The 115,343-nt window shown below is 49.5% G+C and carries 101 protein-coding genes, 2 tRNA genes and 1 other annotated feature; of the genes, 53 read left to right on the top strand and 50 right to left on the bottom strand.

The window, feature by feature from the left end:
- Positions 1-153 precede the first annotated feature (153 nt).
- The 4 genes from BLW68_RS14160 to BLW68_RS14145 all read left to right on the top strand — a co-directional run bounded on the left by BLW68_RS14160 (position 154) and on the right by BLW68_RS14145 (position 7,385).
- Positions 154-1,767, top strand: coding sequence for an NADP-dependent glyceraldehyde-3-phosphate dehydrogenase (locus BLW68_RS14160; RefSeq protein ID WP_092794687.1), 1,614 nt, complete (start codon positions 154-156; stop codon positions 1,765-1,767).
- A complete protein-coding gene (gene pelA / locus BLW68_RS14155; protein ID WP_092794682.1) occupies positions 1,767-4,103 on the top strand; it encodes a pectate lyase in 2,337 nt (778 codons plus the stop codon). The genes BLW68_RS14160 and pelA overlap by 1 nt, the downstream gene beginning before the upstream one ends.
- A gap of 3 nt (positions 4,104-4,106) precedes the next feature.
- On the top strand, positions 4,107-4,487 hold the full coding sequence (locus tag BLW68_RS14150) for a VOC family protein (RefSeq protein ID WP_092794680.1): 381 nt from the start codon (positions 4,107-4,109) through the stop codon (positions 4,485-4,487).
- 147 nt (positions 4,488-4,634) lie between these two features.
- Positions 4,635-7,385 (top strand): FAD-binding and (Fe-S)-binding domain-containing protein, encoded by a 2,751-nt coding sequence (locus BLW68_RS14145; protein WP_092794675.1) that lies wholly within the window; start codon positions 4,635-4,637, stop codon positions 7,383-7,385.
- A gap of 207 nt (positions 7,386-7,592) precedes the next feature.
- Here BLW68_RS14145 and luxS read toward each other — a convergent pair whose 3' ends face one another.
- Positions 7,593-8,102 carry an S-ribosylhomocysteine lyase gene (gene luxS, locus BLW68_RS14140; RefSeq protein WP_092794672.1) on the bottom strand — a complete coding sequence of 170 codons (510 nt, stop codon included), beginning with the start codon at positions 8,100-8,102 and terminating at the stop codon, positions 7,593-7,595.
- Positions 8,103-8,329: 227 nt separating this feature from the next.
- Between luxS and dnaK the strand changes: the two genes are divergently transcribed.
- The 7 genes from dnaK to BLW68_RS14110 all read left to right on the top strand — a co-directional run bounded on the left by dnaK (position 8,330) and on the right by BLW68_RS14110 (position 15,175).
- Positions 8,330-10,240, top strand: a complete 1,911-nt coding sequence (gene dnaK / locus BLW68_RS14135; RefSeq protein ID WP_092794669.1) for a molecular chaperone DnaK — start codon at positions 8,330-8,332, stop codon at positions 10,238-10,240.
- 63 nt (positions 10,241-10,303) lie between these two features.
- Positions 10,304-11,434 carry a molecular chaperone DnaJ gene (dnaJ, locus tag BLW68_RS14130; protein WP_092794667.1) on the top strand — a complete coding sequence of 377 codons (1,131 nt, stop codon included), beginning with the start codon at positions 10,304-10,306 and terminating at the stop codon, positions 11,432-11,434.
- A 106-nt stretch (positions 11,435-11,540) separates the two neighbouring features.
- Entirely contained in the window at positions 11,541-12,341 is an 801-nt protein-coding gene (locus tag BLW68_RS14125; RefSeq protein ID WP_092794664.1) for a M48 family metallopeptidase, read from the top strand.
- A 148-nt stretch (positions 12,342-12,489) separates the two neighbouring features.
- On the top strand, positions 12,490-13,092 hold the full coding sequence (locus BLW68_RS14120) for a hypothetical protein (RefSeq protein ID WP_143039970.1): 603 nt from the start codon (positions 12,490-12,492) through the stop codon (positions 13,090-13,092).
- A gap of 4 nt (positions 13,093-13,096) precedes the next feature.
- Entirely contained in the window at positions 13,097-13,264 is a 168-nt protein-coding gene (locus BLW68_RS21150; RefSeq protein ID WP_177172251.1) for a hypothetical protein, read from the top strand.
- Complete coding sequence (locus BLW68_RS14115; protein ID WP_092794656.1) at positions 13,257-14,108, top strand: HprK-related kinase A; 852 nt, start codon at positions 13,257-13,259, stop codon at positions 14,106-14,108. The genes BLW68_RS21150 and BLW68_RS14115 overlap by 8 nt, the downstream gene beginning before the upstream one ends.
- Positions 14,102-15,175 (top strand): nucleotidyltransferase domain-containing protein, encoded by a 1,074-nt coding sequence (locus BLW68_RS14110; protein WP_092794653.1) that lies wholly within the window; start codon positions 14,102-14,104, stop codon positions 15,173-15,175. The genes BLW68_RS14115 and BLW68_RS14110 overlap by 7 nt, the downstream gene beginning before the upstream one ends.
- On the opposite strand, the gene BLW68_RS14105 is transcribed toward BLW68_RS14110, so the two are convergent.
- Positions 15,172-16,512, bottom strand: a complete 1,341-nt coding sequence (locus tag BLW68_RS14105; protein WP_092794651.1) for a Na+/H+ antiporter NhaC family protein — start codon at positions 16,510-16,512, stop codon at positions 15,172-15,174. The two genes, BLW68_RS14110 and BLW68_RS14105, sit on opposite strands and share 4 nt — an antisense overlap.
- 170 nt (positions 16,513-16,682) lie before the next feature.
- On the opposite strand from BLW68_RS14105, the gene BLW68_RS14100 reads away from it, so the two are divergent.
- The 7 genes from BLW68_RS14100 to greA all read left to right on the top strand — a co-directional run bounded on the left by BLW68_RS14100 (position 16,683) and on the right by greA (position 27,259).
- Entirely contained in the window at positions 16,683-18,569 is a 1,887-nt protein-coding gene (locus tag BLW68_RS14100; RefSeq protein ID WP_092794648.1) for an MFS transporter, read from the top strand.
- 296 nt (positions 18,570-18,865) lie between these two features.
- Positions 18,866-19,879: an SGNH/GDSL hydrolase family protein gene (locus BLW68_RS14095; RefSeq protein WP_092794645.1), complete on the top strand. Its 1,014-nt coding sequence runs from the start codon at positions 18,866-18,868 to the stop codon at positions 19,877-19,879.
- 124 nt (positions 19,880-20,003) lie between these two features.
- The gene (locus BLW68_RS14090; protein WP_092794642.1) at positions 20,004-21,158 is read left to right on the top strand and encodes an iron-containing alcohol dehydrogenase; all 1,155 of its coding nucleotides are present in this window, start codon (positions 20,004-20,006) and stop codon (positions 21,156-21,158) included.
- 238 nt (positions 21,159-21,396) lie between these two features.
- Positions 21,397-22,206, top strand: a complete 810-nt coding sequence (gene dapB, locus BLW68_RS14085) for a 4-hydroxy-tetrahydrodipicolinate reductase (RefSeq protein WP_092794637.1) — start codon at positions 21,397-21,399, stop codon at positions 22,204-22,206.
- Positions 22,207-22,403: 197 nt separating this feature from the next.
- A complete protein-coding gene (carA, locus tag BLW68_RS14080) occupies positions 22,404-23,534 on the top strand; it encodes a glutamine-hydrolyzing carbamoyl-phosphate synthase small subunit (protein WP_092794634.1) in 1,131 nt (376 codons plus the stop codon).
- A gap of 30 nt (positions 23,535-23,564) precedes the next feature.
- Complete coding sequence (carB, locus tag BLW68_RS14075) at positions 23,565-26,786, top strand: carbamoyl-phosphate synthase large subunit (protein ID WP_092794628.1); 3,222 nt, start codon at positions 23,565-23,567, stop codon at positions 26,784-26,786.
- The gene (gene greA / locus BLW68_RS14070) at positions 26,783-27,259 is read left to right on the top strand and encodes a transcription elongation factor GreA (RefSeq protein ID WP_092794623.1); all 477 of its coding nucleotides are present in this window, start codon (positions 26,783-26,785) and stop codon (positions 27,257-27,259) included. The genes carB and greA overlap by 4 nt, the downstream gene beginning before the upstream one ends.
- 55 nt (positions 27,260-27,314) lie before the next feature.
- On the opposite strand, the gene yhbY is transcribed toward greA, so the two are convergent.
- Positions 27,315-27,611, bottom strand: coding sequence for a ribosome assembly RNA-binding protein YhbY (gene yhbY, locus BLW68_RS14065; RefSeq protein WP_092794618.1), 297 nt, complete (start codon positions 27,609-27,611; stop codon positions 27,315-27,317).
- A gap of 83 nt (positions 27,612-27,694) precedes the next feature.
- Here yhbY and rlmE point away from each other — a divergent pair, with 83 nt between their 5' ends.
- From rlmE to BLW68_RS13980, 17 genes are all read left to right on the top strand, one after another.
- Complete coding sequence (gene rlmE, locus BLW68_RS14060; RefSeq protein ID WP_092794615.1) at positions 27,695-28,324, top strand: 23S rRNA (uridine(2552)-2'-O)-methyltransferase RlmE; 630 nt, start codon at positions 27,695-27,697, stop codon at positions 28,322-28,324.
- Positions 28,325-28,373: 49 nt separating this feature from the next.
- Positions 28,374-30,305 (top strand): ATP-dependent zinc metalloprotease FtsH, encoded by a 1,932-nt coding sequence (gene ftsH, locus BLW68_RS14055; protein WP_092794612.1) that lies wholly within the window; start codon positions 28,374-28,376, stop codon positions 30,303-30,305.
- Between the two features lie 88 nt (positions 30,306-30,393).
- On the top strand, positions 30,394-31,227 hold the full coding sequence (folP, locus tag BLW68_RS14050; protein WP_092794795.1) for a dihydropteroate synthase: 834 nt from the start codon (positions 30,394-30,396) through the stop codon (positions 31,225-31,227).
- Positions 31,228-31,230: 3 nt separating this feature from the next.
- A complete protein-coding gene (glmM, locus tag BLW68_RS14045; protein ID WP_092794608.1) occupies positions 31,231-32,565 on the top strand; it encodes a phosphoglucosamine mutase in 1,335 nt (444 codons plus the stop codon).
- Positions 32,566-32,648: 83 nt separating this feature from the next.
- Positions 32,649-33,401, top strand: a complete 753-nt coding sequence (tpiA, locus tag BLW68_RS14040) for a triose-phosphate isomerase (RefSeq protein ID WP_092794605.1) — start codon at positions 32,649-32,651, stop codon at positions 33,399-33,401.
- A gap of 2 nt (positions 33,402-33,403) precedes the next feature.
- On the top strand, positions 33,404-33,730 hold the full coding sequence (gene secG / locus BLW68_RS14035; RefSeq protein ID WP_092794603.1) for a preprotein translocase subunit SecG: 327 nt from the start codon (positions 33,404-33,406) through the stop codon (positions 33,728-33,730).
- Between the two features lie 13 nt (positions 33,731-33,743).
- Positions 33,744-33,828: transfer RNA gene (locus tag BLW68_RS14030), tRNA-Leu, on the top strand.
- A gap of 74 nt (positions 33,829-33,902) precedes the next feature.
- Positions 33,903-33,979, top strand: a tRNA-Met gene (locus BLW68_RS14025).
- A gap of 289 nt (positions 33,980-34,268) precedes the next feature.
- Complete coding sequence (gene rimP, locus BLW68_RS14020) at positions 34,269-34,724, top strand: ribosome maturation factor RimP (RefSeq protein ID WP_092794600.1); 456 nt, start codon at positions 34,269-34,271, stop codon at positions 34,722-34,724.
- 29 nt (positions 34,725-34,753) lie between these two features.
- Positions 34,754-36,253 (top strand): transcription termination factor NusA, encoded by a 1,500-nt coding sequence (gene nusA / locus BLW68_RS14015; protein WP_092794597.1) that lies wholly within the window; start codon positions 34,754-34,756, stop codon positions 36,251-36,253.
- Between the two features lie 21 nt (positions 36,254-36,274).
- Entirely contained in the window at positions 36,275-38,959 is a 2,685-nt protein-coding gene (gene infB / locus BLW68_RS14010; RefSeq protein WP_092794594.1) for a translation initiation factor IF-2, read from the top strand.
- A 71-nt stretch (positions 38,960-39,030) separates the two neighbouring features.
- On the top strand, positions 39,031-39,474 hold the full coding sequence (rbfA, locus tag BLW68_RS14005) for a 30S ribosome-binding factor RbfA (protein ID WP_092794591.1): 444 nt from the start codon (positions 39,031-39,033) through the stop codon (positions 39,472-39,474).
- The gene (truB, locus tag BLW68_RS14000; RefSeq protein WP_092794588.1) at positions 39,474-40,400 is read left to right on the top strand and encodes a tRNA pseudouridine(55) synthase TruB; all 927 of its coding nucleotides are present in this window, start codon (positions 39,474-39,476) and stop codon (positions 40,398-40,400) included. The genes rbfA and truB overlap by 1 nt, the downstream gene beginning before the upstream one ends.
- Before the next feature lie 127 nt (positions 40,401-40,527).
- Positions 40,528-40,797: a 30S ribosomal protein S15 gene (gene rpsO, locus BLW68_RS13995; RefSeq protein ID WP_092794585.1), complete on the top strand. Its 270-nt coding sequence runs from the start codon at positions 40,528-40,530 to the stop codon at positions 40,795-40,797.
- 189 nt (positions 40,798-40,986) lie between these two features.
- Positions 40,987-43,116 (top strand): polyribonucleotide nucleotidyltransferase, encoded by a 2,130-nt coding sequence (gene pnp, locus BLW68_RS13990; RefSeq protein WP_092794581.1) that lies wholly within the window; start codon positions 40,987-40,989, stop codon positions 43,114-43,116.
- Positions 43,097-44,008 (top strand): lipoprotein NlpI, encoded by a 912-nt coding sequence (gene nlpI / locus BLW68_RS13985; protein WP_218141378.1) that lies wholly within the window; start codon positions 43,097-43,099, stop codon positions 44,006-44,008. The genes pnp and nlpI overlap by 20 nt, the downstream gene beginning before the upstream one ends.
- Positions 43,998-45,182, top strand: a complete 1,185-nt coding sequence (locus BLW68_RS13980) for a hypothetical protein (protein WP_218141377.1) — start codon at positions 43,998-44,000, stop codon at positions 45,180-45,182. The genes nlpI and BLW68_RS13980 overlap by 11 nt, the downstream gene beginning before the upstream one ends.
- Here the strand turns inward: BLW68_RS13980 and BLW68_RS13975 are convergent, their stop codons facing one another.
- A complete protein-coding gene (locus BLW68_RS13975; RefSeq protein WP_092794571.1) occupies positions 45,183-45,539 on the bottom strand; it encodes a PilZ domain-containing protein in 357 nt (118 codons plus the stop codon). It abuts the gene before it with no gap.
- 267 nt (positions 45,540-45,806) lie between these two features.
- Here BLW68_RS13975 and BLW68_RS13970 point away from each other — a divergent pair, with 267 nt between their 5' ends.
- Positions 45,807-47,741, top strand: a complete 1,935-nt coding sequence (locus BLW68_RS13970) for a winged helix-turn-helix domain-containing protein (RefSeq protein WP_092794566.1) — start codon at positions 45,807-45,809, stop codon at positions 47,739-47,741.
- On the opposite strand, the gene BLW68_RS13965 is transcribed toward BLW68_RS13970, so the two are convergent.
- The 14 genes from BLW68_RS13965 to leuS all read right to left on the bottom strand — a co-directional run bounded on the left by BLW68_RS13965 (position 47,718) and on the right by leuS (position 61,796).
- Positions 47,718-48,860, bottom strand: coding sequence for an alpha/beta hydrolase-fold protein (locus tag BLW68_RS13965; protein WP_092794561.1), 1,143 nt, complete (start codon positions 48,858-48,860; stop codon positions 47,718-47,720). The two genes, BLW68_RS13970 and BLW68_RS13965, sit on opposite strands and share 24 nt — an antisense overlap.
- A 161-nt stretch (positions 48,861-49,021) precedes the next feature.
- Positions 49,022-49,987 (bottom strand): lipoyl synthase, encoded by a 966-nt coding sequence (lipA, locus tag BLW68_RS13960; protein ID WP_092794558.1) that lies wholly within the window; start codon positions 49,985-49,987, stop codon positions 49,022-49,024.
- A complete protein-coding gene (lipB, locus tag BLW68_RS13955; protein WP_092794555.1) occupies positions 49,980-50,687 on the bottom strand; it encodes a lipoyl(octanoyl) transferase LipB in 708 nt (235 codons plus the stop codon). The genes lipA and lipB overlap by 8 nt, the downstream gene beginning before the upstream one ends.
- A gap of 49 nt (positions 50,688-50,736) precedes the next feature.
- A complete protein-coding gene (ybeD, locus tag BLW68_RS13950) occupies positions 50,737-51,018 on the bottom strand; it encodes a DUF493 family protein YbeD (protein WP_092794552.1) in 282 nt (93 codons plus the stop codon).
- A gap of 105 nt (positions 51,019-51,123) precedes the next feature.
- Positions 51,124-52,287: a serine hydrolase gene (locus tag BLW68_RS13945; protein ID WP_092794549.1), complete on the bottom strand. Its 1,164-nt coding sequence runs from the start codon at positions 52,285-52,287 to the stop codon at positions 51,124-51,126.
- 39 nt (positions 52,288-52,326) lie between these two features.
- Positions 52,327-53,163 (bottom strand): septal ring lytic transglycosylase RlpA family protein, encoded by an 837-nt coding sequence (locus tag BLW68_RS13940; RefSeq protein ID WP_092794543.1) that lies wholly within the window; start codon positions 53,161-53,163, stop codon positions 52,327-52,329.
- The gene (gene rodA / locus BLW68_RS13935) at positions 53,163-54,281 is read right to left on the bottom strand and encodes a rod shape-determining protein RodA (protein WP_092794541.1); all 1,119 of its coding nucleotides are present in this window, start codon (positions 54,279-54,281) and stop codon (positions 53,163-53,165) included. The genes BLW68_RS13940 and rodA overlap by 1 nt, the downstream gene beginning before the upstream one ends.
- Positions 54,274-56,142: a penicillin-binding protein 2 gene (gene mrdA, locus BLW68_RS13930; RefSeq protein WP_177172249.1), complete on the bottom strand. Its 1,869-nt coding sequence runs from the start codon at positions 56,140-56,142 to the stop codon at positions 54,274-54,276. The genes rodA and mrdA overlap by 8 nt, the downstream gene beginning before the upstream one ends.
- Positions 56,143-56,144: 2 nt before the next feature.
- Positions 56,145-56,615, bottom strand: a complete 471-nt coding sequence (rlmH, locus tag BLW68_RS13925; RefSeq protein WP_092794538.1) for a 23S rRNA (pseudouridine(1915)-N(3))-methyltransferase RlmH — start codon at positions 56,613-56,615, stop codon at positions 56,145-56,147.
- A gap of 6 nt (positions 56,616-56,621) precedes the next feature.
- Positions 56,622-56,942, bottom strand: a complete 321-nt coding sequence (gene rsfS / locus BLW68_RS13920) for a ribosome silencing factor (RefSeq protein WP_092794535.1) — start codon at positions 56,940-56,942, stop codon at positions 56,622-56,624.
- A gap of 62 nt (positions 56,943-57,004) precedes the next feature.
- A complete protein-coding gene (nadD, locus tag BLW68_RS13915; protein ID WP_092794532.1) occupies positions 57,005-57,640 on the bottom strand; it encodes a nicotinate-nucleotide adenylyltransferase in 636 nt (211 codons plus the stop codon).
- Between the two features lie 20 nt (positions 57,641-57,660).
- Positions 57,661-58,704, bottom strand: a complete 1,044-nt coding sequence (holA, locus tag BLW68_RS13910; RefSeq protein ID WP_092794527.1) for a DNA polymerase III subunit delta — start codon at positions 58,702-58,704, stop codon at positions 57,661-57,663.
- 19 nt (positions 58,705-58,723) lie between these two features.
- Complete coding sequence (locus BLW68_RS13905; RefSeq protein ID WP_092794524.1) at positions 58,724-59,203, bottom strand: LPS-assembly lipoprotein LptE; 480 nt, start codon at positions 59,201-59,203, stop codon at positions 58,724-58,726.
- Position 59,204: 1 nt separating this feature from the next.
- Positions 59,205-61,796: a leucine--tRNA ligase gene (leuS, locus tag BLW68_RS13900; protein ID WP_092794521.1), complete on the bottom strand. Its 2,592-nt coding sequence runs from the start codon at positions 61,794-61,796 to the stop codon at positions 59,205-59,207.
- A gap of 135 nt (positions 61,797-61,931) precedes the next feature.
- On the opposite strand from leuS, the gene BLW68_RS13895 reads away from it, so the two are divergent.
- From BLW68_RS13895 to BLW68_RS13870, 6 genes are all read left to right on the top strand, one after another.
- Positions 61,932-62,414: a zinc ribbon-containing protein gene (locus BLW68_RS13895; protein ID WP_092794518.1), complete on the top strand. Its 483-nt coding sequence runs from the start codon at positions 61,932-61,934 to the stop codon at positions 62,412-62,414.
- Positions 62,415-62,614: 200 nt separating this feature from the next.
- Positions 62,615-64,096 (top strand): SulP family inorganic anion transporter, encoded by a 1,482-nt coding sequence (locus tag BLW68_RS13890; RefSeq protein ID WP_092794515.1) that lies wholly within the window; start codon positions 62,615-62,617, stop codon positions 64,094-64,096.
- Between the two features lie 20 nt (positions 64,097-64,116).
- The gene (locus tag BLW68_RS13885; RefSeq protein ID WP_092794512.1) at positions 64,117-64,971 is read left to right on the top strand and encodes a universal stress protein; all 855 of its coding nucleotides are present in this window, start codon (positions 64,117-64,119) and stop codon (positions 64,969-64,971) included.
- Positions 64,972-65,056: 85 nt separating this feature from the next.
- Positions 65,057-66,529: a sodium:proton antiporter NhaD gene (gene nhaD, locus BLW68_RS13880; protein ID WP_092794783.1), complete on the top strand. Its 1,473-nt coding sequence runs from the start codon at positions 65,057-65,059 to the stop codon at positions 66,527-66,529.
- A gap of 19 nt (positions 66,530-66,548) precedes the next feature.
- Positions 66,549-66,899 carry a putative quinol monooxygenase gene (locus BLW68_RS13875; RefSeq protein ID WP_092794509.1) on the top strand — a complete coding sequence of 117 codons (351 nt, stop codon included), beginning with the start codon at positions 66,549-66,551 and terminating at the stop codon, positions 66,897-66,899.
- 285 nt (positions 66,900-67,184) lie between these two features.
- Positions 67,185-68,366 carry an SEC-C metal-binding domain-containing protein gene (locus BLW68_RS13870; RefSeq protein ID WP_177172248.1) on the top strand — a complete coding sequence of 394 codons (1,182 nt, stop codon included), beginning with the start codon at positions 67,185-67,187 and terminating at the stop codon, positions 68,364-68,366.
- 122 nt (positions 68,367-68,488) lie between these two features.
- On the opposite strand, the gene BLW68_RS13865 is transcribed toward BLW68_RS13870, so the two are convergent.
- Positions 68,489-68,857 (bottom strand): hypothetical protein, encoded by a 369-nt coding sequence (locus BLW68_RS13865; protein WP_092794503.1) that lies wholly within the window; start codon positions 68,855-68,857, stop codon positions 68,489-68,491.
- Positions 68,858-69,115: 258 nt separating this feature from the next.
- A complete protein-coding gene (locus tag BLW68_RS13855; RefSeq protein ID WP_092794495.1) occupies positions 69,116-69,763 on the bottom strand; it encodes a hypothetical protein in 648 nt (215 codons plus the stop codon).
- A 140-nt stretch (positions 69,764-69,903) separates the two neighbouring features.
- Here BLW68_RS13855 and BLW68_RS13850 point away from each other — a divergent pair, with 140 nt between their 5' ends.
- From BLW68_RS13850 to BLW68_RS13835, 4 genes are all read left to right on the top strand, one after another.
- A complete protein-coding gene (locus BLW68_RS13850) occupies positions 69,904-70,623 on the top strand; it encodes an aspartate/glutamate racemase family protein (protein WP_092794492.1) in 720 nt (239 codons plus the stop codon).
- Positions 70,623-71,030: a DCC1-like thiol-disulfide oxidoreductase family protein gene (locus BLW68_RS13845; RefSeq protein ID WP_092794489.1), complete on the top strand. Its 408-nt coding sequence runs from the start codon at positions 70,623-70,625 to the stop codon at positions 71,028-71,030. Before BLW68_RS13850 ends, BLW68_RS13845 begins: the two co-directional genes overlap by 1 nt.
- Before the next feature lie 15 nt (positions 71,031-71,045).
- A complete protein-coding gene (gene pnuC / locus BLW68_RS13840) occupies positions 71,046-71,609 on the top strand; it encodes a nicotinamide riboside transporter PnuC (RefSeq protein WP_092794485.1) in 564 nt (187 codons plus the stop codon).
- 150 nt (positions 71,610-71,759) lie between these two features.
- Positions 71,760-72,548: a PEP-CTERM sorting domain-containing protein gene (locus tag BLW68_RS13835; RefSeq protein ID WP_092794482.1), complete on the top strand. Its 789-nt coding sequence runs from the start codon at positions 71,760-71,762 to the stop codon at positions 72,546-72,548.
- Positions 72,549-72,621: 73 nt separating this feature from the next.
- On the opposite strand, the gene BLW68_RS13830 is transcribed toward BLW68_RS13835, so the two are convergent.
- The 6 genes from BLW68_RS13830 to BLW68_RS13805 form a co-directional block, all read right to left on the bottom strand.
- Positions 72,622-73,077, bottom strand: a complete 456-nt coding sequence (locus BLW68_RS13830) for a carboxymuconolactone decarboxylase family protein (RefSeq protein WP_092794477.1) — start codon at positions 73,075-73,077, stop codon at positions 72,622-72,624.
- 46 nt (positions 73,078-73,123) lie between these two features.
- Entirely contained in the window at positions 73,124-73,966 is an 843-nt protein-coding gene (locus BLW68_RS13825) for a helix-turn-helix domain-containing protein (protein WP_092794473.1), read from the bottom strand.
- Between the two features lie 13 nt (positions 73,967-73,979).
- Positions 73,980-74,684, bottom strand: a complete 705-nt coding sequence (locus BLW68_RS13820; RefSeq protein WP_177172247.1) for a DUF3379 family protein — start codon at positions 74,682-74,684, stop codon at positions 73,980-73,982.
- The gene (locus BLW68_RS13815; RefSeq protein WP_092794463.1) at positions 74,677-75,345 is read right to left on the bottom strand and encodes a sigma-70 family RNA polymerase sigma factor; all 669 of its coding nucleotides are present in this window, start codon (positions 75,343-75,345) and stop codon (positions 74,677-74,679) included. Before BLW68_RS13815 ends, BLW68_RS13820 begins: the two co-directional genes overlap by 8 nt.
- Positions 75,338-75,958 carry an HvfX family Cu-binding RiPP maturation protein gene (locus BLW68_RS13810; RefSeq protein WP_092794460.1) on the bottom strand — a complete coding sequence of 207 codons (621 nt, stop codon included), beginning with the start codon at positions 75,956-75,958 and terminating at the stop codon, positions 75,338-75,340. The genes BLW68_RS13815 and BLW68_RS13810 overlap by 8 nt, the downstream gene beginning before the upstream one ends.
- Positions 75,959-76,051: 93 nt before the next feature.
- Positions 76,052-76,327 (bottom strand): hypothetical protein, encoded by a 276-nt coding sequence (locus BLW68_RS13805; protein ID WP_092794456.1) that lies wholly within the window; start codon positions 76,325-76,327, stop codon positions 76,052-76,054.
- Positions 76,328-76,474: 147 nt separating this feature from the next.
- Between BLW68_RS13805 and BLW68_RS13800 the strand changes: the two genes are divergently transcribed.
- Entirely contained in the window at positions 76,475-78,868 is a 2,394-nt protein-coding gene (locus BLW68_RS13800; RefSeq protein ID WP_092794453.1) for a Lon protease family protein, read from the top strand.
- A 43-nt stretch (positions 78,869-78,911) separates the two neighbouring features.
- On the opposite strand, the gene BLW68_RS13795 is transcribed toward BLW68_RS13800, so the two are convergent.
- The 11 genes from BLW68_RS13795 to BLW68_RS13745 form a co-directional block, all read right to left on the bottom strand.
- The gene (locus tag BLW68_RS13795) at positions 78,912-79,490 is read right to left on the bottom strand and encodes a GNAT family N-acetyltransferase (RefSeq protein WP_092794451.1); all 579 of its coding nucleotides are present in this window, start codon (positions 79,488-79,490) and stop codon (positions 78,912-78,914) included.
- Between the two features lie 74 nt (positions 79,491-79,564).
- A complete protein-coding gene (gene lnt / locus BLW68_RS13790; RefSeq protein WP_245728344.1) occupies positions 79,565-81,118 on the bottom strand; it encodes an apolipoprotein N-acyltransferase in 1,554 nt (517 codons plus the stop codon).
- Between the two features lie 5 nt (positions 81,119-81,123).
- Positions 81,124-81,996, bottom strand: coding sequence for a CorC family transporter (locus tag BLW68_RS13785; protein ID WP_092794444.1), 873 nt, complete (start codon positions 81,994-81,996; stop codon positions 81,124-81,126).
- A 33-nt stretch (positions 81,997-82,029) separates the two neighbouring features.
- Positions 82,030-82,491: an rRNA maturation RNase YbeY gene (ybeY, locus tag BLW68_RS13780; protein WP_092794442.1), complete on the bottom strand. Its 462-nt coding sequence runs from the start codon at positions 82,489-82,491 to the stop codon at positions 82,030-82,032.
- Entirely contained in the window at positions 82,491-83,495 is a 1,005-nt protein-coding gene (locus tag BLW68_RS13775) for a PhoH family protein (RefSeq protein ID WP_092794439.1), read from the bottom strand. Before BLW68_RS13775 ends, ybeY begins: the two co-directional genes overlap by 1 nt.
- Before the next feature lie 45 nt (positions 83,496-83,540).
- Positions 83,541-84,974 (bottom strand): tRNA (N6-isopentenyl adenosine(37)-C2)-methylthiotransferase MiaB, encoded by a 1,434-nt coding sequence (gene miaB / locus BLW68_RS13770; protein ID WP_092794435.1) that lies wholly within the window; start codon positions 84,972-84,974, stop codon positions 83,541-83,543.
- A gap of 304 nt (positions 84,975-85,278) precedes the next feature.
- Positions 85,279-86,124: a DMT family transporter gene (locus BLW68_RS13765; protein ID WP_092794432.1), complete on the bottom strand. Its 846-nt coding sequence runs from the start codon at positions 86,122-86,124 to the stop codon at positions 85,279-85,281.
- A gap of 110 nt (positions 86,125-86,234) precedes the next feature.
- Entirely contained in the window at positions 86,235-90,737 is a 4,503-nt protein-coding gene (locus BLW68_RS13760) for an EAL domain-containing protein (protein ID WP_092794427.1), read from the bottom strand.
- Positions 90,738-90,860: 123 nt separating this feature from the next.
- Positions 90,861-91,784, bottom strand: coding sequence for a cobalamin biosynthesis protein CobD/CbiB (locus BLW68_RS13755; protein WP_143039969.1), 924 nt, complete (start codon positions 91,782-91,784; stop codon positions 90,861-90,863).
- Positions 91,785-91,818: 34 nt separating this feature from the next.
- On the bottom strand, positions 91,819-92,529 hold the full coding sequence (mtnN, locus tag BLW68_RS13750; protein WP_092794421.1) for a 5'-methylthioadenosine/S-adenosylhomocysteine nucleosidase: 711 nt from the start codon (positions 92,527-92,529) through the stop codon (positions 91,819-91,821).
- 91 nt (positions 92,530-92,620) lie between these two features.
- Entirely contained in the window at positions 92,621-93,508 is an 888-nt protein-coding gene (locus BLW68_RS13745; protein WP_092794418.1) for a pirin family protein, read from the bottom strand.
- Positions 93,509-93,726: 218 nt separating this feature from the next.
- Between BLW68_RS13745 and BLW68_RS13740 the strand changes: the two genes are divergently transcribed.
- Positions 93,727-94,263 (top strand): outer membrane beta-barrel protein, encoded by a 537-nt coding sequence (locus BLW68_RS13740; protein WP_092794416.1) that lies wholly within the window; start codon positions 93,727-93,729, stop codon positions 94,261-94,263.
- Between the two features lie 29 nt (positions 94,264-94,292).
- Here the strand turns inward: BLW68_RS13740 and BLW68_RS13735 are convergent, their stop codons facing one another.
- Positions 94,293-94,760 (bottom strand): methylated-DNA--[protein]-cysteine S-methyltransferase, encoded by a 468-nt coding sequence (locus BLW68_RS13735; protein ID WP_092794413.1) that lies wholly within the window; start codon positions 94,758-94,760, stop codon positions 94,293-94,295.
- Position 94,761: 1 nt separating this feature from the next.
- The gene (locus BLW68_RS13730; RefSeq protein ID WP_092794410.1) at positions 94,762-96,135 is read right to left on the bottom strand and encodes a DNA-3-methyladenine glycosylase 2 family protein; all 1,374 of its coding nucleotides are present in this window, start codon (positions 96,133-96,135) and stop codon (positions 94,762-94,764) included.
- A gap of 185 nt (positions 96,136-96,320) precedes the next feature.
- On the opposite strand from BLW68_RS13730, the gene BLW68_RS13725 reads away from it, so the two are divergent.
- Positions 96,321-96,668, top strand: a complete 348-nt coding sequence (locus BLW68_RS13725) for a HopJ type III effector protein (RefSeq protein ID WP_092794407.1) — start codon at positions 96,321-96,323, stop codon at positions 96,666-96,668.
- A gap of 41 nt (positions 96,669-96,709) precedes the next feature.
- Here the strand turns inward: BLW68_RS13725 and BLW68_RS13720 are convergent, their stop codons facing one another.
- Positions 96,710-98,755: an alpha/beta hydrolase family protein gene (locus tag BLW68_RS13720; protein ID WP_092794403.1), complete on the bottom strand. Its 2,046-nt coding sequence runs from the start codon at positions 98,753-98,755 to the stop codon at positions 96,710-96,712.
- A gap of 206 nt (positions 98,756-98,961) precedes the next feature.
- Between BLW68_RS13720 and BLW68_RS13715 the strand changes: the two genes are divergently transcribed.
- Complete coding sequence (locus tag BLW68_RS13715) at positions 98,962-100,200, top strand: DUF819 family protein (protein ID WP_092794778.1); 1,239 nt, start codon at positions 98,962-98,964, stop codon at positions 100,198-100,200.
- Between the two features lie 58 nt (positions 100,201-100,258).
- On the top strand, positions 100,259-101,344 hold the full coding sequence (locus tag BLW68_RS13710; RefSeq protein WP_092794399.1) for an AI-2E family transporter: 1,086 nt from the start codon (positions 100,259-100,261) through the stop codon (positions 101,342-101,344).
- Between the two features lie 40 nt (positions 101,345-101,384).
- Here the strand turns inward: BLW68_RS13710 and BLW68_RS13705 are convergent, their stop codons facing one another.
- From BLW68_RS13705 to BLW68_RS13690, 4 genes are all read right to left on the bottom strand, one after another.
- Positions 101,385-101,843, bottom strand: a complete 459-nt coding sequence (locus tag BLW68_RS13705; RefSeq protein WP_092794396.1) for a hypothetical protein — start codon at positions 101,841-101,843, stop codon at positions 101,385-101,387.
- A gap of 100 nt (positions 101,844-101,943) precedes the next feature.
- Entirely contained in the window at positions 101,944-102,855 is a 912-nt protein-coding gene (locus BLW68_RS13700; protein ID WP_092794393.1) for a metallophosphoesterase family protein, read from the bottom strand.
- A 27-nt stretch (positions 102,856-102,882) separates the two neighbouring features.
- Positions 102,883-103,911, bottom strand: a complete 1,029-nt coding sequence (locus tag BLW68_RS13695) for a helix-turn-helix domain-containing protein (protein ID WP_092794390.1) — start codon at positions 103,909-103,911, stop codon at positions 102,883-102,885.
- The gene (locus tag BLW68_RS13690) at positions 103,911-104,807 is read right to left on the bottom strand and encodes a GGDEF domain-containing protein (RefSeq protein WP_092794385.1); all 897 of its coding nucleotides are present in this window, start codon (positions 104,805-104,807) and stop codon (positions 103,911-103,913) included. The genes BLW68_RS13695 and BLW68_RS13690 overlap by 1 nt, the downstream gene beginning before the upstream one ends.
- Before the next feature lie 202 nt (positions 104,808-105,009).
- Here BLW68_RS13690 and BLW68_RS13685 point away from each other — a divergent pair, with 202 nt between their 5' ends.
- Together BLW68_RS13685 and BLW68_RS13680 are read left to right on the top strand one after the other, a co-directional pair.
- Entirely contained in the window at positions 105,010-107,775 is a 2,766-nt protein-coding gene (locus BLW68_RS13685) for a TonB-dependent receptor (RefSeq protein ID WP_092794382.1), read from the top strand.
- A gap of 32 nt (positions 107,776-107,807) precedes the next feature.
- Entirely contained in the window at positions 107,808-109,724 is a 1,917-nt protein-coding gene (locus tag BLW68_RS13680; protein ID WP_092794377.1) for a phytase, read from the top strand.
- A 68-nt stretch (positions 109,725-109,792) separates the two neighbouring features.
- Here BLW68_RS13680 and BLW68_RS13675 read toward each other — a convergent pair whose 3' ends face one another.
- The 6 genes from BLW68_RS13675 to BLW68_RS13650 all read right to left on the bottom strand — a co-directional run bounded on the left by BLW68_RS13675 (position 109,793) and on the right by BLW68_RS13650 (position 115,293).
- Entirely contained in the window at positions 109,793-110,068 is a 276-nt protein-coding gene (locus BLW68_RS13675) for a DUF5666 domain-containing protein (protein WP_092794372.1), read from the bottom strand.
- Between the two features lie 81 nt (positions 110,069-110,149).
- The gene (locus BLW68_RS13670) at positions 110,150-110,533 is read right to left on the bottom strand and encodes a response regulator (protein ID WP_092794367.1); all 384 of its coding nucleotides are present in this window, start codon (positions 110,531-110,533) and stop codon (positions 110,150-110,152) included.
- Positions 110,534-110,616: 83 nt separating this feature from the next.
- Entirely contained in the window at positions 110,617-111,789 is a 1,173-nt protein-coding gene (locus tag BLW68_RS13665; RefSeq protein ID WP_092794364.1) for a sensor histidine kinase, read from the bottom strand.
- Positions 111,790-111,793: 4 nt separating this feature from the next.
- Complete coding sequence (locus BLW68_RS13660; protein WP_092794360.1) at positions 111,794-112,486, bottom strand: response regulator transcription factor; 693 nt, start codon at positions 112,484-112,486, stop codon at positions 111,794-111,796.
- A gap of 22 nt (positions 112,487-112,508) precedes the next feature.
- Entirely contained in the window at positions 112,509-113,852 is a 1,344-nt protein-coding gene (locus BLW68_RS13655) for a DUF4397 domain-containing protein (protein WP_092794357.1), read from the bottom strand.
- A 224-nt stretch (positions 113,853-114,076) separates the two neighbouring features.
- Positions 114,077-115,293, bottom strand: a protein-coding gene (locus BLW68_RS13650) for an IS3 family transposase (protein WP_092794354.1) whose coding sequence is annotated in 2 segments (ribosomal slippage) — positions 114,077-115,011 and positions 115,011-115,293 — 1,218 coding nt in all. Because the reading frame shifts where the segments join, the coding sequence is not laid out codon by codon here.
- Positions 114,899-115,015: a sequence feature (AL1L pseudoknot), on the bottom strand. Its footprint overlaps the gene before it by 117 nt.
- Positions 115,294-115,343: the final 50 nt, after the last annotated feature.

The raw sequence follows: 115,343 nt of genomic DNA, 5'->3' as shown, positions 1-115,343 counted from the left end.
TACAAGGACGTATTTACGACGTCTTTGCGTTCCCTTAACTGTGAAGCCAGCAACGATTTAAACAAGCAGAGCATAAGATCCGGTCCAAGCCGGGCAAGCGTCGCATCTGACCCTGACTAACAACCAAGTCAATTTTGTTAGAAGGAGCAAGGCATGAGTTTAGCAACAGTTTTTCCGCAAGCGGCTGATATACCGGGAGAGTTTGCCCATAAGAGCGAGATAACCCAGCGCGACTATTTATTAAATGGTGAGCTGGTGCAGTGGCAGGGTGAACTTAGCCCGGTGGTAAGTCCAATTTATATACGAAATAGCGACAGCTTACAGCAAGTAGTGCTGGGCCATACGCCTTTACTGGACGCCGACACTGCATTAAAAGCACTCGACAGTGCGGTAAAAGCTTACGACTTAGGCCGTGGCGCCTGGCCGACCATGGCAGTGCTGGAGCGTATTCAGCATGTGGAGAAATTCCTTGGACTGATGCAGCTGCAGCGCGCTGAAGTGATCCGCCTGCTAATGTGGGAAATCGGCAAAACCTACCCCGATGCGGCGAAAGAATTCGACCGTACCAGCGATTATATCCGCGACACCATCGAAGCGTTAAAACAGCAGGACAGAGACGCCAGCCACTTTATTATTGAGCAGGGTAGCTTAGGTAAAATCCGCCGCGTGCCGGTAGGGGTTGCGCTATGTATGGGGCCGTTTAACTACCCGTTAAATGAAACCTTTACCACGTTGATCCCGGCGCTGATCATGGGTAACACCGTAATTTTTAAGCCGGCCAAATACGGCGTGCTGCTTATTCAGCCGTTGCTGCAGGCATTTCTGCAAAGCTTCCCGGCCGGCGTGATTAACATTATTTACGGCCGCGGCCGCGAAACCGTTGGCGTGCTGATGGAGAGCGGTAAAATTGACCTGTTTGCCTTTATCGGCACCAATAAAGGCGCCAGTGATTTAAAACGCATGCACCCCAAACCACACCGGCTGCGCGCTGTGCTGGGGCTGGATGCCAAGAACCCGGCGATTATTCTGCCCGACGCCGATATGAACCGCACGGTAAAAGAGTGCGTGGCCGGCAGCTTGTCGTTTAACGGCCAGCGCTGTACTGCGTTAAAAATTTTATTTGTGCATCAAAGCCGCGCTGCTGAGCTGGTCGATAAACTGGCAGCGGCTATCAGTGAGCTAAAAGCCGGTATGCCGTGGCAGCAAGGCGTAGCGATAACACCGTTGCCGGAGCCTGGCAAAACGCAGTTTTTAACCGAGCTGTTAGAAGATGCGCTTGGCAAAGGCGCTAAGCTGCAAAACCCCGGCGGTGGTGAAACGGTAGCCTCTTTGTTTACCCCGGCGCTGTTATACCCGGTAAACAGCAGTATGCGGTTATATAACGAGGAACAATTCGGCCCATTGGTTCCGGTAGTACCTTATAACGATATTAACGAAGTTATTGATTATGTTGTTAACTCTAACTTTGGCCAGCAGCTGAGTATTTTTGGCCAGAACCCGCAGCAAGTCGGTGAACTGGTCGATATTTTTGCTAACCAGGTCGGCCGGATTAATATCAACAGCCAGTGCCAGCGTGGGCCGGACAGCTTTCCGTTTAACGGGCGTAAAGATTCCGCTGAAGGCACCTTGTCGGTGGTGGACGCGCTACGCCAATTCTCTACACCAACCTTAGTGGCCGCTAAGTATCAGGATAGTGATGTCGACTTTGTGAAACAGATGGTGAAAGAACGCCATTCGCGCTTTTTATCCACGGACTTTTTGTTCTGATGTCTTACCGGCTGCGTCATCTGTTGCTATTGGTTGGTTTGTTGTTGCCCTGTGTCGCCAGCGCAAGTTACTGGCAGGCGCAGCAACTTACTGCACAATGGCGGCAGTATTTAGCCGAATCAGCGCAAGTGCTGCAGCAAGATGCGACAGCACTGGCCGCTGAGCAACAGGGTGGAGCGCTAACTGCGGCAACCAGGCATAATCAGTTTGGTTTAACCGGCATTAATAATGCGGCTGAAGCGCAAGCAGTGCTGAGCTTTCAAACACCTTCAGGCGGCTGGAGCAAGCGTACCGATATGCGTATTGCCAGGCTAAGCGGCCAGCAGTTTGGCTCTGAAGCCAATTATGTGCCGACTTTTGACAATGACGCTACCAGCACGCAGTTGCAGTGGTTGGCTGATTTTTACCCGCAAGCAACACCGCAACTGCAACAACATATCGTGCAGACGATAGAACGTGGCGTGGCGCTGGTGTTGCAAGCGCAGTACCCCAACGGCGGTTTTCCGCAATCTTATCCGCTGCGTGGTGGTTATCATGATGCGATAACGCTGAACGATAATGCTCTGTATCAACTGATGCAGTTATTGTGGCAGGTAGCCAATGAGCCGCATTTTGCCATGTTGGCCGACAGTACTAAAACAGAGGCCGCAGCAGCCTTTTATCGTGCAGTCGATTGGTTGTTGGCTAATCAGGTCGTCGTCGATGGCAAGCGCACGGTGTGGGGCGCACAGCATCATCCGTTAACGGGTGAGCCGGTAACGGCGCGTAAGTATGAAAAAGCTTCACTGGTTAGTAGTGAAAGTGCAAAAATTCTGCAGTTGTTGCTGCGTTATGCGCCAGATTACCCCGGCGTAGCGCCAAGCCTGGCCGAAGCCGCCAACTGGTTGAGGGATAAGCAGATAAGTGACAAAGACCGTCACCGCGACAGCGAGGGCCGTTTGTCATTAATCGACAGCCCCGGCAGTGTGATTTGGTCACGGTTTTATGATCTGAAAACCGGCCAGCCGGTATTTTTCGACCGCGATGGCCTAACCTACAGCGATGTCAGCCAGATATCGCTTGAACGCCAACGCGGTTATGGCTGGTATCAAAGCGTTGCGGCAGAGTTTTTGGCAGAATATGACCAGGCTGCAGCAGATAAGCACTGTACTAACTTTGGTCTGGATACACCGGGCGGAGCAGGCGGTGCGATGTTAAAGGTAACTAATCTGAACCGAAGCGGGCCCGGCTCTCTGGCTGCTGCACTGGCACACAGCGGGCCGCGAGTCGTGGTGTTTGAAGTGGCCGGGGTGATAGATCTTGAGCGCACTAATCTGGAAATAAACCAGCCGTACCTGACCATCGCCGGTGAAACCGCACCAGCACCCGGCATTACGCTGATTAAAGGCGGCCTGCGTATTATCAGCCATGATGTGATAGTGCGGCATTTACATATCAGGCCGGGTGATGCCGGTTTGCCAAAGCGCACCGGTTGGGACACCGATGGTATAGCGGTAACTGGTAAAGACGCCTGCAATGTGTTGGTCGAGCATAATTCTATCAGCTGGGCCACCGACGAGCTGGTATCGGCGTCAGGTCCGCGTGATAAAGGGCCGCAGGCGACGTCGAAGCACATCACCTTTCGCTACAATATTCTGGCCGAAGCGCTGGACTACGCCACTCATATTAAAGGCAAGCACAGCAAAGGCGCGTTGGTGCATGATTTTAGCCGCCACATTGCCTTTATCGGTAACCTGTTTGCCCACAATGCAAGGCGTAACCCGTATTTTAAAGCCCATACTACAGGTGTGGTGCTCAATAACATCATTTATAACGCCGATGCCAATGCCGTAAAGCTGGGTTTTATTGATACTGAATGGGCGCATACAACCTTTAGCCCGCAGAACCCACAGGTGGCGGTGATAGGTAATGTGCTGCGCTATGGCCGCGATTCTTACTCTGATTTAGCCCTGGTATCCTACCACGGCGATGCTTACCTGCAGGATAACCTGACCTTTAACCTTGATGACAAAGCTATGTACGACACTGCCGGGGTGATAAAGCGCTTAACCGCAGCACCGGTGTGGCCACAAGGCATTCGCGTTATGGCGGCAAAAGAGGTTGAACACCAGCTGTTACCTGTTGTTGGAGCACGTTATTGGCAGCGTGACGTAACCGACCAGCGTATCGTGCAAAGTTACGTTAACCGTGACGGCCGTATTATTGACAGCCAGCAGCAAGTGGGCGGTTATCCGCAAATTAAGCCGGTGCACCGGCCGCTGCAGGTGCCAACAGACAATATCAATATCTGGTTGGAAAGCTTTATACCAACTGGCACTAAACCCCAGGAACCTTAAGTTATGCGTATCGAACATGTCGCTTTTAATGTCGCCCAACCGCAGCAAATGGCCAGCTGGTACAGGCAGCATTTGGGCTTTAGTTTAAAACGCGCATTAAATGATGCGGCGCAAACGCATTTTCTCGCCGATGACAGCGGCATAATGATGATAGAAATTTACTGCAACCCGGCCGATCAGGTACCTGATTACGCCAGTATGGACCCGCTGATTTTGCATCTGGCGCTGATATCAGACGATCCGGTCGCCGACAGCGCCCGCTTAATCGCCGCCGGTGCCAGCCATGTTACCGACGTACACCTGAACGACGGCTCACATCTGGCAATGCTGCGCGATCCCTGGGGCTTAGCACTGCAACTGTGCCGGCGCGGTGCTGCCAGGTAAAACAGCGTGTTATAGCGGTTGAAACTCCATTAGTTGTGAATAAATTATTCATGTATAAATTTATATAGCAAAAAATTTATGCAAGCTGCGCGTGAATACCGTATTATCGGTTAATCTAGGTTTAGTTTCTCAGCGCCAGAGGTTTGCATGCAACCGCAGTTTGTTCAGGCCGTTAAACAGCTTATTCCGGCTGAGCGTTATTTTGACGACCCTATCGCTACGCTTGCCTTTGGCACTGACGCCAGCTTTTACCGTATGCTGCCTAAATTAGTGCTGCGCATTGAAAGCGAAGCTGAAGTGGTGGCGCTGTTAAAATTGGCAAACGACTTTAAGGTTGCGCTGACATTCCGTGCTGCCGGTACCAGTTTATCCGGCCAGGCGGTAACCGATTCTGTGCTGCTGGTGCTGGGCGAAAACTGGCAGCAGCGTGAAGTGCGCGGCCTGGGCGAGCAAATACGGCTGCAGCCCGGTGTTATCGGCGCTGCGGCTAACAGTGTACTGACAAAGTTTCAGCGCAAAATCGGCCCTGATCCGGCGTCAATTAACAGCTGCAAAATTGGCGGTATCGTAGCCAATAATGCCAGCGGTATGTGCTGCGGTACCGCGCATAACAGTTTTAATACCCTGGCAGCGATGCGATTGGTGTTGTTTGACGGCACTGTACTGGATACTGAAGATGCGCAAAGCGTAGCGGCGTTTCGCCAGACACATGCCAAACTTTTAGCCGAGCTGGCTTTGCTGGGCAAACAAACCCGTGACAACCCTGAACTTAGCGCTAAAATCCGCCATAAATACCGCTTAAAAAATACCACCGGTTTTTCGCTAAATGCGTTAACCGAATTTACCGATCCTATCGATATCCTGACCCATTTAATGGTTGGCTCTGAAGGCTGTCTGGGTTTTATCAGTGCTGTAACGTACAACACCGTGCCGGATTATCCGCACCGGGCCAGCGCGTTGCTGGTGTTTCCGTCAGTGGAAAGCTGTTGTCGCGCGGTAACGGTATTAAAGCAGCAGCCGGTATCGGCTGTAGAGCTACTGGATCGGCGCAGCCTGCGCTCGGTAGAACATAAGCCGGGCATGCCAGCATGGGTAAAGGGGTTGTCTGATAATGCCTGTGCTTTGCTGATAGAAAGTACGGCGATAAACGGCACCCTATTGCAGCAGCAACTGACACAGGTACGCAGTGCTTTAGCTGCTTTTGCGCTGGAGCAGCAGGTCGATTTTAGTACTGACGCAGCCGTATACAACCAGCTATGGGCCATACGCAAAGGCACTTTCCCGGCGGTTGGCGCCGTGCGCAAAACCGGCACTACGGTGATTATTGAAGATGTTACTTTTCCGGTTGAGCAACTGGCTGAAGGGGTATCACGGCTACAGCAGTTGTTTGATAAGTACTACTACCATGAAGCGATTATTTTTGGCCACGCCTTAGAAGGCAACCTGCATTTTGTTTTTACTCAGGGCTTTGATGATGCCACCCAGGTTGCACGTTACGATGCGTTTATGCAGGAAGTGGCGCAACTGGTAGCGGTAGAGTTTGGTGGCTCACTTAAAGCTGAACATGGCACCGGCCGTAATATGGCACCTTTTGTTGAGTTGGAGTGGGGCACAGAGGCTTATACACTGATGTGGCGTATTAAAAAGTTGCTGGATCCGCAGCATATTTTAAACCCGGACGTAGTGCTAAGTTACAACAGCCAGTTGCATTTGCAAAACCTTAAACCCTTACCTGCCACTAACCCGCTGGTAGATAAATGTATTGAATGCGGCTTTTGTGAGCCGGTGTGCCCGTCACGCAAATTAACGTTAACGCCACGCCAGCGTATCGTTACGCAGCGCGAAATTTCGCGTTTACAACGCAGTGGTGATGAGCCAGAGCGGTTAGCTGAACTTAGCAAAGCTTATCAGTATGCCGGTAACGACACCTGTGCCGCTTGTGGTATGTGCAGTACCGCCTGCCCGGTGGGTATTAATACCGGTGACCTTACCCGGCAATTACGGGCGGAACATAATCGGCCCTGGCAGGGGCTGGCGGCTTTTATGGCCCGGCATTTTACGGCGGTATCGGCTATGGCCCGTGCTGGCCTGGGAATAGGCAGTACGCTGGCTAAATTGCTGCCGCTACGTGCGTTGTGGCATAGCGCGATGCCAACTGCGAACTATAACAATGTGCTGCCAATGGCCCATGCAGATACCCAGCTGAAACCCGTTATTTATTTAGCCAGCTGCTCTGGCCGGGTTATGGCGCCCCAGGCTAATAGCAAAGATAAACGTAGTTTGCAGCAGGTAAGCGCCCACTTACTGGCTAAAGCCGGTTATCAGCTGATAATGCCTGAGGGGCTTGGCAGCCAGTGCTGCGGCATGCCGTTTCAATCGAAGGGCCAGTTTGCTGTTGCCACGCAAAAACAGCGTGAGCTGGAGCAGTGGCTACTCGACGTAAGTAATAATGGTGAAATCCCTATTTTATCCGATACCAGCCCGTGCAGCTTAACCCTGCAAGGTAAGCTGGATGACAGGCTCAGTATTTTCGACAGTGTCGATTTTTTGCATGATAAGGTGCTGCCTAAGCTGAATATTACGCCGCTTAATGAGCCGGTGGCACTGCATATTACCTGCAGCGCCAGCCAGCTGGGCCAGGCAGATAAACTAAAACAGCTGCTTAAGGCTTGCAGTAATACTGTCGTGATCCCCGAAGGCATCAGTTGCTGTGGCTTTGCCGGCGATAAAGGCTTTGTCTTGCCACAGTTAAATGCTTCGGCGTTGTCTGGCTTAAAACAGCAGGTCAGTGAGTGCTCGCAAGGGGTGTCAAGCAGCCGGACTTGTGAGATAGGCTTATCACGGCATAGTGGTATTGAGTATCAGCATCTGGTGTATTTGCTGGATAAATGCTCTTAGCGGGTTTTAACTGAAGTGAGTCATCGGGATCGAGCTTCGGGTCGACAACTGACAACACGAAAAGACGCCGTAGATACCTCCCTGTAGGCTCCTCTGTGGCATCCCTGCCACAGACGCTTTTCTTAGTTGTCAGTTGTCTCGCCGCGTCTTTTCGTGTTGTTGGCAATTGAAGCCAACACCCATATCCTGAACTGACGCCGCTAAGTATTACAGCTTATTTAAAATCTCTGCCGGTAATGCCAGCTCGTCATTACGGTTAACACCGACACCACGGGCAAGAATATTTTTGGCAATTTGCTTGGCTTCATCCAGCGAGTGCATTTGCGCGGTACCGCACTGGTAAATATTCAACTCCGGGATATCGCTCTGGCTGGCAACCTCCAACACATCGTCCATTGCCGCTTGCCAGGCTTTGGCTACACGCTGCTCGTCCGGCGTGCCAATTAAGCTCATATAAAAGCCGGTGCGGCAACCCATCGGCGAAATGTCGATAATTTCCACATCATTGCCATTTAAATGATCACGCATAAAACCGGCAAATAAATGCTCCAGCGTATGAATACCTTTTTCTGACAAAATTTCTTCATTTGGTACGCAAAAACGCAAATCAAATACCGTAATGGCATCACCCTTTGGTGTATTCATTTTTTTTGCCACGCGCACGGCGGGGGCTTTCATAATGGTATGGTCTACGGTGAAACTGTCGAGTAGTGGCATAACAAAACCCTTTAAATAAAAGCTACTGATGGTGGCTATTATAGGCAGGTAAAGCCGGATAAGTTAACCGTTATCGGCAGATAACAGCGTTAAACCGGCGCTAAAAGCGGATTAACTGCGCAGATGGCAAAATTTTTAATCTAATAACCTTGAATGGATCAGGGCTAATCCCCATTAATCGCTCAACGCAATTTGTGCTTGTTCAGAATATTAAGTGGAGTGTAGTTATGGGCAGAATTATCGGTATTGACTTAGGTACAACCAACTCATGTGTTGCGGTTTTAGATGGCGACAAACCACGCGTATTAGAAAACGCTGAAGGTACCCGTACCACGCCCTCTATTATTGCTTACGCTGAAGATGGCGAAGTATTAGTTGGCCAGCCGGCGAAACGCCAGGCAGTTACCAACCCGAAAAACACCTTATTTGCGATTAAGCGTTTAATTGGCCGTCGTTTTGAAGACGAAGAAGTACAACGCGACATCAAAATTATGCCTTACGCTATCGTCAAGGCAGATAATGGCGATGCCTGGGTTGAAGTTAAAGGCAAAAAATTAGCCGCACCGCAGATTTCAGCTGAAGTGCTGAAAAAAATGAAGAAAACCGCTGAGGATTTCTTAGGTGAAGCGGTAACGGCTGCCGTAATTACGGTACCGGCGTACTTTAACGATGCCCAGCGTCAGGCAACCAAAGATGCCGGCCGCATCGCAGGCTTAGATGTAAAACGTATTATCAACGAGCCAACCGCAGCAGCGCTGGCTTATGGTATGGATAAAAAGAAAGGCGACACCAAGGTTGCGGTATATGACTTAGGTGGTGGTACTTTCGATATTTCTATCATTGAAATTGACGATGTAGACGGCGAGCAAACCTTTGAAGTACTGGCCACTAATGGTGATACCCACTTAGGTGGTGAAGACTTCGATAACCGTTTAATCAACTACTTAGTTGAAGAGTTCAAAAAAGAGCAGGGCATTGACCTGCGTAACGACCCATTGGCGATGCAGCGCTTAAAGGAGTCTGCTGAAAAAGCCAAGATTGAGCTGTCGTCAGCGTCACAAACTGAAGTGAACCTGCCGTACATTACTGCTGATGCCTCAGGCCCGAAACACCTGAACATCAAAGTAACCCGTGCCAAGCTGGAATCTTTAGTAGAAGACTTAATTCAGCGCACTATTGAGCCGCTGAAGCAAGCACTGAAAGATGCCGATTTAAGTGTCGGTGAAATTAACGACATCATCCTGGTTGGCGGTCAAACGCGGATGCCAAAAGTACAGGAAGCGGTAACAGCTTTCTTTGGCAAAGAACCACGTAAAGACGTAAACCCGGACGAAGCAGTAGCAGTAGGTGCGGCTATTCAGGGTGCGGTATTGTCTGGTGATGTTAAAGACGTATTGCTGCTTGACGTTACGCCACTGTCACTGGGTATTGAAACCATGGGCAGCGTAATGACCGCCTTGATTGAGAAAAATACCACGATCCCAACTAAGAAATCGCAGGTGTTCTCAACGGCAGAAGACAACCAGTCTGCAGTAACGATTCACGTGCTGCAGGGCGAGCGTAAGCGCGCTTCTGACAACAAGTCACTGGGTCAGTTTAACTTAGAAGGCATTCGTGGCGGTCGTCGTGGCGAGCCACAAATTGAAGTAGTGTTCGATCTGGATGCTGATGGTATTTTGCATGTGTCTGCTAAAGATAAAGATACCGGTAAAGAGCAGAAGATCACCATTAAGGCTAACTCTGGTTTAACTGATGAAGAAATTCAGGCCATGGTGCGCGATGCTGAAGCCCATGCTGAAGACGATAAAAAGTTTGAAGAGCTGGTGCAAACCCGTAACCAGGCCGATGCGATGGTTCACGCCACCCGCAAACAACTGGAAGAAGTTGGTACAGCACTGGCAGCAAATGATAAAGAAGCCATTGAAACAGCAATCAAAGAGCTGGAAGCTGTATTAAAAGGCAGCGACAAAGCGGCAATTGATGAGAAGTCTCAGGCACTTATTCAGGCATCACAAAAGCTGATGGAAGCGGCTCAGGCCAAAGCACAGCAAGGCGGCAGCGACGCAGGCCAGCAGGCTGGCGGCAACGACGACGTGGTTGATGCTGAGTTTGAAGAAGTTAAAGACGACAAAAAATAATTAAGGTTTAACCGGGCTGTAGTAAACTGCAGCCCCTTTAACATGAGAAGTTAGCACTAAGCTATGTCGAAGCGTGACTATTATGAAGTACTAGGTGTCGCTAAAGGCGCCGACGATAAAGACATCAAAAAGGCTTATAAACGCCTCGCCATGAAATTTCACCCGGACAGAACTCAGGGTGACAAAGCCATGGAAGAGAAGTTTAAAGAAGTCCAGGAAGCCTATGAGGTGTTGTCGGATGAGCAAAAACGCGCAGCCTATGACCGTTATGGCCATGCCGGGGTAGATCAAAACCGCGGCGGCGCTGGTGCAGGCAATGCTGATTTTGGCGACATTTTTGGTGATGTTTTCGGTGACATTTTCGGTGGCGGTGGCCGTCGTGGTCAGTCACGGGCGCAGCGTGGTTCCGATTTACGTTACAATCTGGAGCTAAGCCTGGAAGAGGCGGTACGTGGCAAATCGGTCGACATTAAAGTGCCGACGATGGTGAGCTGCGACATCTGCGATGGCTCGGGTGCAAAAAAAGGCACTTCTGCTAAAAGCTGTCCAACCTGTCATGGTGCCGGCCAGGTTACTATGCGCCAGGGCTTTTTTGCCGTACAGCAAACCTGCCCGACGTGTAATGGCCGCGGCAAGATTATTCCGGATCCGTGCAGTAAATGTCATGGCGAAGGCCGCGTAGAGAAAACCAAAACGCTGTCGGTGAAAATTCCGGCAGGCGTTGATACCGGTGATCGCATTCGCTTAACCGGCGAAGGTGAAGCGGGTATGCACGGCGCACCGGCAGGTGATCTCTATGTGCAGGTGCATGTAAAAGAGCACCCGATTTTTGTTCGCGATGGTAATAACCTGTACTGCGATGTACCACTGAGTTTCACTATTGCTGCGCTGGGTGGTGAAATTGATGTACCGACACTGGATGGCCGCGTTAAGCTGAAAATTCCGGCAGAAACGCAAACCGAAAAAATGTTCCGCCTGCGTGGTAAAGGTGTGCAGTCGGTGCGTGGTGGTGGTGTTGGTGATCTGGTATGTAAAGTGGTGATCGAAACACCGGTGAACTTAAGCGAGAAACAAAAAGACTTACTGCGTCAGCTGGATGACAGCATGGCGGGTGATGGTGAGGCCAAGCACCGGCCTAAATCGAAAGGCTTCTTTGATGGTGTGAAGAAGTTCTTTGATGATTTAACCAGTTAAGCTGTAATGAAAAACCACCTGCGGGTGGTTTTTTATTGCCCAGCAGATACAATAACAGGATATTGCAGCGCCAGCTGCGGTAAAAGTGTCAAATAAGGATATGCTCATGTTGAAAAAGTTACTATTGCTTACCACCTGTTCTTTACTGATTGTGGCCTGTGCACAATCGCCAACCGGCCGTCGTCAGGTAATGCTGTTTAATACAGCCGAACTGGATAAGATGGGCGCACAAACCTTTGAAACCATGAAAGCTGAAACGCCTATTTCCAAAGATCGGCGTACTAATGAGTATGTACAATGCGTTGCAGGCGCTTTGCTTAAGGTTACGCCGCAGGAGTTTATGGGCAACACCTGGGAAATAGTGGTGTTCGACTCTGATCAGGTAAATGCGTTTGCGTTACCAGGCGGTAAGATCGGCGTTTATACCGGGCTGTTAAAAGTAGCGGAAAACCAGAATCAGCTGGCAGCCGTTGTCGGCCATGAAATTGCACACGTAATGGCAGGCCACAGTAACGAGCGCCTGTCTACCAATCAGTTTATTCAAACGGCCATGACACTGGGTGATGCCGCCATGAAAGCTTATAACGTGCAGTATCAGCAGCAACTGATGACCGCTTTTGGCTTAGGGGCTCAGGTTGGTGTTGCGTTGCCATTTAGCCGGGCGCATGAGAGTGAAGCCGACATTATTGGCCTGGATTTGATGGCAAAGGCAGGTTTTGAACCGCGTCAAGCGGTTAACTTATGGCAAAATATGGCGGCTCTGGGTGGAGGTGGTACACCACAAATTCTGTCTACCCACCCCTTGCCGGAAAACCGTATTACTGCTTTGCGCGATAATATGCCGCAGGCAATGAAAACGTATAACGAACGCAAAGCCACTGGTGCTTTGCCTAATTGTAAAGCCTGATTTTATCGTCAGCTTGTTTTACAACTTATGGTGCCGTGAGGTTGGGTTTAATAATTTTCTTATACCTGATATGAAGTTATATTGTTGGATTTGATCTTGCATGTAACTGGCATTACACTTTATGCAGTTTGCTTTATGGAATGTAGCTATGGAACCTGTTAATGACAAGGAAATGAAGGCAACGCAGTCTGGTCGCAGAAAGTTTTTAATGCGTGCAGGTCTGGGTAGCTTGCCGGTGTTGCTGACACTTAAGAGTAAATCCGCCTGGGGTAGCAGCACACTTAACTGCTCGTTAAGCGAAAATGCATCGCAGATGCAGTCAGTACAGCCCGATAAGTTTGAGCAGTGCAGTAGGAGTTATGACTCTCATGGTAGTGCTAAACTGTACTTTGAAAGTAAAAGTTCAACTGTAGGTGGCGGTAAAGGTGGCTACTTCTTCAAAACTGGCAATAACTGGCAAAAAAAGTGGAACGGTATAGAGATTAACCAAAGCACTAAGTTTAATACCATTTTTCAGTATGGCTACAGTGGTACTTTGAGAGACGCATTGAATCAGGGGGGGAGTTATGCGCTGGAGCGCAATATTGCCGCAATTTTCCTGCATGCGCTGTACTATCAGTTAGAAGGTATCAGCACCAGCATTCCTACGCCGGATGAAATAGTAAACGCCTATCAGGGTGCTGTTACTAAGGCACAAAAAGATCAGCTATTGGCTTTGTTGGTTTACTATATAGACGGTTACATGGGGTAACCCGATGGACGTAGCACTGAGTTATGCTGTCTGGCTATCTCAGCAAACCACAGATGACAACACATTGCAGGCAATATTTCATGATGCCAGCAGTGTGCTGTTTTCAAAGTGCGATCATGAAACTCGTCTGGTCGACGCAGAGGCTGAGATAACAGAGCCTGACGTTGACTGATTTCGCTATTCATACTGCGCCTTTTTCCGTACTTGTTACTAATCACAGTAACAAGCTTACCGCTGCACTTGCAGAGTTGTATCCGGCGGAACTGATAACAAACCCCAATCCACAACTTATCTACGATTTTTGTCTGCATGTACAGCGTAAATGGGCTGGCTGGGGTCGGCCGTTTCATGTGTCATCCGGAGATCAGCATTTCAGAATGACCGACTCAGCCCAACTGGTGCCGGTTTTTGAGTGGGGCGTAAACTGGTGCGTGGCCTCTTATCAGCATCAGTTTTTGGCCATTCATGCCGCAGTGCTTGAACGTGGCGGTAAGGCATTAATTATGCCGGCGCCGCCAGGCTCGGGTAAAAGCACCCTATGCGCAGTGCTGATGCAGGAAGGCTGGCGTTTATTGTCGGATGAAATGTGTCTGGTCGATTTAACCAGTGGCGCAATCGTGCCTTATGTCAGGCCGGTGAGCCTGAAAAATCAGTCATTGGCGCTATTACAAGGTAGGTATCCGCAAGCACAGATCCGGCAAATTACCAGCGGCACTACCAAAGGTACAGTTGGCTATATGCTGCCATCGACATTAAGCTGGTCTGGTATGCAACAAACGGCAACGGCAGCCTGGGTTATTTTCCCGCAATATAACGCTGCACAGCAGCAGCTGACGCTGTCGAAGGTAAGCCAGGCCGATGCATTTATGCATCTTGCCAATAACTCTTTTAACTATGCCGTATTGGCAGAGCAGGGTTTTCACAGCCTGAGCAGGTTGACACAACAAGTTGATGCTTATCGTTTGGAGTATGCCTGTATTGAACAAGCTTTGAGCGAGTTAAATAAGTTATGTTAAGTTCGCAGTTGCTGGCTTTTTTTGCCTCTCCGGCCAAATTTGTGCGTCAGGCTACACCGCAACAATGGACCACATTTTTACAGCAAGCCCGCCAGCAAGGCCTTACTGCCCGGTTTTACTATGTACTACAAACACAGCAACTACTTGACCAGGTGCCGCTGCAGGTTAAGCTGCATGGTGAGTCGGGTGCGCGATACGCCCAGAAGCAGCAACACAGCTTGTATTCTGAGTTACAGCAACTGGAGCCGTTGTTTGCCGTGGCCGATTACCCGTGCTTGTTGTTAAAAGGCGCAGCATACAGAACACAAGCTTTAGCGGTGAGTTTTGGCCGGTTGTTTTCCGATATTGATATTCTGGTGCCGGCAGCCCAGCTGCGGCATGTGCGGGACAGGTTATTTTTTTATGGCTTTCGCGAAGCTGAAATGACCGATTACGACCGTGATTACTACCTGAACTGGTCGCATCAGAACCCGCCGCTGCAGCATTATCAGCGTGGCACAGTGATTGATTTACATCATCATATTTATCCGACTGCATCGGCCAGAGCTATAGATATCACTCCGCTGTTTAGCCATGCTGTTAATATTCCTGGTTCAGCGTTTAAAGTGCCGGCTAGCGCGCATTTATTTATTCATGCGGCGGTGCACCTGTTTTACCAGGAAGAGACACATAAACTAACCAAAGATGTGATTGATTTAAATGACTTATTGCTGGAAGTGCAACACCAGAAACAACTGGATTTTATGCTTGAGCAGGCTGCGCAGATGTCGGTACAGTCTGCGGTGATCAATGCGTGCTGGGTACTGATAAGGTTATTTAATAATGAAGCAGCTAAGTTAGTATTGCATCAGGCTGAGGGGTACCGACATCAGCCGCTGGTGTGTAATTTGTTGCTGACTATGTTGCAGGGCCGGCCCGCCCGGGCCTGGTTTGCCCGCCAGCTCTGGTTTGTACGCGGTCACAGCCTGAAAATGCGTTGGCAGGTGCTGATTTATCACAGCCTGGCTAAACCTGCCAGCAGCCTGCAGCGCTGGTTCCGGCGCTTACTGCCAGGGCATAAATCTTAAACCGGAGTTGCCGCCGTAACCATTGGTTTTGCCGGTTTAAGTAAAATAGTGAATACCGCTACCAACAGTAAAATCAGGCAGTAATAGCTTTGCGTTACTACCTGCCATGGCGATATGCCAAAACTGGCCCCCAGCAGCAATGCCTGAGCGCCATAAGGTACTAAGCCCTGGCTGATACAGGCGAAAATATCCAGCAGACTGGCGCTGCGTTTGGGTGTGATTTGATGTTGTTGTGCCAGCGTTTTGCTGATCTCACCTGTTAAAACTATTGCCACAGTATTATTAGCGATACAAAGATTGCTGCTAAATGCTAATGCTGCTATTGCCAGTTGCTGCGCTTTATTACCTGCCAGTTTCAGGCTGCTGGCGGCTTGCTGGATTTTACCGGCGATCCACTGCAAACCACCTTGCTGTTTAATAAACTCACTCAGAGCACTCACCAGCATAGCCAGCAGGAAAATTTCCTGCACACTGGCAAAACCGCTGGCAATATCTTTACCCAGATTAGCAATAGCGTAATCGGCAAAAAAAGTACCCTGTAGTGCAGCCAATAGTATACCCAGCAGCAATACAATAAAGACATTCAGCCCCATTACCGCCAGCAGCAAAATGGCGGCATAAGGCATTACACCACTCCAATTTACTGTATCAATTTGTACCGGCGCTCCGTCTGTAGCCAGCACAATATACAACAGCAGCGTTAACGCGGCGGCAGGCAGGGCAATTTTAATATTTTCGCGAAATTTATCCGCCATTTTTGCCCCCTGGGTGCGAGTGGAGGCAATGGTTGTATCGGAAATAATCGATAAATTATCACCAAACATGGCACCGCTAAGCAGCACACCTGCCACTAACGCCTGGTCTAATCCGGCCTGATTGGATAAACCAACGGCAATAGGAGCCAGCGCACCTATAGTGCCCATTGAGGTACCCATAGCCGTGGATATCAGAGCGGCAATAACAAATAAGCCCGGCAGTAACCAGGGCGCAGGTACTAAACTAAGGCCAGCGTTAACCGCGGCATCCACACCGCCGGTAGCAGTGGCTACACTGGCAAAGGCACCAGCCAGCAAATAAATAATACACATGGTAATAATATTGCTGTTACCTGCGCCTTTTATCATTACATCTATAGATTGTTGCAGCGGCGCTTTATGTAGCCAGATAGCCAGTATAAGGGCTGGGATAATAGCGACATGGCCGGGCAACTGATAAAACGCATAGGCTACGCCCTCACTTTGCAGGTAAAGGCCTGTGCCGAGAAACAGCGCGACAAAAAACAATAATGGCAATAAAGAGCGCTTAGCGCCCGCTGGCGCCAGCGTAGTGTTGTTCATAGGTGTACCTTATAAATACGCAGGCAGTACTGTTGCCTTAATGGTTGCGCAATATATAGATGGCTAGATGGCCTGTCAAACCGGATCGTTAGATCTTACTGGTATATGTAATATGAGTTGATTATGCTGGCAACTTATTTATTAGTATCTCTTTTTCCGCTGGAGTGGACATGTCGCAAAACCGCTTAATCAGTAGCAAACGCTTTTTGCCATTTTTTCTTACCCAGGCCAGCGGGGCTTTTAATGACAATGTATTTAAAAATGCCCTGATGTTAATGCTGACCTTTACGGCCGCCAGTGCGTTGCCGTGGGATACCAATTTAACCATGAACCTGGCAACGGGGCTGTTTATTCTGCCGTTTTTGTTATTTTCTGCCACGGCTGGTGCTCTGGCTGATGCCGTGTGCAAAACTAAACTGATCCGCGCGTTAAAGCTGCTGGAAATAGGGCTGATGTTGCTGGCTGCCGTAGCATTTTATTTTCAACAATACTTAATACTGTTGGGGTTATTGTTTTTAATGGGTAGCCAATCGGCGTTTTTTGGCCCGGTAAAATACGCTATTTTGCCACAGCTGCTAACGGACAAAGAGCTGTTAGCCGGCAATGCCTGGGTAGAAATGGGTACCTTTGTTGCTATTTTACTGGGCACCATTACCGGTGGTTTATTGGTGGGCCTGGCGGATGCGCCGTTATGGGTTGGTATTGTTGTGCTGCTGTTTTCTGTGCTGGGCTATCTGGTAAGCCGGCGGATCCCGGCAGTGGGCGAGGTGCATAACGCCGATAAATTTCGTTTTGCGCCCTGGCAGCAAACCAAAGCCACTATCAGTATCAGCTATCAAAACCGCACACTGTACTTATCTATTATGGCGATTAGTTGGTTTTGGTTTTTAGGCGCCAGCTATTTAACCCAGTTTCCCAATTTCACTAAAACCGCGCTTGGTGGTGACAATACCGTGGTTACCGCGCTATTGGTGGCGTTCTCAGTTGGCGTAGGCATCGGTTCTATGCTGTGTGAGCGCTTATCCGGTGACAGGGTCGAACTGGGTATAGTACCTATTGGTTCGATTGGCTTAACCGTATTTGGTATCAGCTTATTTTTTAGCAGCCCGGCGGTTTTGCCGGAACTGCTGGCGCCGGAGCAATTGCTAAGTTTACCGCAGTTTTTGGCTACCGCTTTTGGCTGGTGGGTATTAATTGATTTAACCTTGATTGGTGTTTTCGGCGGTTTATTTATTGTGCCCCTGTATGCATTGCTGCAACAGCGCGCCGAGCCGCAACAACGGGCACGGGTGATTGCCGCCAACAATATTTTTAATGCGCTGTTTATGGTGGTTAGTGCCATTGCCGGTATCGTATTTTTAACCGTGCTGGGTATATCTATCCCGGAGTATTTTTTAGTTCTGGCTATTATGAATGCGGTGGTAGCGCTGTATGTTTACAGCATGGTGCCGGAGTTTGCCCTGCGTTTTGTTATTTATCTGCTTAGCCACACCATGTACCGGGTGCGCAGTAAAGGGCTGGAACATATTCCGGCTGAAGGTGCGGCTGTGCTGGTAGCCAACCATGTTAGCTATGTTGATGCCTTGCTGATTGGGGGGGCAGTGCGCCGGCCGGTGCGTTTTGTAATGGAAAAAGGTATTTATGATTTACCGGTAGCCAACTGGTTGTTTAAAGCCGCACGCACTATTCCTATTTGCTCAAAGCAGAAAAATGAAGCGGTATATGAAGCCGCTTTTGCTGCCATTAAGCGTGAACTGGCTGAGGGGAATCTGGTATGTATTTTCCCGGAGGGGCGTTTAACCAAAAACGGTGAGATAGACAGCTTTCGTCCCGGTATTGAGCGTATTCTGGCAGAAACCCCGGTACCAGTGGTGCCAATGGCTTTAAAAGGCTTATGGGGCTCGTTTTTCAGCCATCATGGTAATGGTGCGTTTAAGTTTAAAGGCCGCATCTGGTCTAAAATCATGTTGACAGCCAGCGCCCCTGTACCTGCAGAGCAAGCCAGCGCAACTGAGCTGGAACGACAGGTACGGCTGTTACGCGGCGACAGTTTATAGCAGCCTATGTTGGGTTAATTTACACCTCAGCGGAACAGCTTTATTCGGCTGAGGTACTGTTATAGCTGGCTTCAAGACATTTTTTGCTATTTACAGTTGTCTGAATATTATACATATATGCTTTACTGCCTGGCCATTACCCCTCATTAGCCCTTGTACTTTGTTAGCTGAACAGAGGTCTGACAACTGCTGTCGTTGTACTACTTATTTTTATTTATTTTCAGGCACGATACTTGCGCTGTACAAAATGCAGCCAACCCAGGCTGCTGATAAAAATAAAAAGACAAGGATAACTAATGAAAACAATAAGACCACTTCGCTGGTTAAAGTTAGTTGTGCTGAGTATCAGCTTTACTCTGCTCGCTTTACCTGCATCAGCTTCACTCATTTTCTCTGATATCTATATTTTTGGCGACAGCCTGTCTGATACCGGTAATACCCGGGCTACGGTGCCGTTAGGTTCATTTGGGCCAGTAGCTGCCCTTGCCGGATATGGCCCGAACGGCCGTTTCTCTAACGGTAATCTCTGGCATGAGTATCTGGCAGATGAGCTGGGGCTCACAAGCAGCAGATCTACCGGCGGAGGTAATAATTTCGCTTACGGTGGTGCCCGTATAGATAATACATCCGGTGTCTCTACAGGCGTGATGAATCAATACAACCAGTATTTGAACCGGTTAAATGGCGCATCTTTTGATACCGATGCTTTATATGTCGCCTGGGCTGGCGGCAATGATATGCGTGATCTGGTTGGTGCGGCTAACCCGTTAATGATGGTAACGTCAATTATCGGCAATTTTCAGCTGATGCTTACCGATATGATTGCCAGGGGCGCTATGACATTGTTAGTGCCCAATTTACCAGATCTTGGCAGCATTCCGGAATTCGCCTCAACTACCGACAGTCAGTCGGGCACAGAAGTCAGCCTGTTGTGGAATGACTTACTGGAAGAAATGCTGATTGATTTGTCAAAGCAGTCACTGGCACAAATTTATATGCTTGACGTATATAGTATTTTCGACAGTATTCTGGCTAATCCGTTATCAGAAGGTTTTACCAACACTACTGATGAGTGCCGGTCTGTAACGGGCGGCATTCTGGCTGCAGAGCGCTCTTGTGCCAATGCATCACAGTATGTCTTCTGGGATGAAATTCACCCGACCACCCGGGCTCATAGCATTCTTGGCCGTGAAGCCTATGCACTGCTGGTAAGCGGTGTAACGGTATATCAACAGGTACCTGAGCCGGCCGGTATAGTCCTGTTCGTTTTGGCTATGGTTTATCTTGTCCGACGCCGGATACTCCACTAACGCTGCTGGCAAACAGCAAAGTTAACATCGCTTTGCTGTTTGCTGCAATGATTAGCAAGTGCTTGATCTAATGCTGCGCAGCCCTCATAGATAAACCTCACTATGAATGTGGCCGGAGATCCTGATGTTCAATTTTTCATTTCAAAACCCCACCCGTATTGTATTTGGTAAAGATCAGCTGGCACAGTTAGCCAAACTTATTCCGCCTGGTAGCAAGGTATTGCTGACCTATGGCGGCGGCTCTATTAAAAAGAACGGTGTGTACGATCAGGTAGTGAAAGCGCTGGCAGGGTTTGACTGGCAGGAATTTAGCGGTATAGAGCCAAACCCCAGCTTTGAAACCCTGATGCGGGCGGCGGATTTGGTGCGTCGCGAGAAAATTGACTTTCTGCTGCCGGTTGGTGGTGGCAGTGTAATTGACGGTACCAAGTTTATTGCAGCTGCCGCGGTATTTGATGGTGATGCCTGGGATATTCTGGCCAAAGCAGCCAAAGTAACCGCAGCCATTCCACTGGGGTGTGTATTAACCTTACCGGCTACCGGTACCGAGAGTAACGGTAATTCGGTAGTCACCCGTTATGAAACGCAGCAAAAACTATCGTTCTCCAGTGCGCTGGTGTACCCACAGTTTGCCATTTTAGACCCTACCGTCACCTTCAGCCTGCCACCTAAACAGGTAGCCAACGGCGTGGTAGATGCCTTCGTGCATGTGATGGAGCAGTATATGACTTACCCGGTTAATGCGCCGGTGCAAGACCGTTTTGCTGAGGGCTTATTACATACCCTGATAGAAGAAGGGCCAAAAGCGCTGAGCCAGCCGGACAACTACGATGTGCGTGCTAACGTAATGTGGGCGGCGACGATGGCATTAAACGGCCTGATAGGCCAGGGCGTACCGCAGGATTGGGCTACTCATATGATTGGCCACGAGATCACGGCGTTGTATGGCCTTGATCATGCGCAAACACTGGCAATAGTATTGCCATCCTTGTTGCAGCAACAACGCAGACAAAAACGCGACAAGCTGCTGCAATATGGCCGCCGGGTCTGGCAGTTACAGCACCAGGATGAAGAGCGCTTAATTGATGATGCAATTAACCATACCCGTGCCTTTTTCGAGCAAATGGGTGTGCCGACCCGGTTAGCCGATTACGGCATTAAAGCCGATGCTGTCGATAAGCTGGTAGCCGCGCTGCAAGCTAACGGTATGCTGAAGTTAGGTGAGCACGGTGATATTACACCTGAGATTTCACGGCAGATTTTGCAGCGTGCGATATAGCTGCACTTTGAGAGTTAGGCCGCAAAGGTCGTAACATCTGCCGGGCTCGCCACAGCAACTCGCTACCGCTGGCGCGTCCGCTCAGACACTCTGTGTCGCCCCATCAGTTGTCACGACCTTTAACTGTAACGTCGGGCGTCGTAGTAAAAAATAGCCATTAAGATGGCTATTTTACTTCCCCCTGCAGGCGGCTTTTGCTCTAATAGCCGCCATTATTACTTTTACACAGAGCCAGATTATGCCATCTATCGGGATCTTTGGTGCTAACGGCCGCATGGGCCGGGCGTTAATTACCGTTGCCAAAGAGCAACAGCTAACTCTTACGGCTGCCACAGTACGCAGTGGATCAGACCTTATCGGCGTCGATGCCGGCGAGCTGGCCGGTGTGGGTAAGCTTGGCTTGCTACTTAGCGCCACTGGTACAGATAGTATTAAAAACGCTGATATCTGGGTCGACTTTACCATGCCCGAAGCGATGCTGGCGCATCTTGAGCTGGCGGTAGCGGCAAAAAAAGCCATGGTAATAGGTGTTACCGGTTTAACCGATGTGCAATACCAGCAGGTGCAGCAAGCCAGCAAACATATTCCAATTGTCTGGGCGCCGAATATGAGCGTAGGCGTAAACCTGTTGCTGCATCTGGTGCAAACTGCCGCCAAAGTGATGGGGCAAACCGCCGATATTGAAATTATTGAAGCGCATCACCGCTTTAAAAAAGATGCGCCATCGGGCACGGCTATGGCTATCGGCGCCAGCATCGCCAAAGCGCTGGACCGCGATTTAGCTAAGGTTGCAGTGTATGGCCGTGAGGGCATTACCGGCGAGCGGGAGCAGCAAACTATCGGCTTCGCCACTGTGCGTGGCGGTGACATTATTGGCGACCATACCGCCTTATTCGCTGATTTAGGCGAAAGGCTGGAAATAAGCCACAAAGCCTCCAGCCGTAACACCTTTGCCCAAGGCGCACTGCGCGCTGCTCTGTGGTTGCAAAATAAACAGAGCGGACTTTATTCTATGCAACAAGTGTTAGGTTTAGCTGATTTAAGCTAGATTTTTGCGCTATTAAGGTTAAAAATAGGCTAGAGTTGTCATTTGTAATAAAAATCAAAAAAAGCATAGCTTATCCAGCGCTGATCGCCTAAAATAGTCAGGTTTGCCTAAGGCAAATCGGGTATCACATTTTGGGTCAAAACGGGTTGTAAAACAGTGTCAGGTTTTCGCCCGTTTTTTGCTGTTTGGAGGTTATCTTGACTAAGTCCGCCCTGCTCGTACTGGAAGACGGCACCGTATTTCGCGGTACAGCCATTGGCGCTGAAGGAGTTTCTGTAGGTGAAGTGGTGTTTAACACTTCAATGACCGGGTATCAGGAAATATTAACTGATCCCTCATACGCAGAACAAATCGTTACTCTCACTTATCCACACATTGGCAATACCGGTACTAACCCTGAGGATGAAGAATCCGGACAAATCTGGGCCAAGGGCCTGATAATCCGTGACCTTCCGCTTCTTGCCAGTAATTTCCGTAACCAACTCTCTCTTAGTCAGTATTTAACACAACACAATATTCTCGGCATCGCCGATATCGATACCCGTAAGTTAACCCGTATTTTACGTGAGAAAGGCGCCCAGAACGGCTGCTTAATGGCTGGCGATGATCTGGATGAAGCCAAAGCACTTGAGTTGGCTAAAGGCTTCCCTGGCTTGTCAGGTATGGATTTAGCCAAAGAAGTTAGCGTTAAAAAAGCTTATCAGTGGACTGAAGGCAGCTGGGAATTGGGTGAAGGCCATCGCGCAGCGGCACCACAACAGTTTCATGTGGTAGCCTATGACTTTGGTGTAAAGCGCAATATTTTGCGCATGCTGGCAGATCGCGGCTGTAAGCTAACGGTAGTACCGGCACAAACGCCGGCCAGTGACGTATTAGCAATGAATCCGGACGGTATTTTCTTATCTAATGGTCCTGGCGATCCGGCACCTTGTACCTACGCCATTGAGGCGATTAAAACCTTCCTTGAAACCGACATTCCGGTGTTTGGTATCTGTTTAGGCCATCAGTTGCTGGCCCTGGCCAGTGGCGCACAAACGGTGAAGATGACGGTTGGCCACCATGGTGGTAACCACCCGGTGCAGAATCTGGATACCAAACGCGTGCTTATCACCGCGCAAAACCATGGTTTTGCTGTCGATGAAGCCAGCTTACCGGCGAATTTACGCGCCACCCATAAATCGTTGTTTGACGGCACATTACAAGGCATACATCGTACCGACAAACCGGCGTTCAGCTTCCAGGGCCACCCTGAAGCCAGCCCGGGTCCGCACGAAGCCTCTGAGCTGTTCGACCATTTTATTGCGCTGATGCAACAGCATAAAGCCTAGGCAAGCACGAATTACGGAGATATAGCAGCAATGCCAAAACGTACAGATTTAAAAAGCATTCTGATTTTAGGTGCCGGCCCGATCGTAATTGGCCAGGCCTGTGAATTTGACTATTCAGGTGCCCAAGCCTGTAAAGCGTTAAAAGAAGAAGGCTACCGCGTTATTCTGGTGAACTCGAACCCAGCCACCATTATGACAGACCCGGAAATGGCCGATGCCACCTACATTGAACCGATTCACTGGCAGGTAGTGGAAAAAATTATTGAAAAAGAGCGCCCTTGCGCCGTTCTGCCTACCATGGGCGGCCAGACTGCGCTGAACTGTGCACTGGAATTAGAACGTCAAGGTGTGCTGGCTAAATATAATGTTGAGATGATTGGCGCTACCGCCGATGCTATCGACAAAGCCGAAGACCGTGGTCGTTTTGATAAAGCCATGCGTTCTATCGGCCTGGCTTGCCCACGTGCCGGCTTTGCGCATTCGCTGGATGAAGCTTACCAGGTACTGGAAGACATTGGCTTTCCGTGTATTATCCGGCCGTCGTTCACCATGGGCGGCTCAGGTGGTGGTATTGCTTACAACCGCGAAGAGTTTGAAGAAATTTGTACCCGCGGCCTGGATCTATCTCCTACCAAAGAGTTGCTGATTGACGAGTCGTTAATCGGCTGGAAAGAGTACGAAATGGAAGTGGTACGCGATAAAAACGATAACTGCATTATCGTTTGTGCCATTGAAAACTTCGATCCTATGGGTGTGCACACCGGTGACTCTATCACCGTAGCCCCGGCGCAAACGCTGACTGACAAAGAATACCAAATCATGCGTAATGCCTCGTTGGCGGTACTGCGTGAAATCGGCGTTGAAACCGGTGGTTCAAACGTACAGTTTGGTATTAACCCGGTTGATGGCCGCATGGTGATCATCGAGATGAACCCGCGCGTGTCACGCTCATCTGCATTGGCTTCTAAAGCTACCGGTTTCCCGATTGCCAAAGTGGCCGCGAAGCTGGCGATTGGCTATACGCTGGACGAGCTGGCCAATGACATTACAGGCGGTAAAACCCCGGCGTCGTTTGAGCCGAGCATCGATTACGTAGTTACCAAGGTGCCGCGTTTTAACTTTGAAAAATTTGCTGGCGCCAACGATCGCTTAACCACCCAGATGAAGTCAGTCGGTGAGGTGATGTCAATTGGCCGCAACCAGCAAGAATCGCTGCAAAAAGCACTGCGCAGCCTTGAAATTGGCGTTTGCGGTTTAGACCCTGTTATCGATATCACGCTGCCGGAAGCGAAAGATAAAATTGTCCGTGAATTAAAAGAGCCTGGCTCGCACCGCATTTGGTATATCGCCGATGCGTTCCGTTTTGGTATGAGCATGGATGACATTTTCACGCTAACCAATATCGACCGCTGGTTCCTGGTGCAAATTGAAGATTTGGTAAAAGAAGAGCTGGCATTAGGTAAAGATGGCTTTGCCGCGCTGGACGAAGCCCGGTTAAAACGCTTAAAACGCAAAGGCTTTGCCGATAAGCGTATCGCCGACGTGTTAGGTGTCAGCGAAAACGAAGTACGCAAAAAGCGTTACGGCTACAAGTTGCACCCGGTGTATAAGCGGGTAGATACCTGTGCGGCAGAATTTGCCTCTAACACCGCTTATATGTACAGCACTTATGATGAAGAGTGTGAAGCGGCGCCGACCAACCGCGATAAAATTATGATTATTGGCGGCGGGCCGAACCGTATCGGCCAGGGTATCGAGTTCGATTACTGCTGTGTGCATGCGTCACTGGCACTGCGCGAAGACGGCTTCGAAACCATCATGGTTAACTGTAACCCCGAAACGGTATCAACCGATTACGACACGTCAGACCGTTTATACTTCGAGCCAATTACACTGGAAGACGTGCTGGAAATTGTACGTAAAGAGCAGCCCAAAGGCGTTATCGTGCAATACGGTGGCCAAACGCCACTGAAACTAGCCCGTGCGCTGGAAGCCAACGGAGTGCCTATTATTGGCACGTCGCCGGATGCCATTGACCGTGCAGAAGACCGTGAGCGTTTCCAGCAAGCGGTAGAGCGTTTAGGCTTAAAACAGCCGAAAAACGCTACTGTCACCAGCATGGAAGAAGCAATCGCCAAGGCACCGGAAATTGGTTTCCCGATGGTAGTACGCCCGTCTTACGTATTGGGTGGCCGCGCGATGGAAATTGTCTATGACGAGCAAGACCTGCGCCGTTATATGACCGACGCCGTTAGCGTATCTAACGACTCACCGGTACTGCTGGATAACTTCCTCGACGATGCCATTGAAGTTGACATCGATGCCATCTGTGATGGCAAAGAGGTGGTGATTGGCGGCATTATGGAGCACATTGAACAAGCTGGTGTGCACTCCGGTGACTCGGCCTGTTCTTTGCCACCGTACAGCCTGAGCAAAGAAATTCAGGATGTAATGCGCGAGCAGGTGCGTAAACTGGCAATGGAGCTTGGTGTTGTTGGCCTGATGAATACCCAATTCGCGGTAAAAGATAACGAAGTGTACCTGATTGAAGTTAACCCGCGTGCAGCCCGTACTGTGCCGTTTGTCTCTAAGGCCACAGGTGTTGCTGTAGCTAAAGTGGGTGCGCGCTGTATGGCTGGTATATCTTTGGCTGCACAAGGTATTACCAAAGAAATTATTCCACCGTTTTTCTCGGTAAAAGAAGTGGTTATTCCGTTTAACAAGTTCCCGGGTGTAGATCCTATTTTAGGCCCGGAAATGCGTTCAACCGGCGAAGTAATGGGTGTAGGTAATACCTTTGAAGAAGCTTTCGCTAAAGGCCAACTGGGTGCCAGTACCTTAATTCCTACCGGTGGCCGCGCCTTGCTTTCAGTGCGCGACAGCGATAAAGTGCGCGTTGTTGAACTGGCAAAACGTATGGTTGAAAAAGGCTTTGAGCTGGATGCTACCGGCGGTACCGCTAAGGCATTGCAGGCCGCAGGTATTACATGCCGCACGGTAAATAAGGTGTCTGAAGGCCGTCCGCATATTCTGGATCGCATTAAAAACGGTGAGTACAGCTATATCGTCAATACGACCGATGGTCGTCAGGCGATCGAAGACTCTAAGGTCATTCGCCGCGGGGCGCTGCAGTATAAAGCCAATTACACCACGACATTAAATGCTGCCTTTGCTACGGTAAAATCAAATGCCGCCAGTGCGTTTGAAAACGTAGTCTCAGTGCAGGAACTACATAAGAGAGTTAACGGATGAGTGCAATCCCGATGACAGTGCAGGGCGCAGAACGACTGCGCGCTGAGCTGCATGAACTAAAGTCAGTAAAACGGCCGGCGATTATTCAAGCTATTGCTACCGCGCGTGAGCACGGCGATTTAAAAGAAAACGCTGAATACCACGCTGCCCGTGAGCAACAGGGTTTTTGTGAAGGCCGTATTCAGGATATTGAAGCGAAGTTATCTAATGCGCAGATCATTGATATCAGCAAATTACCCAACACCGGTAAGGTTATCTTTGGCAGCACTGTGACTATCCTAAATCTGGATAGCGACGAAGAAGTGACCTATCGCATTGTTGGTGATGATGAAGCGGATATTAAAAATAACCTGATCTCAGTTAATTCACCTATTGCGCGCGGCTTAATTGGTAAGGCTGCTGACGATGTGGTGAATATCACTACACCCAAAGGTGTGGTGGAATTTGAAATTATCGCCGTGCAATATATCTGATGTATTGCCCAATAAAAAAGCGCCGAAAGGCGCTTTTTTTATGTTTAATATATGCTTAGCCGCGCGGCAGCTGAATTTTTTTCGCTTCACTTTGGCGGAACAACACTAGCGTTTTACCTATTACCTGTACTTTATCTGCTTTGGTTTCCCGGATAATCGCATCCATGATCAGTACTTTTTGCTCACGGTCTTCGGTTGGTACTTTTACTTTAATCAGTTCGTGAAAGCTCAGTGCAACCTCAATCTCGGCAACCACGCCTTCAGTCAGGCCGTTGCCACCGAGCAGGATCACCGGCTTAAGATCATGGGCTTTTGCTTTTAAAAATTGTTTCTGTTTGTTGGTTAAACTCATAAAATGACTATTTCCGCAGATAACGCTTGAATTTGCGTTATTGTAGCGCCATCTAACGCATAACACTAATCAAGAGTGAAAGCATGACCAAGAAAAAACGCTCCGCCAGTTCCACCCGCTGGTTGAAAGAGCATTTCGATGATCAATTTGTACAAAAAGCACAAAAATTAGGCCTGCGTTCACGTGCAGCGTTTAAACTGGAAGAGATAAACCAGCAGGACAAACTGATAAAACCAGCGATGACTGTAGTCGATTTGGGTTCTGCGCCGGGTAGTTGGTCGCAGTTCTGTGTGGGGCTTGTCGGTGACAAAGGTACCGTGATAGCCTGCGACATTCTGCCAATGGACCCGATTAATGGTGTCAGTTTCCTGCAGGGAGACTTTCGTGATGAAGCAGTATTGAACGCATTACTGAGCCGGATCGGTGGTCAGAACGTAGATGTGGTATTGTCTGACATGGCGCCGAATATGAGTGGCAATGACACTACTGATCAGGCAAGGTCGGTGTATCTGGTAGAGCTGGCGTTGGATATGTGTCACAAAGTACTGAAGCAAAATGGCAGTTTTGTGGTCAAAGTATTTCAGGGTGATGGCTTCGAGCAATTTTTAAAAGATGTGCGCGCTGCCTTTACCACTGTAAAAATTCGTAAGCCCGATTCGTCCCGTGCGCGTTCACGTGAGACATATATCGTGGCGACCGGCTTCAAAGTCTAGTAAAGTAGCCGGGTAATTATCTATTTATCGGTAAGAAGAGGTTATAACCTTGAGTGACATGGCAAAGAATCTGATTGTCTGGTTAGTGATCGCCGTCGTATTAATGTCGGTGTTTAATAGCTTTGGCCCCGGCGACAGTACCGACCGGCAAACCAGCTATACCCAGTTTATCAACGAGGTAAATCAGGGCCAGATCCGCGAGGTGAAAGTTGAGCGCTCTGGTGTGATTACCGGCGTAAAACGCAGCGGTGACCGCTTCGAAACAGTTATCCCGGGTGGCTATGATGAAAAGCTGCTGGACGACCTGATCAAAAATGATGTCAGAACTTTAGGCAGTAAGCCGGAAGAAAGCAGCTTGCTGGGCACTATTCTGCTGTCCTGGGGCCCAATGTTATTGCTTATAGGCGTGTGGATTTTCTTTATGCGCCAGATGCAGGGCGGCGGTGGCAAAGGTGCCATGTCGTTTGGCAAAAGCAAAGCGCGCCTGATGGGCGAAGATCAGATCAAAACCACTTTTGCTGATGTTGCAGGCTGTGACGAAGCTAAAGAAGAGGTATCTGAACTGGTGGATTACCTGCGCGACCCATCCCGTTTCCAAAAATTGGGCGGCAAAATTCCAACCGGTATTTTAATGGTAGGCCCACCGGGTACAGGTAAAACGCTGTTAGCCAAAGCCATTGCTGGTGAAGCCAAAGTGCCGTTCTTTACTATTTCCGGTTCAGACTTCGTTGAAATGTTTGTCGGTGTGGGTGCATCCCGTGTGCGCGACATGTTTGAACAAGCCAAAAAAGCTGCACCTTGTATTATCTTTATCGACGAGATTGATGCAGTAGGCCGTCAGCGTGGCGCCGGTTTAGGCGGTGGCCATGATGAGCGTGAGCAAACCTTAAACCAGATGCTGGTAGAGATGGATGGCTTTGACGGTAATGAAGGCGTTATTGTTATTGCTGCCACTAACCGCCCTGATGTATTAGATGCCGCATTATTACGCCCCGGTCGCTTTGATCGCCAGGTAGTGGTAGGTTTGCCCGATGTAAAAGGCCGCGAGCAAATCTTAAAAGTGCATATGCGTAAAGTGCCACTGGCTGAAGGTGTAGAGCCGTCAGTTATTGCGCGCGGTACGCCAGGCTTCTCTGGTGCTGACTTAGCCAACCTGGTTAATGAAGCTGCACTGTTTGCTGCGCGTGGTAATCGCCGCGTGGTGTCGATGGACGAGTTTGAAAAAGCCAAAGACAAAATCATGATGGGCGCAGAACGCCGCTCTATGGTGATGACAGAGAAAGAAAAAGAAATGACAGCCTACCACGAAGCCGGCCATGCGATTGTTGGTTGTTTGGTACCTGAACACGACCCTGTGCACAAGGTAACTATTATTCCGCGTGGCAGAGCTTTGGGTGTGACTTTCTTTTTACCGGAAGCTGACGCTATCAGTGTAAGCCGGCTTGAATTAGAGAGTAAGATTTCCGTAGCTTACGGAGGTCGTTTGGCGGAAGAGCTTATTTTTGGCTCAGACAATATTTCTACCGGAGCATCACAAGATATTAAGTATGCCACTTCGATAGCCCGTAATATGGTTACCCAATGGGGCTTTTCGGACAAACTTGGCCCACTGCTATATGCCGACGAAGAGGGTGAGGTGTTTCTCGGCCGTAGCATGGGCAAATCGAAACAAATGTCGGACGAAACTGCAGCTCTTATTGATACAGAAATTAAAACCATCATTGATCGCAACTACAGTAGAGCTAAAACGATGCTGGAAGAAAATATGGACATCCTGCATGCGATGAAAGATGCATTGATGAAGTATGAAACCATAGATGCGAAACAGATTGATGACCTGATGGCCCGTCGCGAAGTGCGCCAGCCAGAGAACTGGGAACCGCGTGATAAACCAGGCTCAGATGACAAACCGGATAGCAAAGTCAGCCAGGATGATGATGCAGCCGCTCCGGGTAAACCTTCTGAAGGCAACCTGCACTAAATCTGTTGTATTTAATTAAATTAAAGCCCCGGTTATGCCGGGGTTTATTTTTACTGCCAGTACCAAAATATCTGTTACAGGAGCCATTATGTTGTTGTCCTTGCCCCGCCAGCGCAAACTGGATTTAAGCCGCCCAGTGGTTATGGGTATTTTAAATGTTACGCCGGACTCTTTCTCTGATGGCGGTAAACATCAGCAGTTAGATGCGGCACTGCGCCAGGCCGAACAAATGTTGGCAGACGGTGCCGTAATTTTGGATATCGGTGGCGAATCTACCCGCCCTGGCGCCGCAGATGTGGCAGAGCAGGACGAATTAAACCGGGTAATACCGGTAATTGAGGTTATCCGCCAGCGTTTTGATTGTGCTATTTCTGTTGACACCAGCAAGGCCGGAGTGATGTCAGCTGCGGTTCAGGCTGGTGCCGATATTATTAATGATGTCAGAGCCTTGTTGGAGCCAGGCGCTTTAGACGTCGCCGTAGCAGCTGATGTGCCGGTATGTCTGATGCATATGCAGGGCGCGCCGCGTAGTATGCAGCATTTGCCCCAGTATCAGCACGTGGTGGCAGAGGTAAAACAGTTCTTATTGGAGCGTGCCACCGCCTGTGAACAAGCTGGCATGCACAGGCAACATATTATTTTGGATCCCGGTTTTGGTTTTGGTAAAAGCCTGACGCATAACTACTTGCTGTTGCAACAACTGGCACAGTTTACCGATTCTGGTTATCCGGTACTGGCAGGTATGTCGCGTAAATCAATGATTGGTCAATTACTGAACATACCGGTGAATCAGCGTTTGGCAGGCAGTGTGGCCTGCGCTACTATTGCAGCATTACAAGGGGCCCGGATCATCCGGGTGCATGATGTTAAAGAAACCGTGCAGGCGGTCAGGGTAGTGACTGCCATGCAGTATGGAGCATAAAGGATGAGCAGAAAGTATTTTGGAACTGATGGTGTGCGTGGCCGGGTAGGTGAATTTCCTATTACACCCGAATTTGCCATGAAGTTAGGCTGGGCCGCTGGCCGTGTATTGTCGCAGCGTGGCACCCGCAAAGTACTAATTGGCAAAGATACGCGTATTTCTGGTTATTTATTAGAAACAGCGCTGGAAGCCGGTTTAATTGCTGCCGGTATTAACGTGCGCCTGTTAGGGCCTATGCCAACACCTGCAGTAGCTTATTTAACCCGTACATTCCGGGCCGAGGCAGGTATTGTAATTAGTGCTTCGCACAACCCTTATTATGACAATGGCATTAAATTTTTCTCCGCTGATGGCACTAAATTACCGGATGAAGTTGAACTGGCGATTGAATACGAGCTGGAACAGCCAATGGTGTGTGAGCCGTCAGAAAAACTGGGTAAAGCCCAGCGTATTGATGATGCTGCCGGGCGCTATATCGAGTTTTGTAAAAGCCACTTGCCGAACCATTTATCATTAAGCGGCATGACAATTGTTGTTGACTGTGCTCATGGTGCTACTTACCACATTGCTCCGGCTGTATTTAAAGAATTGGGGGCTGAAGTCATTCTAATTGGCGCCAGCCCGGATGGGTTAAATATTAATGATCACTGTGGCGCTACCCATACTGAATTGCTGCAGAAAACTGTTGTTGAGCGTAAAGCCGACCTGGGTATTGCCTATGACGGCGATGGTGACCGCGTAATGATGGTTGATCATACCGGCCGGGTTATTGATGGTGATGAAATTGTTTATATTATTGCCCGTGCTGCCAAAGAGCAGAATAAACTGCAAGGTGGTGTGGTAGGCACGTTAATGAGTAACCTGGGGCTGGAGCTGGCACTTAAAGAGTTGGAGATCCCCTTTGCCCGCAGCGCTGTAGGCGACCGCTACGTAATGGAGCTGCTACGCGAGAACAACTGGCGTATTGGCGGTGAAAACTCAGGCCATGTGCTGAATTTAGATCATACTTGTACCGGTGATGGCATTATTGCGTCATTACAAGTACTTACGGCAATGATAGAAGCGGGCATGACGCTGGCTGAATTTAGTCAGGGCATGCATAAGCTGCCACAAGTGCTGGTGAACGTGAAGTTTGAAAAAGGCACCGCCCCGCTGGAAAAGCAGCATGTGAAACAGGTAATTGCTGATGTTGAGGCAAAACTGAATGGTTCTGGCAGGGTGCTGATCCGCAAAAGTGGTACTGAGCCATTGATCCGGGTAATGGTAGAAGGCGAAGATGCAACTGAAGTAAAACAGTATGCCGAGCAGATCGCCGCTGCAGTAAAAATCGCCAGTTGATTGTCCAAAGGCGCCATTAAAGCTTGTTTGCACCGGCGTGGTTGGTTAATATCGCGCCCGTCTAATTACAGGGAAACAGCACCATGCAACGCACACCACTGATAGCCGCGAACTGGAAGATGAACGGTTCAGCCGCACTGGTTGAGGAGATGGTTGACGTGTTAACGGCGCTGCCGTTAACAGAACACGCTGTTGTTGTGTGTCCGCCAGCTACGCTGTTAACACGCTTCCCTGCAGTGTGTAATTTTGCGCTTGGTGGGCAAACCTTAAGCCATGAAATAAGCGGCGCTTTTACCGGTGAACTCAGTGCCTGCTTGCTGCAAGAGGCTGGTGCCAGTTATGTTATTGTTGGCCATTCAGAGCGGCGCGCGTTAAATGGTGAAAGCGATGAGCTTATCGCGGCTAAATTGGCGCGCGCTGTTGCTGCAGGTTTAACGCCCATATTATGTATTGGTGAATCGGCAACTGAGCGCCAACAAGAAAAAACGCAGCAGGTTCTTGCACGGCAACTTGATGCGGTGTATGCTTCGCAGCCCGAATTACTGGCGAAATCAGTGATTGCATATGAACCCATATGGGCCATAGGCACAGGTGAGTCGGCTACGCCAGAACAGGCGCAAACGACCCATGCTTTTATCAGGCAACATCTTGCCAGGTATAATACGCAATCAGCAGTAAGGGTAAAATTATTGTATGGCGGCAGTGTTAATGCAGACAATTTTACTGCATTATTTCGCCAAGCCGACATAGACGGTGCTCTGGTAGGTGGTGCAAGCCTCAAACCAGCAGAATTTGCGCAAATTTGCCTTGCAGTTACAAAAGGTGCAAAGGAATAAGCATGTACGAGATTTTGATAGTAGTTTATTTGTTAGTTGCCATAGCATTGATCGGTTTAGTGCTAATTCAGCATGGTAAAGGTGCTGATATGGGCGCGGCGTTTGGTGCCGGTGCCTCTGCTACCGTGTTCGGTTCGTCAGGCACAGGTAATTTTCTTACCAAAACCACTACTGTACTGGCCACTATCTTTTTTGTGTTAAGTATCGTACTGGGTAACTACAGTGCAGGCAGCAAAAAAGTGGATGCCTGGGATGATTTGTCAGTACCTGTTACTGAGCAAGTTGAACAGAAGAAAAACGATACCAGCGATATTCCTGTAGGTAATTAATCCTCTTAATTTAGCCGAGGTGGTGAAATTGGTAGACACGCTATCTTGAGGGGGTAGTGTCTTCGGACGTGCGGGTTCAAGTCCCGCTCTCGGCACCAAATTTATCAGCAGTTTGCCAAGGCAATGCTTGCGATAAGCCAGTCAGCGCTATATAATAAGCGCCAATTACGGACGCGGGATGGAGCAGCCTGGTAGCTCGTCGGGCTCATAACCCGAAGGTCGTCGGTTCAAATCCGGCTCCCGCAACCAACTTTGCAGTACAAAATAGTTTAATTATGTTTTAGTACTGAAGGTTGTCGGTTCGCTCTTAAATCTTGGGGCTCCCGCAACCAACTTCTTATGAAGTGATTAGATTTTCAATTAACATTGGCGATATGTTAGTTGATTGGATGCCAATTCGCCCCGCTAGTTCGGGGCGTTTTCGTATCTGCAGACTCAGTTTTACGCAGTAATGGGCTAAACGCCCTTTTTTTATTTACTGCTGTTGCCGCTGTTACTGACAAAGTAACCTGCCACAGCAGAATTTCCGGAGGTCTCGTTGACTAAGCAAGAACAGACACTGACAGAGTTATTGCTGCCAACCGTTGAAGCCGCAGGCTTTGAGTTGTTGGGGCTGGAATTGGTGCAGGCTGGTCGTCACTCAACTTTACGGCTGTATATTGATCATGCGGATGGTGTCAATGTTGACGATTGCGCGCTGGTCAGTCGTGAGGTCAGTGCCATTTTAGATGTGGAAGATCCGATAACAAATGAATACCTGCTTGAGGTATCGTCACCTGGTCTGGATCGGCCATTGTTTACGCCCGCACATTTTCTGGCGGTAGTAGGGCAAAAAATTGAAGTAAAACTGGCGATCCCACAGGATGGCCGGCGTAAGTTTAAAGGCGTACTAACAGCTATTGAAGACGATATGTTGATAGTGGAAGTAGATGGCAAACCCTATCGTTTGCTGATGGATAACGTAGATAAAGCAAACGTGGTACCGGTGTTTTAAGGTATCGGGGCAAAGCGAGGCAACAAACAATGGCAAAAGAAATATTATTAGTTGTTGATGCAGTTTCAAACGAAAAATCTGTGCCACGGGAAAAAATTTTCCAGGCACTGGAGTTTGCACTGGCAGCGGCCACCAAGAAAAAGAATGAAGGCGATATTGAAGTTCGCGTTAATATTGACCGTAAGACAGGCTCTTATGAGACCTTCCGTCGCTGGCAGGTTATTCCTGATGATCAGGTGCAAGAGCACCCGTACCGCGAAATGACGTTATCGGCGGCGCAGTACGATGATCCTTCGGTAAAGATTGGCGATTACTACGAAGAGCAAATTGACTCTATCGAATTTGACCGCATCACTACCCAGATGGCTAAGCAGGTAATCGTACAGAAAGTACGTGAAGCCGAGCGTTCACAGGTAGTAGAAGCTTATATTGACCAGGTGGGTGAGTTAGTTACCGGCGTGGTGAAAAAAGTAAACCGTGACAGCATCATTGTTGATTTAGGCAATAATGCTGAAGCCATGTTAGGCCGCGATGAAATGTTACCGCGTGAAACCTATCGTCCAGGCGATCGTATCCGTGCGTTATTGTTTGAAGTAAAACCGGAAGCGCGTGGTGCCCAGCTGTTTTTAAGCCGCTCACGGCCGGAAATGCTGCTGGAATTGTTCCGCATTGAAGTGCCTGAAATCGGCGAGGAAATGATCGAACTGCGTGGCGCTGCCCGTGATCCGGGTGCGCGTGCCAAAATCGCCGTTAAAAGTAACGACCGTCGTATCGACCCGGTTGGGGCTTGTGTAGGTATGCGTGGTTCACGTGTGCAGGCGGTATCTAACGAGCTGGCCGGTGAGCGGGTTGATATTGTGCTGTATGACGATAACGATGCGCAGTTTGTTATCAATGCCATGGCTCCGGCTGAAGTTGCCTCTATCATCGTTGATGAAGACACGCATTCAATGGATATCGCGGTAGAAGATGCCAACCTGGCGATGGCCATTGGCCGTAACGGCCAGAACGTACGTTTAGCCAGCCAGCTTACCGGCTGGGAACTGAATGTGATGTCGGTTAGCGCCATGAAGCAAAAGCACCAGGAAGAGACCGCCAAGGTACGTCAGGTATTTGTTGATGCCCTTGAAATTGACGAAGACTTTGCCGATGTGCTGGTAGATGAAGGTTTCTCCACTCTGGAAGAAATTGCTTATGTACCAATCAGCGAGCTGTTAAGCATTGATGGTCTGGACGAAGCAACAGTGGAAGAGCTGCGTGGCCGTGCCAAAGCAGTATTAACCACCCGTGCTCTGGCCAGTGAAGAATCACTGGAAGATGCACAACCCACTGAAGCGCTGTTAGCGCTGAAAGAATTAGATACCCACACGGCCTATGTTCTGGCCAGTAAAGGGGTAACAACGTTAGACGACCTGGCAGAGCTGGGTGTAGACGATTTACTGGAAATAGCCCCAATGTCGGAACAACAAGCCGCCGACATGATTATGGCAGCCCGTAACATCGTTTGGTTTAGCGAAGAAAATAAGTAGTCAACGGAGGTAACAACACAAATGGCAGAAGTCACTATAGAAAAGCTAGCCAGTGATGTCGGTACTACTGTTGAGCGGTTAGTGCAGCAATTCGCTGATGCCGGTATCAGTAAAGCAGCCGGTCAGGTAGTCAGCGAAGATGAGAAAAAATCCCTGCTGGAACATTTAAGTGCTCAGCATGGTGGTAAGTCGGCAGAACCTGCGCGTTTAACATTAAAACGCAAAGAAAAAACCACGCTTAGCGTAGCGGGTGGTGCAGGCCGTAATCGTGAAATTCAGGTAGAAGTACGTAAGCAAAAAACTTATGTGAAAAAGCCAATAATTGATGAAGCTACGTTAAAAGCGCAGGAAGAAGCCCGCGCAGCGGAAGAAAAAGCCCGTGCAGAAGCTGATCACGCCCGTGCTGAGGCAGACCGTAAGGCGAAAGAAATTGCTGCAGCTAAAGCGAAAGAAGAAGCAGAGCGCAAAGCCGCCGATGCTAAACGTCGTGAAGATGCTAAACAGGCTCAGTTGTTAAAAGACGATCCGGAAGAAGCGGCCCGTCGTGCAGCAAAAGAAGAAGCCCGTAAAGAAGCTGAGCGTATTCGCCAGCAGCAGGAAGCTGAAGCGCTGCGTAAACTGGAAGAAGAAGCCGCTAAGCAGGCAGAAGCGGCGCGCAAGCTGGCCGAAGAAAACGGCGAACGCTGGGCACAGGAAGAAAAAGCCAAGCCAGCTGACACCGACGATTACCACCTGACCAGCAATGAATTTGCTAAACAGGCTGAAGACGAAGTTGACGCTAAAGAAGAGCGCGCTGGCCGTCGCGGTGCAGGTAAAAAAGCGCCGGTTGTTAAAGGCAAGAAAAAAGACGATGCCAATGACAAAGAAGCCTTTAACCGTGCTAACCGTCATTCAAAGAAAAAGAAAACCCCAACCAGTATGCAGCACGGTTTTAATAAACCTGCCCAACCGGTTGAGCGTGAAGTGAAAATTGGCGAAACCATCACTGTGGCTGAATTAGCAGCCAAGATGGCGGTTAAAGCGTCAGAAGTGATTAAAGTGATGATGAAAATGGGTGCCATGGCAACCATTAACCAGGTCATTGATCAGGAAACTGCGGCTATTGTCTGTGAAGAAATGGGCCACAAGTTTACCCTGACCAAAGAAAACGAGCTGGAAGAAGCCGTAATGTCTGACCGTCAGGGCGAAGGCGATCTGGAGCCCCGTGCACCGGTAGTAACGGTTATGGGCCACGTTGACCACGGTAAAACCTCATTACTGGATTATATTCGTAAAGCGAAAGTTGCCGCCGGTGAAGCCGGTGGTATTACCCAGCATATCGGTGCTTATCATGTTGAAACTGATCGCGGTATGGTTACTTTCCTTGATACACCAGGCCACGCGGCGTTTACCTCAATGCGTGCCCGTGGTGCTAAGGCAACCGATATTGTTATTCTGGTAGTTGCAGCCGATGATGGCGTAATGCCGCAAACCAAAGAAGCTATCCAGCACGCTAAAGCTGCCGGTGTGCCAATCGTGGTTGCTGTGAACAAAATGGATAAGCCAGAAGCCGATCCGGATCGTGTACGTAACGAGCTGTCACAGTACGACGTTATTTCTGAAGAGTGGGGCGGTGATACGCAGTTTGTACCAGTGTCGGCAAAATCAGGCATGGGTATTGATGACTTACTCGAAGCTATCCTGAACCAATCTGAGCTGTTGGAATTAAAAGCAGTGAAACAAGGCTTAGCCCGCGGTGTGGTTATTGAATCACGCCTGGACAAAGGCCGTGGCCCGGTAGCGTCTATCCTGGTGCAGGAAGGTACGCTGAAACAGGGCGAAATCGTGCTGTGTGGTTTTGAATATGGCCGTGTCCGTGCGATGCGTGACGAAAACGGTAAAGAAATTAAAACCGCAGGCCCGTCAATTCCGGTAGAAATCTTAGGTTTATCCGGTGTACCACAAGCCGGTGACGAAGTAACCGTAGTAAAAGACGAGCGTAAAGCACGTGAAGTGGCACTGTATCGTCAGGGTAAATTCCGTGATGTTAAGTTAGCGCGTCAGCAGAAGTCTAAGCTGGAAAATATGTTTGCCAACATGACTGAAGGCGATGTGTCTGAGCTGAACATCGTACTGAAAGCTGATGTACAAGGTTCGGTTGAAGCCATTACTGAGTCACTGATGAAACTGTCAACCGACGAAGTGAAAGTGAAAATTGTTGGTAGCGGCGTAGGTGGTATTACTGAAACCGACGTGACGCTGGCAGCCGCTTCATCTGCGATTGTTATCGGCTTTAACGTTCGTGCCGATGGCACTGCGCGTAAACTGGTAGAAGATGAAGGCCTTGACTTACGTTACTACGGCATCATTTATGAGCTGTTAGACGAAGTGCGTGCCGCCATGACAGGCATGTTAGCGCCTGAGTTTAAGCAGCAAATTATCGGCCTGGCGCAGGTACGTGATGTGTTCCGTTCACCTAAGTTTGGCGCTATAGCCGGCTGTATGGTAACGGAAGGTATCATTAAACGTAATGCGCCTATCCGTGTACTGCGTGACAACGTGGTTATTTTCGAAGGCGAACTGGAATCGCTGCGTCGTTTCAAAGATGACGTTAGTGAAGTACGTAACGGCTTTGAATGTGGTATCGGCGTGAAGAACTACAACGATGTGCGCGAAGGCGATCAGATCGAAGTGTTTGAAGTAATACAGGTTGAACGCACCCTGTAACAGGCAACGCAGCAATAAAACAGGGGCCTTTGGCCCCTGTTTTGTCTGCAACAGACAGTGGAAATACAGTTATGAAAGAATTCTCGCGCGTCGACAGACTGTCGCAGCAAATGAAAAAAGAAATGGCGGTGATCCTGCAACGCGAAATTAAAGATCCGCGCCTGCACAGTATGATTACGGTGTCAGATGTTGAGGTATCGCGCGACTTATCGCACGCCAAAGTGTTTGTTACTTTTTTAGGCCTGGCTGATGATAAGGTTGAAGACAACCTTAAGATCCTTAACGATGCCTCTGGTTTTGTCCGTAGCTTAATCGGTAAACGCATTCAGGCGCGTATTGTGCCGCATATTCGCTTTGCCTTTGACGAGTCATTAAACGAAGGTATCCGCATGGCAACCTTAGTTAGCACTGCACGGGCGGAAGATGATCGTCGCCGGCTGCAGTCAGGCCAGGCGTTGGATGATGTGGCCGATGCCGCTGACAGTACAGACAGCAGCGACGAGCCGGCAAACTAATGGCGCGGAAAAATGCCCGGGCCGTTAACGGCATTTTGTTGTTAGACAAGCCACTGGAAGTTAGCAGCAACGGTATTTTACAGCGCGTGCGCTGGCTGTTTCAGGCACAAAAAGCCGGTCATACCGGTGCGCTGGACCCAATGGCGTCCGGTTTGCTGCCGATCTGTTTTGGCGAAGCTACCAAGTTCAGCCAGTTTTTGCTCGATACCGATAAAACCTATTTAGTAACGGCTAACTTTGGTGTCCGTACCAGCACCAGTGATGTTGAAGGCGAAGTGATCAGCGAAAAGCCGGTGCAGTTTAACCTGGCTGAACTGGAACAGGCGCTGGTGGCGTTTCGTGGTGACATCTTACAGGTGCCTACCATGTTTTCGGCGCTGAAGTACCAGGGCCAGCCGTTATACCGTTATGCCCGTCAGGGTATTACCGTACCGCGCGAAGCCCGGCTTATCAGTATTTTTCGCTTTGAGTTGCTGGCATTCAATGGCAGCACGGCAGATTTTATTGTGCACTGCTCTAAGGGTACTTATATCCGCACTTTAATAGATGACCTTGGCGAAGCGCTGGGCTGTGGTGCCCATGTTGGCCGGTTGCATCGTACTCAGGTTGGGCCTTTTCATGCGGCGCAAATGGTTACGCCGCCGCAGTTGGATGCACTGGCAGAACAATGCCATGCCAGTGGTGATTTTAGCAGCATGGATGCGCTGCTATTACCGCTGGACGCCGGTATTGTCGATATGCCTAAGCTGGTCCTGACAGAGCAAGAGCAACACCGGTTACAGCATGGCCAGAACTGTCAGGTAACAATGGCTGATATTGCCGCCATCAAGCTACATGGCGCTGGCGATAACTTCTTTGGTATTGGCCAGGTTGAACAAGGCGTGCTGAGCTCGCGGCGCTTATTAAATACCGCCACATTATCCTAAGGGTGGTGTAGTAGAAACGCCTTGTAAAAAAGCAGTAAAATGCTATTATACGGCGGATTTTTTGGGGTCTGCTGGATGAGTGATCGGCGATTCCCTGACTATAGTTCACTCACATTTGGAGTTAAATATGTCTTTAAGCGCTGCTGATAAAGCAAAAATCGTTGCTGACTACGCTGTTAAGCAAGGCGACACAGGTTCACCAGAAGTACAGGTAGCCCTGTTAACTGCGTCTATTAACCACCTGCAGGGCCACTTTGCCCAGCACAAGCATGACTTCCACTCTCGTCGTGGTTTGTTGCGTATGGTTAGCCAGCGTCGTAAGTTACTGGATTACTTAAAAGGTAAAGACCAGAGCCGTTACGCCACACTGATTGAGCGTTTAGGCTTACGCCGTTAATCGGTTTAAGTAAAAAAGGGGCTTTTAAGCCCCTTTTTTTAATTCAGCTTGCCAGAGTGCAGACTATTTTTCACTAAAGTTAGCGATTGACTGAACTATCTTTCCGCTTTGGTTACAGAGTATACTAAGTAAGAATTAAACGACAAAAATGACATCGCAATTAGGCGATTAAGTAAAGGAAACAAACACGTGACTCCCATCGTAAAATCATTCCCGTTCGGCCAACATACTTTCACCTTAGAAACCGGCGTTATCGCCCGTCAGGCAGATGCCGCAGTGCTGGCCAGCCTGGGTGATACGTCAGTTTTAGTAACGGTAGTGGGCAAGAAAGAAGCCAAACCAGGCCAGGATTTCTTCCCGTTAACGGTAAATTACCAGGAAAAAATGTACGCAGCCGGCCGTATCCCGGGCGGTTTCTTTAAACGCGAAGGTCGCCCGTCTGAAGGCGAAACCTTAACTTCACGTTTAATCGACCGGCCAATTCGCCCGCTGTTCCCTGAAGGCTTCAACAACGAAGTACAGGTTATTGCCACTGTAGTGTCAGTACAGCCAGAAATTCAGCCAGACATCGTAGCGTTAATTGGTACTTCTGCAGCGCTGGCGTTATCAGGCATTCCATTTGCCGGCCCTATTGGTGCAGCCCGTGTTGGTTATATCAATAACCAGTATGTACTGAACCCGTCAGAAGACGAGCTGAAAAGCTCTAAGCTGGACTTAGTGGTTGCCGGTACTGCCGGTGCGGTATTAATGGTTGAATCTGAAGCCGGTATTTTGTCTGAAGACGTAATGCTTGGTGCAGTAATGTATGGCCATGAGCAAATGCAAACTGCCATTAATGCCATAAACGAATTTGCTGCTGAAGGTGCTAAGCCGAAGTGGAACTGGCAAGCGCCTGCGAAAAACCTGCCGTTAATTGAAAAAATCGACGGTCTGGCACGCGCGCAACTGGGCGAAGCTTATCAGATCACTGAAAAAGCCAAACGCTATGAGCGTATCGGCGAGATCAAAGCCGCGTTAGTAGAAAAACTGACTGCTGAGCTGGCCGAAGGCGAAGAGCTGAATAAAAACGAAGTTGGCGAGATTTTCCACGAGCTGGAATCTAAAGTAGTACGTGGCCGTATCACCAAAGGTGAACCGCGTATTGACGGCCGTGACCCGGAAATGATCCGTGGTTTAAGCGTTATGACCGGTGTATTACCACGTACCCACGGTTCAGCGCTGTTTACCCGCGGTGAAACTCAGGCGCTGGTAACCGCAACGTTAGGTACGGCACGTGATGCACAAAACATCGACGACTTGTTAAGTGCTAAAACTGACACCTTTATGCTGCACTACAACTTCCCTCCTTACTGTGTTGGTGAAACCGGCATGGTGGGCTCACCTAAACGTCGCGAAATCGGCCATGGCCGTTTAGCTAAACGTGGTGTTTTAGCGGTAATGCCTGATTTCAATGACTTCCCGTACACAGTACGTATCGTATCAGAAATCACTGAATCTAATGGTTCAAGCTCTATGGCATCGGTGTGTGGTTCTTCTTTAGCATTAATGGACGCTGGCGTACCTATTAAAGCTTCTGTCGCCGGTATTGCGATGGGCCTGGTAAAAGAAGGCGACGATTTCGTTGTGCTGTCTGACATCTTAGGTGATGAAGATCACTTAGGCGATATGGACTTTAAAGTAGCTGGTACCACCGAAGGTATTACCGCACTGCAAATGGATATTAAAATCGACGGTATTACCAAAGAAATTATGCAAATTGCGCTTAAGCAAGCTAAAGCTGCCCGTTTGCATATTCTGAACGTAATGGACCAGGCAATCAGCGGTCACCGTGAAGAGATGTCTGAATACGCGCCGCGCATTTACACCATGAAGATTAACCCGGAGAAAATCCGCGAAGTTATCGGTAAAGGTGGCGCTGTTATCCGTCAAATCACAGAAGAATCAGGTACTACGATTGAGCTGGAAGATGATGGCAGCATTAAAATTGCGGCAACTACAGCAAAAGCGGCACAAATTGCTATCGACAAGATCAACGCTATTACCGCCGAGATTGAAGTGGGTGCCATTTATGAAGGCGAAGTAGTACGTATCGTTGATTTCGGTGCTTTTGTTAACGTACTGCCTGGCAAAGATGGTTTGGTACATATTTCGCAAATCTCTGATGAGCGCGTAAACAATGTATCTGAGCACTTAACAGTTGGCCAGAAAGTGGCTGTTAAGGTACTTGAAGTTGACAAGCAAGGTCGCGTACGCCTGAGTATCAAGGAAGCAAGCGCTAAACCTGCTACTGAGTCTGCTAATGTTGAAGAAAATGCCTGATAGGCTGTTACGCCGGGCAGCGCCGTTAGCGCTGCTGGTGACATTGCTGGGTGGTTGTGCAACCACTCAGTCGGCCACCACCGGAGGCTGGCTAACGCCAGAGCCTCTGGCGGTGTCTTACCGTACTGAACTGGCTATCGCCCGCTTAACTGAAATTTTGTATCGCGCCGAGTTATCAGAAGAGCAATCTGCCCAGCTGTATTACGACCGCGGTGTAATGTATGACAGTGTTGGCCTGCGCTCGCTGGCACGGCTGGATTTTTTAAGAGCTTTGCGGTTAAAACCCGATATGGCAGATGCGTACAACTTTGTTGGCATTCATCATACCGTTAGCGGTGATTTTGATTCGGCATACGAAGCTTTTGATTCTGCGCTGGAGCTGGCACCTGAGCACGAGTTTGCTTATTTAAACCGTGGTATAGCACTGTATTATGCCGGTAAGACAGAATTGGCTGTAGGCGATTTTGAACGTTTTCTGGCGTTAAAACCAACAGATGCTTACCGGGTGATCTGGTTATATCTGGCGCAAAATGAGCAGTCAGCAGAGCAGGCGAAGCAGCAATTGCAGCAGCGTGCCCAAATATTGGATCAGGCTGAGTGGTCTACCAATATTGTGCGGTTTCTGGCCGGCGAGATGACAGAGCGTGCTTTACTGGACTCGGTAATGCAGGATTTATCTGGCCCGCAATTACTGGCAGAGCGCTTATGTGAAGTGTATTTCTATCTGGCTAAGTGGCATGACAGCAAGCAACAACCCGAGCAGGCGCTGGAGTACTACAAAAAAGTACTGGCAACGAATGTATTTGAGTTTGTTGAGCACCGTTATGCCCGGTTAGAAATGGCCCGGCTGCGTGGTGAAAATGCCAGCCCTGAAGGTTTCGATGAACCCTGAGCGGTTTATCAGTACGCGAATTAAAAGCCAGCTTGCTGGCTTTTTTGCATTTATATTACTCAGCGCCTGCCAACCTGCGCCTGATGGCGAGGCAGCGCTGATGCAACAGGCACAAACAGACGCTGGTGCAGCTATGACATTAGCCCGCCAGCGATTGGCCAACGCCGAGTATGACGCCGCACTGCACTGGATGCGCCAGGCCGCTAATTTGGGCGATAACCAAGCCTTGCAACATGCGCTGCAATTACAACAGCGCCAGCAGGGGCGGCAGGCCACTGCGCAGTGGTTACAACAGCAGCTTGATAGCAACACCATGGCAGCAAGCGCTGTTTCGGCTGCCCAACGGGCAGAGCTGGGGCTGTGGCAGGGTAACAGCGTAACCACTGTGGGCTATCAGCACCCGCAAGGCTGTCAGCTGACCTTGCAACCTGTTGCCAGCCAGCAGGCCGGGGTAGATAACTGGCAGCACCTGTTACAACAATGGCAAACCGATGCCCAGTTATCCCAGTTAGCAGTATGTTTTTTACCCCTGCATACCATCAATAGCACCTCACTGCAGTGCTCAGAAGACAGCAGCAGCCTGCTGCAGTGCCGTTATCAGGCCTTGGAAGAGTTGGTAGCCAATGGTAACTTCAGCCAGTTAGTGGTGGTGGCCGGGCGGGGTAAAGCCAGTTATAACAACGGTATTTTGCAACTGCCAGACAACGCCAGCCTGGCGCTGTTGCGCCATGAGTTTATGCATATACTCGGTTTTATCGACGAATATCAGTTACCCGCAGCCACAGCGCAGCAAGTATGCAAAAGCGGAAAATTTTACCCTAATATTGTTGTTACAGAATCGGCTAATGCAGACGTTTCAGCCTATTTGCAGCAATGGCAGTTAGGGGCACAGGATATTAGCTTAACGGCGGTAGACAGCTGCAAACATACTCATTTGCAGGCGTACCGGGTGGTGGCAGAGCATAACCTGATGCGCTCTTTTGAGCTGCCCATGCCGCAACTGTATTTTCAGCTGGCACAACAGATCCTGACAAAACCGGAAAACTTAATGCCAGTGCAATATTACTTTGCTTATCTGGCCCGGCAGCAACAAAACTGGCAACGCTGGCAGCATTATATGCAGCAGGCGTCAGAACTGGGTTACAGCGAAGCACAACAAGCGCTGGCGCCCTGATTAGCCAGCGCTTAGCTCAGACAACTCGCGGCTTAACAGTTCAGCGTCACCCAGATTAAGCTCCAGTAAGCGGCGCAGGTGCGACACACTTTCAATATCAATTTTCTCGCAGTGTAAACCCACAACAGTATCAGACGCATGCGCCACACTAACTTTCATACTTAATTCTATTGGCAGCTCGTTCAACTGTATACGCAGTAACATTTGTTTAGGTAACGACGGCGGCCAATCGGCAGGTTTTTTAATCAGGGCGCCCTGCAATGACAAATCCAGCACTTCAGTGGCCAGACTATGGCTGCCAATATCCAGATGGGCTTTACCCTGAAAGCTTACCCGGCTAAATCGTCTGTGTTCCATGGTTTTCCCCTTAAAGTTGTAAAGAAGCATAGCGGCTTTTGCCCAAAAAAGCAGCCTGCTAATAGCGGCGGTGCTAATGTCAGCTGGCGATGTTAATCTTTTGCTAAGTTGGAGTTGATTAACGCAAAATTGTTGGCTAGTTTAGCCACAGACAAATTCTGAAAAAAGGGAAATACTGTTTGACGACACAAGCTTCCCATACTGTTAAGTGGTCACTTTTAATGAGCAACACGCAAAAAGCAGCGAAGTGTGCCAAGGCGATGTCTGATGCTGATAATTAACGGCCGTGCACTCAACCTTACCACCGGTGAACTGATGTACCTTGGTGAAACCATCTTGCTCGAAGCTAAAGTGCTGGCTGTGTTTAAAGCATTGTATGCCAGCAGAGGGGAGTTAGTATCGCAGGAAGCACTATTTGCACAGGTCTGGGGTGACACCATCGTTGCGCCCAATGCCTTGCAACGTTGCATAGCGCAACTGAGGAAACATTTAGGGGATGATAATAAAAATGTGCTGCAGACGTTTCCGAAAAAAGGCTATCGGCTACAGCCAGACCCCGGCGATACGCCAGTGCAGTCAATTAAATACCAGTTTTACTTTGCTGTTGGTTTGCCGCTAATACTCGGTGTCGCCCTGCTACTAAATGTACTGCCGACGAAGCGTAGTTATCAACTTAGCACGATACAGCCACTTACCTATGGCGTAGCCAATGAGCAAAACGGCACCTTAAACCATGACCAGCTGTTTTATATTGAACGCGGGGCAGCAACGGCAACTTTGGTGCGCAAAAATCTGCATACTGAACAAAGCACACCGCTTCACAGCGCGGCTGACTATTACGGTATACCCAGCATAAGCCCGGATGGTAGTAACCTTGCTGTTGTGGCCTTAACCATGCAATCAGATAAACAAAAATGCACCCAGCTTATTAGCTTGCAGCTGACGAATGCTAATCAGACCACCATGCATGCTTGCCCTCCGTTTGCTGTGCAACAACTGTACTGGGTTAGCAACAACAGGCTACTGGCGGTCAGTCGCGAGCATATTGTTGCTGTAGACCCAGACAGTAAGACGCTTAGCGCTGATTTATTACCAATAAAACTGCAGCAGATCAGCGGCAGCTATTGGCAAGACTCTAAGCTTTATGTGATGGGGTTAGATCAGCAGTCAATACCGACACTCTGGTTGTTTGCCTATAAGTTGCAGACATCGGAGCTGAGTTTAATTAAGCAAACAACTTTGCCCTATACTTCAGACCAGCCAGCCTATTTTAGCGTTGCGCAAGATGGCACTCTGGTACAGCAACATAAGGATAGGGTTTATATTTATCGGGATCTCAGGCTGAGTCAGTCATTAGCATTGACGGAGTATCAACAATTGCACTTTACCTCAGCCGCTGCACCAGATCAGTGGCTAGCCAGTCGGATCCGTACTGATAGGCAAGTTGCGCTACTGGATACAAACAACACCCGGCTTGCGGCGACGCCCTTTGATGAGCAGGATGCTCAGTTTCAGCCAGATGGTGAGCATATTGCGTTTATCTCCAACCGGTCAGGGCTGCAAGAATTGTGGTTACAGGAGGCTGGCGCTGTCAAACGTATTAGTCCTGAGCAGTACATCCGCTCGTTTGTCTGGCAACAAGACGGCCAGGCTATCTGGATGCTGGGGGCTGAACATATTAACAAACAGCTGCTCAATGCTCAGCCGCAGCGACTGATGCCGGCAGATGACTTAGAGGTGTTGCTGCAACATATCAGTACCAGCGCCGGAGAGTTTCTGTTAGCCCTGGATAAATCGGCGCAGCTGATCCTGATTGATGTTAACCGTCAGACACAACAACAGCTGTTTTCCGGCGCGGTACATTGGGCGCAGCTAAGCAATAGCGGACAGGTGTTTATTGCTACACCAGATAGCCCAAGCATTAAGTTACTGGAAAATGCCAGGTTAACAGATATTACAGCGTTACAGCAGCAGATACTGCAATGGCGCTTTTACTGGCGCGACGATCAGTTGCTGTTTGCTGATAAACAACAACGTATCATGGCCTATCATCCTCAGCATAATGAGGTGCGAGAACTGGGGCAGTATACTGCGGACTATGCAGTAGCCACTGATTTACAGGCTATGCCACTGCGGATACTGGCCAATACAACCGGCGCTGAGCACGCTATGCAGGTGTTAGTTAAGCTGGACTTGCGATAATAACTGGCTGACATATTGCTGCAGCTCGCTATCGCCCGCATTAGTAGCAAGTTTTAAGGTATGCTTAAGCTGTGCCTGAGCCTGTCGGGTTAATCCTGCGGCTAGCATCGCCTGAGCATAGCGCAGCTGATAAATGAGCTGCTGTGGATAGGTTTTAAATAACACTGCAAAAGTTTGCTGGCCATGTTCTGGCATTTGATGTTCGAAAAAATACTGACCAAGCCCTAATAAATTGTCTGCAATGTCAATGTGGTAGCCGTATTTATCAGTAAGTTTTTGGTGGTATGCCTGCAAGCCTGATACACCCGAATCAACAAAAGGTGAGAAATCTGTCACTTTCACATCGGCAAACAAATAACGCAGGCCCCGTTCCAGCCCGATCATGGCGCTACTATGATAATGCTCGGTACTTAAATCATCGAAGTGATAGTCGGGTTGGCCTTTATTAACAGTGTTTGCTGCTGATTTTAGCTGCTCAAAATGGCGGCGGTTGTTGGCAAAGTTGCCTAATGACAAATACAGGTAATTAACCAAGCTGTGGGTTTTCAGGGCTTGTTGCAGGTTAGCCAGCTCATCACCTGGCTGTAACTCTAAAGCCGGCGCTAGTATCACTGCCGCATTAAAGTAGCCGCTGGCATGCTGCAACAGTGCCAGTGCCAGATTGCCCCGGCTGGAATAGCCCTCAATTATGTTAAATGGTGCCAGATTAAAGCGGGTATTAAGAGCTGGTTGCACCTCCTGGCGTAGCACTTTTGCCAACAGCGCATAGTACTGCTGATCAGATAACGCTTCTGCGCCTGTAAAAGACAAACGCGGCACCCGTACTATGACTAACTGTGGCATAGGTGAAAAACTGGTATGACTGAGCCAGTCAATTTGTGCTTGCAGCACCTCAAAACGGGTGTCACCCGCTGTAGTATAAAGCACGGGGTAGGGTTCCTGACGTCCGGCAGCATAATTATGAGGTAGGTAAACATCGAGAAGTAATGTGTGTTGGGTAAGTTCAGAGCTCAGCTCGACAGCATGGTGAACAGCACTAATTTTTTCAGCAAAAACTGGCCATGACCAATAAAGTAACGTAAGTATGAGTGACAGTATAACAGTGGATGATTTTAGCATTTTCTATCTCCTTTTTTATTGCAAGGATATGAAATAAAAGGCTATAAAAATTGATGCTAAAGTGTTTTTAAGCTGATGAAGTGCTGATGGCTGAGATAAATATGCCTAAATAAAAAATGCGCCCTGGAGCGCATTTTTCTAACAGCTAGATTAGCTCGCTATTAACTAATATCTTCTCCGGCTGCCTGGCGATCTGCGTGATATGAAGATCGCACAAACGGGCCGCTGGCAACGTGTTTAAAGCCTAGCTCATAAGCAATGCGTTTAATTTCGTCAAATTCGGCCGGTGGCATGTACCTTTTTACCGGTAAATGGTGCTTACTTGGTTGCAGGTACTGGCCTACGGTCAACATATCAACATCGTGCTCACGCAGGTCTTTTAATACTTCGATCAGCTCTTCGGTGGTTTCACCCAGGCCGACCATTAAACCGGATTTGGTCGACACTTCAGGGTGGGCCGCTTTAAAGCGTTTTAACAGCTGCAGTGACCACTTGTAGTCAGCACCGGGGCGGGCCAGCTTGTACAATCGCGGGGCTGTTTCCAGGTTGTGGTTAAATACGTCTGGTGGTGTCTGGGTTAAAATATCCAGTGCAGTATCCATACGGCCGCGGAAGTCTGGTACCAGTACTTCAATTTTAATATGCGGGCTGTGTTTGCGTATTTCGCTGATACAGTCGGCAAAATGCTGGGCGCCGCCGTCACGTAAGTCATCGCGGTCAACCGAAGTGATTACCACGTATTTTAAATTCATATCGCGAATGGTTAAGGCCAGTTTTTCCGGCTCTTCGGCACTAGGCGGTAATGGCCGGCCGTGGGCAACATCACAAAACGGGCAGCGACGGGTACATATAGCACCCAAAATCATAAAGGTAGCAGTGCCGTGGTTAAAGCATTCGGTCAGGTTAGGGCAGGCGGCTTCTTCACATACGGAATGCAGGCCGTGCTTGCGCAGGGCGCCTTTGATCTGATCGATGCGCTCTGAGCTTTTTGGCAGTTTGATCTTCAGCCACTCAGGTTTACGCAGCATTTGCTCCGGCTCGGTTGGCAGTACCTTAATAGGAATTAAGGCCATTTTGTCAGCGTCGCGCAGTTTAACGCCGGGTTCCATACGTGCAGTTTTAGTCATTTTGCCAATCTAACCCTGTAGTGTGCTGCAGTGTGGCTACATTCAGTTGCTGCTGAAAACACTGCACTATTCGTTGTTTGGCCTCTGCAATGCTTTGCGGGCCGCCTAAATCTTTACTTTGGATCATTTGTAATCCGGCATAACCACAGGGGTTAATACGTGAAAACGGGCTTAAATCCATATTCACATTTAACGCCAGGCCGTGAAAGGTGCAACCTTTGCGTACCCGCAGCCCTAAAGAGGCAATTTTACCACCGTCAACGTAAACGCCGGGGGCATCGAGCTTGGCGTAGGCATTAATGCCATAGGCCGACAGCAACTGAATAAGCACCTGTTCCAGCAGTGTTACCAACTGGCGTACACCCATATTACGGCGCTTTAAATCCAGCAACACGTACACCATTAACTGGCCCGGGCCGTGATAAGTTACCTGGCCGCCACGGTCGACTTTTACCACAGGAATATCGCCGGGGAACAGCAAGTGTTCTTCTTTACCGGCCTGGCCCTGAGTAAATACCGGCTGGTGCTCCAGCAGCCAGAGTTCATCGGTTGTGTTGCTATTACGCTGATCAGTAAATTGCTGCATGGCCTGCCACACTGTGGTGTAGTCCTGCACGCCAAGCTCTCTGATGACCAGTTGCTCTGCTAGCGTTGGCTTTGTTGTTACCTGTTGTCCGGCCTGCTCTGAAACGCTGCGCATTATACCGCCTTATACACTGAATACGAATGGCTAAGCTGGTGGTACTACCTCAGAGTACGTAACGCACCAGTTCAATTTTGCCAAGCTCTGTGTACAGCAGTTCAATATGCTGCTTACTGGTAACTGTTACGCTAACCGAAACAGAATGATAAGTGCCTTTGCTGCTGGGTTTAACGGCCGGGCTGTAGTCGCCGGCGTCAGTATGCTGGCGCACGACGGCCATAACCTGGTCTACCAGGGCGTCATCGGCCACGCCCAGTACTTTAAAACTGAACTGACAGGGGAATTCCAGATATTCGTCAAACTTAGTGTCTTTAACTTCGTGCGCCATTTTGTCTCACTATCACGGCGTTTGCCGTTGTCTTACCATTTAGGCCTGATTGTAACAAAAAATCCCGGCTATTGCCGGGACTTAGAAAGCTATAATCTGGGCGAATTAATTAAACTGCATTTTAATATAATCAATTATCCGGCTGAAGAAACCGCCTTGTGCTACGTCTTCCAGCGCCACCAGCGGATAGGTAGCAATATCTTCCCCATTGAGTTTCAGGTAAATAGTGCCAACCTGCTGGCCTTTAGTAATGGGGGCGAGCAGTTGCTGATTCAAGGTAAAATCGGCCTGCAGGTTTTTACGCTGACCGCGCGGAATAGTAACCTGCGCTGATTGCAGTATGCCTAACTGGATATTTTCTTTGTCGCCTTGCCAGATACGTTGTTCAGCAAATTTTTCCCCGGCCTGATAAGGCGAAAAGGTTTCAAAAAAGCGAAAACCGTAGGTAAGCAGCTTTTTATTTTCAGCCTGACGTGCGCGCTCGCTGTTGGTGCCCATAACAACCGACACCAGGCGCATACCATCGCGGGTGGCTGAGGTAATTAAGCTAAAACCGGCTTCACTGGTGTGGCCGGTTTTAATGCCGTCTACTTCCAGGCTGCGATCCCACAACAGTGAGTTGCGGTTGTACTGTTTAATGTTGTTGTAGGTAAATTCTTTCTCAGCATAAATGGCGTATTCATCCGGTACGTCGCGGATTAATGCAGCCGACAATTTGGCCATGTCGCGCGGGGTAGAGTAGTTCTCGGCACTTGGCAGGCCATGACTGTTGCCAAAGCGGCTGCTGGTCATGCCTAAGCGTTCGGCATGGGCGTTCATTAAGTCGACAAAGGCGCTTTCGCTACCGGCAATATGCTCTGCCAGTGCGACACAGGCGTCATTGCCGGACTGAATAATAATACCTTTGTTTAAGTCGGCTACCGATACTTGAGTGCCTACTTCAATAAACATTAACGATGAGCCGGGAAAGTTTTTCGCCCAGGCATTTTCACTAATGGTTACCATATCTTCATTGGTGATATTGCCGTTTTTCAGCTCGGTGCCAATAACATAGCTGGTCATCATCTTGGTTAAACTGGCCGGGGCCAGCGACATGTCGGCATTATGCTCGGATAACACCTTGCCGGTATCAAAATCGATCAGAATGTGGCCCTTGGCTGCCACTTCAGGTGGTTGAGGAGTAACTGTCTGGGCAATAGCAGACAAGCTGAAGCTGGCACTGGCAAGGGAAACGGCTGCGACGGCAAAAATATGGCAATAACTTTTCATGAGACCTGTTCTTTTTTAATCGTTATGTTTAATCAGATGTCAGCTGCACTGACGGCTATCAAAAAAATATGCATCCGGGAAAAGCCCGGACTTTAACTGTTGCAGCCATTGCTGCGCTTGCTGCTTACTGGCAGTAGGACCGACTAATAAGCGAAAAATTCCGCTGCCCGGCTGTATTTCACTTGGCAATGCCTGTTCGCGTTGCAGTTTTTGCTGCAACTGGCTGAGGCGGTTGCTATCTGAACTGGCCAGCACCTGAATAAAGCAACTGCTGGTTTGGGCTACTGCGGTGCCAGATACAGTGGCCTGCGCGTACATGGCGGGCGATTGTAATAGTTCCAGCTGAACTCTGGCTGTACCCCGTTGTAGCATGCCTATTTTATGCGCAGCAGAGTAGGATAAATCAATGACTCTGTCGCTGTGAAACGGGCCACGGTCATTTACCCGCACTATGGCCGATTGATTGTTATCCAGATTGGTCACTTTAACATAAGACGGTAGTGGCAGGGTTTTATGTGCTGCAGTCATGGCAAACATATTATAGGTTTCGCCATTGGATGTCAGATGGCCATGAAATTTATTGCCATACCAGGACGCAATACCAACTTCACGGTGATCTGTACTTTGCACCAGTGGCGTATAATGCTGGCCAAACAAGCTGTAGGGCCTGTTGCCGCCGCGGCTTAGTGGCTCTGCCTGTGGTACAGGGTCGGTCATTTCCAGCAGCGTGGGCAGGCGCGTCGGAATGCTGTCTTTCTTTTGCTGATAACGCCCGGCATTAGGCTCTGGTTCAGTTGTTGTAGGGGTACTACTGCGCTTACTGCTACAGGCGCTGAGTAAAACCAGTACTGAAAGGGTTAAAGCTACGTATTTCATCAAGGCGCTGCCAACATGCGTTTATGAGTTCCTACCGACATTATTACACCAAAAGCGGCCATCAGTGTCACCATCGAGGTACCGCCAAAACTAACCAAAGGCAAAGGTACTCCCACTACCGGTAACAGGCCGGATACCATGCCTATATTAACAAACACATAGACAAAAAAGGTCAGCGTAAAGCTGCCGGCTACCAACTTACTGTAATTATCCTGTGCCCGGCTGGAAATAATTATACAGCGGACAATGATAAACAAGTAAATTGCCAGCAATATTAACACACCCAACATGCCAAACTCTTCACTGAGTACGGCAAAAATAAAATCGGTATGGCGTTCGGGTAAGAACTCCAACTGCGATTGGGTGCCATGTAACCAGCCTTTGCCGTCAAAACCACCAGAGCCGATGGCAATTTTTGACTGAATAATATGGTAACCGGAACCCAGCGGATCGCTTTCCGGGTTAATAAAGGTTAGTACACGCTGGCGCTGGTATTCGCGCATTAAAAACAGCCACAGTATGGGCAAAAATGCCGAAATTAAGCCTGCTACCAGTGCAATCAGGCGCCAGCTCATGCCAGATAGAAATAGTACGAAAACACCGGCAGTGGCTATCAGAATAGAGGTACCTAAGTCGGGTTGCTGGGCAATAAGCAGTGTTGGTACGGCGCACATCAAAACACCGCCCAGCAGATGCAGAATACGGGGCGGCAAGCTGTGGGATGCAATAAACCAGGCTACTGCCATTGGCACCGCCAGCTTCATTATTTCTGATGGCTGAAACATCATAAAACCCAGATCCAGCCAGCGCTGGGCGCCTTTGCCAACACTGCCTACCAGCATTACCGCTACCAGCAACGCCACGCCAACCAAAAACAGCGGAAAAGACCAGCGTTTTAACGTTTGGGGTTTTATTTGGGCAAAGGCAATCATCACGGCCAGTGCAATACCCAGACGTACTATCTGGCGTTCCATCATCACAATGCTTTGGCCAGAGGCGCTGTAGAGCACCATTAAGCCAAAGCCTATCAGCGCCAGTAATCCAAGTAATAACGGCGTGTCGATATGAAACTGTGCCAGCCGGCTGTGCCGGGCGTTGCCGGTGAAATCATCACTCATCGCGGTTTACTCCGGCAGTAAAGTAGTAATCCATCAGCTGGCGGGCCAGCGGCGCAGCGTTACTGCCACCACCACCGGCATTTTCCAGCGCCACTACCACCAGGATGGTGGGCTTGTCATAGGGGGCGTAGCCAAGATACATAGCATTATCGCGCAGGCGCTCGTCAATGGCATCGGCGTCATATTTGGCATCTTGTGCTATGGCGGCCAGTTGCGCGGTACCGGTTTTGCCTGCAGAGCTGTATTGTGCACCAATAAAGGCTCTGTGCGCTGTGCCGCCGAGAGTGCTTACTGTCTGGTGCATGGTATCCATAACAACGGCATAATTTTGTTCATTTTCAACATCCAGCACCTGCCGTGGCGGTAAAATGTTGGCGGCGGTGGTTTCACCATTGTTAAAGGCGGTTACCATATGCGGTGTAACTAATTTACCGCGGTTAAGCAAAGGTGTGGTGGCAACGGCAAGTTGTAACGGTGTGGTGGTCCAGTAGCTCTGGCCTATGCTCAGCGGTACGGTGTCACCGGGATACCAGGGTTGGTTGTGCCGCGCCCGTTTCCAGCCGCGTGATGGCATATTAGCGCTGCTTTCTTCCAGAATATCTATACCGGTTTTTTCGCCAAAACCCATTTTGTGCATGTATTCAGAGATCCGGTCAATACCCAGCTTAATGCCCATATCATAAAAAAAGGTGTCGCAGCTTTTGGTAATAGCGGTGTAAATATCTACCCAGCCATGCCCCCAGCGGATATGGTCGCGAAAACGGTGATCGCTGTTGGGCAGGGTGTAATAGCCCGGGTCCCAGATTTTTGTATTGGTGGTAATGGTGCGGCTTTCCAGCCCCAGCAAGGCCAGGTGCGGCTTAATGGTAGAGGCCGGTGGGTAAACACCCTGAGTTACGCGGTTAATGAGTGGCCTGTCGCGTGAGTTCAGTAATTCGTTGTAATTAGCCGAGCTGATGCCATGCACAAACAGGTTGGCGTCGTAACTGGGGTTGCTGTAAAACGCCAGTACGGCGCCATCGCGTGGATCTATCGCCACTATTGCGCCGCGATGTTGTTTAAGTATCTGTTGTGCCGTTAATTGCAGCCCGACATCCAGGCCAAGCTGAATATTCTGGCCGGAAACGGCGGGAACTGAGCGCAGCACCCGGATTAAGCGGCCGCGGTTGTTCACTTCAACTTCCTGATAGCCCATGGTGCCGTGCAGCTCGCGCTGATAAAAACGCTCCAGGCCTATTTTGCCGATATCGCGGCTGGCCGCATAGTTTGGCGCCTCGCCATCCAGCTCCAGTTGCTGTAATTCACGGGTGTTTATTTTGCCGATATAACCGAGGGCATGAGTAAACAGATCGCCAAACGGATAGTGCCGGCTTAAGCGGGCCTCAACAGTTACGCCGGGAAAACGATGCTGATTGGCCGCCAGAATGGCCACTTCCTGATCATCAAGCTGTTCTTTTAGCGTGATGCTGTTAAAGCGGCGCTGGGCTCTTACCTGTTTTAAAAAAGCGTCTTGCTGCTCTGCGGTAAATTCGATCAGCGTTGCCAGCTCTGCCAAAGTGCCGGCCATATCATTAATTTGTTCTGGGATCAGCTCCAGCGAGAATACCGGCCGGTTTTCTGCCAGCAAAATGCCGCTGCGGTCATAAATAAGGCCACGGTTGGGTGCCAGCGGCACCACTTTAATGCGGTTACCTTCCGAGCGGGTTTGGTAATCCTGATAAGAGACAATCTGCAGTTGATACTGGTTAAACACGATAACGCTAAACATCAGCACGACAAACAGAATGGCAAACACCGCCCGTTGATTAAACAAACGGCTTTCGGCGGCAAAATCCTGAATGGCAACGCGCTTTTTAAACATCTTTACTCGCGATGATAAGGATGATTAGTACATATACTCCAGGCACGGTACAGGCTTTCGGCCAGTACCACCCGAACCAGCGGGTGCGGTAATGTCAATGCTGACAATGACCATTTGGCCTCACTGGCGGCAATGCAAGCCGGAGCCAGCCCTTCCGGGCCGCCAACCAGCAAACACACATCGCGGCCATCGCGTTGCCAGTCGGTAAGTTTAGTGGCAAGGGTGGGGCTACTCCAGTTGTCGCCGGTAACTTCCAGCGTAACTATTTTGCTGCCGCGCGGTATTGCTGCCAGCATTTTCTCGCCTTCCTGTTCCAGAATGCGTTTTATGTCGGCATTTTTACCGCGTTTGCCGGCCGGAATTTCAATTAACTCCAGCGGCATATCACGCGGAAAGCGTCTGGCATATTCGTCAAAACCGGTTTGTACCCAGGCGGGCATTTTGTTGCCTACAGCAATCAGCACTAACTTCATGTCAGCCTAGGCGCTCCAAAGCTTTTCCAACTGGTAAAAACTGCGGGTTTCTTCCAGCATTACATGCACTACCACTTCGTCTAAATCCAGTAACACCCATTCGCCGGATGCCTGGCCTTCAATGCCTAAGGTTGGCAGGCCGGCTTTTTTGGCTTCGCCAGCTACATAGTCGGCAATAGATTTAGTGTGGCGGTTTGATGTGCCGGAGCACACTATCATAAACTCAGTGACACTGGATTTGCCGCGCACGTCTAAAGTCACGATATCGCGGCCTTTCATGTCGTCAATTTTGTCCTGAATAAAACTTACCAGTTCGGCTGTTTGCACCCTGATTCCTCTGCGCGTTAAAAAAGCGGCATTTTAGCACAGTTTAAACGCGGATATAGCGCTTAAGCCTGATAGAGTTGCTGTGTTTGAATATAGTTCAATACGGCGGGATCTAAAGTTTTTGCCGCGCTTTGCTGTTGCTGCAATTGTCGGCGGATTTCGCTGGCGCTAATGTCTGCTAGCGGGTTGGCCAGCAGCATAATGCAACCGCTGGGGCGTTGGCGCATGGTGGCCAGGTCGGTTACACCAAACTGCTGCAATAATGCCGGCGCGTCGCCGTCTTGCTGGCTGTAACCGGGGCGCTGGCATACCAGTAAGTGGGCAAGCTTAAGTATATCCGGCCAGTTTTTCCAGCTGCGAAAATAACACAACGAATCCATGCCGATAATAAAGTAAAAGCGGCTGCCGGGCTCTTGCGTGCTTAACAATTGCAGGCTGTCTGCGGTGTAGGAGGCGCTGGGCTTATTTAACTCCAGCCGTTCCAGTTTCAGCTGCGGGTATTGGCTTATGGCCAGCTGCACCATAGCGGCGCGCTGCTCACTGCTTACGCCTGGCGTGGCACGATGCGCCGGCAAATGGCAGGGCATTAGCCTTACTTCATCCAGGGCACAGTGTTGCTGGACATAATGGGCGCAGCGAATGTGGCCGTTGTGTACCGGGTCAAAGGTGCCACCCAGAATGCCGATGTGTTTTATCATAGGTGTTTAGTCATAAATGCTTAGTCATAGCTGGCGTGTTGTTGCAGCGAAAACGCTTTAGGCACCGGTTTAACAAATAACGTCACCAGATGTGCCAGCGCCACTTCACTGTTAGTTAGCTGGCCGCTTTTATACAACCGGTCGAATGCTGCCAGCTCCTGCAGCAGATAATCCAGCCAGTTCGCCGATAAACGCTTAAGCGCGCTCTGGTACAGCGGCTGGCGTTTGGGCCAGATAGCCAGGCTTTTAAAGCTGTCATTCAGGTTGTGCTGCGGGGCCTGCTGTAACTGGCGCAGTTGCAGCACTTCTTTTTGTAGCTGCCAGGCAATAATAACCGGCTCAGTGTCCTGCTGACACAACCGTTGCAGGCGGTGCAATGCTTCGTCGGCCTGGCCCTGTAAGATGGCGTCTATCAGCTGAAATACTGTAAAGCTGGAGTGGTCGGCTAAAAAGGAGCTTAAAGCGTTGGCATCCAGTGGCTGGGGCAAATTGCTGAGCGCCAGTTTTTCCAGCTCTTGCCGGGCCGCCAGTAAATTACCGGCACAATGGTGCTGCAGTAATGCCAGCGCATCGCTGCTCAGCTGCAGCTGTAACTGGCGCGCGCGCTGGCTTAACCATTGCTGGCTTTGGCGTTCGTCCAGGGCATAAATGGGTATTTGTACTGCCTGGGTTTGCAACTGCTTAAACCAGGCCAGTTTGCTGACATCGCTGTGGCTGCGCTCGCCGTGGATCAGCAAAATAATATCGCTGTGTAACTGTTGCGGCAGGTTTTTTAACTGCTCATTGGCCACGGCGGAAAGCTTTTGCTGCACCAGCTCTAATTCAATTAAGCGGCGCTCAGCAAACAGCGACATAGCTTGCAGCTCGTTGCTAAGTTCATTCCAGTCAAATTGCGCATCCGCGGCTAAGCTGATGCGTTCAATATAACCTTGCTGTTTTGCCGCGGCGCGAATGGCATCTATGGCTTCAAGCTTTTGCAGCGGCTCTTCGCCAAACAGCAGGTAACAGGGGGCAAGTTGCCCGGCTAAGTGTGGTTCCAGCTGATTGGCATAGAGTTTTTGCATTAGCGTAGCCCGGTTGGCATTAATGCAACCGTGACAGCTGGCGCACAATACGGTTGGCAGCCTGCTGGCGCAGCTCGCCCAGCATCAGTTCCAGCTCTTTGGCTTTGGCCGCCGCCTGATTCGGGTCGTCCTGATAATCGCGGAACAGCTCAAACTGATATTGCTGCGGTTCGCCATCCGGCATGGTCAGCGCGTAGCTTACTTTGTAAATAAGTTCATATTCAGCCACCTGGCCATTAGGAAACAGCGATAAGGTACGCCGCTCCAGCGAATCGCTAAGCAGTTGCAGCATCGGCGCCGATTGCTGGTATGACGCCAGCAGTTCTACTTTGTTGTGCTCCAGCCGGTTACTCACCAGTGCCGCCAGTTCAGAGTGGCGATCACTTTGAATATACATGGCCGGAAAATGGCTGAGTGGTAAATCACCGCGCAGATGAAAGCCGCAGCCGCTAAGCAGCATACTGCTTAGCAGGGCAATCAGCAGGCTTAGGCGGGCCATGTTAGCCCACCACCAGATTCAGCAGCTTACCCGGTACGTAAATCACTTTACGCAGTGTTACGCCTTCCAGGTGGCGGCCAACATTGTCGTCTGCTTTGGCTGCTGTCAGTACAGTGTCTTCAGTCGCATCGGCGGCAACAGTAACCTTACCTCGCACTTTACCGTTAACCTGTACTACCACCAGTTTTTCATCTTCTACCATTGCGGTTTCATCTGCTACCGGCCATGGCGTTTGCTCAATGTTCTGGCTCTGGCCCAGTTGCGACCACAGGTATTGCGCCACGTGCGGCGTAATAGGGTTGAGTAACTGCAGCAGTGCCAGCACCGCTTCCTGCATTACGGCACGGTCCAGCTCGGTGGCCAGGCTGGCCTTTTGCAGCTTGTTGCTAAGCTCCATAACGGCAGCAATGGCGGTATTAAAGGTATAACGCCGGCCAATATCGTCTGACACCTTAGCAATGGTTTTATGCAGTTCGCGGCGCAGAGTTTTCTGCTCATTATTTAATGCTGCAATATCCAGCGTGCCGACAGCGCCTGCTGCGGCAAAGTCGCTGACCAGCGTATAAATACGTTTAATAAAGCGGTGGGCGCCTTCCACGGCAGAATCTGACCACTCCAGCGTTTGCTCTGGTGGTGCGGTAAACATCATAAACAGCCGCACGGTATCGGCACCGTATTGGTCGATCACTTTTTGCGGGTCAATGCCGTTGTTTTTCGACTTCGACATCTTGCTCATACCGGACGCCACTACCGGCAGGCCGTCAGTATTTAGTATGGCGGTTAAAATACGGCCTTTTTCATCACGCTGTACGCTAACATCGGCCGGTGAAAACCATTGTTTGCCGCCGTTCTCGGTATCGCGGTAGAAGGTTTCAGCCAATACCATGCCCTGACACAATAAGCGCTTGAACGGCTCATCAGTGTTTACCAGACCCACATCGCGCAGCAGCTTGTGGAAAAAACGCGCATACAACAGGTGTAAAATGGCGTGTTCAATACCACCGATATACTGATCTACCGGCAGCCAGTAGTTAGCTTTGGCCGGGTCCAGCATGGCTTTATCATGATCCGGGCTGCAGTAGCGGGCATAGTACCAGCTGGATTCCATAAAGGTGTCGAAGGTATCGGTTTCATGGAAAGCTTCCGCACCCTGGTATGTGGTTTTAGCCCATTCTGCATCGGCTTTGATCGGCGAGATCACGCCATCCATTACCACATCTTCCGGCAAACGCACCGGCAGTTGATCTTCCGGTACCGGCACCACTGAGCCATCGGCCAGGTTAAGCATAGGTATGGGGGTGCCCCAGTAACGCTGGCGCGATACACCCCAGTCGCGCAGGCGGTAATTTACTTTTACTTCGCCGCGGCCCATCGCTGCCAGTTTTGCGGCTATGGCATTAAAGGCCTGCTCAAAGGCTAAACCATCAAACTCGGCAGAGTTTATCAGCACACCTTTTTCGGTATAAGCGGCTAGGCTTAAATCACATTGTTGTATTGCGCCGTCAACCGGTGCGATAACCTGTTTAATTGGCAACTGGTATTTGCTGGCAAATTCATAATCGCGCTGATCATGGCCCGGTACGGCCATTACCGCGCCTGAACCGTAATCCATCAGCACAAAGTTGGCTACCCATACTGGCACTTGCTCACCGGTTAAAGGGTGCACGGCGTAAATACCGGTAGCACAGCCTTTTTTCTCCATCGTGGCCAGTTCGGCCTCGGCCATTTTGCCGCCTTTGCAGTCTTCAATAAACGCGGCCAGTGCCGGGTTAGTGGCGGCTGCCTGTTGTGCCAGCGGGTGCTGGGCAGCAACGGCAACATAGGTTACGCCGTATAACGTATCGGGGCGGGTGGTGTATACGCTTAAGCTTTGAGCTGAACCGGCAATATCAAAACGAATTTCAACGCCCTCAGAGCGGCCAATCCAGTTTTTTTGCATGGTTTTAACTTGCTCCGGCCAGCCATCCAGCTGATCCAGATCCTGCAGTAGCTCTTCGGCGTAGGCGGTAATTTTAATAAACCACTGCGCTAACTCGCGTTGTTCCACCAAAGCGCCAGAGCGCCAGCCACGGCCGTCGATAACCTGCTCGTTAGCCAGCACGCACTGATCTACCGGGTCCCAGTTAACGGTGGCCATTTTTTTATACACCAGGCCTTTTTCATATAACTTGGTGAAAAACCACTGCTCCCACTTGTAGTACTCAGGCTTGCACGTGGCCACTTCACGGCTCCAGTCATAACCAAAACCTAAGCGTTTTAGCTGGGTACGCATGTAATCGATATTTTCGTAAGTCCATTTTGCCGGTGCGGTTTTGTTATTAATAGCGGCGTTTTCGGCGGGTAAACCAAAGGCATCCCACCCCATAGGCTGCATAACGTTTTTGCCCTGCATCCGTTGAAAACGGCTGACCACGTCACCAATGGTATAGTTACGCACATGGCCCATATGCAAGCGCCCGCTGGGATAAGGGAACATAGACAGGCAGTAAAATTTCTCTTTGCTGGCGTCTTCTGTCACTTTAAAGGCGTTAGTTTGTTCCCATTGCTGCTGCAGTACGGTTTCAATCTGCTGCGGGTTATATTGTTCTTGCATTAAGGTCTTCCGAAAAGGGGGGTTAGTACAAGCGCCGCTGTAGCGGCAAAAAAGTGGCTATAGCATACCGCAGCGGCGTTTTGACAACAACAAGCAGCGTATTGTCTATACTGGTTTTAAACCATTGGAGGCTCCATGACAGATTTTGTAAAGAAGTATCAAGCCTGGCTTAGTGAGTTCAGCCAGACATTACAACAAGCTGAGCAGCAGCAACTGGACAATATGGTTGGCTTTGTTGAGCAGTTAAAAGCCTATGTTAAAGCCGGTAAAGAGCTGAGCGCCTATGAAACGGCGCTGTTTGTAGAAACGCTAAAACGCCAGTGGCAGGACCACGACGCTGAAGATGTGGCTAAAGACAGCACCGAACCGCCATCGCTATGGCCGGAAGCATTGTGGCAGGAGCTGAGCAGCATTACCGATAAAAGCCAGTTAGAGTGGCAGGAGCTGGCACAGGATTTTAAACATCAGGGCGTTTATTATCAGGGAGAAATAGTAGGCATGGGGCGTTACCGTTGCAGCCATTGTTTACAGCATATTGATTACACCCATCCGGCAGAGCTACTGGCTTGCGGTGAATGCGGTGGCGTACAGTTTTTTCGTGAAGGCCTGCCGGTATAACCGCGGGTATTTTCTGTGTAATTCTTGCTTCAGCGGTGGGCAGCATAGTGTTTTTTTGCTAAACTGCGCCGCCGTAACACCAGACACCTTTTCTTTTGTAGTGCAGGATACCCGGGCCAATGTAACAGATTGCCGATAGCTGATAGTACTTAATACCGCTTTGCCTGGCGGATAACGTGTTACCTGATCCGGACTGTTAAATGATAACCTACTTAAAACGACACTGGTTTTCCAACCTGCGTGGAGATGTGCTTGCGGCCTTAGTTGTGGCACTGGCGCTGATACCTGAAGCCATTGCTTTTTCTATTATTGCCGGCGTTGACCCCAAAGTTGGCCTGTATGCCTCATTCTGTATTGCGGTAATTACCGCCTTTGCCGGTGGCCGGCCGGGCATGATCTCTGCTGCTACCGGCGCGATGGCACTGTTAATGGTAACACTGGTGCGCGAGCACGGGCTGGAGTACCTGCTTGCTGCTACCTTGCTAACCGGGGTGCTGCAAATTATTTTTGGCCTGTTTAAGCTTGGCGACTTAATGCGTTTTGTCTCGCGCTCTGTGGTGACCGGTTTTGTTAACGCACTGGCGATCCTGATTTTTATTGCACAGCTCCCTGAGCTGACCGAACATGGCTCAGTGCAGGTATATGCTATGACAGCAGCCGGCCTGGCCATTATTTACTTATTTCCCTACCTTACTAAAGCCATACCTTCACCGCTGGTATGCATAGTAGTGCTGACTTCAGTGGCGCTGTATTTTGGTTTTGATATCCGCACTGTGGCTGATATGGGCGAGCTGCCAGACAGCCTGCCGATATTTTTATGGCCTGACGTACCACTAACGTGGAATACCCTAATAATTATTTTGCCGTATGCTTTAGCGTTAGCCGTGGTGGGTATTCTGGAATCGTTAATGACAGCCACTATTGTTGATGATTTAACCGACACCAGCAGTGATAAAAACCGCGAATGTGTTGGCCAGGGCGTAGCAAATATTGGCTCTGGCTTAATTGGTGGTATGGCAGGTTGTGCCATGATTGGCCAATCTGTAATTAACGTAAAATCCGGTGGCCGTACGCGCTTATCTACCTTGCTGGCCGGTATTTTCCTGCTGATATTAATTGTATTTCTGGACGCTTGGGTTGGGCTTATTCCTATGGCGGCGCTGGTGGCCATTATGATTATGGTGTCTATCGGTACTTTTAGCTGGGGCTCGGTGAAAGACTTACGCAAAAACCCGAAAAGCTCCAGCGTGGTAATGATAGCCACGGTGTTGGTAACGGTATTTAGCCATAACCTGGCTTACGGCGTATTAGTGGGCGTGTTATTTAGCGCACTGTTTTTTGCCAGCAAAGTGGGCAAAATTCTGTATATCGGCTCAACACTGTCTGCCGACGGCCGTCTGCGCGAATACCAGGTGGTAGGGCAGGTGTTTTTTACTTCAGCCGAGCACTTTGTCGCAGCCTTTGATTTTAAAGATGCAGTAGAAAAAGTCAGTATTGATTTAAGCCAGGCGCATTTTTGGGATATCACCGCCATTAGTTCGCTGGATAAGGTAGTAATTAAGTTTCGCCGCGAAGGCACCGAAGTAGTGCTGATTGGTTTAAATGAAGCCAGCGCTACCCTGGTAGACAAGTTTGCTGTGCATAACCGGCCAGATGCGGTTGCAAAGCTGATGGGCCATTAATTTTACCGAGGAGCACAACAATGACTAAAAAAGTACTGGCGTGTATTGATGCCTCACCTTATGCCGAAGCGGTATGCGACTACGCCGTATGGGCAGCAAAAAAACTTGATGTGGCGATGTCGGTAGTGCATGTGCTGGACAAAGCGCAACACACCCAAACACCGGATCTTAGCGGCAGTATTGGCCTGGGTTCACAGGAATTATTGTTACAGCAACTGGCCGAGCTGGATGAAAAACACAGCAAGCTGGCAATGGAGCGCAGCCGCAGTATTTTAGATGCCGCCAAAGCACGCGCTGAACACGCCGGTGTGAAAGCGGTAGACGAGCGCTTACGCCACGGCCAGTTGGTAGAAACCTTAACCGAACTGGAAGAGGAAACCCGGCTGCTGGTAATGGGCAAGCGTGGCTTTAGCAGTGCTGAAGCACACGGCCATATGGGCCTGCATGTTGAACGGGTGATCCGCAGTTTACACAAGCCCATCTTGCTTACGCAGCAAAGCTATAAAGCGCCGCAACGTATTATGCTGGCTTATGATGGCAGTGCTACGGCGTTAAAAGGCCTGGAAATGCTGGCAGGCAGCCCGCTGGGCCGCGGCTTGCCGGTGCATCTGGTGATGGCCGGTGCTGAAACCGAAGCCGCCCGGATGCAAATGGACAGCGGTGCTCAAATATTGCGCAATGCCGGTTTTGACACCAAAGTAGCGATAGTAGCCGGCGAGCCGGAAACCGTGCTGCACCAGTATCAGCAAGAGCATGTCATAGATTTAATGGTAATGGGTGCTTATGGCCACTCGCGTATCCGGCAATTTATTGTCGGCAGCACTACCACTGCCATGATATGCAAAGCCAAATGCTCCCTGCTTATTTTACGTTAGTTACTGCAACCCGGCCTGGCCGGGTTGTTTTTTATCAACCCGTGTAACAACACACTTTACTTGCGCAGAAATAAAGATGTTAAACATGAAATTTATCACCGCTTTTATTGCTGTACTGGCCTTGTTGCCAGCCTCTGTTCTGGCCGATACCGGGCCAATTGATCTTACCGGTTCTACGTTGGGCTTCGTTGCCTTGGGCCTATTTGCTTTTGCTTATATGCTGGTGATGGCAGAAGAGAAAATTCATCTGCGTAAATCCAAGCCGGTGCTGGTGGCTGCCGGTATTATCTGGGGCATGATTGGCTGGCACTATACCCAGCAGGGCATGTCTGATGTTGCCCAGGAGTCGTTTCGCCATACCTTGCTGGAATACGCCGAGCTGATGCTGTTTTTGCTGGTAGCTATGACCTACATCAGCGCGTTGGAAGAACGCCGGCTGTTTGATGCCTTGCGTAGCTGGTTAATCCGTAAGGGCTTTAGTTACCGCAGCCTGTTCTGGATTTGCGGCGCGCTGGCATTTTGTATTTCTACGTTCTCTAACAATATGGCCACAGCAATGCTGATGTGTGCCGTGGTAATGAAAGTGGCCGAAGGTGACAAGCGCTTTATCAGCCTGTGCTGTGTCAGTGTAGTGGTGGCCGCCAATGCCGGTGGCGCTTTTATCCCCTTTGGTGACATTACCACCCTGATGGTGTGGCAGGCAGAAAAAGTGACCTTTGCCGAGTTTTTCGTGTTGTTTATCCCGGCTGTGGTTAACTTTGTGATACCCGCCGCAATAATGAGCTTTTTTGTTGAAAACCGTTACCCCGGCAAGCATGACGGTGATGAAGAAGTGGTTGAGTTAAAGCGCGGCGCGCTGCGCATTCTTACGCTGTTTATTTGTACCATTGCCTTATCGGTTGTGTTCCATTCTGTGCTGGGTTTGCCGCCGGTGCTGGGCATGATGACCGGCCTGGGTTTATTACAATTTTTTGGTTACTTCCTGCGGATGACGTTACCCGGTTCTCTGGCGCGCAAACGGGCGCTGGCCGAGCGTGAAGGTGATATGGAACGCATCCGCGCGCTGGGCCAGGTAGTGCCGTTTGATGTATTTAACCGCGTAGCGCGTGCCGAGTGGGATACGCTGCTGTTTTTCTACGGCGTGGTGGTGTGTGTCGGCGGCCTGGGCTTCCTTGGGTATCTGGAACTGTTATCTAACGGCCTGTACGGTAACTTTGACCCAACCTACGCTAACGTAGCACTGGGCCTGATGTCGTCTGTGGTAGATAACATACCGGTAATGTTCGCTGTATTAACCATGGACCCGGCGATGTCGCATGGCCAGTGGTTACTGATCACCTTAACCGCCGGTGTCGGTGGCAGCCTGTTGTCGGTTGGTTCGGCCGCCGGTGTGGCGTTAATGGGCCAGGCCCGCGGTTATTATACTTTTGCCGGCCATTTAAAATGGGCGCCGGTTATTTTGCTGGGTTACATCGCCAGTGTAATGACGCATTTATATTTAAACGCCGACTTGTTTCATATAGTCGGCGATGTAGCCAGCCGCGCCGCCGGGCAATAGCATTTATTAAGGACTTACTATGTCAAAAAAAGTATATTGCGTTGCCCAGTTTCAGCCCAAAGCAGGCAAGGCAGACGAGCTGTTTAAAGTACTGCAAGGCCTGGAGCCGAACACCCTGCGCGAAGACGGCTGCCTGCAGTATATCGTAACCCGGCATATAGCCAGCCCGTTTGCTGAAGGCAAAAGCTTCGCTATTGCTTTTAACGAAATCTGGGCCGACTTGCCAAGTTTTGAAGCGCACTGCCAGCGCAGCGAGATAAAGCACTTCTTTGAAACTTACTGCCTGGCTGAAACCGGCCTGGCAGCAGATTGGAATGTGTGTATTTACAGCGACGAACCAGCCAACTTCGACGCGCCTAAGCTGGGGTAATTTAGCCATTACCCGAAAAAACCTGCATTTTGCAGGTTTTTTTATGTCTGCCGCTTTGTACAGATCAGCCTAGATCACCTGTTTGCCTAAGTTCCTTGCCCTTGTTAGACGGGGTAACCTGTACTTTCTGCTGTACCTGCATGTCATAAATGCTCAAATTGTTGTGTTTTTTATAAATGATCATTACTCTGGCGAAAATCATATTTACAAGTACAGGTTGCCCCGTCTTTAAGTACGGGCCGACCCGTTGAATAAGCGTAAAATGCTCAATGGGGAATGAAACACATGGATGACTTATCAGAACGATTGAGCAATATGATGCGAAGATTTGATGAGGAAACTAGAGATCGATTTTGTTATGCAATCATCCAAGCTTCACAAACTGGAAATTTTGAAGCTTGCTGGTGTCAAAGTGGAAAATTATATAAAGACTGTCATCTCGATAGGCATAAGGATCGTAAAAAAAGTGACGGAGAGGTTAGAAAACAGCTGTCGAATATTTTTGATAGTAAAAAATATTGCTCAGCTTCTTATGATCATAAAAATTGTAAACTTCCAATAAAAGGTGCTCATACAGTACAGCGAGGTAGAGTGTTGTCCAGTATGGCCAAAGATGGTCACGTAGGAACCTTCTATCGGAATATAAATGGTTTTGAACAGCTAAGAGACATAAAAACAGGCATCAAAACGGAAGCGTCAATATTTTATGGGTTCTGTGAATATCATGATACAGAGTTATTTAAAGGTATAGAATTAAAAGACTTTATTGCTAAGTCAGAGAATTGCTGGGCAAGTTCATATCGAGCGGTTTGTCATGAGTACTATCAAAAAAATGCTGCTAAAGAAGCAGTTATATGGCAATTAGAAAACTTGGATAAAGGCTATGATCTGAGTGAGCAATTAATTATTCAGGAACAATTATTTCTCTTAAAAAGGGATTTGTTCAAAGGGTTTGAAGATATCTCATCAATTAAAGATAAATATGAGCAAGCAAGAATACAAGGTAAGTACAATTCGCTCTATTCCTATGTGATTGTGCTGGATAAACCACTCTCTCTTTCTGTTAGCGCTTCAATGTCGCCATATTACAATATTAGTGGCGTCAAAATTCAGAACTTAGGTGATCCTATGTATCTGTTTCAACATTTTGCTTTGTCTACTGTGACTGTAAATGGTTGTGCGGCCTATGTGGTATCTTACTTGAAAGAGCATAAGGTTATAGAAAAATACTTAGAAGATGTTTTTGAAAAGGGTCCGATGTTCGTTAAATCATGGTTGACGAAATGTATTTTCGCATACGCAGAAAATGCTTTTTTTAATCTAGATTGGTGGAGTAACCTTAGAGATGATAAAAAAATAGCTATATACAATCTTGCAATGTCAGAGAATTATACTGTGCATTTTGAAATAGATGACTTGGTCAGCAGTGAAACTCCAGGTTCAATAGTATCTATAGAACGCATTTAACAAAGCATTTCAGCGGACAAGCCGCTGAATGCGGTGTTAAATTTATAACACATAGGATCAGATTCAGTTGTTATGGCTTTTAAGTAGCGAACGAACATAAAGTTTCATTTTAAAAAGAGAGCTCACTGAGTTTCTGCTGACGATAAAGTAACTCCAGCAGCTGCTGCATAACTTAAGCACTTTTCAGTAGTTAATGTAGCCATTACTGCGCTTTCACCATCGCTGAAAACAGCCTTTTCGCCACGCTCAAGGCTGGATAAAAAGCTCATTGTGCCATCCAGAAACGCTTGCTTACGCTCAGGGTGTTTTTCACTGGCAAAGTACAACGCTTCAGATAATTGGGTAAAGCTTTTCTTTTGTTCTGCTGAAAATTCGTATGGTAGTTGGGCGCACATAGTAAGTGCGCCAGATTGCAAGCCGGCTTCATGCCAATTAGCTGCTGCAGCACTAAATGTTAGCAACATAAACCCTGATACAGTTTTAATTTTCATTTCGGCTAATCTGCCATAGAGAGAAACCATTATGTAACAGCACTACTACCAGGATGCTTAGCTTGCCCGTCCAAGTAAGTGTGACGCCGAATATACCCAGAGCCATAACGCAGGCGCCGCAAAGTAATACAGCATGCATAGCAGAATAAAAAATGCGAGACCTTAAATTTGTTTTGTCTGCAGTAATTGTTGCTAAAATCTTTATGGTCCAAACGGCGCCAAATAGCGCCGCTACAGACCAAAACAAATATCCCAACATTAAACCTCGTCCATGTTCAAAAGCCCACGAAGCATTAATTCTCGTTTAGCATTTTTTGCATTCGTTGACGTCATTGCCAATAAAACAGAAGCAAATATCGTAACACACGCCGCAGCTATAGCTGCACTCTTCGCAACGTTACCTCCAGCTTTACCTGCCGTAGCTACATCTTTTGTCAAAGAGTAATTGCTCGCTTGTGCTGCAGTATTGGTCAAGCCTGCTTTGATACCGCCCTTGTAGACAGCCAAGAGTGCACCGGCAATACCAGAGGCAGTGATAAGTCCTGAAACGTCAACACCGATGTAACTTAACGCTGATTTTGCTTTGTCATTTACACCGAAAAATTGTCTTAGCTCTTCGTCTGATAAGCTCCAGCAATACCAGTATGGATTCGCGCTGAGCTGGCCGATAATGCCAAATAAATGTCCAAAAAGCGGTCCGTCATAGCTTCGCAAGTTCAATACTGCTGCGTTAATTTTTTGTATTTCGTGATGATGTAGGCATCTGTATGTAACTATGCCTGTCAGTATGTACATTGCTCCATCCAGCTTTTCCAATTTCGTAGTGAAGCTTCGCAAATCCATCAACTGAATCAGGAATTTAAGTGGATTTTGTTTATACTGCTGATTGACGTATGAAGATTGCATAACTATTCCTTGTTGCTCAAAAGAAGCTAAAAATAACACATGACTCTTTTATTTAACAAGTTAATTTCAAATATGTAGCAGTATATCTTCTATTTGGTGTCTTGTAGATTGAGTATTTACTTTTAAGCTTTGGGGTATATATGAAAACCATTGGCCTTATCGGTGGTATGAGCTGGGAGTCGACTATTCCTTATTACCGCCTGCTTAACGAAGGTGTAAAACAGCAACTGGGTGGGCTGCACTCTGCCAAATGTATTTTAGTCAGCGTTGATTTTTATGAAATTGAGCGCCTGCAGCATGCCAGCGATTGGGACGGCGCTGGTGTTGTGTTGGCCGATGCCGCGCGCTCGCTTGAGGCGGCTGGCGCCGATTTTATTGTACTTTGTACCAACACCATGCATAAAGTAGCCGGCAGCATTGAAGCTGCAGTGAGTATTCCGCTGCTGCATATCGCCGATGCTACCGCCGCTGCAATAAAGCAGGCAGGTTGCAGCCGTGTCGGGCTGCTTGGCACCAAATTTACCATGCAGCAACCCTTTTACCGCGAGCGGCTAACTGAGTTACACGGTATTGAAGTGCTGCTGCCAAATGAAACCGAACAAGACAGCCTGCATCAGATTATTTATCAGGAACTATGTCTGGGTGTCATTACATCTGAATCTAAACAAGCCGTGCGCAAGATGATGGCCGGCCTTGCCTGGCAAGGCGTGGATGGCATTATTCTTGGCTGCACCGAAATTGGTTTACTGGTGGGCAAAGCTGATGCCGCCGTGCCGCTGTTTGATACTACGGTGATCCACGCCGCTGCAGCTGTTAGACTGGCACTAACTGATAACCTAAATACCGGCAAAGCTCCCTAATGGCTGAAACCCCCATCCTGCTGATTTACGACAAAGACTGCCCGGCCTGCAATGCCTATTGCCAGATGGTACGTATTCGCCAGAGTGTCGGCGAGCTTAAACTGATTAACGCCCGCGAAGACACTGAGATAATGCAGCAAATTACCGCTCAGGGGCTGGATATTGATCAGGGCATGGTGCTGAAAATGGGTGACAACTGGTACTACGGCAGTGACGCTATTTATATGCTGTCGCTGCTTAGTAGCCGCAGCGGGTTATTTAACCGGCTGAATTATCACTTATTTAAATCAAAACGGCTGGCAAAGTGGCTGTATCCGCTGTTACGCTTTTGCCGCAACCTGCTGCTGAAACTGCTGGGCAAACGCAAAATTAATAACCTTGGTATTGGCGGTAATGATCGTTTTTAACTGCAGGGAACCCTGATGAACCTCACTTATCTGGAATATGGCGCCAATGGTTTTTATTTGCTGGCGGTGTTTCTGGCAGCACGTAACAGCATTCATACCTGGTGGCTGGGCGTTATTGGCTGTGCGTTATTCTCTGTACTGTTTTATCAGGTAAAACTGTATGCCGAAGTGGTGCTGATGCTGTTTTTTATCGGCACTAACTTTATTGGCTGGTATCAGTGGGGCCGCTCCAGTGGTGTTAAAGCAGTAACCTCAGCACCATTTATCCGCTTGCTGGCTTATGCTGCCCTGGCAATGCTGGTTACCTTGCTGTATGGCTTTGTATTGCACCGCTTTACTGATGCCTACGCGCCCTTTGTTGACTCGGCCATTTTAATGTTCAGCGTGATTGCCCAGTTTTTACTGATGAACCGCAAGCTGGAAACCTGGTGGTTTTGGCTGATTGTGAATACGCTGGCGGTGCCGCTGTATTTTTCGCGCGAATTACACCTTACCGCTATTGTGTATACCGGCTTTTGGTTTAATGCCTGGTACGGTCTGTATTTATGGCGCCGTTTAAGCAAATCGCCAGCCAGTTAAGTGTGTTGTTTGTCGGTTTTTTTTACGTTGGTTCTGCGTTATTAAGCAATTTAGAATATAAGCTGCTGTTTTTGAAATGCTATATTTAGTGGCTCGAATGTTGCTCTGTGCCTTTGCCATATCAGGCAAGACTAATTCACGGAGTGAAGCATGAAAACATTAAAACATTTACTGTGTGTGGCGGGCCTTGCCTTGTCTGGCACAGTGTCTGCCGGCCCAATTCTTATTATAAATGGTGCAGATCAAACTACAGAAGTGGGTACTACCAATGCATTAACGGCGAACTTGCAGGCATTACATTTAGCTGTAGGTAATACAGTTACTATTGTTGATAGCCTGCTGGCCGATATTTCAGGTTATAGCCAGGTGTGGGATGTGCGTTTTTTTAATGCTGCCGCACTGGATTCTGCAGCACAAAATACCTACATGAACTACCTCGGTAATGGTGGTGGTTTATTTTTAATGGGTGAAAACTCAAGCTTTATGGACCGGAATAATTCGGTACTGGAGCTTATCGAGTTGTTAGGTGGCGGGGCTCTTGGCTTCGATGGCTGTTTTGATGGCACGCAGATGGTACACGCCCCATTTACCGGCCCTAATGCAGTAAGCGAAGTAACCTATGCTGCCTCTGGCTGTTTTATGGATAACGGTACTGGCCAGTGGATCACGTCACGTGCTGACGGCTCTATGGGCTCGGGTGTGGCTTTTGGTGTAGGCAGCCTGAGTAATGCAATGGCTGGTGCGTTAACCACGATCCTGGATGTGAATTTTATGATGAATCAGTTTGATTTACCCAATTCACAGGAGTTAACCAAAAACCTGATCGGTTTTATTGGTGATCAGGTTGATCCGGGAAATGATATTCCGGCACCTGCCAGCATTTTACTGTTTGCAGCAGGCTTAGCGGGTTTACGCATGCGTATGCGCTATAGCAACTGATATAGCGTTTAAGTGTGGTTAAAAACGGCCTTTGCGGGCCGTTTTTTTATCAGTGTACAACTTGTACAGCGCGTTAATCTTTGTTCTGTTGCGGCTGAAACTGAAAACCTACGGCTATGCGGTTCCAGGCGTTCATTGTTACTATCACCGCACTTAAATTGACAATTTCCTGCTGGTTGAACTGTGCGGTAAGTTCGGTGTAAATGTCGTCAGATACCTGTTGTTTGGCCAGCAGGGTCAGCGCTTCGGCCCAGCGCAGTGCAGCGCGCTCGCGGGCGGAGAAAAAATGGGTTTCCTGCCAGGCGGCCAGTACATCCAGCCGCTGCTGTTGCTCGCCGTCGTGGCGGGCTTCTGCTGCATGCATATGCAGGCAAAAGGCACAACCGTTCAACTGCGATATGCGCAGGTGCAACAGATGCACCAGTGAGGTTTCAATGACCTGTCCGGCCGCTTCGCCCAGACTACCCAGTGCTTTTACTAAGGTGGGTTGCAGTTTATAAACATCGTTACGATCTATGCGTGGCGTCATGGTGTGCTCCCTTTGCTGATAGAGCCACTATAGTGACGCATAGTGTTTAAACAGAATTGTATTTTTGCGACATGCGAAACTGGCTTTGCTTGCGACGGCGGTACTGGCCGGGCGTCTGGCCGGTAATGCGCTGAAATTGATGAATAAAATGCGCCTGATCATAAAAACCGCTGCAGAGCGCAATATCGGTTAATGCCTGCTGCGGGTTAAGGTTAATCAGTTGTCTGGCATGGCGCACCCGTTGCAGCAGCTTTAACTGGCCGGGTGTTAAGCCAACCTGTTGCAGGAATTTACGCTCAAACTGGCGCCGGCTCAGGTTAACTCCGGCGCTTAGCTCACTAACTGAAAACGTTGTCTGTTGCTGCAATAAAACCGGTAACACCTGTTGAATGTGGCTGCTTTTGGCATTACGTTGTTGCATTTGTTGCAATAACCACTGATCAAGATATTGCAACCTTGCTGCGATATGCTCAGTAGCAGCAAGTTGCTGTTGCAGCTGTTGCAAGGTAGTAATACCAAAATCAGCGGCATTTACCGCATCGCCCTGTAACAGTGGTGCATCCTGCCCAAGCAGCTGAAAAGCGCCGCCGGGATAAAAGCGTATACCAACGGCTTCCAGAGCCTCGGTTAACTGTAAGGTAGTTAGTGTCTGGCTGCCGTTAAAATGACATAGTGGCGGCTGGCCGGGCTGAAAATAAAAATTCAGGCTGCTGCCACCGTCCGGATACAGTGTTTGCCTGTAACCAGCAGCGGGTAAGGTTGTAAGGCGCATAACCCAGTAACATTGCACCCAGGCGGCCAGCGCAGGATGCGGCATAAATGCCTGTAACCCCAAATGCTGCAGGTTGCCGACAGGAGCTGTCGCAGTGCCGGTAATAATCGCAGGCATAGGTTGCTCCTGCTCAGGCAGAAAAAATCAGTTTATCTGCCAGCTTCTGTGGCAGTTGTTGCAAGTCATCGGCGTTGTCACTTACTACCACTACGTTGGCTTTAGACATGGCCAGGGTTAAGCCCTGATAACGTTTATCAGCAAAGCTGGCAACAAAATCCAGTTCAGCTTCTTTGGGCACAATAAATACAGTGGCATAACCGTTAGCGGTTTTTACTGCCAGGTGTAAAGACCGTACCCCCTGAAAGGTGCAGTAACGGGCATAAATTATCTCATCCTGCCAGTCTTGCAGGCTGGCATCAAAACTGGCCAGTTTCAGATTTACTTCATCTAGAGGCTGCATTTGCGCATGCTGCTGCAAATATGCATTCTCATGGTACACATGTGCCAGCGCATGGCTGCCAAGATCCGTGGCAAAACTGTTTTGATACAGCTGTACACTCAGCACCGATACCAGCGCAATACTGGCTGCCAGCGCCAGTGGCGTAAACCAGCGGCGCAGTGGTTTACCTTGCTGCTGTGCCGGTATTTGCAGCAGGCGTTCGGCCAGCATCGGCGGCACCGGTACCTGTAAGGCATCTTCCAGATCCCGTTGCTGTTGTTGCAGTTCAAGGGCAAATTGCTGCAAAGTAGTATCCCGTGCTAAGGCATCACGCACCGCCGGCTCCTGGCTAAAAGGGTCAACCAGTAAAATACGGCGTACTTCAGTGTTATTCATCGTGAGTCTCCCCATGCCGGTTAATGTTCAGTTGTTCACGCAATAGCTTGCGGGCGCGGAATAAACGGGTATTTACCGTATTAACGTTCAGTTGCAGCAGGTTGGCTATTTCATCACTGCTAAAGCCACCAATAACCTGCATTATCAGTGGCTCACGGTATTCTTCCGGCAAAGCCGCCATATAATTACGTAACTTATTGTTGTCGCAATCTTGTTCGGCACTACTTTGCCCGGTGTCGGGCAGGCTGTCTTGTTCTGCGGCGTCGTCATAGTCAAATTGTTTGCGCTCGAAGCGGCGGGCATTTTCGCGGCGCAATATGGTAATTAACCAGGATTTTGCTGCAGCTGCATCCAGCAGGCTGTCCAGGTGTTTCCAGGCACGTAAAAAGGTTTCCTGTACTAAATCCTGGGCGATATCGGGGTCTTTACACAGCCAGTAGCCATAGCGATATATATCAGCATGGTAAAGCTGTACCAATTGTTCATAGCGCTTATTTTTACTGCCGCTGGGTTTAAGCAGCACAACGTGCGGCATTGGTGTTACCGAATTGTCTGGTGGCGTGGTTGATTGCTCTGGCATGGCACTGGCGTTAATTGCTGCTGAATTGGGCGATAGCCTAGCGCTATTGTGCTTCGCTGGCAAAAAATGAATGTTATTCATAAGCTGGCCTTTGCTGCATTTGCCCTGTGCTTTGGTGGCATAACCAGTAGTCAAGGCTGGTATAACGGCCGCCGCCGCTAAAAAACAGGCTGACTAACATGACACAGTAAGTGGCCGCAAACTCGATACCATTGTTCAGAATGACCACATTACCGTTGCTGGTAAGCCAGCCATAATTGCCGTGTTGCTGCAACAGCTCTTTAATCCTGCTTAGCTGTTCGGCCGAGTTAACCACCCGCTCGTTAGCCAGCCAACTGCTGCTGTCGGCTATTGCCAGCCAGCCGTTGGGCCAGTGTACGGCAAAAATGGCCACCAGCATGGTGATGATCAGCGGAATGCTAACTAAACGGGTAAACAAGCCAAGTAATAAAAACACTGCCCCCAGAGTTTCTGCTGCAATCGCCAACGCGGCCAGCAATGCCGGAGCTGGTAAACCTAAACCCCAGTCAGTATTGGCAAACCAGGCTACAGTATTGTCAAAATGCTGATATTTATTCCAGCCCGCCTGCAACAGCACCGGTGCCAGATATAGCCTGAGCAATAGCGGAGCCAGGCCTGATAGCCGCTGGCTTTGTGTAATGGTGTGATGATAGAAAGATAGTGCCGCTTGCATCTGCGGGCCCCGTAATCAGATTAACTGAGGTATAAGAACGGCGGGCAGGCAGATGTATTTCAGCGCAGCGCTAATTTACTGCCAACAGAAAGCTTAATGTACGCGGTATAAGCGGCAGAAAAAGTCGATTACTGCATCGGCGTCAAGGTTGGTAAAGCGCACTTTACGTTTGCTTACTATGGCGTTGCCCAGGGTTTTTAAGGTATGTTCCAGCGGTACACCGGCTGGGCGTTCTAATTCGTGGTCAGCAAACAGAAAGTTAAGTGCGACCGAAGTGTAAGATTTACCCGGTGTTAACGATACTAATTCCAGCTCCTGTAAGCGTACGCCCAGGTTGCGGATTTTTTGTAAGCGGTAAGTCTCGTTCATAATTTGCCCCGTGTACTGTTTGCCTTGATAAACACTGTATCGACAACAACGGGTATTTCTTTAATTAAACAATGAAATTGGCCAGCACAGCAGGGCTGCTTTTTGCTAGTATAGCCGCTATAACAGCTGGTTAAGCTAAGGTAATACATGACCCAACACCTCAATCCTCTGGCACTGACGGTACAACAACTCGGGCCGCATCTGGACAGCAAACTGATTAAACAGGCGCTGGATGTTAAGCAACTGATCCCGGCGTTTATTGGCCAGGACAGAGCTAAGTCGGCGCTGGCTTTCGCCATTGGCATGGATATGCCAGGTTACAACCTGTACGTAATGGGCGAGCCGGCATTAGGGCGTTTTACGCTGGTGCAGGACATACTGCAGCAAGCTGCCAGTGAAAAGGCGACCCCCGAAGAGTGGTGTTACCTGAATAACTTTGAGGATGAGCGTGTACCCAACACTCTGCGTTTACTGCCGGGTGAAGGCAAAATTCTGGTTAAAAAAATTGAAGCGCTGATCGATGAACTGCTGGATACCTTTCCGGCTGCCTTTGATAACCCCGGTTATCAGCGTAAGAAAAAAGCCATCGCCCGCGCCTTTGATGATAAATACGAAAATGCTATTGAGCTGGTAGAAAGCAAAGCGCTGGAAAAAAATGTTGTGCTGTACGAAGAGAACGGCGCAGTAAGCTTTTCGCCAATTATCGACGGCAAGCCGCTGGACGATCAGGAGTTTTCTAAACTCACCGAAGAGCAACGGCAGTATTTTTATGGTCTGGTCAGCGAGCTGGAAACCATACTGAATGAGCAGTTGCTGGAATTGCCACAGTGGAAACGTGAGCTGTCAGAAAGCCTGCGCGCCTTGCGTAAAGACACCATAGAACAGGCGATTAAACCGCTGCTGAAACAGCTGGAGCATGACTATGCTGCTGAGCTGGGTGTATTGCGTTATATTCGCGAAATGCGCAGCCATCTGGTAAAAGCGGTGCTGGAACTGATGCCGGATGAATCTGAAGCGGAGAAGCAAGAAGAAGCCGACAACCGCGAAATTTTTATTGAAGAATTTGTGCCCAACGTACTGGTGCACTACGAAAGTATGTCAGGCGCGCCGATTATTTTTGAACCTAACCCCAGTTACGGCAACCTGTTTGGCCGGGTAGAGTACAATTCCAGCAGCGGTAACTTATACACCAACTACCGCATGATCCGCCCCGGTGCTTTACACCGTGCCAATGGCGGTTATCTGATCCTGGATGCTGACCGGCTGCTGACACAACCGCAACTGTGGGATGCATTAAAACTGGCGCTAAAATCCGGCGAGCTGTTAATTGATACACTGTCGGAGCACGCCGTTACCAACTCAACCATTATTACACCACGGGCAATACCGCTGAATGTCAAAGTGGTGCTGTTGGGCTCGCGCGACCTGTATTACCTTATTCAGGACGTTGACGACGAGTTTAACGAGCTGTTCCGGGTGTTGGCCGACTTTGAGCATTATCTGCCCAATACCGCCGAAACCATCACTTATATGGCAATGCAGATACGCGAGCAAATGCGCTTGCTGAATATTGACGAGCTGACCGCCAGCGGCCTTAAACAACTGCTGACTTTTAGTTTTCGCCAGGCTGAGCATCAGCGTAAGTTGTCGGCCCGCTTTGCCGACGTATTAGAGCTGGTGCGCGAAGCCTGCTACTACGCCGGCCAGCAACACAGCAGTAGTTTAACTGCAGAGCATATTCAGCAGGCGCTTAAAGGCAAGCAGCACCGCACCGGCCGTATCAGCGAAGGCTTTTTAGAAGATATTCAGGAAGGCCAGATTTTAATTGATACCGATGGCCTGGCCGTGGGCAAAATTAATGGCCTGACGGTACTGGAAATTGGTGATACCGCCTTTGGCACACCTGCGCGGATTAGCGCTACGGTATTTGCCGGCTCCAGCGGTGTAGTCGATATTGAACGCGAGGTTGAACTGGGCAAAGCCATTCACTCCAAAGGCGTGCTGTTGTTGACCGGTTACCTTGGTGCTAAATATGCCCGGCAGTTTCCATTAACGCTGTCAGCTAATATTGCTATGGAGCAAAGCTACGGCCATATTGACGGCGACAGTGCCTCGCTGGCTGAAGTATGCGCGCTGTTATCGGCCATTACAGATATCCCGATTAAACAAAGCCTGGCGGTGACAGGGTCAATTAACCAGCATGGCCAGGTGCAGGCCATTGGCGGGGTGAATGAAAAAATAGAAGGCTACTTCCGCTTATGCCAAAGTCGCGGTTTAACCGGCGAGCAGGGCGTGATTATTCCGGCCAGTAATCAGCTGAATTTAGTGCTGAATGACGATGTTATTACCGCGGTAAAACAGCAGAAGTTTCATTTGTATGTGGTAAAAACCGTGGATGAAGCGTTAACCCTGCTAACCGGTGTAGAAGCCGGTGAGAAAAACAGCCGCGGCCAGTATCCAAAAAAATCAGTTAATGGCCGCGCTTTGGTGCGGCTGGCAGAGATTGCTGAAATAGTAAATGGCAGTATGGATGAGGATTAGTTAACACATCCATATGAGAATCGGTTCGTGTTATATCCACGGATTAAAGCGTCGCAAAAGCCGGGTGATACAGCACCTGGCCGTTTTTACCTTTAAGCGCGCCGGGTGTCAGCTCTAACAGCATAAAGGCGTTATCCGCTGCGTGCCACGGGCAGCTAATATTAAACCGGCTGGCCGGGGTAAAACCAAACCGCGGGTAATAAGCCGGATGGCCCAGCACTACTACTGCAGCTACCCCCTGTTTTTTACATTGCTCCAGCCCGGCACGTACCAGTGCCGAACCTATGCCCTGATGCTGCAATACATTGCTTACCGCCATTGGCGCTAAGGCCATTAGCCGGGTTTGCGGTGCTTTATCCAGCGTAGCGGCTGAAAACAGAATATGGCCGACAATCTGGCCATGTTGTTCAGCCACTAACGCTATGCAGTCTGCTGTTTGCTGGCGCAATGCGGTGATCAGGTTAACTTCAGCTTCATTATTAAACGCAGAGCGGGTAAGGCTGGCTATTGCCTCGTAGTCGGCCGGGGTTTCAGCGCGCACCGTAGTGTCATATCCGAGTGCATGCCAGGTGCTGTTGCGGCGGCGCTGCAGGGTGCGGCTGATATTGTGCAGTAAAGTCATGGCAAGGGCCGACTGACGCTCAGGTGGTTTTAGTTTACCTGAGTACAGCCGGCAAACAAGCTAACTGTTAACATTTAGCGGTTTTTACGCCGCCTTAATAGTGCAAGTGCTGTAAACAGCAGTAGCAACAGGGCGCAAAATATGGCCAACGGCCAATCGCCAAAGCGGGTATAGGGTGTTTGGCCGTTGGTTAAGCGTATGTTGTCTTGCAGCACTGCTTCTGTAAACTGCGCGGCTTTAGCGGAGATATTACCACTGGCATCAACGGTGGCGGTAACGCCGGTATTGGTAGCGCGCAGTAACGGGCGGCCAAACTCCAGTGCGCGCATTTGCGCTATTTGCAAATGCTGGTGTGGGCCTATGCTGTCGCCAAACCAGGCGTCATTGCTTACTGTTAGCAGCAGTTGGGTCGCATCGGTCATATTGGCGGCTATCTGGGCTGGAAAGGCAATTTCAAAGCAAATTGCCGGCAGCAAGTGGTAACTGTTTGCCACCAGGTTGGGCTGCACATAACTGCCACGGCTGAACGAGCTCATCGGTAAATCAAAAATAGGTGCCAGTTTGCGTAACAAGCTCTCCAGTGGCACAAATTCACCTATCGGTAGTAAGTGGTGCTTGCTGTAGCGGTTGCCATGGCCGTAAAAGTAGTCGCCGTCAGTGGAGTCGGTGTAGCGCTTACCCAGTACAATCAGGTTGTTCCAGGCTTGTTCGGTTTGGCTGTGGTAATCGAGAATGCCGCTGATGACTGCGGTATTCTGATACAGCGCTGCACGGTTGAGGTTATCAAGAAAATCCTGCGCGACAGGTTCCAGCCGCGGAATGGCCGCTTCCGGCCAGATAATTAAATCGGCCTGAAAGTTTGGCCGTGTCATATCCATATATTTAAGCATGGTGGGCCATTCCTGCTCGGGCGCCCAGCGTAAATCCTGCTTGATATTGCCTTGTACCAACGCGACAGACAGCTGTTGCTCACCGTACTGCCAGCCGTTAAATTTAACCAGTTGCGGGCTGAACAGAAATAATAAACCGGCAATAAAGGCGTAGCTATAGCGGCTAAGCACACGTTGCGGGGTAAAAAGCTGCGCCAGCGCTGCGGCAGAGAAAACCAGCAAAAAGCTGATGCCGGTTTCGCCAAGCAGCGGGGCGAAATCACGCAGGCCGCTGCTGGTTTGGCTGTAGCCCATAGACAGCCAGGGAAAACCGGTAAATAACCAGCTGCGCAACCATTCTGCCACTGTCCAGCAGGCGGCAAATAACAGTGGCGTAAACGCCGGACGTTGCAATTTATAGCTAAGCAGGCTTGCCAGGGCGGGAAATAACGCCAAATAACTAACCAGTAAGGCCATTAGCCCCAGGCTGCCTGCCAGCGGCAAGCCACCGAATTGATCAATACTGACATGCACCCAACTGATGCCAACACCAAACCAGCCGAGGCCAAAACTAAAACCTCTGAGCGCGGCTTGTTTAGCCGTTGGCGCACGCTGCAGTAAAAACACCAGCAGTGCCAGGCTAAGCAGTGGCAGCCACCAGAGCGTATAAGGGGCAAAGGCCAGCGTAGTAACCCCACCGGCCGCAATCAGCAGCAGGTGGGGCAGGGCCTGGTGTAACTTGGTGATTACAGCACGCAAGATAGTTAGTTTTCCTCTGTCTCGGCAGGTTCTTTAGCGCGGATCACTTGCAGCTGCACTAAACGGCGGCTGTTAGCTTTGCTGACCTTAAAGGTTAGCCCTTCAAGTTCGATGCTTTCACCTTTAGCCGGCATATGGCCAAAGGCATGCAGCACTATGCCGCCAATGGTGTCGGCGTCTTCTTCATCAAAGGTGGTGTTAAAGGATTCGTTAAATTCATCCAGCGGCGTTAAGGCGCTAACCTGAAACACCCGGGATGCCATTTTTTTGATATCGTTTTCTTCTTCATCGTCGTGCTCATCTTCAATTTCGCCGACAATTTGTTCCAGAATATCTTCAATGGTTACCAGGCCGGATACACCGCCATATTCATCAACCACTATGGCCATATGGTAGCGTTTCTGGCGGAATTCTTTTAGCAGCGCATCAACCCGTTTACTTTCGGGGATAATCACCGCCGGGCGCAGTAAATCGCGCAGGTGCCAGTCGTTAACGTTGGGGTCCAGCGCGAACTGCAGCAAGTCTTTAACCAGCAGTATGCCTTCAATATGGTCTTTGTCTTCATTAACGACAGGATAGCGGCTGTGATTGTTTTCCATCAGGATGGGCAGCATATCGGCGACGGAGTCGTCAATGTCGATGGTGGCCATCTGGGAGCGCGGTACCATAATGTCGCGGGCCCGCATACTGGAAACATCCAGCACGCCGTCCAGCATGCTTTTGGTATCGGCATCAATCAGGTTTCGCGTTTGCGCTTCGCTGATGATGTCTTGTAAGTCAGATATATCTTGTGGTTCTGCACTAAAGATACTGGCGATCCGATCTAACCAGGATTTACCGGCAGAACCGCGACTAGAGTGGGGATTGTCGTCACTCATGGGTGAACTGTTGCTCCAAAAAACAAAAAAAACCTATTCGTTATCCAACAAATAGGGGTTAGTAATGCCAAGTTGCTGCAATATGGTGACTTCTTCGGCTTCCATTTGCTCGGCATCGTCGTCATTTATATGGTCAAAGCCCAATAAATGCAAGCATCCGTGTACTACCATATGTGCCCAGTGTGCCTGCAGGCTTTTATGTTGCTCCGCTGCTTCAGCCGCCACAACCGGGGCGCAAATGACTAAGTCGCCCAACAGCGGCAGTTCAATGCCCGGCGGGCACTGAAACGGAAAACTCAGCACATTGGTGGGTTTATCTTTGCTGCGATAATCAAAATTCAGCTGCTGGCTTTCGGCATCATCAACAATCCGCACTGTGACTTCTGCCTCTGCCTGAAAAGGCAGTATGGCCGCATCCAGCCACTGCTGAACCTGCTCTTCGGTAGGTAAATTGTCTGCTGTGCTGGCCAGCTGTAAATCGAGAATAATTGCCATTATTGGCCTTTAGCTGCGTTATCTGCTGCCGCTTTGGCGGCTTCAAAGGCTTCATAAGCCATAACAATGCGCTGCACTATCGGGTGGCGCACCACGTCTTTGGCGGTAAAATGATTAAAGCTGATTTCGTCTACTTCGCTCAGTACATCAATGGCATGTTTTAAACCGGAATACTGGCCGCGGGGTAAATCCACCTGAGTAATATCGCCGGTGATCACCGCCTTGGAGCTAAAGCCAATGCGGGTTAAAAACATTTTCATTTGTTCAACCGTGGTGTTCTGGCTTTCATCGAGAATAATAAAGGCGTCGTTCAGCGTGCGGCCACGCATATAGGCCAGTGGTGCAATTTCAATAATGCCGCGCTCAAGGTATTTTTCGACCTTTTCAAAGCCGAGCATTTCAAACAGGGCGTCGTACAAAGGGCGCAGGTACGGGTCGACTTTTTGTGCTAAGTCGCCGGGTAAAAAGCCCAGTTTTTCACCGGCTTCTACCGCCGGGCGCGTTAATACAATGCGCCGCACCAGATTACGTTCCAGCGCGTCTACGGCACAGGCTACGGCTAAATAGGTTTTACCGGTACCGGCCGGGCCAATACCAAAACAGACATCATGTTTAAGCACATTGCCAACATAAGCGGCCTGATTCGGGTTGCGCGGTTTGATCAGGCCTTTTTTGGTTTTCAGGCTAAAATCACGCGGCTCGCCGTCGTGTTGCTGGTACTGAATATCGTAGTTTTCACTGATCAGCAAATGCACCTGCTCAGGCGTTAACTCTGCCGCTGGCAACGCAGTGGCAGCATACAATTGCTGCAGAACATCCAAGGCAGCGGCAACGTTATCGGCCGGGCCAGCTATTTTAAGCTGGTTGTCGCGCTGGCTGATCTCAACCAGTAAACGGCGTTCAACGTGTTTTAAGTTATCGTCAAAGGGGCCACATAACAGCGTTAACCGCCGGTTGTCAGCACCTTCCAGCGTTAAATCTGCAGTATGTAAAGTTGTGCTCAAATGCCTGCCTCAGTGTAAAAGGGGGCATTAATGCCCCCGGATCAGTTAAGGTGTAAAAGTGGTTACGCCAAGAACGTCTGCTACCGGCACCGCTTTTTGCCGCGCCAGAATTTGCTGCGGTGCTATTTCACGGCGCAAGCCCATATCCTGCTCTGTGCGGATTAGCGTACCACGCAATGAATTACTGAATACATCAGTAATTTTCACATCGACAAAACAGCCTATCATGTCTGGCGAGCCTTCAAAATTAACCACCCGGTTATTTTCGGTGCGGCCGGTCAGTTCCATAATATCTTTTTTCGACGGCCCTTCTACCAGAATACGCTGCTCGGTACCGAGCATGCCACGGGCAATTTTCAGCGCCTGCTGGTTAATGCGATCCTGCAATATATATAACCGCTGTTTTTTCGCGTCTTCGCTGACATCATCCGGCAAGTCTGCTGCCGGTGTGCCTGGGCGGGCGCTGTAAATAAAGCTGAAGCTCATATCAAAATTGATTGCAGCAATCAGATCCATGGTGGCCTGGAAATCGGCATCGTCTTCACCGGGGAAGCCGATAATAAAATCAGACGACATGCTTAAATTCGGCCGGATTTTCTTCAGCTTACGAATTTGCGATTTATATTCCAGCGCGGTGTGGCCGCGTTTCATCAGGTTTAAAATGCGGTCAGAGCCGCTTTGTACCGGCAGGTGCAGGTGATCAACCAGTTCGGGTACGTCGCGGTATACTTCGATAATATCGTCAGTAAATTCCACCGGGTGCGAGGTGGTGTAGCGAATACGGTCAATGCCGTCAATCGCGGCGACTAAACGCAGTAATTCCGAGAAATGACAGATAGTGCCGTCGAATTTTTCACCGCGGTAGCCGTTAACGTTTTGGCCCAACAGGTTGACTTCGCGCACGCCTTGTTCGGCTAGCTGGGCAATTTCAAATAACACATCATCCAGCGGCCGGCTGACTTCCTCACCGCGGGTATAAGGCACCACGCAAAAAGTACAGTATTTTGAGCAGCCTTCCATTACCGACACAAAGGCGGTTGGGCCATCGGCTTTGGGCTCGGGCAGGCGGTCGAATTTTTCAATTTCCGGGAAGGACACATCCACCACCGGCGATTTATTGCCGCGCACGGCGTTGATCATTTCCGGCAACCGGTGCAGGGTTTGCGGGCCAAAGACGATATCAACATAGGGTGCGCGCTCACGAATGGCCGCGCCTTCCTGTGAGGCTACGCAGCCACCGACACCGATCACTAAATTCGGGTTTTTCTCCTTCAGCGGACGCCAGCGACCCAGCTGATGGAATACTTTCTCCTGTGCTTTCTCGCGGATAGAACAGGTGTTTAGCAGAATAACATCTGCCTCTTCTGCCTCTTCGGTCAGCGTAAAGCCGTGGGTAGCATCCAGCAGGTCAGCCATTTTGGATGAATCGTATTCGTTCATCTGGCAGCCCCAGGTTTTAATGTGCAGTTTTTTGCCCATTGTGTGTCGTTACCTGTATTGTCACTTGGAAAAAAGGGAGCGTATTTTAGCCTGTTCGGGCCCGCGTTGCCAGCGCTTGCGTAAAATGGCTACTTCGAAGTAGGGCTGAGATCGGTTTACCCACGTCAACGCGCCGTAAACCCATCCCTGGGGGCTCGACTATAAACTTCATCCATGAAGTTTATCCTGCGGACCAGCAGAGCTGTTCAAATTCGCTCCCGGCGAATTTGTCAGTCTCCATGCCTTCAACGGTTGACTTAGAGTAAACCGATCCCTGCCTGTTCATAATGAGTTTGCAGAATCGCTATAACAGCCTTTGCCGGGTCGTGATATAACCGGCGTAGAAAATAACCAATACACCGGCAAACCAGGCCATGGTTACCGGCTCCTGCCAGAACAAATAACCAAATAACCCGGCAAAAATGACGCTGCTGTAAGTCCACATACCTATATCACTGGCTGGCGCCACGGCGTAAGCGCGCGTCATCGCCAGTTGGCCAATAGCTGCCAGTATGCCCATACCAATAAAAGCCAGCCATACCTCATTATTGAGTGGTTGCCAGTAAAACGGCAGCGGCACAGCAGATAAAATGGCGGTAAGCAGCGAAAAGTAAAACACAATACGCACCGCAGGCTCGGTATCAGACATATAGCGGATAGTGGTTTTGGTTACGGCTACCAACACAGCAGATACCAGCGCCACCAGCATAATGGCATCAACAGTGCCAGCGGTGCCGGGCAGTGCCAGCATGACACCAACAAAACCCAGTGCTATGGCAAACAGTGTCAGGCGACTGGGGCGCTCTTTTAACCAGAATCTGGCGATAATGGGCACAATAAAAGGTGATAGCAATAATACCAGCATGCCTTGCGCCAGCGGCAAACGCGCCAGCACATAGAAAAAGCAGTACATCGAGATAAGCCCGGTTAACGCGCGGCTAAGGTGCAGGTACCAGCGCTGGGTTTTTAGCAGACTAAAGCCGTGCTTGTACAAGAATGGCAACATCAGCAGCAAGGCGAAAAAGTTGCGGAAAAATACCACCTGCACTTCTGAAGCGGTGCCGCTGGTAAATTTAACTACAGCGCCAATACCAGCGAAGCAGGCTTCGGCCAGCAGCAGTAGTAAGGCTCCTTTGGCTAACGGCGACAATATAACAGCCTGCAGCGTGGGTAATAAGGCCCGCTAGTATATCAGAGCTACGCTGGGCATCAGCAGACGCTGGCAGAATATATCGCAATCTGGCGGCTGCCTGGCGTTTGTTACAGCTCGGTTTGTAAAAATGCCGGAATATCTGCTGCAGGCATCGGTTTGGCGAATAAATATCCCTGGATCAGGTAACATTGACGGCGGTTGAAAAACGCCAGTTGTTGCTCGGTTTCTACGCCTTCTGCCACACAATACATGCCCAGGCTGTTGGCCATACTGAGCATGGCTTCAATAATGGTTTCATCGCTGCTGTCGATGCCGATATCCTGTACAAAGCTGCGGTCAATTTTAATGCCGTCAATCGGCAGCTCTTTTAAATATTTTAGCGATGAGTAGCCGGTGCCAAAGTCATCCAGTGCCAGTTGTACGCCCAGTTCGCTAAGCGCCTGCATGGTATCAATAGCACTTTGATGGTCGCGCATCAGAGCGCTTTCGGTAACTTCAAACCGCAGGCAATTGGCTGGCACCTGATATTTTTGCAACAAAAACCGGGTATGCTCTACCAGTGCCGGTTGTTCCAGATGCTGGGTAGATAAATTAACAGACAAATACAGCTGATAGCCGTCCTGATGCCACTGGCGTAAGTCGCTCAGTGCTCTTTCCAGTAACTGATGTGTCATATTAATAATAAGCCGCAGCTCTTCAGCCAGTGGAATAAAGTCTGCCGGAGAAATTAACCCTTCACTGCTTTGCCAGCGGATCAACACTTCAGCCCCCACTACCTGACGGGTTTGGCTATTAACGATAGGCTGATAAAAGTTAATAAATTCATCATTTTGCAGTGCTTTTCGTAAGCGGGTTTCCCGCGCCAGCCGCATATGGGCTTTTTCGTTCATTTCGGCGGTAAAAAACTGGAAGTTGTTACGCCCGGCTTCTTTGGCATGGTACATCGCCACATCTGCATGCTTTAGCAGCTCAATGGCATTAATGGCATCATCAGGATAGATGGCTATACCAATACTGGGTGACACACCAACGGTATGAGTGCCTAGCTGCATGGGTTCACTGACAACAGTCAGCATTTTACGGGCAACATGGCTGATATTGTCTGCGGTTTTATAGCCTTCAAGCAGCACAATAAACTCGTCGCCGCCCAGGCGGGCTACGGTGTCGCTGTCGCGCAGGGTAAGGGTTAAGCGCCGGGCTACTTCTTTTAGTAATAAATCGCCGACATCGTGGCCGAGCGAGTCATTAATCTGTTTAAATTTGTCCAGATCAATAAAGCACAGCGCCAGGGATCGCTTGTCACGCTTGGCCTGGTCAATACCGTGGTAAATACGGTCCATTAATAAGGCCCGGTTGGGCAGGCCGGTCAGGGCATCATAATTGGCCAGGTAGCGCAGTTCATCTTCGGCTATTTTCTGGGCGGTGATATCGGTAAACACCAGTACGAAAAATGCCAGTTCCTGCTGCTCGCCAATGGCACTAACGTTAATCAGTGTCGGGCGCTCACGGCCATCGGGAGTAATAACCAACTCTTCCCCTTGCCAGTGCTGGCCCGGTTTCATTTCTTTTAACAGCCGGGTGTAAAAACGTCGCCGCACCAGACTAATGCCCAGATGGTGGGTGCGGGGTTGGTCAAGGTATTGCTCCACGCTGCCAAAAGCATCAGCAAAAGACTGATTTGCCGCTATGACCCGCTGGCTGTTGTCCAGAATAACCACCCAATCGCGGGTTTGCTGGAAGGCTTCGCCAAATAGACGGGCTTTTTCCTGATTGGCGCGGGTTTCGGTGATGTTACTAAAGGTGCCTATTACTTTGGTTACGCTGTTATCGATGTCATGTTCAGTGGCTTTACCCAGATCGCGAAACCACAACCAGTTACCGCTTTGGTGTTGCATACGGTAGGTAAAATCAAAGCCTTGCTCAGGCTGCTGTAAAAAGCGGGCCCACTGGGTGCTGAAGCCCTCTCTGTCGTCAGGGTGGATCAGGGTTTGGTGCTGCTGCAGTGTCAACGGGTTCATGCTTTCGTTATAACCGAGCATGCTATGAATGCGCGATGCAAACAGCAGGTTAGTGTCGGCCTGCCATTCCCAGGCACCGCTGTTTACCGATGCCAAAGCTTGCTTTAAGCGCTGTTCACTTAGCAGGGCTTTATTATGTATGCTGCGCAGCAGCGCATGCTGATGGCGGCGCAGCCGGTAAACTTTATACATCAATAGTGTCAGCAGGGCGGCGTAACTTAGCAATGCCCAGCCGGATAGCCAGAAGGCGGGTTTAATATGTAATTGGATTTTGGCCGGGGCACTTTCGGTGCCGCTTTCGGGGGAAATAGCCACGACGTTAAAGGTGTAATCGCCACTGCTTAGCTGCGGAAAAATAACGCTGTTGCCGCGCTGGGGCGGGTAATTGATATTTTGTTTGCCTTCCAGCCAGTAGCGATAACGCATTTTATGCTGGTTGCTAAAATTCATCGCGCTAAATTGCAGCGTGATGCCAAGATCTTTATGCGACAAGCTAAAATGCCGCTCATTTAAGTTAGTATTTACCGGCTTAAAATTGCCAGACAGTAAACTGAGGCTGGTAATAATAACGCTTGGCTCGGCGCTTTGTTGCTGTAGCCGTGCCGGATCTACCAGTGTTACACCGCGCATGCTGCCAAAGGCCAGCCGGCCGTCAGCAAGTGTAGTAACTGCGCCGCCATTATATTCATGGGTATAAATACCGTCATCGCGGGTAAAAAACTCAATTTGCAGAGTATTGGTATCAAGCCGGGCCAGGCCATAATGGCTGGAAAACCAGATATCATCATGTGCATCCAGTTGCAGGTTGTACACCGCATCTGATAGCAAGGTGTCGTCTACGCTATAAAAGTGCAGTAGCTCCAGTGTGTCTGTGGCAAAACCTAGCAAACCTACGCCTGACATACTGATCCACAACCGGCCTTGTTTATCCTGCTGCATCGAGTTGGCAATACGGCCCAGCATAGGTTGGTAACCGGGTGCCTGGTAGATCAGACGCTGGCTGTTAGTTTGTGGCTGCCACAGCCAGATTTCATCCGGTTTTGCCACCAGCAACCCCATGCTTTTGCCGGTGTAAACGCCCAAAATAGTGCCGCGGCTGTCACTGGATGCACTGAAATCACTACTAATGTCTTCAACTGTGCCGTTGGCCGGTGTGTAACGCATAAGTTTGGTATCGTAAAAGAAATACCACTGCTGCTGATACAGAAAATAACTGCTGTTTCTGGCGTTTAAATAATGTTTGTCACTTTCTTTGATATTGGAGGGTATTTGCAGGCTGGCGGTGGCGGTATCAAACAAGCGCAGGCCGTTGGCGTTAACCAGCCACAGGTTGTGGTTATCGGCCGGGTAAATAGCGTAAATAGTGCCGTCATGCTGAATGGCTTTGGGGTCCGGGTTTACTAAATAGCTGGTGTTTGTACCGTTATGTAGCTGATTTTTATTCAGGCCATTGGCAGTACCTATCCACAGTGTCTGGCTGTCGCTGGCCAACAGGCTGTAAACCACATTACTGCTAAGCGTGGTGTTATCGTTATCAGTGCGGACAATCTGGCTAAAGGCCTGGCTGCGCGGATGCCAGTAATAGGCGCCATTGTCACGCGAGGCCAGCCAGTAGCCACCGGCTTTGTCGGCCACAATATCAATAATAGTGTTTTCAAATAAGCCCAGGTTGGCATCGCTGAAGCGCAGCACAAATTCAGTGCTTTGCCGCTGCGGATAAAAACGGTACAGGCCGCGCTCTGTGGGTATCAGGACGTGGTCATCAATCCACTTCAATTGCCAGATATTCAGCGAGGCAAGCTCAGTTTTAGCCTGATAAGGCTTCTGGTGCTGCAAATAAGCCAGCATATCGTCAAGGTTAATGCTGTACAGGCCATCGACGGTACCTATCCACAAACGGTTATGCTTAATACTCAGCAATTTGCTGTGTAGCCGGTCATCTGACACTATACTGCTGTCTAAATAAGGCAGGTGCTGGTGCTGGTTGTTGCTAAGGTTAACGGCAATAACACCATTAAACGCGGCTATCAGTGCATAGCCCTGATAATATTCAATATTGCGCAGCCAGCCGTTGCTATAACCCGCGTCACGGATATCAAACAGTTTTTCATGGCTGCCATCAGTTAACGACAAACGAAATACCGCGTGATGGGTGCTCAGCAATAAGCTATCGCTGTTGTACGACGCCATACCGGTGATAAAAGTGCTGTTTGTCTGGTCGTTCTGCTGGCGTAAACTGCCCGCCAGTTCGATATAACCACTGGCGCGGTTAAAACGGTACAGATCGCCGGTAGCGGTAGCGGCGAAAATGCTGCCGCTGTTGTCCTGCAATAAACGGGTAAATGAAATTTCTTTTAAACTGGCAACTGCCGTGCCCACCTGCACCACATGGTTACTGTCAAAACGGTTAAGGCCACCCTCGGTAGCCAGCCAGAGAAAACCTTCCTGATCCAGCAGCAAATCGTTAACTGAACCCTGTGTCAGCCCCTGATCCGGTGTCAGTGGGCGCAATAGCGGGGCCGCAGCTAAGTTGAACACAGCCAACATCAGAAACAGGGCTGCAATACGCATCAAAGGCTGCACAAAATTCACTGAAACTCCCGTTCACTGTAGCGTGATTATTATTATTGCTGCTACATCTGCATTGTTGTGCAGAACATATACTGAGAGTGAATAGCTTGTCCAGTTTTCTGACGACAGCACCCGTTATCGTTGCTATTTCAACCAAAGCAGTGCCAATTGCACTAAGGTTACGCTTAGTGCCAGCAGCATAAAATACAGCTGAACAAAATGCACAACCCGCACGGCGTTGCCAATGTCCTGCCAGGCGGGGTCGCGCTGGTACGGTATACGGCTGCGCTGCAGTTTAGTATTGCCATAATAAACCGGGCCGCCAATATTGCAGCGCACTGCTACGCTGGTGCAACACAGCAGTAAAAAAGACAGAGCGTTAATCTTAAGCCGTGGTATCTGACGAATTTGCTTATAGCAGCGGTTGATACCATGCTGCAAAGCCAGAATAACACTACCAATTAGCATCGCCGGGGCGGCAGTAATAGTGGCAAGCCAGGCAGCAGGTACGCCAAAGTGAGTGTTTAACGGCAGTTTACTATTCCATTGCTGGGCCAATTCCTGCAACAGCCGGTATGCCAGGGCGGCAATACCACCGCCCACTAAAAACCAGCAGCACACACCCAGCATCAGTTTAGTATTACGCAGTACTGTGCTTTCCAGCATGGCTTTACTAATACCCATTGCTGTCAGGCGGCTGGTGTCGCGCAGCACGAGTTTTGTCGCTTGCTCTTTTGCCAGCATTAGCTGGCCGCGTTTGAGGCTATCGCTAACGCTAAGAATGTGTTTACGCTGTTGTTGCCAGTCCAGGCTGATATACAGCAGCAGGGCATCGAGCAGTTGCGGCAGCTCAGAGAACTGATACAGGCTGTAGCATAGCAATAACGGCGGCGCTGTGGCGACAATCACGGCCAGGTTGCCGGAGATCAGCTGCTGCTGTGGCGGCCGGTTAGGATCAGGATGAACTTTTTTTGCCAGTTGCCGGGCATAATAACGAAACAGTGTTAACGGATGATAGGCCGCAGGCAAGCTAAACCAGTTAGCTGCCAGCACTACGGCCAGCAGCATTAATGGCGCAAACCAAAGCCCTGTTGGCAGCACGTTACAGGCTTACACCGGCCAGGCTGCTAATCAGTTCAGCAACCATGGCTGAACTGTTTTTTGAGGCTACCTCCAGATAGGCTTCGAAAGATTGTGGCGATTCTTTACCGGCTATATCGCTTAAGCTTCTGATCACCACAAAAGGTGTGTGCAGCATATGACATACCTGAGCAATAGCGGCGCCTTCCATTTCAACTGCCAGCATGGTTGGGAACTGCTGACGGATAACAGCTATGCGCGCCGGATCACAGATAAAGCTGTCGCCGGTAGCAATAAGCCCTTGTTTGGTTTTGCAATAACCCAGTAATTTAATACTTTGTTCGGCAGCAGCTACCAGAGCCGGGTGCGGTATATAAGCGGCGGGCATTTGTGGCACCTGGCCTATTTCATAGCCAAAGGCGGTAACGTCAACATCATGGTGGCGTACTTCGGTGCTGATAACGACATCACCAACACTTAATTGCGGGTCAAAACCACCGGCTGAACCGGTATTAATAACAGCGTCTGGTTTAAAATGCTGGATCATTAAAGTAGTGGCAACTGCAGCGGCAACTTTACCGATACCGGATTGCACCAGCACAACAGCTACGCCATTGAGGCGGCCGCTGTAAAATACGTAAGAACCCAACTCAGTAGTTTCTACATCAACGATTTGCTGGCGCAACAGCGCCACTTCCGGCTCCATGGCGCCGATAATACCGATTAATTGCATGCTGCAGTCTCTGTCATTACAAAGGCGTTAGTATAAAACGCCGGGCTGACAAAATCCCGCTTTTCATTATCTAAAGCGTTGTTTAAACCCTTTACCGGGCCAGCTCAATGGTGTTTGCCACTTTATTGTCGGTCAGGCGGCCTTGCTGATAATCACTGATGGCCTGTTCAATTTCGGCCATAGAGTTCATTACAAAAGGGCCATACTGCACTATCGGCTCGCCAATAGGTGCTGCTGCCAGTACTAATAAACGGCAATCGTGCTCGGCATACAAGGTTAGCGCCGTGCCGTTAGTTAGCACACCGGCATGGTGCTGGGGCACTTTGCGCTGCTCTTTATCATCTACCACGTTAATATCGCCGGCATAGGGGTAAACAAAAGCACTGTGAGTCAGCGCCAGTTGCAGCGTTATTGTCTGCCCGGCGGTCAGGTGTAAATCGTAATACTGCGGCTCGGTGGTTAAGCCCTGTATCGGCCCTCTTTGCTGGATATCAGCGGTTTGCAAAGTGCCTGCAATCACTTTGGCTTGGCCTTGCGCTAAGGTTATCTGCGGGATCAACTCCGGGCTGATATCAACATAAGCCGCGGGTTTCATTTTTTCTGCTGCAGGCAGATTTAGCCATAACTGAAAACCTTGCATTAAGCCAGCGTCTTGCTGTGGCATTTCTGAGTGGATAATACCCCGGCCTGCGGTCATCCATTGTACGCCACCGCTTTTAAGATGGCCCTGATTACCCAGATGATCCTCATGCAACATGTGGCCTGCCAGCATATAGGTTACTGTTTCAAAACCACGGTGAGGGTGCGGTGGGAAGCCTTTAATATAATCTCCGGCCTGGTCTGAGCCGAAAAAATCCAGCATTAAAAACGGATCCAGCCGGGTATGCTGGTTTTGCCCCAGGCTGCGCTTAATTTTTACCCCGGCGCCATCTGATGCCTGGATTGCAGGGATCAGGCGTTGCACTGTGCGTGTAGTCATTATGGTTTCTCCAGAAATAATGCTTGCTATTAAAGCTTAGCGTTAATGGAAAGAAAATTACATTATTCACCACTAAGCATTCTAAAAATTAGAATGTTTGCACCAGGCTGGTGGGTTCAGCCAGCGTTAAGACGCTGAGACTAAGCTGTGCCTTAATAAAAATAAGTCTCACGTTGCAATTTAAGTGTGACTCAGTGTGAGAAACCTAGGAGTATAAGATGAAAAAATCAATCGTATCAGCAAGTATCATTGCCGCAGTTTTTGCCGCCGGTGCCCAGGCTAACATCAAATGGGATTATGTTGGTGCAGGTTACACTGATATTGGCCCGGATGGCCCTTATGTTGAAGCTTCATACCGCCTGGACAGAAACTGGGTGCTGGACGCCGAGTTTGCCCGCGTATCGCAAGGCCCGTTTGATGCTAACATGCTGAAGGTGGGTGTAAATTACTTAACCGGTTTTAAACTGGATTTTTCGCCTAATACCCAAACTTATATTCTGGCCGGTTTTCAAAATGCATCAGGTGATGCAGATGACTCTGGTGGTTATGGTGGTGTGGGTGTACGTCACCCGTTAACACCGCAGGTAGAACTTTACTCTGAAGCCAGTTATCACTCTATTGGCGATAATTATGGCAGTTTTGCCGGCGGTATCGCTTATCACCTGAGCCCGGACTGGGCCATTCGCAGCAATGTGGCGCTAAACAGCGGTGACACTAAAAACGAATTCCGTTTCGGTGTGTCTTACCAGTTCTGATCTGCTACTGTTTTTTACTGCACAACCGTTTAACCGAACAGCGCCTTTTGGCGCTGTTCGTGTTTTAGCAGCCAGGCTTTTTTATCCAGCCCACCGGCATAACCGGTTAAAGTGCCGTTGGCGCCTATCACACGATGACACGGCACCACTATCGCAATAGGGTTGCGGCCATTAGCGGCACCTACTGCTCTTACTGCTTTAACATTGCTGATGCCACGGGCAATATCGGCATAGCTGCAGGTTTGGCCAAAAGGTATAGCACACAGCTGGCGCCATACCTGTTGCTGAAATACCGTACCACTGGCTGTCAGCGGTAAGCTGAAATGGCTTAAGGTGCCGGCAAAATAGGCACTGAGCTGTTGCGCGGCCAAAGTTGTAAGCGCTGAAGGTTGCTCCGCTGCCTGGCGCGTGGGCACAAAGCTGATGGCAGTGATACCACTAGCGGTTGCTAAAATATGTACCGGCCCTAACGGGCTGTCGATATATTGGCTAAACATATTAATCTCCGGGACTAAACCATAACTGAAAGGTGGCATAGCTGCGCCACGGCGCCAGGCTACTGGTATCAGTGGCAGCATTACCATTACGGGCCAGTGCTTTTTGCACACCAAGATCGCCGGCCAGCCAGATATCACTGGCAGATAAACCGCGCAGGCAGGCGTAGTTTACCGTCCAGGGGCCGATGCCTTTAATACTGAGCCATTGCTGCGGTGATGCATCAGGTGTTGCCATCACAAAGTGCGCCAGGGCTTTTAGCGTGTCGCGCCGCGCTTGTGGCACTTTTATCATTTCCAGGTCGCTTTGCGCTACGGCCTGCGGGGTAGGGAACAGTTTTTTGTCACCGGCCACCGGCTCAGCCAAGGCCTGCACTAAACGATTAAGCTGGGTGCGGGCACCGGCAACACTAACCTGCTGCCCCAGTATGGCCCTGACGCCCGCTTCCCAGCTGCACCATAAGCCAGGAATACGCAGGCCGCTGATTATGCCTTGGCTAAATAAAGCATGCTGCTGCAACTGGTGCTCTATCTGCAACATATTGGCATCCAGATCCAGCAGGCGGCGTAGTTGCTGCACCAGGCCAAATAGCCCTTGTTTAGCGGGCCAGTGCAGATTCAGCTGTAAGCTGCTGTCCGTTTTCGGCGTTACTTCAAACCAGCCTGCACTCTGTTGATAGCTGAACGTGCGGCCATAGCTTTGCTGATCTACCCAATCGATACCGTCCAGCGTGCGCGCCTGCCAAAACTGCAGCATAGTGTGCCAGGCCAGTGGCGGGCGGTAACTCAGCTCCAGCTGGATCAGCTCCGGCTCAGGACTGTCATGCCGCCGGCGAATAGCGCCGGGGCTAAGTTGCAGTTGTTGTTTAAAGGCATCGTTAAAACGCCGGACACTGTTAAAACCAGCCTGATAAGCAATGGCACTGATAGGCAGAGCTGTTTCATGCAGCAGTTTTTTGGCAAATAACACTTGCTGGGTAATGGCATAGTGTTTTGGCGCCAGCCCCAGTTGCTGCTGAAACATTTTGCGCAGGTAACGCTCACTTATACCAAGCCGTTCTGCCAGTTGTGTCTGGTTTTGTTGCTGTAATGCGCCTGCATCAATCAGTTTTAAGGCGCGTTGTAAGGTCGTATCTGTACCTTGCCAGGCGGCAGAGCCAGGTGCACTGTCTGGCCGGCAACGCAGACATGGCCGGTAACCGGCTGCGCAGGCAGCAGCTGATGAAAAATAATAGCTAACCTGGGCCTCGGCCGGTGCTTTTGCCGGGCAAATAGGGCGGCAATAAATACCGGTGCTTTTTACTGCTGTAAAAAACAGGCCATCAAAGCGGGCATCTCTTGCCAGGCGTGCCTGCTGGCAGATATCGGTGCTTAACATAATGTGGTCCGGCTTACGGATAATGGCCAGAGTATATCAGGCAATAACCATGACGTTAGCCGGATCCGGTACTCAATAGTAAAGATGTGTTACTTCATTATTTGTGTTGTTGCTAAGCTTAAAGGCAACGCTTAGTATCAGCAGATTACCGCAGGCCCGCTTGGCCATAACGAACAGGAGTTCCTATGCTAGAGCATTTTTTTATTCAGTTGAGTACTGAACCCGACAGTATCAGTTTCGAGCAAAGTATTGCGCTTATCGATGCGTTGTACCAGTTTACGCCGGTAGCGTTTAAAAATGGCGAGTTACACAACGCTGCCGGTGAAAATAACGGTTCGTGCAAAATATTGGCTTTTGGTTTGCTGCACCAGTTATCGGCACCGCAAACGTTATTTTTATTTGGCGATTACTACCGCACTGTACTGGATACCCCCAAAGGCACAGATCATCAGAATATCCGTAATTTTATCCGCACCGGCTGGGATGGCGTGGCGTTTGCAGCACCAGCGTTAAGCGCTAAAGCGGCTGAGTAAAAAAATGCCCGGCAAGCCGGGCATCTTCCGTTATCCGGCTTCTAGGCCGCGTCTTTTTCTTTCGTTGCTGCTTTTATATTGTCAGCGTGTGGCAGCTCATGCGGTGGCAAATCTTTATTACCCTGCTTTAAGAAATGATCCATCCAGCGCATCAGGCGCATACCGTAATCCAGCTGGGCTGCAGCTTTCTGGTTGCCGTGGCCTTCACCCGGATACAGCACTAAGCGTACCGGCACTTTGCCGTGGGTTTTTAAGTAGCGGTATAACTCCATTGATTGGCTGGGGTGTACGCGGGTGTCTTCTTTACCGTGCATAATCAAAATGGGGGTTTTGGCTTGTTCTGCATGGTAAATCGGGCTGCGCTCTAAATACCATTGCCATTTTTGCCACGGGTAACTGCGGGCATGTACCAAATGCATTTCATTGGCGATATCTGTGGTGCCAAATTTAGATAAATTATTACTGATGCCAACAAACATAACGCTGGCGGCAAAGTGCTCTGTTTGCTTGGTGGCAGCCCAGGCCGACGCATATCCACCATAAGAGCCACCGGTAATACCCACTTTGGCGGCATCAACCAGCCCTTGTGCAACCAGATAATTTTTAGCATCGACTAAATCATCAAATTCTTTGCCGGCGTAATCATTTTGCCCCAGCTTGGAAAATGCCACACCCCGGCCGGTACTGCCGCGGTAGTTAGGGAAAAACTGCATATAACCTTCACTGGCGGCCAGTTTTACCGGGCTGGCGTAGCGGTCGAGCCAGCCGTTAGACATATGCGCTTCCGGCCCACCATGTACCACCATGATCAGCGGGTAGCGCTGGCCTTGCTGATAATCCAGCGGATAGACCAGAATGCCCTCCAGCTCAACACCGTCGTTGGCTGTGTGCCTGATGGTTTCCTGTTTTGGCATGCTAATGTCGGCCAGCCAGGGGTTAGAGTTTGTTTGCCGGTTAAGCTTATTGCCACTGAGGCGATAAACTTCAGTTGGGTGAGCGGCTGTGTTAACAAGCAGCGCACTGTGTTTGGCATTTGCCGGCTGTGCTACGCGGGTAATAATGCCTGAACCGGGTTTTACCAGTTGGCTGGCTTTGCCGCTGCGTGCATTAACAACGCCCAGTTCTGCTTCAGTACCAATATGGCCAACATATAGCAGTTCATTATTGCTGCGCCAGGCAATGTCCTGCACGTGGCCTGCATAGTTGGGCAGCAGCTCGCTCAGGCTGGCACTTTTTACATCAGCCAGTATTAAACGCCCGGCTGAAGGGTCGTGGATATCTTCGCTGCCAATCAGCGCCAGTTTGCTGCCATCTGGTGACAGTTCGGCTTTGTCCAGTTTACCGACAGTGGCAAAACGTTGTTGCACCTTGCCGCTAAAATCAACCAACTGGTACTGGCTGGCCATGTAGTTATCGTCAATCAGTGCCGTGGGCGCTACACGTACCAGCAACTGCTGTTGTTTTGGCGCAAATGCCACCGACAACACATTGCCATCGATCGGCACAGTGTCAGCTTTCAACGGCCGTTGCTGCAGTTGCGCCAGCCACAACTGGGTGTTGATTAAATCTTCTTCATACACCTCGGCTTTAAAACCTTTCTTTTTTAATTCTGCCTGCTGTTTTGCTTCCGCCGGCCTGGCCAGCAAGGCCAGATAGTTGCCGTCGGCACTGATATCGTAGCTGCTGATATTGTTGGGCAGGCTCAGTACTTTTTGCGCTTCGCCACCACTAACCGCTATGCGGTACAGGCTGGTAAATTTGTCATCGCCTCTTTTAGCGGTGAAATACAGCTGCGTATTGTCGGCGCTGAACTTAATATTACCAACCCGGCCATCGCCGGTGACAAAGGGGGTTTCGTTGCCATTTTTGTCGAGCAGAAATAATTCATGGTGGCTGGAGCCATCATTCTCGCTGTAAGGGTTGCGTGGCCGGTTACGGATAAACGCGGTGTAATTGCCGTCGTTGCTTACAACCAGTTGAGTGACATGTTGTATGCCGACAGTTTGTTCCAGCGTAATAGGTTTAGCTGCAACAGCTGTGCAGGCAAATGCCAGCAGTAGTGTGATGCTCCCGGTAAGGTTTCGCATTCTTCCTCCATGCGTTTTATGGTGTGTTTTGCCGCAACATAACAGCATAAAATCTGCCGAAGCTCTAGTTTCTGTTGTCGGATTGCCGCAGTATTGCGGCAGAACAACGGCTACAGCTTTGTGAACAGGTAGCGCTGTGGTATGTTTGCGCAAAAAGCGGTGTCATAAAACCGCAGCTAATTACTAACTATTTTTCAGGGTATCCGATGCAAGAATCCAGCGTACTTATCACTAACGATGCAGTGGTACTTGGTTTAATGGCAACCATTTTGGGGGTCGTGTTTTATACCAGCCATAGCGATAACCGCTTCTTTAAAGCTTTTTACAAATATGTGCCGGCACTGTTGTTGTGTTATTTCATTCCCTCGCTGTTTAACAGCTTTGGCGTGATTGACGGCGAAGGTTCATCACTCTACAAAATGGCGTCACGCTATTTGCTGCCGGCCAGTCTGGTGCTGTTAACTCTGAGCGTTGATTTTAAAGCCATTCTTGGCCTTGGTCCTAAAGCATTAATCATGTTTTTAACCGGTACTTTGGGTATTGTTATTGGCGGGCCCATTGCACTGATGAGTGTCGGCTACTTTTTTCCACAGGAACTGGGTGGTGATGTCTGGCGCGGCATGACAACCATCGCCGGTAGCTGGATTGGCGGTGGCGCGAATCAGGCGGCAATGAAAGAAGTGTTTAATGTTGATGGCAATATTTTTTCTGTCATGATCACCGTGGATGTGCTGGTCGCCAACGTCTGGATGGCAGTATTGCTGTTTATTGCCAGCCGGGCAGAGTTTTTTGATCGCAAAAACGGTGCTGACACCCGTGGCATTATGAACCTGCGGCAGAAAATTGAGCAATATCAGGCACAAAATGCCCGTATTCCTAATTTAAACGACATTATGCTGATTGTGGCAGTAGCGTTTGGCGTAACCGGGTTGTCTCATGCATTAGCCGATATTATTGCGCCCTGGATAGAGAGGGTAGCGCCGCAGCTGGCTATGTACAGTTTAACCAGCACCTTCTTCTGGCTGGTGGTTATTGCCACTACTGTGGGGCTGTATTTGTCTACTACCCGGGTGCGCAAACTGGAAGCGGTAGGTGCATCCAAAGTGGGCTCGGCGTTTTTATATATCCTGGTCGCCACCATAGGTATGCATATGGATGTTACGGCGATTTTCAGTAATAAGCTGATGTTTTTAGTCGGTATCATCTGGATGTTAGTGCACGCGGTATTATTGCTCGTTGTTGCCCGCTTAATAAAAGCGCCGATGTTTTATATGGCGGTGGGTAGCCAGGCTAATGTCGGTGGTGCGGCGTCAGCACCGGTGGTCGCCGCTGCGTTTCATCCGTCTTTAGCCCCTGTTGGTGTATTACTGGCAGTGCTGGGGTATGGCCTTGGTACTTATGGTGCTTATATTTGCGGCCTGATTATGCAGCAGGTTGCGCCCTAACATAAAGTAGCCGTAACATAAAATAGTCGTGCAGTAAGCAGAAAAGGGAGTTCTACCTGTGAGTAACCAAGTTAAAATTGAGCCTGGCCATTGGGTGCTGATTATCTTCTTATTACTGGCGCTGTATGCCAGTTATCTGCTGATAGCACCCTTTATTGGCCCGGTAGTTTTGGCATTCGTACTGTCGTTACTGTGTTTTCCTGTGCATCAGAAAATTGTGCGTAAATTGCCTGATAAACCTAACCTGGCATCGACCATAACCTGTTCCTTGCTGGTGGTGGTGATCCTGGTGCCGGCTACTGTTGTGTTAATGGCGATAGTTCAGCAAAGTATTACGTTTGCTAAACAAAGTTACCAATGGGTTGAAGATGGCAAAGCCGAAGCTTTGCTGCAACAGCCCTTTATTAAGAATGGCATTGAAAGACTAAATGACTTTTTACCCGTTGGTGATTTCAGTATCAGAGACATTATTAACAGATTAACTGAGTTTGCTTCAGGCTTTAGTAAAGAACTGCTTGATTTAAGTACCAAAGTGGTTGGCGACGTAACCGGGATAATTATCAGTTTTTTCCTGATGTTATTTGTGCTGTTTTTTCTGCTGCGTGACCACAAAAAAATTATTGAAAGCCTGTTCTGGATATTACCGCTGGCCCGTTCGCAGGAAGAAAAATTACTCACTGAAGCCAACACCGTTGCGCGCTCTGCAGTACTGGGAACGTTTTTGACCGCGTTAGCTCAGGGGGCTGCGGGTGGCATTGGTATGGCTATTGTTGGTATGCCGGGGTTGTTCTGGGGAACAATAATGGTGTTTGCGTCATTAATCCCGTTGGTCGGTGCCGCGTTAATCTGGGTTCCTGCCAGTTTATATTTATTACTTACCGGCGACTGGCCCTGGGCATTATTTTTAACCTTGTGGGGCGCCATACTGGTTGGCTCTATTGATAACTTTTTACGGCCTATTCTGATGCAGGGTACGTCCAATATGAGCACACTGGTGCTTTTCCTGTCACTTATTGGTGGTTTGCAGTTATTTGGCGTTATTGGCTTGATTTACGGCCCGATTATATTTGCGCTGACCCATGTATTGATTAAGCTTTACACCATTGAGTTTAGAGACTTTCTGGAAAAGCAGGATAAAAGCTAAGCAGGGCTAAAGCCTGCTTATAGCGCTTACTCAACACGCCCTAATGCCGGTAGATAATTTTTACCGGCTGCTTGCCTAAAAATACTTCTATTGCTGCCTGCGTGGCCGCATCAACCGCACCGACACTGTTATCCATAATGATGGCAAAACGGCCAAAGCCTTGCTCAAAAGAGTACTGCAGCTGATTTAAATTGCAGAGTTTGCCACAGCACGGCAACGCCAATTGTTGCATGGCAAAGCTATTGCTTTCGGCATTGTAGTCTGCGTCCATCAGGCTGTGCCATTGTTCCACGCTTAGCTCTGTCTGGCAGGCCGGACAATGAATATGCTCAAAATTGCCGCCGCAGTCGTAATAACGTACTTCGTCCGTGCAGGTAACGTCTATATGTTCTGCCGCAGGAAACAGCCCGGCGATAAATGCCTTGGTAGCAGCGACAATGTCTGCGGTTGGCTGTTGTTGCGGATCCCGCAACAGAATAATAATTTCATGTTCGCTCATTGTGGCTCCTGCAGGGCACCTGTAAACGGCAGCTTTATTAAGGCTGCGTAACATAGCTGCAAACTATGTTACGCGCAAGCCCTGCTTGATGGCCCCGCTGTTATGGTTGGCGGGGTAAGTTAAAACTGTAGCTGTGCTGAGCCAGTGGTATGGCATTACCGGTTTGGTAGGTGTCTACCTGCACTACGCCGTTGTTGCTAAGGCTAAACACGCGGAACATAGCAGTGTGCTGGCTTTCATCCGGAATTTTGGTGCGTTCCAGCGCCGGTATGTGCAGGTAATGCACCTGGCCAATTTGTTTTGAGTGCAGAGTGCGGTTCATATCCATATGTAAATCGCCGGAAATTACGGCTGCCAGATTTGGCTGCGCAATCACCCCGGCAAAGCCCGGGTGCTCAATGCCTTTATCAGGGTTTTCCGGGTAAACCCCGGTTTGGGCGCCGTGCACGATTAACAGCACCGGTTTTGGCTGCAACTGTTTTAGCTGGTTTAGCATCCAGGCTATGCCGCTGTCGTTAAAGTCGCGGCCGTGATCGGGTGAAGCGAATACCAGCGCCACAGTATCAAACTCCAGCACATAGCTCGGAGCGTCCAGTGTAATTTTTCCGGCATTCCAGCTATTGGCATACTGCATAAAGCGCTCAACAGTGCTGCCGTGCTCTTCATTGCCCATAATCGGGTAAAACGGCAGCGTGAGTTGTTGCAGCACCGGTGTGGCATTGTCGTACTGCACTAAGGTGCCTTTATGGGCAATATCGCCAACGCCAACAACAAAATCCAGTTTGGTCTGCGTTGCCAGCCAGTTTACATCAGCCACTGCTGCGGCCAGATGCGGAAATTGCGGCTCAGGCTTAGGCTCGGCGTCGCCCAGTACAGCAAAGCGCAGCACGACATTTTCTGTTGTTGATGCGGCAGCAGGTGTCTGGCTGGTTTTCGTTGTATCGGCCGGTGAACAGGCGACAAGCAAAGCGCTTAGCAGTAGCGCCAGGCTGACAGTATTAAACAGTTTCATTAAAAATCCTTGGTAGTGATGTTGAGGTTAGTTGAAATGGAACAGGCCTTTAAAGCTGCTGGGGATTAAGCCGGTCCAGCGTTTAAAGGCACGGCGAAAATTATGCTCGTCGGAGTAACCCAGCTTTAGCGCCAGCTGACGGTTAGAGTAACGGCCCTGTTGTAATAATTGCCGGGCCGCATCGCGGCGTACCTCGTCAAGCAGAGTGGCAAAGTTGGTATTATGCTGGCTAAGCTGGCGCTTTAAGCTGCTACTGCTTAACCCCAGCACGGTGGCAACCTGATCCTGATTCAGCAGTTGCGGCAGGGCCCGGCGTTGCAGCCGGCAAATGCTCTCCGGCAAAGCCCGTTGTTTGCTCAGCACACGGTTAAGCTGGCGGCAAGTACGGCGGGTGGCGGTAAATTTTAGTGTGTCAGCATCAATAAAGCGTTGCTGCCACAAAGCAAGCGGAATACTGATGCAGTCAGCGCTTTGATTAAAGCTGACATCTACGCCCCAATGCAGCTGGTGCTGTAACTGATGTGATGCCGCCTGCTGCAACTGCAGGCTGATGCCACAAACGCTACCCAGCTGTTGTTTTATCAACCCCAGCAGCAGCGAAAAAACGACGGTCTGCATAAACCCCTGCTGATTAGCTAAACCCAACGCCGGTTTAAATTCAACTACTATGCAGTGCTGCTGTTGGTACAACCGCACATAAAAGCAAGGAAACAGCTGATGGCGGAAGTAGTACAACTGGGCCAGCGCCTGGCGCAGATTTTGTGCGTATTGCAGGCTTTGACACAGCGAAATGTAACGGCTGTTCAGCAAGGCATTACCCAGTAAATAGGGCAATTCCGGGCTGTTCAGCTGTTGCTGGCAATTTTGCAGCAGTTTGAGCCAGTCGGTATGATGCAGCCTGCCATGTGGTTTGTGTAAGTCCTGTTCAAAAATGCCGGTGCCACTTAGTAGCTTATGCAGCTGGGCACCGCGCCGCTGGGCCAGTGCCAGTAGCTCAGTGCTGCCATGCTGCAACAGCAGGATTTTGTCCTGATAGCCGAAGGGGCGCATACTCATCAGATGGGCTGCAAACTAAGAGTGGCGGTTTTTTTCGCCAGCGCCATAGCTTGATCAGCAGCATGTAATGCACTTTTTGCGCTGTTTTGCTGCACCGCCATTTCTACCAATGTCAGCTGTGGTTGCTGTTTTTCAATAGCCAGTTGTGACAACTGCTGACGTAAATGCTGCGCCATAATGTTTGCCTGTGGCAAGGCGGTGTTGGGCAACAACGCTATAAAACGGTCGCCGGCGTAGCGGCATACCACATCGCTGTAGCGCAGCTGGTTGCTAAGTAGTTCACTTAACTGGCTAAGGTAGGCATCGCCGCTGGCCATACCATGCTGGCGGTTAAACGCAGCAAAATTATCAATATCCAGTATCAGTAAACTTAGCGCTTTACGCTGGCTTTGATGCAGCTCTATTTCGCGTTGTAATACCGCTTGCAGATATTCAATGCCGTACAGCTGTGTGAGCGGATCAATAAGCTGGTGGTCGCGCAAAAACAGTTCGCGGCCGCGCAACTGGCGGTTAATGGCACGTTGTTCTCGGTGCCAGCCTATCAGGCCATAAGTCAGTACCAGCATGCCAACCGGCGCCGGTAAAGATTCAAGCCAGCTCATCAGCCGGATATGATCCGGGTAGCGGATAAATTCGTCCAGCAGGTCAAGAAAGTATGAATACACCAGCAGCAGGCTGCCATAGTACAGCCATTCCGTTACCCGTCCTGCCGGCCGGCTGCTGATAATCAGCCCCAGCCAGCCACAGGCTACCAGCAAAGTTGTGCCTTCACCGAGAATGTCCAGCCAGTCAAATTCATTGCCGGGTTTGGCATCGCCGGTATCAATAGCCAGCAGCAGGCCGCTTAGCAACAGTAGCAGGCTGAACAGCATTTTATAACGGTGTTGTCGCCACATAATCAGGTTATCCGCACAAATAAACTCAATTTTCCGCTGCCTGTATGACAGCCGGATGACAGGCTTTGGCGCTTAAGGCACTGCGTTGCACCGTTAAGACCCGGGTCATATCGGCTCAGCCCTTAGTGTTAACAAACGGCGTTTTGTCACACAGCAACGGCACACTGCATGCAGTTATTGGCCGAAAACTTAAGAGCAACCGATGAAGCTGACTTACCATAAAAATAATCCCCGTACCTTACTGGCCTGTGCCGTAAGCCTGGCATTTGCCAGTTTAGCTGCCCCTGTGATGGCTGATGCCGATGTACAGGGCCGTATTACTGACAACCGCAGCAACCTGCTGACCGGTGCTGAAGTCAGCATCCCGGAGCTGAAGTTACGCCGCACTACGGCTGCCGATGGCCGTTTTCACTTTAATCAGTTACCTGCCGGTACTTACACTTTGCTGGTGAATTATCTCGGCGCTATACCGGAGACCCGGGTGTTAGTGGTAGCCGATACCGAGCAGCGCCTCGGCGATATTAAACTGTTATCTGCCAGCGAGGCGCTGGAACATATTGAAGTAGTAGGACAATCCGGTGCGGTGAGTAAAGCACTGAACCGCCAGCGCAATGCCGGTGGCATCGTTACCGTAGCCAGTACTGATGAAATGGGTCAGTTTCCTGACAGCAATGTCAGTGAAGCGCTGCAACGCTTGGCTGGCTTATCGGTAGAGCGCGATCAGGGTGAAGGCCGCTTTGTCCGGGTGCGTGGTTTGGCGCCGGATTACAACGCAGTAACCTATAACGGTACTCAGTTAGCGGCCCCGGAAGCTGGTCGCCGTGCCGTAGCGCTGGATGTGATCCCATCGGATCTGCTGGAATCCGTAGAAGTAAATAAAACCCTGACACCGGATATGCCTGCTGGCTCGCTTGGCGGTACGGTGGAAATAAAAAGCTTGTCGGCCTTTGATCGCAGCAACGATTTTTATTCCTTTACTGCTGAAGCCGGCTATAACGAGCAGCAAAGTAAAACCAGCCCTAAGGTATCTGGCGTGTTTAGTAAAATACTGGATGCCGCTGGCGAAACAGACAGTTTAGGTATTGCTATAGCAGCCAGTTATGCCAAGCGTAAATTTGGCTCTGAGAACGTTGAGACCGGCGGCAGCTGGGATTTTGATGACGGGCTGGAAGAGTTTGAACTGCGCGATTATACCATTAGCCGCGAGCGTATTGGCCTGGCACTGAATCTGGATTACCGGCCTGGTAACAATAACGAATATTACCTGCGTAGCCTGTACAGCCGTTTTAGCGACAGCGAAGAGCGCCAGAGCATGGCAGTAGAGCTGGCTGATCCGCAGTTTGCTGGCAGCCTTGGTGAAGCGGCGCTTATCCGCTCATTAAAACAGCGTGAAGAAACCCAGAGCATTAGTGCTATTGTGCTGGGAACCAAACAAACTTCCGGCAACTGGGAATGGTTGTTGGAAGCGGGTGCCAGTAAAGCGGATGAGGACACACCATTTAATATCGGCGCGGCCGATTTTGAACAGGAGTTTGCTGATGGTGTCGGCTTCACCGGTAGCAATATCCTGCGTTTAACGGCACCGGCCGAAGCATTTCTTGCCGACGGTTACGAGCTGAAAGAAGTTGAGATGGGCGATACCTATGCCAAAGAAACCGAACGCAACATTAAGTTTGATTTAAGCCGGGAGATTATTCTGCGCCATGGCAGCCTGTTGCTAAAAAGCGGTGCTAAATTCAGCCAGCGCGAAAAAAGCGCGGCTGAAGATGTCTGGCTGTTTGAAGACTTCGATGATTTGGGTATTAATGCCTTAAACCTGAGCGACTACGCCGCCGCCAATGTAGATTATGGTTTAGGCAATATGGGCTCAGCAATTGACAGCGGCAGTATTTATCAGTTGATTAGTGGCTTAAACCGCGACGATTTTATTGACGAAGTTGAATCACAAATTAATGATTATCAGGTAGATGAAGATATCAGCGCGGCGTACTTTATGACGCAGTGGGAGCGGGATAACTGGCAATTGATTACCGGTGTACGTTACGAGCACGAAAAACGCGAAGCACGCGGCACCCGCTATGACGATATAAATGAAGAGTTTAGCGTTAACCAGCAAAGTAGCAGCAAAGGTTATTGGCTGCCTGCGGTAGTAGGGCGGTATAACCTGTCAGAGCAAAGCATAGTGCGGGCGGCCTTTAGCACTGGCTTAGTGCGACCTAATTTTCAGCAACTGGCACCGGCCTTTATACTGGAAGAAGATGATGATGAGTTAGAAGCTGCCTTTGGTAACCCGGATTTAAAAGCGCTGACGTCAAATAACTTTGACCTGGGTATTGAACATTACGCAGACAAACTTGGCGTGCTCTCTGCCATGTTATTTTATAAGCAGATTGATAATTTTATCTATGAAGCAGATTTAGCCGGCCGTGGCGAGTATGCCAATTTTGCTAAAGCTGAAACCTATGTTAACGGCGGCAAGGCCGATTTATACGGTCTGGAACTAAATGCGATTCATAAAGTATCGGGTTTTGGTAACGCTCTGGATAACCTGCTGATATCCGCTAACCTGACCATAACGGATTCTGCCGCTGATATTGAATGGTTTGACGATGGTACTTTATTTAGCCGTGAAGTGGCGCTGCCCAGCCAGTCAGATAAAACCGCTAACCTGAGCCTCGGTTATGAAACCGATGTAATAAGCCTGCGCCTTGCTGCCAATTATAAGTCGAAGTATCTGGCCGAAGTGGGCGATGTTACTGATGCCGCCTATGATGTGTATTCAGATAACCATCTGCAGCTTGATTTTACCGGCAAGTGGACTATCCGGCGTGGTATGCAGCTGTACTTCAACATTATTAATCTGAACGATGAGCCCTATTATGCTTACACCGGGCGTAAGCCTTATAACTTCCAGTATGAGCAATACGGCCGCACCTTTGTACTTGGCGTACAAATTACTAACTGGTAAGCAGGCAAAAGAATTAAGCAGGTAAAAAAATAATGTTGTCGAATAAAAAAATGTTTCAACTCAGTATTGTCAGTCTGGGCATGGCAGCCTTGTTAAGCGCTTGCCAGGCTGACAAGCCGGGCTTACAAATGCCGCTGCCTCAGACACTGGCTGTTAATGCCAGCCATTATCAAAATGTGCAGCTGGCGGGTGCTGAGTATCAGTTGCTTACTGACGCGACAGGGTTGCAGGTACAACAGGGTACTACAGTGCTTGGCCGCCATGCTGGTCGTTTCAGCCGCCTGACTCAGCAGCCGCTAATGCAGGGCAGCACCTTACTGGCCGCAATGGATACTGACAGCAACAGTTTATATCTGTGGCGGTTTACACCGGCAGAGCCAACACCGCTGCAGCTGGTGTATCAGCAGGTGATCAGCAGCCGGGTGGTAGAAGACTTATGCTTTTACCACAGCAGCGAAAACCAGCAACTTAGCCTGTTTTTACTTGGTGGCCGTGGTGGTGCTGATCAGCTGCTGTTACAACAGCAACAACAGTGGCTGGCCCAGCCGGTGGCAATACGCGAACTGAATGTGCCTTATGACAGCACTGCCTGTGCGGTGGATCAAACGGTAGGTGCGCTTTATATCGCAGAAGCAGATCGCGCTATCTGGCGCTATCAGGCTGAACCCGAAGCTGATGAGGGCCGCAGTTTAGTGCAGGTAAATAAGCCTTTTGGTCAGTTGCAGGGCGAAGTAAAAGCATTGCAGATATTAGCTGATGGCAGCCTGCTGGCATTAGAAGAAGAACCGGCGCGGGTACTGCATATAAATAACGAAGGCCAATTGCTTAATGCCATAGCTGTCCCGGCGTTGGCTGAGGCTAGCGGTTTAGCTGTCAGTATGCAGAACAACACGGCGACTGCTTATATCAGCAGTGAGGATGCCGGCACAGTACAACAGGTGTTGCTGCCGCTAAGCAGCATAGCATCGGTTGTAGCAAAGCCTGCAATAGTGCAGCTATTGCCCACCTTGCAGACCGAGCCTGCCAGCCAACGCGGTGATGTAATGGACGACCCGGCGGTGTGGCACCATCCGGTGCAACCTGAGCGTAGCCTGATCCTTGCGACTGACAAACGCGCCGGGCTGGATGTATACAATATGCACGGTAAGCGTGTGCAACAGCTAAGCGTGGGGCGGTTAAATAATGTTGATGTGCGCTATGGCCTGCCATGGCAAAGTGCGGCGCACGATATTGCTGTAGCCAGTTTGCGTGATAATAACAGCCTGCAACTGTTTGCTATTGACGGTACCGGCAAGCTGCACAACGCCGGTAACATCGCTACCACCATGACAGATATTTATGGCCTGTGTATGTATCACAGCGCACAAAGCGGCAAACACTATGTGTTTGTGAATGATAAATCCGGCTTAATTGAACAGTATCGTATCGACACTGATGGTGCCGGTTGGCAGGGTACGTTAGTGCGCTCATTGCAGGTGCCTTCGCAACCGGAAGGCTGTGTGGCTGATGATAAACGCGGAGTATTGTTTGTTGGCGAAGAAGATGAAGCCATTTGGCGTTTTGCCGCCGAAGCAGATGCAGCGACAACGGGTGAAGCGATAATCCGGGTTGATGGCGAACATCTGGTAGCTGATATTGAAGGTATTGCGCTGGCAGAACATAACGGCAGCAGTTATTTGCTGGTATCAAGTCAGGGTAATGACAGTTACCTGGTATTTGATGCTGCGCCACCTTATGCTCAGCGCTTACACTTTCGTATCAGCACCAACCCACAGCTGGGTATAGATGGAGCTTCTGAAACTGATGGCCTGGAGGTTACCACCCGTTCACTGGGGCCAGGTTTTGAGCAGGGAGCATTGATAGTACAGGATGGCCGTAACCGCATGCCGGAGCAGGGGCAAAACCTGAAACTGGTGCCGTGGCAGCATATTTTGCAGCAGTTGCAGTAGCGTTAACAAGAATAAGCAATAAAAAAGGCTGCGCCATTTATGGCACAGCCTTTTTTTAACACAACCGTTTAATTGTTGAGTTCTATTTCAGTAACAATATGACGGTTATCACGATATTCAAAGTCCACTTCAACGTCTTGCCCTACTTTTAAATCAGCAAAAGTTTTCAGGCCGTCATCATAATCCGTTGTTGTAGTGGTAAAGAAGGTTATACCCTGCACAACAAAAGATTGGGCTTCAGCATTGATAGCATCAATTTTACCTTCAATATCATTTGCTTGTGCTGAAATGGAAACTGCTGTTACTGCGGTAGCAAGTAATAAGGTTTTCAGGCTTAGTTTCATCTTGTTGCTCCTGGTTCACGGGATAACAGTAACTAAACTATGCCTCATACCTAATGAATTTTTGCTGAATACTGCCGGTTTTTAATTTAATTTGGCAGACAAGCAGCGTTCAACGATGTTTTTTATTTTTTGTGGTGAAAAGGGTTTGGCGATAAAACCACTGGCGCCAGAGGCGATGCTGTTACGCACATTATCCACCGAGTTATGCGCTGTAACCATAACAACATGGGTTTTGTCGGCCTGAGTTTTAATTTGTTGCAGTAGCTGCTGGCCGTTAATGTCCGGCAGTTCGATATCAAGAAATACCAAATCATGATGTTGCTCAGCAAAAGCCGATAGCCCACGTTTGCCGTTGGCCGCCTCCTGCACGTTGCTGATGCCCAGGTGCAGGAGCGTTTGGCGCAGGTATTCCCGCACTGTATAGGCGTCGTCAATTATAAGTACTGAGCATTGTTGTTGCGTCATAGCGATCCTTGCCTTTAGCTGTGAGCCAATCTGATACAGTATGGCCGACCTTTAACTGAATTGGGAAAATTTTTTCAATATAGTCATTGTACCTGAGTTACAGATGAATTGAGTGGTAAACTGATCACTACGCTAAAGCCGGTAATTTCATTATTGGTCATAATATTGGCTACAGCTATGCTGCCGTTGCAAGCCTCTGCCGCACGTTTGGCAATACTTAACCCCAGGCCTATGCCGTTATGGCTACTTTGTGCCCGAAAAAACGGGGTAAATAACTTCGACAGATATTGCGGCGGGACGCCCGGGCCTTGATCGCGAACTTGCAAACTTAACTGGTGTTGATGTTGTCGCAAGCAAACACTTACCTCAGAGTAAGGTGGTGTGTATTTCACCGCGTTACGGATCACATTTTCTATGGCGCTGTACAGTAACGACGGGTCGCCTTTAATTAAGGGGACATTTTCCAGATGCAGCCACAGCGACTTGTTGCTGCTATCAGCTTCCAGCCTGGCATCATCACAGACTGAGGCAACCAGTTCTGCGAGGTTAATATCAATATGTTCGGCGCAGACAGCTCCGCTCTCCAGCCTGGAAAAGGTCAGAATTTCTGTAACCAGTTCATCCAGTTTAGTGGCTTCCTGTTCTATTTTTTCCATCGCCATAGCGGTATAAGAGGGCGATTGCGCCGCCAGCCCGGTAAGAATTTGCATTCTGGCCAGGGGGGATCGTAACTCGTGTGACACATCGTGCAGAAGGCGACGTTGTGAGGCAATGGCTTCTGCCGCCTGGCCGGCCATTTGGTTAAAGTTCCGGCTCAGGCTGCCAAATTCGTCCCGTCTGGTTATCAATTCCGGGCCCAACTGGGTGCGCCAGTTATTCGCAGCTAACCCTGCCAGCGCTTGTTTTAGTTGCCGGACCGGCGCGGCAATATTGCGCGCCAGTACCCAACTAAACAGGATGCTGGCAGCCAGCAATACCGACAAGTGTAACAAGGGATGGCGCCAGAATGGTGGTGCAGGGAGTCTTGATATATCGATTGACTTAGATAAGTCGGAGGGATTTATATTATGTGCCGCTATCAATGGTGTGGCCGGAATCGATGGTGTGGCAAAAAAAACCGCTCCGGCTGGCAACATATTCTCCGACGGCAGAAAACGTGGCGTGTTGTCCCAGGTAAATGTCAGGCGTACCAAAATAACCGCCATTAATAGTGTGGCCCAAAATACAAGAAAAAAGCGCCAGAACAATTGATGCATAATGTTATTCTCCACCGCCAAACGGGTAAGTGAACTGATAACCTTTACCGCGGACTGAGGTGATCCATTGTTGCCCGGCAGGTAGCTTGCCTAATTTTTGTCTGATATGGCTGATATGCACATCAATATTACGGTCATAGCTACCCAGGGGTTTGCCGAGTGCCTGTTGTGACAGCTCTGCTTTGCTGACAATGCTCCCAGCGTATTGAGCCAGTAAATACAGAATATTGAACTCAGCACCTGTTAATTCAATCATGTGTTGGTGTAACGATACGTTGCGGCTAACCGGCTTAATGTGCAAAGCGCCAAGCTTTAATTCAGTCTGGTTGTTGTTTTGCTGTACGCGGCGCAATATTGCTTTAATACGGGCACTAAGTTCCCGCGGTAAACAAGGCTTGGCAATGTAATCATCTGCCCCTAACTCCAGGCCAATCACTTTGTCCAGATCCTCACCCCTGGCAGTTAGCATAATTACCGGGACGTTACTAAAATGCCGCAATTGTTTTAACACCGATATGCCATCCAGTTGCGGCATCATCACATCCAGAATAACTAACTCAAACTGTTGCTGCTGGCAGTAGCGTAATCCGGTTATACCGTCATTAACCACAGTAAGATGAAAGCCATCCTTTTGCAGATATTCTGCCAATAAGGCGGTTAGCGTTATATCATCATCAATTAGTAATAACCGGATCACATCTACCTCAGGTGTCGAAAAGTTAACGTAATAAACTTAGTTTATAGCCACTGTTGCGGGTGCTGTCGGGCTCGGCAACCAGTAAATAATTGCTACCGGCGACAAACTGCTGCACTTCAGACTCAGCTAACAGCGTTTTGTTCTTATTGCTGTCGGTGTAGGTCAGATAAATTGTGTATTCGCCGTCGGGAACGTTAATCTCTTTTTGGGCACCACTGTTAAGTGACGTAATGTAGTACTCTGCTGTATCAATAGTTTCGTTTGGCGGTACAAAATAGACGCCTAAAGAACTATACGAAGTAATAGTGTTGACCACGTTTATATCAAAATCATAAATCTGGGGTGCATTACTTTCCTCTACCACTACAGCGGCGGTGTTGGAGTTGGTGTTTTGATACAACACCACAGCTTTGCTCTGGCCCTGATTTAATGTCATTAAGGCGCTGTTTAAATAGAACACCCCCTGCTCGTTTGATGCGGATAGGCGATAGTCTTTTGCTGCTAATTCAACATAGGCTGACAAACTATCGGCTGCTAATGACGTAAAGGCTACACTGTCATTCAGATACACATCGCTGTTGCCGATGCTGTCAATACTGTTATACAACCGGAACTGGGCCTGGGCGGTCAAATCTGTCAGGTTGCCGACTGTTGTTGTGTTGTTAATTACGTCTACCGCTATATTGCCTGCTAACGGGCCGGATGCGATACGGGGCACCAGAACATACTCGGTCAGATACTCAAAATTATATTTTGATGACTGGAATAAGATGTCACGGCTGCCTGCGTTAGTAACATAAATAATATAGTTGCCGCTATCAAATTCAAGTGGAGAGCTGATTTGACTGTAGTTTAGTGTTGCAGCCAGGGTGGCATCGTCAAACGTAGCATCTGATTTACTTAAATACACATCATAAGCATCGTCTGGCAGTAAGCTGGCAACATACAGCTTAAATGTGTCTGTCAGGCTGTCATCACGCAAAAACTCCAGTTTCAGCAATTCAGGGTTGTTGTAATCACCGGTTAGCAACAACAGATGCTTGTAACTCTTGCGTAGAGTAATGTTGGTTTCCAGCACGCTAATCTCATCACCGTCGCTGTTAAGGCGGCTTAGCTTAATATCATAGTTTGCGGGTGTGTAAGTTACTAAGGATGTTGCATCTGCATAAGTTGCTGAACCTGCCAGCACGCTGGTGTCATCGCTGTTGGTTAAGGTTAAACGGGTAGACGTACTATTGGCTGAGCCATTATATAGCTGGATATAGCTGCTGGTGTACGTGGCAGAAGTATCATCAGAACTGCTACCACCACAACCGGTTATTGTAACGCTGCCCAATAGCAGAGAAAGTAATAAAAAAATACGCATAACGCCTCATAAAGTTAAGTTCTCAACAGCCCTAAGAAGGCTATTACTTTATTGAGTTCATAGTTTTACCCAGCTTTACCTTGCTTAACCTAACTTAACTTTGCGTTTCTGTGCGCTATTCAACGTTTTTTGAATTTATTATTTAAACTTCATTGCCTTATTGTGAGGTGTTGCTATTTTTAGGATGAATCGCACCGGTAAATTCGGAGGCGGATTTGTTTGAGTCATGCTGCCGTATCTTGTGTTAATTGTCGATAGTAGTTTTCCTCATATTCAGCTGGCGGGATATCACCAATTGAGCTCAGCAATCGTCTATTGTTAAACCAGTCAACCCAGTCCAGCGTTGCCAACTCAACCTGCTCCAGCCCTCTCCACGGGCCGTCTTTATAAATCACCTCAGCTTTGTACAAGCCGTTAATCGTTTCAGCCAAGGCATTGTCATACGAGTCGCCAACACTGCCAACAGACGCCGTAAAGCCGGCTTCTGATAACCGTTCAGAGTAACGTATCGAGACATACTGGCTTCCTCTGTCGCTGTGATGAATGACGCCTTTAGGTTTACCTCTGGCCCATAATGCTTGCTCTAGCGCGTCCAGAATCAACTGTGTCTGCATCGTCTTCATCACACGCCAGCCCACGATTTTCCGGGAGAACACATCGATTACGAAGGCGACATAAATGAAGCCTGACCACGTAGCAACATAAGTGATATCTGCAACCCACAATTGGTTTGGCCGGTTGGCACTGAACTCCCGTTTCACCAGATCCAATGGTTTAGCAGCGGCATCATCAGGGATCGTCGTGATACAACGACGGCCACGCCGCACGCCTTGGATCCCAAGCGTACTCATCAGTCTGGCAACCGTGCAGCGAGCCACCGAGAAGTCTTCACGCTTCAGTTGCTTCCAGACTTTCCTGATGCCATAGCATTGCCGGTTATCCTGCCATACACGCAGGATCTCCGGCTTCAGAGCCTCATCCTGATGGTAACGCTGACAGCGCCGTTGAGGCTGCGCTTCAAGTGACTTGCACCGGTAATACGTTGATGGCGCGATCTGCAATACGCGGCAAATCGGCTCGACACCATGCAACGCTCGGTGCGAATCAATGAACTGGATTATTTCTTCGGTTTGCGGTCGAGCTCCGCTTGAGCAAAAAACGCAGCAGCTTTCTTCAGGATTTCGTTAGCCTGCTTAAGCTCTTTATTTTCTCGCTCAAGTTGTTTGATCTTGGCTGCGGCATCGGTGGTAACTCCAGGCCTTTTGCCTGAATCCACCTCAATTCGATTAACCCAAGCCCTTAATGTCTCAGGTGTACAGCCAATTTTTGATGAAATAGACACCAGTGCCGCCCACCGGGATGGGTGATCATGCTCTGAGGTCAAAACCATGCGAACTGCACGCTCGCGGACTTCTGCTGAATATGTTGTTCTCTTGTTCATAAGCTAATTCTCTCAAGAAAATTAGCCTCCGACAAACCCGGTATGATTCA

Source organism: Rheinheimera pacifica (assembly GCF_900108485.1).
In the GTDB taxonomy this organism is placed as follows: Bacteria; Pseudomonadota; Gammaproteobacteria; order Enterobacterales; family Alteromonadaceae; genus Alishewanella; species Alishewanella pacifica.
The sequence above is the reverse complement of the archived record's forward strand: the minus strand, read 5'-3'. Positions and strand labels throughout refer to the sequence as shown.

Coding starts and splice junctions, on each gene's coding strand:
- BLW68_RS14160 (WP_092794687.1), top strand. CDS start 154: ATGAGTTTAGCAACAGTTTTTCCGCAAGCGGCTGATATACCGGGAGAG.
- pelA (WP_092794682.1), top strand. CDS start 1,767: ATGTCTTACCGGCTGCGTCATCTGTTGCTATTGGTTGGTTTGTTGTTG.
- BLW68_RS14150 (WP_092794680.1), top strand. CDS start 4,107: ATGCGTATCGAACATGTCGCTTTTAATGTCGCCCAACCGCAGCAAATG.
- BLW68_RS14145 (WP_092794675.1), top strand. CDS start 4,635: ATGCAACCGCAGTTTGTTCAGGCCGTTAAACAGCTTATTCCGGCTGAG.
- luxS (WP_092794672.1), bottom strand. CDS start 8,102: ATGCCACTACTCGACAGTTTCACCGTAGACCATACCATTATGAAAGCC.
- dnaK (WP_092794669.1), top strand. CDS start 8,330: ATGGGCAGAATTATCGGTATTGACTTAGGTACAACCAACTCATGTGTT.
- dnaJ (WP_092794667.1), top strand. CDS start 10,304: ATGTCGAAGCGTGACTATTATGAAGTACTAGGTGTCGCTAAAGGCGCC.
- BLW68_RS14125 (WP_092794664.1), top strand. CDS start 11,541: ATGTTGAAAAAGTTACTATTGCTTACCACCTGTTCTTTACTGATTGTG.
- BLW68_RS14120 (WP_143039970.1), top strand. CDS start 12,490: ATGGAACCTGTTAATGACAAGGAAATGAAGGCAACGCAGTCTGGTCGC.
- BLW68_RS21150 (WP_177172251.1), top strand. CDS start 13,097: ATGGACGTAGCACTGAGTTATGCTGTCTGGCTATCTCAGCAAACCACA.
- BLW68_RS14110 (WP_092794653.1), top strand. CDS start 14,102: ATGTTAAGTTCGCAGTTGCTGGCTTTTTTTGCCTCTCCGGCCAAATTT.
- BLW68_RS14105 (WP_092794651.1), bottom strand. CDS start 16,512: ATGAACAACACTACGCTGGCGCCAGCGGGCGCTAAGCGCTCTTTATTG.
- BLW68_RS14100 (WP_092794648.1), top strand. CDS start 16,683: ATGTCGCAAAACCGCTTAATCAGTAGCAAACGCTTTTTGCCATTTTTT.
- BLW68_RS14095 (WP_092794645.1), top strand. CDS start 18,866: ATGAAAACAATAAGACCACTTCGCTGGTTAAAGTTAGTTGTGCTGAGT.
- BLW68_RS14090 (WP_092794642.1), top strand. CDS start 20,004: ATGTTCAATTTTTCATTTCAAAACCCCACCCGTATTGTATTTGGTAAA.
- dapB (WP_092794637.1), top strand. CDS start 21,397: ATGCCATCTATCGGGATCTTTGGTGCTAACGGCCGCATGGGCCGGGCG.
- carB (WP_092794628.1), top strand. CDS start 23,565: ATGCCAAAACGTACAGATTTAAAAAGCATTCTGATTTTAGGTGCCGGC.
- greA (WP_092794623.1), top strand. CDS start 26,783: ATGAGTGCAATCCCGATGACAGTGCAGGGCGCAGAACGACTGCGCGCT.
- yhbY (WP_092794618.1), bottom strand. CDS start 27,611: ATGAGTTTAACCAACAAACAGAAACAATTTTTAAAAGCAAAAGCCCAT.
- rlmE (WP_092794615.1), top strand. CDS start 27,695: ATGACCAAGAAAAAACGCTCCGCCAGTTCCACCCGCTGGTTGAAAGAG.
- folP (WP_092794795.1), top strand. CDS start 30,394: ATGTTGTTGTCCTTGCCCCGCCAGCGCAAACTGGATTTAAGCCGCCCA.
- glmM (WP_092794608.1), top strand. CDS start 31,231: ATGAGCAGAAAGTATTTTGGAACTGATGGTGTGCGTGGCCGGGTAGGT.
- tpiA (WP_092794605.1), top strand. CDS start 32,649: ATGCAACGCACACCACTGATAGCCGCGAACTGGAAGATGAACGGTTCA.
- secG (WP_092794603.1), top strand. CDS start 33,404: ATGTACGAGATTTTGATAGTAGTTTATTTGTTAGTTGCCATAGCATTG.
- nusA (WP_092794597.1), top strand. CDS start 34,754: ATGGCAAAAGAAATATTATTAGTTGTTGATGCAGTTTCAAACGAAAAA.
- infB (WP_092794594.1), top strand. CDS start 36,275: ATGGCAGAAGTCACTATAGAAAAGCTAGCCAGTGATGTCGGTACTACT.
- rbfA (WP_092794591.1), top strand. CDS start 39,031: ATGAAAGAATTCTCGCGCGTCGACAGACTGTCGCAGCAAATGAAAAAA.
- truB (WP_092794588.1), top strand. CDS start 39,474: ATGGCGCGGAAAAATGCCCGGGCCGTTAACGGCATTTTGTTGTTAGAC.
- rpsO (WP_092794585.1), top strand. CDS start 40,528: ATGTCTTTAAGCGCTGCTGATAAAGCAAAAATCGTTGCTGACTACGCT.
- nlpI (WP_218141378.1), top strand. CDS start 43,097: ATGTTGAAGAAAATGCCTGATAGGCTGTTACGCCGGGCAGCGCCGTTA.
- BLW68_RS13980 (WP_218141377.1), top strand. CDS start 43,998: ATGAACCCTGAGCGGTTTATCAGTACGCGAATTAAAAGCCAGCTTGCT.
- BLW68_RS13975 (WP_092794571.1), bottom strand. CDS start 45,539: ATGGAACACAGACGATTTAGCCGGGTAAGCTTTCAGGGTAAAGCCCAT.
- BLW68_RS13970 (WP_092794566.1), top strand. CDS start 45,807: ATGCTGATAATTAACGGCCGTGCACTCAACCTTACCACCGGTGAACTG.
- BLW68_RS13965 (WP_092794561.1), bottom strand. CDS start 48,860: ATGCTAAAATCATCCACTGTTATACTGTCACTCATACTTACGTTACTT.
- lipA (WP_092794558.1), bottom strand. CDS start 49,987: ATGACTAAAACTGCACGTATGGAACCCGGCGTTAAACTGCGCGACGCT.
- lipB (WP_092794555.1), bottom strand. CDS start 50,687: ATGCGCAGCGTTTCAGAGCAGGCCGGACAACAGGTAACAACAAAGCCA.
- ybeD (WP_092794552.1), bottom strand. CDS start 51,018: ATGGCGCACGAAGTTAAAGACACTAAGTTTGACGAATATCTGGAATTC.
- BLW68_RS13945 (WP_092794549.1), bottom strand. CDS start 52,287: ATGAAAAGTTATTGCCATATTTTTGCCGTCGCAGCCGTTTCCCTTGCC.
- BLW68_RS13940 (WP_092794543.1), bottom strand. CDS start 53,163: ATGAAATACGTAGCTTTAACCCTTTCAGTACTGGTTTTACTCAGCGCC.
- rodA (WP_092794541.1), bottom strand. CDS start 54,281: ATGAGTGATGATTTCACCGGCAACGCCCGGCACAGCCGGCTGGCACAG.
- mrdA (WP_177172249.1), bottom strand. CDS start 56,142: ATGTTTAAAAAGCGCGTTGCCATTCAGGATTTTGCCGCCGAAAGCCGT.
- rlmH (WP_092794538.1), bottom strand. CDS start 56,615: ATGAAGTTAGTGCTGATTGCTGTAGGCAACAAAATGCCCGCCTGGGTA.
- nadD (WP_092794532.1), bottom strand. CDS start 57,640: ATGATAAAACACATCGGCATTCTGGGTGGCACCTTTGACCCGGTACAC.
- holA (WP_092794527.1), bottom strand. CDS start 58,704: ATGCAAAAACTCTATGCCAATCAGCTGGAACCACACTTAGCCGGGCAA.
- BLW68_RS13905 (WP_092794524.1), bottom strand. CDS start 59,203: ATGGCCCGCCTAAGCCTGCTGATTGCCCTGCTAAGCAGTATGCTGCTT.
- leuS (WP_092794521.1), bottom strand. CDS start 61,796: ATGCAAGAACAATATAACCCGCAGCAGATTGAAACCGTACTGCAGCAG.
- BLW68_RS13895 (WP_092794518.1), top strand. CDS start 61,932: ATGACAGATTTTGTAAAGAAGTATCAAGCCTGGCTTAGTGAGTTCAGC.
- BLW68_RS13890 (WP_092794515.1), top strand. CDS start 62,615: ATGATAACCTACTTAAAACGACACTGGTTTTCCAACCTGCGTGGAGAT.
- BLW68_RS13885 (WP_092794512.1), top strand. CDS start 64,117: ATGACTAAAAAAGTACTGGCGTGTATTGATGCCTCACCTTATGCCGAA.
- nhaD (WP_092794783.1), top strand. CDS start 65,057: ATGAAATTTATCACCGCTTTTATTGCTGTACTGGCCTTGTTGCCAGCC.
- BLW68_RS13875 (WP_092794509.1), top strand. CDS start 66,549: ATGTCAAAAAAAGTATATTGCGTTGCCCAGTTTCAGCCCAAAGCAGGC.
- BLW68_RS13870 (WP_177172248.1), top strand. CDS start 67,185: ATGGATGACTTATCAGAACGATTGAGCAATATGATGCGAAGATTTGAT.
- BLW68_RS13865 (WP_092794503.1), bottom strand. CDS start 68,857: ATGAAAATTAAAACTGTATCAGGGTTTATGTTGCTAACATTTAGTGCT.
- BLW68_RS13855 (WP_092794495.1), bottom strand. CDS start 69,763: ATGCAATCTTCATACGTCAATCAGCAGTATAAACAAAATCCACTTAAA.
- BLW68_RS13850 (WP_092794492.1), top strand. CDS start 69,904: ATGAAAACCATTGGCCTTATCGGTGGTATGAGCTGGGAGTCGACTATT.
- BLW68_RS13845 (WP_092794489.1), top strand. CDS start 70,623: ATGGCTGAAACCCCCATCCTGCTGATTTACGACAAAGACTGCCCGGCC.
- pnuC (WP_092794485.1), top strand. CDS start 71,046: ATGAACCTCACTTATCTGGAATATGGCGCCAATGGTTTTTATTTGCTG.
- BLW68_RS13835 (WP_092794482.1), top strand. CDS start 71,760: ATGAAAACATTAAAACATTTACTGTGTGTGGCGGGCCTTGCCTTGTCT.
- BLW68_RS13830 (WP_092794477.1), bottom strand. CDS start 73,077: ATGACGCCACGCATAGATCGTAACGATGTTTATAAACTGCAACCCACC.
- BLW68_RS13825 (WP_092794473.1), bottom strand. CDS start 73,966: ATGCCTGCGATTATTACCGGCACTGCGACAGCTCCTGTCGGCAACCTG.
- BLW68_RS13820 (WP_177172247.1), bottom strand. CDS start 74,684: ATGAATAACACTGAAGTACGCCGTATTTTACTGGTTGACCCTTTTAGC.
- BLW68_RS13815 (WP_092794463.1), bottom strand. CDS start 75,345: ATGAATAACATTCATTTTTTGCCAGCGAAGCACAATAGCGCTAGGCTA.
- BLW68_RS13810 (WP_092794460.1), bottom strand. CDS start 75,958: ATGCAAGCGGCACTATCTTTCTATCATCACACCATTACACAAAGCCAG.
- BLW68_RS13805 (WP_092794456.1), bottom strand. CDS start 76,327: ATGAACGAGACTTACCGCTTACAAAAAATCCGCAACCTGGGCGTACGC.
- BLW68_RS13800 (WP_092794453.1), top strand. CDS start 76,475: ATGACCCAACACCTCAATCCTCTGGCACTGACGGTACAACAACTCGGG.
- BLW68_RS13795 (WP_092794451.1), bottom strand. CDS start 79,490: ATGACTTTACTGCACAATATCAGCCGCACCCTGCAGCGCCGCCGCAAC.
- BLW68_RS13785 (WP_092794444.1), bottom strand. CDS start 81,996: ATGAGTGACGACAATCCCCACTCTAGTCGCGGTTCTGCCGGTAAATCC.
- ybeY (WP_092794442.1), bottom strand. CDS start 82,491: ATGGCAATTATTCTCGATTTACAGCTGGCCAGCACAGCAGACAATTTA.
- miaB (WP_092794435.1), bottom strand. CDS start 84,974: ATGGGCAAAAAACTGCACATTAAAACCTGGGGCTGCCAGATGAACGAA.
- BLW68_RS13755 (WP_143039969.1), bottom strand. CDS start 91,784: ATGCTGCTGGCCGTAGTGCTGGCAGCTAACTGGTTTAGCTTGCCTGCG.
- mtnN (WP_092794421.1), bottom strand. CDS start 92,529: ATGCAATTAATCGGTATTATCGGCGCCATGGAGCCGGAAGTGGCGCTG.
- BLW68_RS13745 (WP_092794418.1), bottom strand. CDS start 93,508: ATGACTACACGCACAGTGCAACGCCTGATCCCTGCAATCCAGGCATCA.
- BLW68_RS13740 (WP_092794416.1), top strand. CDS start 93,727: ATGAAAAAATCAATCGTATCAGCAAGTATCATTGCCGCAGTTTTTGCC.
- BLW68_RS13735 (WP_092794413.1), bottom strand. CDS start 94,760: ATGTTTAGCCAATATATCGACAGCCCGTTAGGGCCGGTACATATTTTA.
- BLW68_RS13730 (WP_092794410.1), bottom strand. CDS start 96,135: ATGTTAAGCACCGATATCTGCCAGCAGGCACGCCTGGCAAGAGATGCC.
- BLW68_RS13725 (WP_092794407.1), top strand. CDS start 96,321: ATGCTAGAGCATTTTTTTATTCAGTTGAGTACTGAACCCGACAGTATC.
- BLW68_RS13720 (WP_092794403.1), bottom strand. CDS start 98,755: ATGCGAAACCTTACCGGGAGCATCACACTACTGCTGGCATTTGCCTGC.
- BLW68_RS13715 (WP_092794778.1), top strand. CDS start 98,962: ATGCAAGAATCCAGCGTACTTATCACTAACGATGCAGTGGTACTTGGT.
- BLW68_RS13705 (WP_092794396.1), bottom strand. CDS start 101,843: ATGAGCGAACATGAAATTATTATTCTGTTGCGGGATCCGCAACAACAG.
- BLW68_RS13700 (WP_092794393.1), bottom strand. CDS start 102,855: ATGAAACTGTTTAATACTGTCAGCCTGGCGCTACTGCTAAGCGCTTTG.
- BLW68_RS13695 (WP_092794390.1), bottom strand. CDS start 103,911: ATGAGTATGCGCCCCTTCGGCTATCAGGACAAAATCCTGCTGTTGCAG.
- BLW68_RS13690 (WP_092794385.1), bottom strand. CDS start 104,807: ATGTGGCGACAACACCGTTATAAAATGCTGTTCAGCCTGCTACTGTTG.
- BLW68_RS13685 (WP_092794382.1), top strand. CDS start 105,010: ATGAAGCTGACTTACCATAAAAATAATCCCCGTACCTTACTGGCCTGT.
- BLW68_RS13680 (WP_092794377.1), top strand. CDS start 107,808: ATGTTGTCGAATAAAAAAATGTTTCAACTCAGTATTGTCAGTCTGGGC.
- BLW68_RS13675 (WP_092794372.1), bottom strand. CDS start 110,068: ATGAAACTAAGCCTGAAAACCTTATTACTTGCTACCGCAGTAACAGCA.
- BLW68_RS13670 (WP_092794367.1), bottom strand. CDS start 110,533: ATGACGCAACAACAATGCTCAGTACTTATAATTGACGACGCCTATACA.
- BLW68_RS13665 (WP_092794364.1), bottom strand. CDS start 111,789: ATGCATCAATTGTTCTGGCGCTTTTTTCTTGTATTTTGGGCCACACTA.
- BLW68_RS13655 (WP_092794357.1), bottom strand. CDS start 113,852: ATGCGTATTTTTTTATTACTTTCTCTGCTATTGGGCAGCGTTACAATA.